The following is a 110,191-nucleotide window of genomic DNA, read 5'->3' as shown; positions in this document are numbered from 1 at the left end:
TCCTGCACCCCGATCGAGGCGCGGTTCATCCCGCTCGCCGCCAGCGCATCCATCCGGGCGGCGTCGATCTCGTTCGGGTCGATCTCGACCGAGAATTCAGCGCCTTCGCCCATCGGTACCGTCTCGAAAATCGCATCGGCCAGCCGCCGGATCATGTCGGCGGGCATCAGCGTCGGCGTGCCCCCGCCCCAGTGCAGCCGCGACAGCGTGATCCCCGGCGCGAGCCGCGCCTTCAGCAGCTTCAGCTCCCGAAGCAGCACTTCGGAATAGGCGCGCACCGGCTCTTCGCTTTGTGTTCCCTGCGTGCGGCAGGCGCAGAACCAGCACAGCCGACGGCAGAACGGCACATGCAGGTAGAGCGAAATCCTTGATCCCGAAGGGATTTCCTCGATCCACCGGGCAAAGTCTCCGGCCCCTAACTGGGTGTTGAAATGCGGTGCAGTCGGATAGCTGGTATAGCGCGGTACGCGCGCATCGAAGAGTCCGAGCCGGGCGAGTTGCGATTCCTGTTCCATGCGCTATCTTTATGTGCAAGACGCGCAACAGAAATTGACCCATATCAAGTGATACAGAGCCCGATGGCGCATGACGACGCTATAACGGTCTCGCTGCGATGCAGCGATTGCCCGATCCGCCATCGCGCCGTCTGTGCGCGGTGCGAAAGCGATGAAATCGTCGCGCTTGAGCAGATCAAATACTATCGCAGCTTCGAAGCCGGGCAGACCGTGATCTGGGCAGGCGACAAGATGGATTTCGTCGCTTCGGTCGTTTCCGGCATCGCGACGCTGACGCAGACGCTGGAGGATGGGCGGACGCAGATGGTGGGGCTGTTGCTGCCGTCGGATTTCGTCGGGCGTCCGGGGCGGTCGAATGCGGCCTATAACGTCACGGCCACGACCGACATCCTGATGTGCTGCTTCCGCCGCAAGCCGTTCGAGGACATGATGGAGCGCACGCCGCATATCGCGCAGCGGCTGTTGCAGATGACGCTGGACGAACTGGACGCGGCGCGGGAATGGATGCTGCTGCTCGGGCGCAAGACCGCGCGGGAGAAGATCGCCTCGCTGCTGTCGATCATCGCGCGGCGGGATGCGTCGGTGAAGATGATGCAGACGAAGGGACGGATGGCCTTTGACCTGCCGCTGACGCGGGAGGCGATGGCGGATTATCTGGGCCTGACGCTGGAAACGGTGTCGCGGCAGATTTCGGCCCTGAAGCGCGACGGGGTGATCGCGCTGGAGGGCAAGCGCCATGTCACCGTCCCCGACATGGACCGCCTGCTGATCGAGGCGGGCGACGATTCGGACGGCGGCCTGTTCTAGGCCCTCCCGCCCGGAGCCCGGGCGGGAGGTGTGTCTTCAATGCGCCATCACCACCGGCACATCGGCGATTTCCAGCATGTTGCGGGTCGCGCCGCCCAGAATCGCCTCGCGGAAGCGCGAATGGCCATAGGCGCCCATCACGATCAGATCGGCCTGGCTTTCGCGGACGTGGCGGCTCAGGACGTCCGAAATCTTCGGCATCGTCTTCGCCAGCACCGACACTTCGGCATGGACGCCGTGGCGCGAGAGGAACTGGCTCAACTGACCACCGGGGTCCGAGCGTTCCGGCCCATGGGCGGGCGGGTCGATGACGGTGATGTCCACCGTTTCGGCGGCCTTCAGGAAGGGCAGGGCCTTGCGCACGGCATCGAGCGCTTCGTTCGACTGGTTCCACGCGACGACGACCCGCCGCGCCGGAACCGCGCCGGTATAGCCGTCGGGCACGATCAGCACCGGTACCCCGCCCTCGAACATCGCCGATTCGAGCGCGGCTTCGATTTCAACGCCGCGGTTGTCGCCATAGGGACGGCCCGAGACGACCAGATCGGCGAAACGCGCGCGCATGCCGACCACGGTGCCGACGACACCGATCTGCACCACGACCGCCTCGCTCGACCAGCGGACATCTTCCAGCCCGAGGCGCTGCTTCACCGCGGTCTCGATCGCCTGCGCTTCCTGCTGCGCGCGGTCGATCGCTTCCTGCTGCACGAAAGCGGCCGCCCCGGCATAGTAATAGCCGGTCTGGGTGCGGTCGACGCCCATGCAGATCACTTCGAGATGCGCGTCCTGACGGCGCGCGATCGCTATGGCGGTATCAAGCTGGGCCTTCGCCGCAGCCAGATCAGTCACCACCGTTAGAATTGTCTTGTAGCCCATCGGCTCTTCCTCCGCATCCTGCTTTCCCGGCCAGCCTAACGGCTTGCAGGCGATGCGACTTTGACACGGATCAATCATTTCCGCATCGGGGCGGCCCCCTGCGACGAAAGCGCTCACCCCTTCGTGATAGGTTTGATACAGATCAAGGCGTGGGGCATATGCTCGAACCACAACGGCTCAGGTCTCGGATTCTGTCCGCGGGAAGCCCGATTCCGCGGTTCAGGAAGAGACAGGACGAAGGGACGCACAACATGTGGGATTACTTGAAGTTGCTCGCGCTTGGCCTGGTGGCGGTTCTGGCCGCCATTGCGGCCAATTACGCGCGCGATATTCCGTACATGGTGAACGCACTGGAGATCATGCTTGCAGCAGTGATCGCGTTCATCTGGGTATTGAGGGGGATCGACGGTCCGAAGCCCTCGCAAAGCGAATATGTCGATGGCGTGATCCGCGCCGGGGTGATAGCGACGGTGTTCTGGGGGATCGTCGGGTTCCTCGTGGCCGTCGTCATCGCCTTCCAGCTGGCCTTCCCTTCGCTGAATTTCGAATGGGCGCAGGGCTATCTGAACTTTGGCAAGCTGCGGCCGCTGCATACGTCGGCGGTGATCTTCGCCTTTGGCGGCAACGCGCTGATCTGCTCGTCGTTCTATGTGGTGCAGCGCACCTCGGCGGCGCGGCTGTTCGGGGGCGATGCGCTCGGCTGGTTCGTGTTCTGGGGCTACAACCTGTTCATCGTCCTGGCGGCCTCGGGCTATATCCTCGGCGCCACGCAGTCGAAGGAATATGCCGAACCCGAATGGTATGTGGACCTGTGGCTGACGATCGTCTGGGTGGGCTATCTGCTGGCCTTCCTCGGCACGATCTTCAAGCGCAAGGAACCCCATATCTACGTCGCGAACTGGTTCTACCTGTCCTTCATCGTCACCATCGCGATGCTGCATATCGTCAACAACCTGGCGGTGCCGGTGTCGATCTTTGGCTCGAAGTCGGTGATTCTCTTCTCCGGCGTGCAGGATGCGATGACGCAGTGGTGGTATGGCCACAACGCGGTGGGCTTCTTCCTGACGGCGGGCTTCCTGGGCATGATGTATTACTTCGTCCCGAAACAGGCGGAGCGTCCGGTCTACTCCTACAAGCTGTCGATCGTGCACTTCTGGGCGCTGATCTTCCTGTATATCTGGGCCGGTCCGCACCACCTGCATTATACCGCGCTGCCTGACTGGGCCTCGACGCTCGGCATGGTGTTCTCGGTGATGCTGTGGATGCCGTCCTGGGGTGGGATGATCAACGGCCTGATGACGCTCTCGGGCGCCTGGGACAAGCTGCGCACCGATCCGGTGATCCGGATGATGGTGGTGTCGATCGGCTTCTACGGCATGTCGACCTTCGAAGGTCCGATGATGTCGATCAAGGCGGTGAACTCGCTGAGCCACTACACCGACTGGACGATCGGCCATGTGCATTCCGGTGCGCTCGGCTGGAACGGCATGATCACCTTCGGCGCGCTCTACTTCCTCGTGCCGCGGCTGTGGAAGCGGGAGGGGCTCTATTCGATCCGTCTGGTAAGCTGGCACTTCTGGCTCGCGACCGTGGGGATCGTGCTCTATGCCGCCTCGATGTGGGTGTCGGGGATCATGGAGGGCCTGATGTGGCGCGAAGTGGACAGCCAGGGCTTCCTCGTGAACGCCTTCGCCGACACCGTGGCCGCGAAATTCCGGATGAACTTCGTGCGTGCCCTGGGTGGCGTGATGTATCTCACCGGGGCCTGCATCATGGCGTGGAACCTCTGGGCCACCGTCGCGAAGCAACCCCGCCAGGCGCCCGTGGGCGTCGCGGTTCCGGCGGAATAAGGAGGAGACCATGGGACTTCTTGACCGGCACGGCGTTATCGAAAAGAACGCCACGCTGCTGCTGATCTTCTCCTTCCTCGTCGTGACCATCGGCGGGATCGTGGAAATCGCGCCGCTGTTCTATCTGGAGAACACCATTGAAAAGGTGGAAGGGGTTCGCCCCTACACCCCCCTCGAACTCACCGGGCGGGACATCTACATCCGCGAGGGCTGCTATGTCTGCCACTCGCAGATGATCCGCCCGATGCGTGACGAGGTGGAACGCTATGGCCACTACAGCCTGGCGGCGGAGTCGATGTATGACCACCCGTTCCAGTGGGGCTCGAAGCGGACGGGGCCGGACCTTGCCCGCGTCGGCAACCGCTATTCGGATGCGTGGCACGTCGATCACCTGACCAACCCGCAATCGGTCGTGCCGGAATCGATCATGCCGAAATACGGCTTCCTGAAGCATCGGATGATTTCGCCCACCTATATCGTGGACCGTCTGGAAACCGACAAGCTGGTGGGCGTGCCCTATACCTCGGACATGATCAAGGCGGCCAAGGCCGATTTCGCCGCGCAGGTCGATCCGGACGGCGATACCGAGGGGTTGCAGGAGCGCTATGGCGAGAAGGTCAACATCCGCAACTTCGACGGCCAGCCCGCGCTGACCGAAATGGATGCGCTGGTCGCCTATCTCCAGGTGCTGGGCACGATGGTCGATTTCTCGACCTTCGAGCCGGTCCCGAGCCGCTGAGGAGGATGCGATGGACTATCACATCTTCCGCGAATTCGCAGACAGCTGGGCGGCACTCGCATTGCTGACCATCTTCGTTGGCGCGGTGATCTTCGCCTTTCGCCCGGGGGCGGGCCGCGTTCATCGCGACATCGCCAATATCCCGTTCCGCAATGAAGATCGCCCTGCACCGGCCGATCACGGCCACAGGTTGTAAGGAGGCGTGGCGATGACCAAGAAACCGACCACCCGGAAGGAAGTCCAGACCACGGGCCATTCCTGGGACGGCATCGAGGAATACAACAATCCGCTGCCGCGCTGGTGGCTGTGGAGCTTCTACGCCTGCATCGTCTTCGCGATCGGCTATTCGGTGGCCTATCCGGCTTGGCCGATCTTCGCGACGGAGGCGACTCCGGGCGTGCTGAAGGCCTCGACCCGTGCCGATGTGAAGGCCGAGATCGACCGCTATGCCGCGGCGAACAAGCCGATCGAGGACAAGCTGGTCGCGACCGAGCTGACCCAGATCGCGCATGATCCGGAACTGGCGGATTACACCCGCAACGCCGGGGCGGCGGTGTTCCGGACCTGGTGCGCGCAATGCCACGGGGCGGGGGGCGGCGGTAACGTCGGCTATCCGAACCTGCTGGACGGCGATTGGCTCTGGGGCGGCACGATCGAGGAGATCTACACCACGGTCGAGCATGGTATCCGCAACACCGAGGATCCGGATGCGCGCTTCGCGCAGATGCCGTCCTTCGGGCGCGACGAACTGCTGACCAAGGAAGAGATCGCCCAGGTCGTGGCCCATGTGCGCAAGATTTCGGGTCAGGACTATGACGCCGCGATCGAACCCGCCGGGGCGCAGGTCTTTGCCGACAACTGCGCGTCGTGCCATGGCGACGCGGGCACGGGGGATCAGTCGCAGGGCGCCCCGAACCTGACCGATGCGATCTGGCTCTATGGCGGCGACGTCAAATCCCTGACCGAGACGGTGGAGAATGCCCGCTTCGGCGTGATGCCGTCGTGGAGCCATGCGCCCGACGGCGTGACCCCGCGTCTGAGCGAGGCGCAGATCCGTTCGGTGGCGGCCTATGTCCATTCCCTCGGGGGGGGGGCAGTAATCCCGGGGGCTTCGGCCCTCCGGATGGCACCGGCGCCCTGTCCTGTTCGCGCGTTTCCGGGGCGCCGGTGTTCCCTTTCGCAATCCCAGGGGCGCTTCGGCGCCCTTTTTCCTTGCGAAGACTGTGGTGTAGCTAAATCTGCATTTTTGACGCATGTCAAAGCCCTTCGGAATGAGAGATAGCAGAAGCAGCACAGGAATTGCCAACGGAGACTCCCGTGAGCTCGACCGAACCCAGCGAACCCGCCCTCTATTCTGCTCGAGAGCCGATTTTCCCCCGCCGCGTCAAAGGCCATTTCCGCACGCTGAAATGGGTGCTGATGGCCGGCATGCTGGGGGTCTATTACCTCCTGCCGTGGATCCGCTGGGACCGGGGTTCAGCGCTGCCCGATCAGGCGGTGCTGATCGACCTGGCAAGCCGGCGGTTCTTCTTCTTCATGATCGAGATCTGGCCGCATGAGTTCTACTTCGTCGCGGGTCTGCTGATCATGGCGGGGCTGGGGCTGTTCCTGTTCACCTCGGCCGCCGGGCGGGTCTGGTGCGGCTATGCCTGTCCGCAGACGGTCTGGACCGACCTGTTCATTCTGGTCGAACGCTGGGTCGAGGGCGACCGCAACGCCCGGATCCGGCTGCTGCGGCAGAAGTGGGATTTCGAGAAGATCCGCAAGCGCGCGCTGAAATGGGTGCTGTGGTTCGTGATCGGGCTGGGCACCGGGGGCGCCTGGGTGTTCTATTTCGCCGATGCGCCGACGCTGCTCGGGAATCTGGTCACCGGCCATGCGCCCGCCGTGGCCTATATCACGATGGGGATCCTGACGGCGACGACCTTTGCCTTTGGCGGTTTCGCGCGGGAACAGATCTGCATCTACGCCTGCCCCTGGCCGCGGATTCAGGCGGCGATGATGGACGAGGACACGATCACCGTCGCCTATCGGGAATGGCGGGGGAGCCGCGCGGCAAGCTGCGCAAGGGCGCCGAGGGCACGCAGGGCGACTGCATCGACTGCATGGCCTGCGTCAACGTCTGCCCGATGGGGATCGACATCCGCAACGGGCAGCAGATGGAATGTATCACCTGCGCGCTCTGTATCGACGCGTGCAACGAGACGATGGACAAGATCGGCAAGCCGCGCGGGTTGATCGACTACATGGCGCTGAAGGATGAAACGAGCGAGCGCGCCGGGGCGGCGCCGATCCCGGTGTGGAAGCATATCCTGCGGCCGCGCACGCTGATCTATTTCACGCTCTGGGCCGGGATCGGGGTCGGGCTGATCGCGGCGCTGTTCCTGCGCTCGCCCATCGACTTCAACGTGACCCCGAACCGCGATCCGCTTTATGTGGTGCAGGGCGATGGCACGATCCGCAACATCTATACGCTGCGGCTGCGCAACAAGCATGGCGAGGATACCACCTATCGCATCGAGGCGGTGCCCGAAGGGGCGGCGGCGGGGGGGCCGATGACGCTGACGCTGGAGGGCGAGCCGGGCGATACCGTCACGGTGAAGGCCGATGAAACCGCGACGCAGCGGATGTATCTCGAAGCGCCGAAGGGGACGCCGCTGGCCGTCACCACCCGGTCGGAGGTGCGGATCCGCGTTCAGGACGTGAATGGCGGCGATCATGCGCAGGCGGAAGCCGTGTTCAACGGCCGCGCGCCGCAGTAGGATAGCGCAAGGAGGACCGAGATGGACAAGACCGAAAAGCCCTTCACCGGACGCAAGTTCCTGATGATCGTGCTCGCCTTCTTCGGCGTGATCATTGCGGTGAACGTGACGATGGCGGTGAAGGCGGTAAAGACCTTCCCGGGGCTGGAGGTCGCCAACTCCTATGTCGCCTCGCAGACCTTCGACAAGGACCGCGCGGCGCAGGAGGCGCTCGGCTGGGTGGTGGAGCCGAGCTATGATCGCGGCTATCTCTCGCTTGTCGTGCGCGACAAGGGGGGGCTGCCCGCACCGGTGGCGGAGCTTTCGGCGCTGGTCGGGCGCACCACGATGGCGAGCGACGACGTGACGCCGGAGTTCCGCTATTCCGGCGGCATCTTCTCGGCGCCGGTGACGTTGGCGCCCGGCGCCTGGCTGATCCATCTTCAGGCTCGGGCGAAGGATGGCACCCTGTTCCGGCAACGGCTGGATCTGTTCGTGGAGAATTGAATGACCGCATCGCCCGCCCTCCAGGAGCATGTCCCGGCTTCGGCCTGCCCGGCCTGCATCGCCGCGCCGGCGGCGGAGGATCTGGCCCGTGCGGCGGCGCCCGATGCGCGGATCATGCTGTCGCTGCCCACGGCGCATTGCGCGACCTGCATCACCGATGTGGAGCGGGAATTGTCGCGTCAGCCGGGGGTGCGTTCGGCGCGGGTGAACCTGACGCTGAAGCGGGTGTCGGTCGATGCCGAACCGGGGGTGACGCCCGGGCCGCTGGTCGATGCGCTGGCCGCGATCGGCTATGAGGCGCATGAGCTGGACCCGGATCTGCTCTCGGCGACCGAAACCGACAAGCGCGGCCGCGACCTGCTGATGCGGATCGGGGTCTCCGGTTTCGCGATGATGAACATCATGCTGCTGTCGGTGGCGGTCTGGTCGGGGGCGGAAAGCGCCACGCGGGATCTGTTCCACTGGGTTTCGGCGGCGATCGCCCTGCCGACGGTGGTGTTCGCGGGGCGGCCGTTCTTTGCCTCGGCGCTGAACGGGCTGCGGCACGGGCGGGTCAATATGGACTTCCCGATCTCGCTCGCGATGGTGCTGGCCTCGTCGATTTCGCTTTACGAGACCATCCACCACGGCAGCCACGCCTATTTCGACGCGGCGGTGATGCTGACCTTCTTCCTGCTGGTCGGGCGCTATCTGGATTACCGCACCCGGGCGATTGCGCGTTCGGCGGCGGAGGAACTGGCCGCGCTGGAGGTGCCGCGCGCGCATCTGCTGCGTGACGGCACGGAGGTCGAGGTGCCGGTGGGGCAGCTTTGTGTGGGCGACCTGATCCGCGTGCGTCCGGGCGGTCGGGTGCCTGCCGATGGCGTGGTGGTCGAGGGGATGTCGGAGACGGATCGTTCCGTTCTCACCGGCGAATCCCTGCCGGTGCAGGCCGCGCCGGGGGTGCAGTTGAGCGCGGGGGAGGTGAACCTGACCGGGCCGCTGACCCTGCGGGTGAGCGCGGCGGGCAAGGACAGTTCGCTGCACCGGATGGCCGATCTGGTCGCGGCGGCGGAATCGGCCCGGACGAAATACAACTCTCTGGCGGAGCGGGCCGCGCGGTTCTATTCGCCCTCGGTGCATACGCTGGCCTTCGGCTCGTTCGTCACCTGGCTGTGGATCACCGGCGGCGATGTGCGCCATGCGGTGAATATCGCGGCTTCGGTGCTGATCATCACCTGCCCCTGCGCGCTTGGGCTGGCGGTTCCGGCGGTGGTGACGGCGGCTTCGGGCAAGCTGTTCCGCAAGGGCCTGCTGATCAAGGACGGCACCGCGCTGGAGCGTCTGGCCGAGGCCGATACCGTGGTGTTCGACAAGACCGGCACGCTGACCCTTGGCGCGCCGGAGCCGCAGAATCTGGGCGATCTGACCCCGGCGCAGCGGGCGATTGCGGCGGCGCTGGCGGGGGGATCATCGCATCCCCTGGCGCGGGCGATCGGCGCGGCGCTGGACGTTGCGCCCGCGGCGGTGGCGGATCTGCGGGAAGTGCCCGGCCATGGGGTCGAGGCGCGCGGCCCGGCGGGCGAGATCCTGCGCCTTGGCCGGGCGGATTGGGTGGGGGCGGAGCCCGCCGATGTCACCGCCACCCATCTGCGGATCGGCGCTCAGCCGCCCGTCACCCTGACCTTTGCCGACCGGCTGCGCCCCGGGGCGGAGGACGCCGTGGCCGCGCTGCGCGGGCAGGGGATGCGGGTGATCCTGCTTTCGGGCGATACCGAAGCGCCGGTGGCGGGCCTTGCATCGCGGCTTGGCATCACCGAATGGCAGTCGGGCGCCCGACCCGAGGACAAGGCCGCCCGCATCGCCGCGATGTCGGCCGATGGTGCGAAGGTGCTGATGGTGGGCGACGGGCTCAACGATACCGCGGCGCTGGCTTCGGCCCATGTGTCGATCTCGCCGGCTTCGGCGCTCGATGCGGCGCGGGCGGCGTCGGATATCGTGCTGCTGGGTCAGAGCCTCGCGCCCGTCGCGGATGCCGCCCGGATCGCGGGTCAGGCACGGCGGCGGATCAAGGAGAATTTCGCGATTTCGCTTGCCTATAACGTGGTGGCGGTTCCGCTGGCGCTGGTGGGTCTGGCCACGCCGCTGGCGGCGGCCTTGGCGATGTCGCTGTCCTCCGTCACCGTTTCACTCAACGCCCTGCGGCTGAAATGAGGGCCGGATGTCGATCCTGACCTATCTGATTCCAATCTCGCTGTTCCTCGGGGGCTTCGGCCTGATCGCGTTCTTCTGGTCGCTGCGCACGCGACAGTTCGAGGATCCGAAGGGCGACGGCGAGCGTATCCTGTCCAAGGAATACGACGACCACCCGAAGGTGTGACCCTTACGCCCCGGAAAGGATCCGCTCGGCTTCGGTCAGGGCAGGGGTCAGCGCCTCCCGATCCTCGCCCGGGAAGAACCGGGCGCGCACGGCGGTCGGCATCGGGGCGGGGGTTTCGATCCGCACCTTCGGCCCGATCTGGGCGGCCTCGGCCTGCCAGCTACGGGCCAGCGCGATCTGTCCGGCCTTGGTCGCGCCATAGGCGCCAAAGAACTTCTGCCCGGCGCGGGGATCGTCGAAGAACAGCGCCGCGCCCGCCGGAGCGGCCCGCAGCAGCGGTTCCACCATGCCGATCAGCAACCCCGTCGCGCGCAGGTTCACCGCGATCGACCGGTCCAGATCCTTGGCATCCACATGCCCCGCCGGGCTCAGCGGCGCGGCATGGATCGCGGTATGGGCCCACAGATCGACCCGCCCCCAGCGTTGCTGGATCGACAGGCACATCTGCCGCATCGCGTTTTCGTCGGTGATGTCCATCGGCGCCAGCGTGGCGGAGCCACCGGCGGCCTGAATCGCATCGTCCAGCTCTTCGAGCCCGCCCACCGTGCGCGCCACGGCGACGACATGCCAGCCCCGCGCCGCCAGAACCCGGGCGCAGGCATGGCCCAGCCCGCGCGAGGCGCCGGTGACGAGAGCGATCTTCTTCTGTTCGGTTGTATCGGTCATGCCGGTTTCGTGGCAGATCGCCCGCCTGCGCGCAAGGCCCGGCCCGTGGGCAAGATGCCGCGGATGGCCGCGCCGCGCACGGCCATCCGGGAGGGGTTACTTCAGCGCATTGGCGAACATGGTGATGTTGTTGGTCATCATGTCGATATAGGTCGGCGCCGGGCCATCGGCGGGGAGAGCGCATCCGAATAGACCGTGCCGCCGATCTTCGTGCCGGTCTCGCGGGCGATCTGCTCGATCAGGCGCGGATCGGTGATGTTTTCCATGAAGATAGCGGGGATCTTCTCGGCCTTGATCTGGTCGATCAGCTTGGCGACATCCGCGGCCGATGCCTCGGATTCCGTCGACAGCCCTTCGGGCGCCTTGAACTCCAGCCCGTATTCATGGCCGAAATAGCCGAAGGCGTCGTGCGAGGTGACGATGGTGCGGTGTTCCTGCGGGATGGTGGCGACGACTTCGCGGATATGGGCGTCGAGGGCCTTGAGCTTCGCCTCATAGGCCGCGGCATTCGCCTTGTAGGCGGCGGCGTTGGCGGGGTCGGCCTTTTCCAGCGCGTCGGCGATGTTCTTCACATAGATTTCGGCGTTCTTCACGCTCTGCCAGGCGTGGGGATCCTCGATATGGTGATGATGCCCCGCGTGGTCGTGGTCTTCTTCTTCCTCCTCGCGGGTGAATTCGAGCGGCTCGATCCCCTTGGTCACGGTCACCACCTCGGCCTTGGTGCCTGAAGCGGAGATCAGCCGGTCGAGCCAGCCTTCCATCTCTAGCCCGTTGACGAAGACGGCCTGCGCCGCCGCCACGGCCTTCGCATCCGCGGGCGTCGGTTGGTAAACGTGCGCATCGCCATCGACCGGCACCAGTGTGGTGATGGCAACATGGTCGCCGCCGACCTGATGGACCAGATCGCCGATGATCGAGAAGGTCGCGACGACCTTCACCGGCTCGGCGGCCTGGGCACCGGTGGCCAGCGTCAGCGCCATCGCGGCGGAGGCGAGCAGAGTGCGACGTGTCAGCATGGGGTTTCCTTTCACTGATGGATATGTTTGCCGGGCAGGAAGCGCGGCACGATGCCGCCCGCCCGGCCCAGAAGAAGCGAGGCGAGGTAGATCCCCCCCGCCGAAAGCGTGATCGCGGGGCCGGAGGGCAGCGCCCAGACGAAGGACAGCACCAGCCCCCCCACCGAGGCCACCAGCCCGAACACCACCGACAGCGCCGCCATCGGCCCGAGCGTATGGCACCAGAACCGCGCCGCGAGGCCGGGCAGAATCATCATCCCCACCGACATCAGCGTGCCGAGCGCCTGAAACCCCGCGACGAGGTTCAGCACCACGAGGGCGAGGAAGATGAAATGCACCGGCCCGCTCCAGCGGCTGACCGAGCGCAGGAAGGTCGGATCGACGCATTCGAGCACCAGCGGCCGCCAGATCACCGCGAGCGTGGTCAGGCTGATCGTCGCTGTCAGGCACAGCAGTACCAGCGCCGCATCGTCGAGCGCCAGCACCGTGCCGAAGAGGATGTGCATCAGGTCGATGTTCGAGCCCTTGAGCGACACCAGCAGCACCCCGAGCGCCAGCGAGATGAGGTAGAAGGCGGCGAGCGAAGCATCCTCGCGCTGCGCCGTCAGCCGGGTGACCGCGCCGGTCAGCGCCGCGACCGCGAACCCGGCGACGATGCCGCCCAAAGTCATCGCACCCAGCGACAGGCCCGAGACCAGAAACCCCACCGCCACGCCGGGCAGGATCGCATGCGACATCGCATCGCCCATCAGGCTCATCCGGCGCAGGGTCAGGAAACAGCCCACCGGCGCAGCGCTGATCGAAATCGCGGCGCAGCCGAGCAGGGCGCGCTGCATGAAGATGTAATCGAAAAAGCTGGTCATGCCGCGCTCCGCATCGCTTCGTCATGCGCCAGAACCCGCCGGGCGCGGGCGAGGTTGTCTTCGCTCAGCACGTCGCGCGCGGGGCCCTGCGCGATCTTTTCGCGCGCGATCAAGAGCGCCTCGGGGAAGCCACGGCGCACGAGGTCGAGGTCGTGCATGACGGCGACGATGGTGCGGCCTTCGGCGTGCCAGTTCTGGATCAGCGCCATCAGGTCTTCGGTCGTGCGGCTGTCCACTGCGGCGAAGGGTTCGTCCAGCAGGCACAGGTCCGCGTCCTGCAACATCAGCCGGGCGAACAGCACCCGCTGCATCTGGCCGCCCGACAATGCGGTGAGCGGGCGGCGGCCGAAGCCGGGCAGGCCCACGGTTTCGAGCGCCTCCTCGATCCGCGCCGTGCCGCCGATGGCACCAAAGGCCCCGGCCTTTGCCCAGAGCCCCATCGCGACGAAGCCCCGGACGTCGATCGGGAAATTCCGGTCGATCTCGGCCCGCTGCGGCAGCCAGCCGATGCGTTTCGTCCCGACGCGCAGCGTGCCCTCGGCGGTGATTCCATCGCCCGCGATGGCGCGGATCAGCGTGGTCTTGCCCGCGCCGTTCGGCCCGACCAGCGCCATCAGCGCGCCGCGCCGGATCTTTCCGCTCAGGTGGTGGACGGCGGGCTGGCGGTCATAGGAGAGCGTCAGATCCGTGAAGGAAATCATCACGCGATCCACCACAGCCCGACCCAGAGCGCGGCGCTCAGCGCAAGGGCGATCACCAGCCGGAACGCGACCCCCGCCAGCAACGGATCCCCGATCGACATCAAACACCCCCTGCATCCTGCGACTCGCGAAGTGATTATGTCATAACATTACATTTTGCAAGACGACGAGACCGTCACCGGGTCACAAGGCCGGGATCCCCCCTTGTCCGAATCGTCGATTTTCCGGCCAGCATCAGCCGCCCCGATCCACCCGCGCGGCGCATGGCGGCCAACGCCGACTTCCCCTGCGCACAAGGCGCGCACAGGGGAGGCGGGCGGTCAGACGGCCCGGATCGGCGTGGCGGCTGGTTTCGGCGCGGCCTGTTCGTCGAAGAACTGCAACAGCTTGGGCCGGATATGGTTGCGCCAGCTCGACCCGGCAAAGATGCCGTAATGGCCCGCGCCGGGTTCCAGATGGCTGGCCTTCTTGCTCTCGGGTAGGCCGGTGCACAGACGCAGGGCGGCGATGCACTGGCCGGGGGCGGAGATGTCGTCGTTCTCACCCTCGACGGTATAGACGGCGGTCGTGGTGATTCGGCCGATGTCCACCGCGCGCCCGGCGACGGTAAAGCAGTTCCGCCCGATCTCGACCTTCTTGAAGATCCGCTCGACGGTCGAGAGGTAGAATTCCGCCGTCATGTCCATCACGGCAAGGTATTCGTCATAGAAGACGTTGTGCTTGTCGCGCTCGGACCCTTCGCCCTTGGCTTCGGCGATGATCTTCGACTGGAAGGCATCGGTATGCTTGTCGAGGTTCATCGAGATGAACGAGGCAAGCTGCATCAGCCCCGGATAGACCATCCGCCCGACGCCCGGGTATTTGAAGCCCACCCGCTGGATCACCAGTTGCTCAAGCTGCCCCATCGTGACGCGGCGACCGAAATCGGTGACCTCGGTCGCGGCGGCGTCCGGATCGACCGGCCCGCCGATCAGCACGAGCGCGCGCGGCTGCGCTTCGGGCTCGTCCTCGGCCAGAATCGCGGTCGCCGCCAGCGCGAGCGGCGCGGGCTGGCAGATCGCCACGACGTTGATGTCGGGCCCGAGTGCGCGCAGGAAATCAACGAGATAGAGGGTATAGTCCTCGATGTCGAACTTGCCCGCGGAGACCGGAATATCCCGGGCGTTCTTCCAGTCCGTCACATAGACTTCGCAATCCGGGATCAGACTGGCCACGGTCGAGCGCGTCAGCGTGGCATAGTGGCCCGACATCGGCGCCACGACCAGAACGCGGCGTTTCATCGCGGGGCGGCCCTGCGCCTTGAAATGGACGAGCGTACAGAACGGCCGGTCGAGAACGGTCTCCTCGGAGATCACATGGTCGCGGCCATCCTGCGCGGGCACCGAGCGGATGCCCCAGTCCGGCTTGATCACCATGCGGGCAAAGCTGCGCTCCGTCACGCGGCCCCAGGCGGAGAGCGCCTTGAACATCGGATGCGGCACCAGGCCCCAGACCGGATAGGAGGCCATCGCCCGGGCGGAAGCCCCCATCCATTCGTTGGTGTTCCTGATGGTCTCCATCAGGTCGTAGCTCATCATTTCCTTCATCGCGCCTCCCCTCCTCTGGGCGAGCAGGGGCGAAACGCCGCTTTGCTCTTGAAATCACCCGGAGCTGTGCTTTTGTGATGAAATAAGAGGGGGCGAGGAACATGACAACTAGCGATGATGCGCATTCCGTAGCGTCAAGCAGGATGAAAGAGAACCTTGAGAGGGTCGAGGCTCTGACAAAGCGGCTGTTCGAGGCCCTGTCGCACCGCCGGATGCCGAATCCCGCATTGCAGGGGCCGGGGGCGGATCTGTATCTGAATGCGGGCGCGGCGCTGCTGAAGGAGATGGCCGACAACCCGGCGCGGCTCCTTGAGGCCCAGGTGAATTTCTGGGGTCAGGCGATGAAGCATTACGTCGAGGCGGCCCATGCCTTCACCCAGGGCGCGCTGAAACCGCCCGCCGATCCGGGGCCGAAGGACAAGCGGTTTTCCAACCCGCTGTGGGACACCCATCCCTATTTCAACTTCATCAAGCAGCAATATCTGATCTCGGCCCGCGCGGTCGAGGATGCGGTGCGGCGAATCGAGGGGCTCGACGAGATCAACCGCAGGCGGCTGGAATATTTCTCGCGCCAGCTTGTCGACATGATGGCCCCCACCAATTTTCTGGCGACCAACCCGGACGCGCTGGAAAAGGCCGTGGAGACGGAGGGGGAAAGCCTCGTGCGCGGGCTGGAGAACCTCGTGCGCGATATCGAGGAGAACGGCGGCGACCTTCTGGTGACGCTGGCCGACCGCAACGCCTTCCGCGTCGGCGAAAACATCGGCACGGCGGAGGGCGCGGTGGTGTTCCGCAACCGCATGTTTGAACTGATCCAATACAAGCCCACCACCGATACCGTCCACAAGACGCCGCTGCTGATCTTTCCGCCCTGGATCAACAAGTTCTACATCCTGGACCTGAAGCCCGCGAACAGCCTGATCCGCTGGGCCGTCGATCAGGGTTTCACCGTCTTCGTCGTCAGCTGGAAGAACCCGGATCCGAGCTATGCCGATGTCGGTATCGACACCTATCTGACGGAGGGTTTCCTGACCGCGATCGCGCAGGTGAAGGAGATCACCGGCGAAAAGGCGATCAACGCGGTCGGCTACTGCATCGCGGGCACGACGCTCAGCCTCGCGCTTGCGCTGATGGAAAAGCGCAAGGACCGTTCGATCCGCTCGGCGACCTTCTTCACCACGCTGACGGATTTTTCGGATCAGGGCGAGTTCACCGCCTATTTGCAGGACGATTTCCTGGCGGGGATCGAGGCGCAGCTGAAGATGGACGGCGTGCTGTCGAGCTACTTCATGTCGCGCACCTTCAGCTTCCTGCGGGCCAACGACCTGATCTATCAGCCGGCGATCCGCACCTACATGATGGGGGAAACGCCGCCGGCCTTCGACCTGCTGTATTGGAACGGCGATTCTACCAACCTGCCGGGCCGGATGGCGCGGGAGTATCTGCGCGGCCTGTGTCAGGATGACCTGTTCACCACGAAGGGCCTGCCGGTTTTGGGCGAGGTGCTGAAGATTTCCGAGGTGAAGGTGCCGCTGATGGCGATCGCCTGCGAGACGGACCATATCGCGCCCTGGGTCGCCTCGTTCAACGGGATCGCCCAGATGGGTTCGGCGGACAAGACCTTCATCCTGTCCGAATCGGGCCATATCGCCGGGATCATCAACCCGCCGAGCAAGCGCAAATACGGCCATTACACCTCCGAGGCGCCGATCGAGGATCCGGAGGAATGGAAGGCCCGGGCGGTGCGGCATGACGGAAGCTGGTGGCCGCGTTGGGGGGAATGGCTGGCGGGCCACTCCGGCGCGCGCATTGCGGCGCGCGAACCCGGCGATGCGAAGCATCCGGTTCTGGTTCCGGCCCCCGGGGATTATGTGAAGGAAGTCGTCAAGGTGTGACGTTGACGTTCGCGTAATTTCGGCGGAAATCCGCCTATTAATATTCTGCGGCGCAGCATTCCCCGTTGAAATGCTGCGCCGCAGCATTTATTGTCTTCTCCAAGCGAACGGGTCCTCGCCGTTTCAATTCGGGCCCCCAGATGTCGGAGAATGACAAACATGGCCAAGACCCAAGACTTCACCAAGATCCTGCAAGACATGATGGCCTCCGCTCCGGTTGACGCCGCCAAGTTCCAGGATGCGTTCAAGGCGCAGGCCGCCCTCGGCGAGAAGATGGCCAAGGTCGCCCTCGACGCCGCAGAGAAGTCGACCGAGATCACCTCGAAATGGGCCAAGGACGCGATCGCGAAGATCGGCTCCCTGGCCGAGAAGAAGGAAGAGCCGGCGGAATACGCCAAGGCTCTGAGCGATTTCGCTTCGTCCTCGGCTGAAATCGCCGCGGAAAACCTGGCCGCTTTCGCCGAAGTGGCGAAGAAGGTGCAGATGGAAACCGTCGAACTGATGCTGGCCGCTGGCAAGGACATCTCGGAAGACGCGACCGCTGCGGTCAAGAAGGCGACCGAGGAAGTGACCGCCGTCGCGAAGAAGGCCACCTCCACCGTCGCGACGCCGAAGTAATCTGCCGCGAACCGGCCTCCTCCTCCCGGCCGGGACACGGACCTGAGGGGCAGGGAAACCTGCCCCTTTTTCTTTTGTTGCTTTTGCAGCGCCCACGGGCCTAATCTTTCTGCAATGCCGTAATGCGGTTGCGCAGATTGTCAGGGAGGGACAGGACATGGCCGAGGACGCGAAACCCCTTTTGATCAAACGCTACGCAAGCCGCAGGCTCTACAACACCGAGACCAGCGATTATGTGACGCTTGAGGATATCGCCGGGTTCATCCGCGCCGGGCGCGAGGTGCAGATCATTGATCTGAAGACCGGCGACGACCTGACCCGGCAATATCTGCTCCAGATCGTGGCCGAACACGAAAGCCGGGGGGAAAATGTCCTGCCGGTCGATGTGCTGACGGATCTGGTGCGCAGCTATACGACGCAGGCGCAATCGGTCGTGCCGCAGTTCCTGGCCGCGTCGTTCGAGATGCTGCGCGAGGGGCAGTCGAAGATGATGGAGAATTTTGGCAGCTTTCCGAACCCGATGGCCTCCATGCCGGGGTTCGAGGCGCTTCAGCGTCAGCAGCAGGCCTTTCTGAAATCCATGATGGCGGGGTGGGGCAAGCCGGCGTCGGAACCGGAGACACCGGCCGAACCCTCCGACCGCGAGGAACTGAACGCGATCAAGAAGCAGCTTGCCGATTTGCAGTCGAAGCTGTCGAAACTGTAGCGATCACTCCGCCGCCGTCCGCAATGTGCTGAGCGCGTCCGGCAGAATCAGGGTGGCCCGCATGCCCGCCGTGCCCGCCGCGATCGGGAAGAGCATCAGGGCGGTGCGGCTGCCCGGGAGAGACAGCTTCTCGGCGGCCTTCGCCGAGAAGCCGAACCGCGCAAGATGCCCGCCGCCCGCGACGACGATAGCCTGTGCCCTGGCCTGCCGCGCCCGGTCGAGGCCATAGCGCAGGATTTCGGTTTCGATCCCGCTCTGCTGCCGGTCGCGGACGACGGCGATGGGCAGCAGCGTCCACCAGCCTTCGGGCGCGATCAGGCTGGCGAAGGAGATATGCCCGACGATCCTGTCGGTGGCCGCGTCCAGCGCCACGAGTTCGAGCGGCAGATGGCCGTCGGCGCGCAGGGCTTCGAGCGTGCGGAACGGACCCGGTTCGCCGAACGCGGTCTGGAACAGGATCGAGATGAACAGGCGATCCCCTTCGGTCACCTCTCGCAGCTTCATCGGCGAATTCTCCGTGGTTTCAGCCCGTCATGCGATGGATGCGGGGCGATCGGGCCTGTGCCGAAAACTGTCTTCCGCTGCCGGGGGACGATCAATGTTTCCGCGCCGCCGGGGGAGGGGATTCGGGAACTGTTAACGAACCTGCACGTTTTCGGGCGATTGGAGGGACATGTGGGGCCGTGCGGAGCGGCTTTCGCTTCCGGCTTCGTTATCGTGGAAAGGCTTTCGTGCCGCCGCGGAAACCGCTATCCCGGAGAAAACAGGGGGTGGGATGATCGGTTTTGCGCGGCTGTTCGTGTTTGGTCTGGTGGCGTTGACGCTGCTGTATTGGCTGGTGCGGATCTATGGCCGGTCGTTGCGGCGCGAAGAGCTGGAAAAACGCTGGGATGCGGTGCGGGGGGCGGATCTCGGCCCGCGCGAGACCTATATCGAAACGGGTCTGGCGGCCTATGAGAAAAGCCTGCGGCGCAAGCTGATCTGGCTGGTCTATATCGTGCCGGTCACGGCGATGATCGGCGTGATCATATGGATAAACTATCACGGGTGAGGCGGCTATGCGCTATGTGAAATGGACGTTCTGGGCGCTGGTCGTCCTGCTGGTGGGGGGCTTTCTGCACTACACCTTGCCGCAGCATGACATCGTGCGGATCGTCGGCACCTATCAGGAACGGAAGGATCTGAACGACTGGACGCGGATCTTCTGGTCGCATCCGGACGATCAGGCGCGCGGACTGACGAACCGCGATGTGCAGTTCATTCAGGCAGTGCGGCCGAACGGGAAGGCGATCGTCTATCGCAACGAGGATACCGGCTGGTCCTGGCCACCCTATTTCAAGTTCGACACGGCCTCGTTGCAGACCCGGGCGGATGACATCAAATCGACCAGCGAAGCGCCGAAATGGGTGGTTGTCACGCATTATGGCTGGCGTAACCAGTTCCTGTCGATCTTCCCCAATGCGGTGTCGATCAAGCCGGTGGCGGGGCCGGATGTGCGGATCATCCCTTGGGCGACGATCGTCATTCTGGTCATGCTGCTGGTGCTGGTGCTGCTGCTGCGCGCGATGTGGCGGCAGTTCGTCGAACGCTCGATCGACCCGCTGATGCGCAACACGTCGGAGGCGATGGACGAGGTGGGCTATCGTGCCGAGGCGGCGGGAAAGCGGGCGAAGGGCGCCTGGTGGCGCTTCAAGCAGCGTCTGTTCGGGCGCCGCTAGGCGCCGCAGGGCAGGTCTGGTGCCGGACGCGCCGGGTTGCGGGCCGGGCGCATGGGCCGCTGCGGATATTGGCGGCGCCGGGTGGCGGGTTCGCATGGTTCATCAGGCGGCCGAGCCCGGGACCGGAGCGCGGCCGCCTGCGGCGAGGGCCGCGTCGGTTTCGCCGGAGGCGAGGGCTTCAAATCCCGCACGCGGGGCGGCGAGGGTTTCGGCGATGACGCACAGCACCTGGGCGCGGGCGTGGCCGCTGATGCGGTGCGGATGTCGTTGCGAGCGGGGCGAGGCCCTGCGGAGTGCGGGGGCTTTGTCCGCGCCGCCGATGCTCTGGTCGAGGGTGCCGCGGGGGGGGGGCGGATCCGGCGCGGCATCGAGCCGCCCCGTCTCCGGCTCGGGCAGAGCCCTCGGGGCCTCGGGGGGCAGGTGGTCTGAGAAAAGGTCGGGGAGCGGATCCGCGTGCAGATGCCGAAGGGGGCGTGCGGGCCGCGCGACAGTGATGGTGGAACAGCCGCGTGGCTAGGGCGACATCGGCGTGGGCCGCGCGGAGCGGGTGGCCGGGAATTGGGCGTGGTTTTGCAGGTTGCGCGCGATCGTATGGCGCCATTTCGCTTGCTCGAAGTCGGGCAGGGCGCTCCAGTCCGGTGGCGACATCACCGCCGCCACCGGTGGCGAGGGTCACGCCGAGCGGATGGGGTGTCTCGTCCGGGGCGGGGAAGCGCCCGCCGATGAAAGGGCCGAAGCCTTGCGCGTCTCCGGCCAGGCGCGGGCTGCCGTCCATATGTCGCTCACGGTCGGCATCTTCTTGTCGGTCTCGCTCCTGCCGTGGGGGGCACCGCAGTTGCGTGGGGAAGGGCCCGGATGACGGCAGGCGCGGGAAAATCGTGCGCCGGGCCTTTGCCCCGCCTGCGGCGGCATGTAAGGTCGCGCCATGACATCCCCCGCGATCAGTTTTTCCGAAGATCAGGCCGAAGCCTGGGACGCCGTGGCTTCCGCGCTGGAGGCGGCGGGCGTCGATATTGTCGAGGGCCATCTGGTGCCGGATACGGGCGGCAACCGGGTGCTGTCGGTGATCGGCAAGGCGGGTTCGGGCAAGACCATGCTTCTGGCCAGCCTTTACAAGGCGCTGGAAGAGGCCGGGGTCGATATCGTTTCGGGCGATTTCGAGAGCCGGCGCAAGCGCGAGCGCCGCACGCTGGCGATCCTCGCGCCGACCAACAAGGCGGCTTCGGTGCTGCGCTCGCGCGGGGTGCCGGCGACGACGATCCACCGCATCCTGTATACCCCGGTCTACGATCCGGAATATGAGCGGATCGCGGAATGGCTGGCGGGGCAGGGCGAGCGGCCGAAGCCCGATCTTCTGGGCGAGATGGGCCTGACGGATGAGGTGCTGGACCGCGCCAAGGCGTTCTATGACCTGCACAAGTCGATCCCCGGGGCGCTGGCTTCGGCGGGGCTGCGCGGGTCGGATTTCATTCAGGGCTGGAAGCGGCGGGAAGATCCGCTGGATATCGGTTTCGTCGATGAGGCGTCGATGCTCGACACCCGGCAGTTCGACGACCTGCGGGAGATCTTCCCGACGCTGGTGCTGTTCGGCGATCCGGCGCAGCTCGCGCCCGTCAACCAGTCGGGCGAGATGTGTTTCGAGCGGCTGCCCGAAGCGGCGAAACATGTCCTGCACCGGATCCACCGGCAGACGCAGGACAATCCGATTCTCGACCTGGCCCATGCGCTGGCCGATGACAGCCTGACCTTCGAGGCGTTCGAAGGCATGATCCGCGACCGTGCCCGCAGTGACCCGCGCGTCGTCTGGGCCGAGCGGGTGGAGAGCGACCTGATGGCGCGCTCGCCGGTGCTGGTGTGGCGCAACGTCACCCGGATCCGGCTGATCCAGGCGTTCCGTGCGGCGCATGGCGCGCCCGCCGATGCGCTCCTGCCCGGCGAGCCGCTGATCTGCGACGGGATCGAACTGCCGCTGAAGCACCGCAAGAAACGCATCGACCTTGAGGCGCGGGGCCTGATCAAGGGCGCGCAGGTGATTTACCTCGGGCCGGGGCGCAAGCCCGGGTTTTCGCGGCTGCATGTGATGGGGGCGGAGGATCCGCGGCTCTCCGCCGCTTCGATCATCAAGATCGAGCGCCCGGACGAAGAGGAGCCCTTCATCCCCTATGCCGCGAAGATGGGGGCGGCCTTCCTGCATGGCGCGGCGGTGACGATCCACAAGGCGCAGGGCAGCCAGTGGCGCGACGTGCAGGTCTTTGCTCCCGATCTTTATGCGGCCAGCCGCGCGGGGCGGACCGAGGCGGGGATTCCGCTGTGGAAACGTCTGGCCTATGTCGCCATCACCCGGGCCGAGCAGCGCCTGTTGTGGGTGACACGCGCGATGCTGGCGCGTCCGGCGGCGGCCCTGTCGATCGAGGATCTGCCCGCCGGGCCTGCCGCGCTGCGGCTTGAGGCGGAGGAGTGAGGGCTTTCCCTCGGCGTCCTGCGGGCCTAGTCTGGCGCGAAACAGGAGGCCCCGATGCGTTGCGTATTCGTTCAGTTCCGCTGCACCCCCGGCAAGATCTATGAGGTCGCCGATGCGATCTATGAGCGCGAGGTGGTGAGCGAGCTTTATTCCACTTCGGGCGATTTCGACCTGATCGCAAAGATCTATGTGCCCGATGAGGCGGACGTCGGCCATTACCTGAGCGAGTCGCTGTTCGACATTCCGGGCATCAGCCGCACGCTGACGACGATGACCTTCAAGGCATTCTGAAGGCCTTTCGCTCCGGCATTAGCAAATGATTAACCCTGATTGGCCCATGGTGCGGGAACGGCTGGAATACCTTGGGTTGGGCAGATGCAGGACAGACGACCGTATGGCTTTTCGGAAGCGGCAATGCGCGGGCTTGAGGATCTGGATGCCCGACTGCCCCCGCCGGATGCCGTGACGGAGCCGGTGCGCGACTTCCGCATGACGGCACGCCTGAGGCCGGAGGTCGCGGCGGGCGGCGGGCTGCTGCATGATGAGACGGGGGCGGCGCGGCCGCATTATTGGGGGCATCGCGAACGGCTGCGCACGCGCTTTCTGGAGGGCGGGCACCTGCCGATGCCGGAATACGAGCTGCTGGAGCTGCTGCTGTTCAATGCCATCGCGCGGATCGACGTGAAGCCGCTGGCAAAGCGGTTGCTGGCGACCTTCGGCGATCTGAATGGGGTTATCGCGGCTTCCGAGCACCGGATCCTGCAAGTGGAGGGGGCGGATCGCTGGGTCTATCTGCAACTGCGGATCGTGGATGCCTTCGCGCAGCGGATGGCGCAGGCCAGGGTGTTGCAGCGCGAGGTGGTGTCCTCATGGGCCGCGCTGATCAGCTATTGCCGGACCTGCATGGCGCATCGCGAGACCGAGCAGTTCCGCGTGCTGTTCCTTGACCGGAAGAATACCGTGATCGCGGACGAGGCGCTTGGCACCGGGACGGTCGGGCATGTTCCGGTCTACCCGCGCGAGGTCGCGAAGCGGGCGCTGGAACTGAACGCAAGCGCGGTGATTCTGGTCCACAACCACCCCTCGGGCGATCCGACGCCGAGCCGCGAGGACATCGACATGACCCTGCGCGTCATCGCGTCGTGCGAGGCGATCGACGTTTCGGTGCATGACCACATCATCATCGGCAAGGACTCCGAGGTCTCGTTCCGGGGCGCGCGGCTGATCTGAGCGTCAGCGGTCGGCGATGCGGCCCCAGAGGTCGTATTCCGAGGCTTCCTCGACCTCGACCGTCACCATGTCGCCCGGGCGCAGGTCTTCGAACCCTTCGTCGATGAACAGGTTGCCGTCGATTTCGGGCGCATCGGCGCGGGTGCGGCAGGTGGCGCCTTCGTCATCCACGCTGTCCACGATGACCTGCTCCATCTGACCGACGCGGGCTTCGAGCTTTGCGGCCGAAATCTCCTGCGCCTTCTCCATGAAACGGTCCCAACGGTCCTGTTTCACGTCGTCCGGCACATGATCGGGCAGGGCGTTCGACCGCGCCCCGGCGACGTTTTCATATTGGAAACACCCGACACGATCCAGTTGCGCCGCGTCCATCCAGTCCAGCAGATACTGGAATTCCTCTTCCGTTTCGCCGGGATAGCCGACGATGAAGGTCGAGCGCAGCACGATGTCCGGGCAGGCCGCGCGCCAGGCGGCGATTTCGTCCAGCGTTTTCGCCGAGGCCGCGGGCCGTGCCATCCGCTTCAGCACATCGGGGTGGGCGTGCTGGAACGGGATGTCCAGATAGGGCAGCACCAGCCCCTCCGCCATCAGCGGGATCAGGTCGCGCACATGCGGATAGGGGTAGACGTAATGCAGCCGGACCCAGGCGCCGGTGCCCTGCGCCAGCTTGCCCATTTCGCGGGTCAGGTCGGTGATATGGCTGCGCACCGCGCCGCCCTTCCAGGGGTTCTGGTCGTATTTCCGGTCCAGCCCATAGGCCGAGGTGTCTTGCGAAATCACCAGCAGTTCGCGCACCCCGGCATCGAGCAGCTTCTCTGCCTCGCGCAGAACGGCATGGGCGGGGCGGGAAACCAGCTTGCCGCGCATGTCCGGGATGATGCAGAATTTGCAGGCGTGGTTGCAGCCCTCGGAGATCTTCAGATAGCTGAAATGCCGCGGCGTCAGCTTCACCCCCGTCGCGGGCAGCAGGTCCACGAACGGGTCGGGCGCGGGCGGCACCGCGCCATGCACCGCGTCCAGCACCTGTTCATATTGCTGCGGCCCGGTCACCGCCATCACCTTCGGATGCACGCCGGTGATGAATTCGGGCTCCGCGCCCAGACAGCCGGTGACGATCACCTTGCCGTTTTCCTTCAGCGCCTCGCCGATCGCCTCAAGGCTCTCGGCCTTGGCGCTGTCGAGGAAGCCGCAGGTGTTGACGATCACCGCCTCGGCGCCCTTGTAATCCGGGCTGATCGCATACCCCTCGGCGCGCAGCCGGGTCAGGATCCGTTCGCTGTCCACCAGCGCCTTCGGGCAGCCCAGGCTGACCATGCCGATCGTCGGCTGACCGGGGCGGGGCGCGGCATCGAACCGCGGCAGCGGCGCAAGGTCGGGGCGGAGGTTCGGCGGATTGCTGGACATGTCTGGCTTTCAAGGCAAAAGGCGAGCCCTCGGACCCGCCTTTGGTGTTTCACGACATCGGCACCCTCAGCGGCGGCGGTCGCGGCGCGCGCTCATCGGCTGGAACGCGACCGAGACATGCGCCTCGCAATAGGGTTTGCCGGGTTGGCTCGGCAGGCCGCAGAAATAGAAATTGTCGGTCGCCGGGTCGCCGATCGGCCATTTGCAGGTGCGTTCGGTGAGTTCCATCAGGCTGATCTTGCGGGCGCGCTTCTCGACCTCGCGCACCGAGGCGAGCGTCTCCGGGCTGATCTCGTTCAGCGAGGGTTGCGGCGGCAGCGGCTGACCCGCAGGCACGATCGGGCGGCGCATCGGCTGCACGACGGCGGGCGGTTCGGGGCGCGGCTGCGGCGCGGGCTGCGGCACCGGGCGCACGGGCGCGGCGGCCACGGGCTCGGGGCGCGCGGCGGCGGCGGCCGGGGCGGGCTGCGGCGCCGGTTCGGGGCGCGGCGGCGCGACGGGTTCGGGCGCGACCTCCTCGACCACCGGCTTCGCGGCCACGGGTTGCGGCGCGGGGGTGGACGCAGCGGCCCCTTCGACACGGTTCGACAGGCCCAGCCGGTGGACCTTGCCGATCACGGCATTGCGCGTCACGCCGCCCAGTTCCTTTGCGATCTGGCTGGCGGACTGACCTTCGGTCCACATCTTCTTCAGAAGCTCGACGCGTTCATCGGTCCAGGACATCGGCAGCCTTTCGTCATCATGCACGGGGCGCGGGCGCGGGCGGCCCCGGCGGGTTCTTCCCATTCTAGCGGGGACGGTCCGAGATACAAGCGCCGCCCCCGGATTTCAAGGGGCGAGGGGTCACAGGAAACTTTGTGGGTCGATGTCCACCGCGAGCCGCACGCCATGGGGCAGCTTGACCTGCCCGAGCCAGGCCCGGATCGCCGGTTGCAGCGGTGCCGCCTTGTCGGCGCGGATCAGCATCCGCACCCGGAACCGCGCGCGCACCCGGGCGATGGGCGCGGGGGCGGGGCCGAACAGCTGCGCGCCGATCCGGGTCAGCGGCTGCTGTCGGCGGGCGAGGTCGTTGCCGATCTCGAACAGCGGTGCGATCTCGGGTCCGGAGAGGATGATCCCGGCCATCCGGCCAAAGGGCGGCACGCCCTGCGCGCGCCGGGCTTCGGCCTCGGCCCGCCAGAAGGTCTCTTCGTCGCCGCCCAGAATGGCGCGGATCACCGGATGTTCGGGCTGATAGGTCTGGAGCAGCGCGAGCCCCGGCCGTTCGGCCCGCCCCGCGCGCCCCGCCACCTGCCGCATCAGCTGAAACGTCTTCTCCGCCGCGCGCAGGTCCGAGCCCTGCAACCCCAGATCCGCATCCACCACGCCGACCAGCGTCAGGCGCGGGAAGTTGTGCCCCTTCGCCACGATCTGCGTGCCGATGATGATATCCGCGCCGCCCCCGGCAATATCGCCGATCGCCGCCTTCAGCGCGCGGGCAGAGCCGAACAGATCGGACGACAGCACCGCCACCCGGGCCGTGGGGAAACGTTCCTTCACCTCTTCTGCCAGCCGCTCGACGCCGGGGCCGACCGGGGCGAGTTTCCCCTCCACCCCGCAGGCCGGGCAGACGGTGGGAATCGGCTTCGTTTCGCCGCATTGGTGGCAAACGAGGCGGTTCTGGAAGCGGTGCTCGACCATCCGTGCGTCGCAATGGTCACAGCCGATCTGATGGCCGCAGGCACGGCAGATGGTGACGGGCGCATAGCCGCGCCGGTTGAGGAACAGCATCGCCTGCTCCCCCTCTGCCAGCCGGGCCTGCATCGCGCCGACCAGCGTGGGCGAGATCCAGTGCACCGGCTCGATCCGTTCCTCGCGCATGTCGATGGCGCGCATCTCGGGCAGTTCCGAGGCCCCGAACCGCGCATGCAGATCGACCCGCGCATATTTGCCGCTGTCGGCGTTCACCCAGGTTTCGAGCGAGGGCGTCGCCGAGGCCAGCACCACCCGCGCCCCGGCGAAGGAGGCCCGCAGCACCGCCATGTCGCGGGCGTTGTAGATCACGCCCTCTTCCTGCTTGTAGGAACCGTCGTGTTCTTCATCGACGACGATCAGGCCAAGGTCGCGAAACGGCAGGAACAGCGCCGAGCGCGCCCCCACCACCATCTGCACGCCGCCCTCCGCGCACATCCGCCACAGCCTGCGCCGTTCGGATTGCGTGGCGCCCGAATGCCATTCGCCGGGCCGCGCGCCAAAGCGCGCCTCGACCCGCGCGAGGAATTCGGTGGTCAGCGCGATTTCCGGCAGCAACACCAGCGCTTGCCGCCCGCGCCGCAGGCAATCGGCCACCGCCTCAAGGTAGACCTCGGTCTTGCCCGAACCGGTGACGCCCTTCAGCAGCGTCACCCCGAAACCGTCACCCCTCAGCGCCTGCGCCGCCGTGCGTTGTTCGTCCGAGAGCGCCTTGCCGGGGCGTTCCGGGTCCAGTCGCGGATAGGGCAGGTCGCGCGGCTCCTCGGTTTCCTCGACCGCACCGGCCTTGACCAGCCCCTTGACGACCTGCGCCGTCACCCCCGCCATTTCGGCGAGCTCCCCCAGATACAGCCCGTCCTGCCCGCGCAGCACCTCAAGCACCTTCTCGCGTGCCTCGGTCATCCGCCCCGGATCGCGCCCGGAGAGGCGATAGACCTTGCGCGCGCCCGGCGCGTCGAATAGGCCCGGCGTCCGCGTTGCCAGGCGCAGCATCGCGGGCAGGGGCGTCATCGTATAGTCGCCCATCCGGATCAGGAATTTCTGCAACTCCGCCCGCATCGGCGGCACGTCCAGAACCCGCGACGCCGCCCGGATCCGCGCGGCGTCGAATGTGCCGCCCGGCCCCCAGACGACGCCCATCACCCGGCGCGGACCCAGCGGCACCTCGACAAAGGCGCCGGGCGCGCAGCCGCCTTCGGGCGCGAGATAGTCGAGCGGGCGGCCGATCGGCTCCGCCGTCAGGACGGCGATCCGCGCGCCCTCCTCATACCAGCCGGGCTCAGGCATGGAACCACCCTAGAACCGCGCCCGGGTTTGCGCTATCACAGCGGCAAGAGCAGAGGAGAACCCCCATGAAATTCTTCGTCGATACCGCCGACGTCGCCGCGATCAAGGAACTCAACGACCTTGGCATGGTGGATGGCGTCACCACCAACCCGTCGCTGATCCTGAAATCCGGGCGCGACATTCTCGAAGTCACCAGGGAGATCTGCGATATGGTCTCCGGTCCGGTCTCGGCCGAGGTCGTCGCGACCGAAGCGAAGGACATGATCGCCGAAGGTCTGAAACTCGCCAAGATCGCCCCCAATATCGCGATCAAGGTGCCGCTGACCTGGGCCGGGCTGACCGCCTGCAAGGCTTTCGCATCCGAAGGCCATATGGTCAATGTCACGCTGTGCTTCTCCGCCGCGCAGGCGATCCTTGCCGCGAAGGCGGGCGCGACCTTCATCAGCCCCTTCATCGGGCGGCTCGATGACATCAACCTCGACGGGATCCAGCTGATCGAAGATATCCGCACGATCTACGACAATTACGATTTCGGGACCGAGATTCTGGCCGCCTCGATCCGCTCGGTCAACCATATCACCGATGTGGCGCGGATCGGCGCCGATGTCATCACCGCGCCGCCGAACGTGATCAAGGCGATGGCGAACCATGTGCTGACGGACAAAGGGCTCGATCAGTTCCTGAAGGACTGGGCGAAGACCGGGCAGAAGATCGTCTGATCGACCTGTGGCCCGTGGGCGACCCTGCGGGCCATAAATCCGCGCGATCAGAATTATCCACGCAAAATTTACCAGATCTGTGGCAGCGTCGGAAAAAATCCGGAGAGGCAGGCAGAGCAGATGAATGACATGGGACTGGCGGCACAGCTTCGCGAAAAGATCATCGCGGATCCGGAGGTGATCCTGGGTGATCAGGATCTGATGCGCGCGCTGATCACCGCGACGCAAAGCGCGATGGGCGAAAACGTCATCGACCTGCGCGGCGTGGCGATGGAGCGGCTGGAGCGGCGGCTTGACCGGCTGGAGGATACCCACCGCACGGTGATCGCCGCCGCCTATGAAAATCTGGCGGGCACGAATCAGATCCACCGCGCCATCCTGCGGCTGCTGGAGGCGAAGGATTTCGCCGATTTCATGCAGCTTCTGGCGGGTGACGTGACCGATATCCTGCGGGTCGATTCGCTGCGGCTGGTGCTGGAGACGACGCAGGAGGCAAAGGACGCCGCGCTGACCCGGCTGGGCGAGTCGCTGGTGGTCGCCGCGCCCGGATTCGTGCAGGACTACATGCGCGGAACGCGTGGGCGCCCGGCGCGCGGGGTGGTGCTGCGGCGCACCCATCCGGACGGGGTGGCGGTCTTCGGCCCGGCGGTGGAATGGATCCGGTCCGAGGCGCTGATGCGGCTTGACCTCGGCGAGGGGCGGCTGCCCGGGATGCTGGTTCTGGGGGCCGAGGATCCGGCGCAGTTCAAGCCGTCGCAGGGGACGGATCTGCTGGCCTTCTTCGCGGCCACGTTCGAGCGGGTGATGCGGCGGTGGCTGGCGTTGGCGTGACGGGATTTTCGCCCGCTCTGGGCGCGCTGCTGGCGCAGTGGATCGACCATCTGCGGGCGCTGGATGGCGCGTCCGATCATACGGTGACGGCCTATCGCGCCGATGTGGCGGGGTTCTTCGGCTTTCTGCATCAGCATGAGGGCGAGAGTCTGGGCGTGGCGCGTCTGGCGCAGGTGTCGCAAACCGACATGCGGGCCTGGATGGCGCATGAGCGGGGCAGGGGGCTGTCCTCGCGATCGCTCGCCCGGGCGCTGTCCTCGGTCAAGAGCTTTTACCGCTGGCTGTCCGACCGCGAGGGGTTCGACGCGACCCATGTCCTTTCGGCGCGGGCGCCGAAATTCCCCGCCCGGCTGCCGCGTCCGCTGAGCGTGGATGGCGCGAAGGCGATGATTTCACAGGTCGAGGTGCAGTCGATGGAGCCATGGGTTGCCGCCCGCGATGCCGCGGTGGTGACGCTGCTTTACGGCTGCGGGCTGCGGATCTCCGAGGCGCTTGGCCTGACCGGCACGGATGTCCCGCTGCCCGAGGTGCTGCGCATCCGTGGCAAGGGCGACAAGGAGCGGCTGGTCCCGGTCCTGCCCGCCGCGCGGCAGGCGGTGGCGGATTACCTGCGGCTCTGCCCCTGGCCGGTCGAGCCGGGTGTGGCGCTGTTTCGCGGTGTGCGGGGCGGGCCGCTGAATCAGCGGCTGGTGGCGCTGGCGATGGAGCGGGCGCGCAGCGCGCTCGGCCTGCCGGCGACGGCGACACCCCATGCCATGCGGCACAGTTTCGCGACGCATCTTCTGGCCGCCGGCGGTGACCTGCGCGCGATTCAGGAGCTTCTGGGCCATGCCAGCCTCTCCTCGACGCAGATCTATACGGCGGTCGATACGGCGCGGCTGATGGAGGTCTATCGCGCTGCCCATCCACGCGCCTGATGCGCGGGTTTTGATCACCGGGCGGCGCCCGTCGGCCAGGAAACGTTGCCGCGCCTTGCACGCGTGGGCGCTTTGGGGCAGAGAGAGGCCATGGATATTCGCCTCAAAGCCCTTTCCGTTCACCTGCTGACCGCTACCGGCGCGGTGCTTTCGATGCTCGCCATGCTTGCCGCGGTCGAGGAGAAATGGGCGCTGATGTTCCTGTGGCTGGTGGTCGCGCTCATCGTCGATGGGGTCGACGGGCCGCTGGCGCGCAAGTTCGACACGAAGCACAACTGGCCGACCTATGACGGCGTGCTGATGGACCTGATCGTCGATTACCTGACCTATGTGTTCATCCCGGCCTATGCGCTGTTCAAGTCGGGCCTTCTGCCGGGCTGGACCGGGTGGCTGGCGATCATCGCCATCACCTATGCGAGTGTCATCTACTTCGCCGATACCCGCATGAAAACGAAGGATAATTCCTTCTCCGGATTCCCCGCCTGCTGGAATATGGTGGCGCTGGTGATGTTCGCATTGCAGCCGGGATACTGGACCATCCTCGGGGTCGTGCTGGCGCTGGCGGTGGCGATGTTCTTCCCGCTGAAGTTCATCCACCCGACCCGGACGGAACGCTGGCGCTGGCTTTCGCTACCGATCGCCTTCGCCTGGACGCTGTTCGCCGCCTGGGCGGCCTGGCTCGATTTCGCGGAGGGGCATATCGCCCATTGGGGTCTGGTCGTGACCTCGGTCTATCTGATGCTGGTGGGCATCGTGCAGCAGATCGTGCCCGAACGCCGCGCACATTAGACGCTACAACCCGCCGAACAGCTCCGCCAGACGCCGCGCCTCGCCCTCAAGCCCCCAGGGCGGGTTCAGGATGAACATGCCGGAGCCGGTCATGCCATGCCCTTCGCGGGCGGGCGGGAAATGCACCTCGGACATCAGCGCCTCGGGATGCGCCGCGCGCAGCGCCCGCGCCATTGCCTTTTGTGCCGGGGCAACCGCAACGCTGGGCGCGAACAGCGGATACCACAGCGCGATCACCCCCACGTTCCACTTCCGCGCCACCTGACCGATCAGCTTCGGGATCGTCTCGTAATCGGTCTTCACCTCCCACGACGGGTCGATCAGCAGCAGCCCCCGGCGCGGCACCGGCGGGGTCATGGCCAGCGCCATCGCCAGCCCGTCCTTGTGATGCAGGATCCCGCCGAAGGGCGCCATCGCCTCGCGCAGCGCCGCGAATTCGCGCGGATGCAACTCGCAAAGCTGGATCGAATCAATCGGTCGCAGCAGCGATGCCGCGATCAGCGGCGATCCGGGATAGGCCGCCGCCCCATGCGCCGCCCGCACCGTGGCCAGCGCCCGCGCATAGGGGTGATCGGGCGCGAACCAGCCCGCCCGGTCCACCCGCCGGATCCCCGCCGCCGCCTCGCCGGTCTTCACCGCCTCCGCCGCGTCCAGCGCATAGAGCCCCCGCCCGGAATGGGTTTCCAGATAGCTCAGCGGCTTGTCCTTGCGGGTCATGTAGTCGATCATCGCGGCCAGCAGCGCGTGCTTGTGCACATCCGCCAGGTTCCCCGCATGATAGATATGTTGATAGGACAGCATGGTTCCTCGGATCAGTTGCAGATGTCCTGAAGCGAAATCCACTGCGCCTCGTCCAGGACCGGTTTGGGCGCGGGCTTGCCACGGAACGGATCGCCCTCGATCAGCGGCAGCACGCTCTCGCCCGACGCATCGAGCGCATAGGCATAGGGCGCGGTTGGCACCCCCGCCGCGGTAAAGGCGTCGATCAGGGCGGTGGTATCGGGCGGGGCGGGCGGATTGTCCAGCAGCACCTTGCCATAACCGCGCTCGGTGCCCTCGGGCAGGCTGCCGGTGACCAGAAGTTGCGCCGCCGCCCGGACGCCCGCCCATTTCAGGAACCGCAGCAGCGGCTCCTCCGCCGCATGCGCGCGTTCCGTGGCGATCACCGCCCCGGCGATGACGGCAGGCGAGTCCGGCCCGGTGATCGTGCGCCGATCGACCGCGACCACACCGCCCGGCAGGACCATTCCGCCCGAGACCGGACGTGGCAGGATGACGATCTGGCGCTGACCGGGAAGCCGCTCGGACAACAGTGTCAGCGCGGCATCGCCCGCAGTGGAATGGCAGGGGCTACCGGTCGTCTTGGCAATATCGGCAAGGATCGCGGCCCCGATCTCGCTGCGCTTCGCGGCAGGCGTCACCCGGGCGGTCTGCCCGATCAGCGCCGTGGGCAGTTGCCAGATCAGCCCCGCCAGAACCAGCTCCGCGACGGCCCAGATCAGCAGCCCGCGCAGCCGCCCGGGATGCGGCCTGCGGGCCTCCAGCGCGGATTGCAGCTTGTCGATCGCCGCCACCATGTCGCGGTCCTCGATCTCCAGATCCTCCCCCTCTTCCGCCGAAGGGGCATAGAGCGCGGGGATCTTGCCGGGATTGCGCCGCACCAGCGCCGCCAGCGACCAATGCGCCAGAGGCCGGTTCGAGCGGCCGTCGAAAATCACCAGCGTGGCATCGCCGAAGGAGCAAATGACCTCGCGACGCTGGACATCCGCGCCTTCCCGCCAGATGCCGAGCGCCTCTAGCCTCTCGTATTGCTTGAGAGCGGTCATCCGGATCCTGTCGCACCTCGCCTGCTGCGCAGGATAACCGAACCGGGTGCAGGGTCAATCGTGCAACGTCGGGGGGATGCGGGGGGCGGCAGCCCCTCGCGCGCGGGGTGCGGGGGCGCGTGCCCCCGCGGCGCGGGGCCGGGCTCGATGCCCGGCTCCGCGCCCGTTTCTCACAACAGCCGGGCCACCGCGCGCAACTCGAACTTCTGGATCTTCCCGGTCGAGGTCTTCGGCAGATCCGCGAACACCACCCGCTTCGGCGTCTTGAACCCGGCGAGCCTTTCGCGGCAGAACCGGATGATCTCCTCCTCGGATACCTCGGCCCCCTCCTTCACCTCGACAAAGGCACAGGGCACCTCGCCCCATTTCTCATCGGGCTTCGCCACCACGGAACAGAGCGACACCGCCGGATGTGCCGCGATCACCCCCTCGACCTCGACCGAAGACACGTTCTCCCCGCCCGAAATGATGATGTCCTTCGCCCGGTCGGTGATCTTGATATACCCGTCGGGATGAATGAAGGCGATGTCGCCGGAGCGGAAATGCCCACCCTCGAAGGCCTCCCGCGTCGCCTCCGGATTGCGGAAATAGCCCTTCATCACCGAATTGCCCCGGATCGCGATCTCGCCCAGATGCTCGGCATCACGCGCGACCTCATGGCCGTGGTCATGCACCGAAACGGTTTCCAGCATCGGCATCAGGATCCCGGTCCGCGCCTTGATCGCGGCGCGCGCGTCGCCCGTGATGCCCTCCCATTCCGGCTTCCAGGTGCAGACGGTCGCGGGGCCGTAAACCTCGGTCAGGCCATAGACCTGCGTCACGTTGAAGCCAAGCGGCTCGATCGCGGCCAGCGTCGCGGCGGGCGGTGGCGCCCCGGCGGTAAAGACCTCGACCACATGGCCGAACGGCCGCCGGTCCGTCTCCTTCGCATTGATGATGGTGTTCAGAACGATCGGCGCGCCGGCGAAATGGGTCACCCCCTCGTCGGCAATGGCATCATAAATCGCTTTCGCCGTCACATCGCGGCAGCACACGGTCGTGCCGCCCAGCATCGGGATCATCCAGGGATGCGTCCAGCTGTTGCAGTGGAACAGCGGCACGATGGTCAGCAGCACGGGATATTGCTGCATCTGCCACGAAATCGCATTCCCCATCGTTGCCAGATAGGCGCCGCGGTGATGATAGACCACGCCCTTCGGCTTGCCCGTGGTGCCGGAGGTATAGTTGAGCGCGATGCTCTCCCATTCGTCCTCGGGCATGATCCAGTCGAACATCGGATCGCCCTCGGCCAGCAGTTCCTCGTATTCCAGATAATGCCCGCCCGAGGGCCAACCGCGATCCGGATCGGCGACCTCGATGATCTGCGGCGCGGGGCCGTGCATCTTCTTGATCGCATCTTCGGCGAGCTTCAGGAACTGCGTATCGGCCAGCACCATCTTCGCGCCGGAATGTTCAAAGATATAGGCGACGGTATCGACATCCAGCCGGGTGTTGATCGCGTTCAGGATCGCCGCTGCGGCGGGCACACCGAAATGCGCCTCGACCTGCGGCGCGGTGTTGGGCAGGATCGCCGCCACCACATCGCCGGGCGCAATCCCGCGCGCCCTCAGCGCCGAGGCAAGCTGGCTCACCCGCGCGTGGAATTCGACATAATTGCGCCGGATCTTGCCATCCACCAGCGCCACCCGCTCCGGAAACACCTCCAGCGCGCGGTTGAGATGCGACAGCGGCGTCAGTGGCACGAAATTCGCCGCGCATTTCTCCAGCCCCGTTTCATCCGCCAACCAACCCATGTCGCGCCCCCCTCTGGCTCCCTGCTCCGGCGGGATAATCGGCAGCCGGACCCTGAAAGGGAAGGGGCGCAGGGGAGTGTTACGTTACGTCACGACCTGCGGATTTCGCGTTGATCGGGGCGCGCTGCGCAGGCGCGCCCCGGCAGGTCAGGCGGCGGCCTGTCCCGCGCCGAACCGGGCATAGAACCCGTCGCCCTTCGCCGCGATGTCGCACAGCAGCGTGGGCGGCGCGAACCGCGCGCCGTGACGGGCGGTCAGCCCCTCGCAGATCTCCACCGCCCGCGCCGCACCGAGGATGTCGAGCCAGCCGAACGGCCCGCCCGACCACGGTGCAAAGCCCCAGCCGAGGATCGCCCCCACGTCGCCTTCGCGAATATCGGTCAGCACGCCCTGTTCAAAGGCCCGCACCGCCTCCAGCACCTGCGCCATCAGCAGCCGATGCTGGATTTCGTGCAGTTCGGGCTGTTGTCCGCGCGGATAGCGCGCCGCCAGCCCCGGCCAGATCTCGCCGCGCTTGCCTTCGGCGTAGTCATAGAACCCCGCCCCGGCCTTGCGCCCCAGCCGCCCCTGATCCGCCAGCCAGAACAGCACCGCATCCACCGCATCGTCCGGATAGGCGTCGCCCATCGCGGCCTTCGTCGCCTTCGCGATCTTCACCCCGAGGTCGATCGACGTCTCATCGACCAGTTGCAGCGGCCCGAGCGGCATCCCCACCAGCTTCGCGGCATTCTCGATCAGCACCGGGTTGACGCCTTCGGCCACCATCCGGATGCCTTCGTTGATGTAGGGGATGATGCAGCGGTTGGCGTAGAAGAACCGCGCGTCGTTGACCACGATCGGCGTCTTGCGGATCTGCCGCACGAAGTCGAGCGCCTTGGCCACGGCGACGGGTCCGGTCTCCTTGCCCTTGATGATCTCGACCAGGGCCATCTTGTCCACGGGGGAGAAGAAATGGATGCCGATGAACTGCGCGGGCCGGGCGGAGGCGCGGGCCAGCATCGTGATCGGCAGGGTCGAGGTGTTGGTGGCAAAGACCGCATCCACCGGCATCACCGCTTCGGCGCGCTGCGTGACCTCGGCCTTGACCTTCGGATCCTCGAATACCGCCTCCACGATCAGGTCGCAGTCCTTCAGCGCGTCATACTCCGTGGTGGCGGTGATCCGGGCCAGCACCTCGGCCTTCTTCGCCTCGGTCACCTTGCGGCGCTGGATGCCCTTGTCGAGCAGGCCCTCGGAATACGCGCGGCCGCGGTCGGCGGAAGCCTGCGTCGCGTCGATCAGCACGACCTCGATCCCCGCATTCGCCGCGACATAGGCGATCCCCGCGCCCATCATCCCGGCGCCAAGGATGCCGACCTTCTTCACGCTCTGGTCGGGCACCTTCGGCCGGTTCGCGCCTTTCTCCAACGCCTCCTTGTTGATGAACAGCGACCGGATCATCGCGGTCGAGGACGGGTTCATCAGCAGATGGGTGAACCACCGTGCCTCGATCTGCAACGCCCGGTCGAAGGGCACCAGCGCGCCTTCGTAAACCGCCGAGAGCAGCGCCTTCGCCGCCGGATAGACCCCCATCGTCTTGCCCGACACCATCGCCGAGGCGCCGACATAGGTCATGAACCCCTGTGGGCTGTAGGGCGCGCCGCCGGGCATTTTATAGCCCTTCGCGTCCCAGGGCTTGACCAGATCGGCATCGCTCGCCGCCAGAACCCAGGCCCGCGCCGCCGCGAGCGGGTCTTCGGCCACCTCGTCGATCAGCCCCGCCGCCTTCGCGGCCTTCGGGTTGCTCAGCTTGCCTTCGAGCAGGAACGGCGCCGCCATCATCGCGCCCAGCTTGCGCACCAGCCGTGTGGTGCCGCCGCCGCCCGGGAAGATGCCGACCATGATTTCCGGCAGGCCGATCTTCGCCCTGTCATTCGCCGCGGCAAAAATCCGGTGCGTGGCCAGCGGCAGTTCCAGCCCGATGCCAAGCGCGGTGCCCGGCAGGACGGAGGCGATCGGCTTGGCCCCCTTGAGCGTTTTCGGGTCCATCCCGGCGCGCTCGATCTTGCGCAGGACGCGGTGCATGTTCATCACGCCCTCGTAGACCGCCTGCGCGCCGCCCTCGCGCATCTTCGCGATGACGTTGAGGTCCATCCCCCCCGCGAAATCCTTCTTGCCGGAGGTAATCACCACCCCCTTCACCGCCGGATCCGCCAGCGCCTTGTCGATGAAGCCGTCGAGCGTGGCAAAGCCCTCCAGGCTCATCACGTTCATGGATTTCCCGGGCACGTCCCAGGTGATCAGCGCAACGCCATCGGCGCCGAGTTCATAGGTGAAATCAGCCATTGTCCCCTCCCTCACACGCGCTCGATGATCGTCGCCGCGCCCATGCCGGACGCGATGCACAGCGTGGCAAGGCCGGTCGTCAGATCGCGCCGTTCCATCTCGTCCAGCAGCGTGCCGATGATGATCGCCCCGGAGGCGCCGAGCGGATGCCCCATCGCGATCGCGCCGCCGTTGACATTGACCACATCGGGCGACACCCCGAAGGCCTGCATGAAGCGCAGCACCACGGCGGCGAAGGCTTCGTTCACCTCGAACAGGTCGATGTCGCCGATGGTCATGCCGCTGTCGCGCAGGATCTTTTCCGTCACCGGCACCGGGCCGGTGAGCATGATCGTCGGATCGGTGCCGATCTTCGCCGTGGCGCGGATCCGCGCGCGCGGGCGCAGCCCATGCGCGCGGCCGAATTCCGCGTCCCCGATCAGCACCGCCGCGGCGCCATCGACGATGCCCGAGGAATTCCCCGCGTGGTGGATATGGTTGACATGCGCCAGATGCGGATATTTCAGCATGGCCACCTTGTCGAAGCCCGGCATCACCTCGCCCATGTCCTTGAACGCGGGTTTCAGCGCGGCGAGCGTTTCCAGCGTGGTTTCGGGCCGCATGTATTCGTCGTGCTCAAGGATCGTCAGCCCGTTCTGATCGCGCACCGGCACGATGGATTTGGCGAACCGCCCCTCGGCCCAGGCCAGTGCCGCGCGGCGCTGGCTTTCGGCGGCGAGCGCATCGGCCTCGCTGCGGGTAAAGCCGTATTCGGTGGCGATGATGTCGGCCGAAATCCCTTGCGGCACGAAGCCGGTCTTCATGGTGAGCGACGGATCCACCGCGATCGCCGCCCCGTCCGAGCCCATGGCGACGCGGCTCATCATCTCCACCCCGCCGGCGATATAGCCATGCCCGGCGCCCGCCTTCACCTGATTGGCGGCGAGGTTCACCGCCTCCATCCCGCTCGCGCAGAAGCGGTTGATCGACAGGCCGGGGATGGATTCGTCCAGATCGGACAGCAGCACGGCAGAGCGCGCAAGGCAGCCGCCCTGTTCGCCGACCTGCGTGACATTGCCCCAGATCACATCCTCGACCGCGTGCCCCTCAAGGCCGTTGCGTTCCCGCACCGCGTTCAGCAGCCGCGCCGACAGCGCGACCGATGTGACCTCGTGCAGCGCGCCATCCGCCCGGCCCTTGCCCCGGGGCGTACGGCAGGCGTCGTAGATAAAGGCTTCTGACATGTCTCCTCCCAAATTCCTGTCAGGCCCGGTCCGAAGGGTTGCCGGGCATCATGTCGTAGGGGTGCTTCCAGCCGGGAAGCGCCGCGATCCGGTCGAGCCAGCGGCCGATCGCGGGGAAATCCGCGCGCGCGAAACCGAAGGGCTCGGGGTAATAAAGGTAACCGCAGCAGGCGGTATCGGCGAGGGTCGGGCCATCGCCCACCATCCAGTCGCGCGTGGCGAGATGCCCCTCCAGCGTGGCAAGCGCCGTCCGCACCCGGCCCGAAAGCCAGCGGATGGCGTCCTGCGGGCGCTTCTCCTCCGGCACGAAGTTCATCAGAAACCGCAGCGTGCCGAACTGCGACGAGCCCTTGTGGTTGTCCCAGAACAGCCAGCGCAGGACTTCATTCCGGTCGGATATCAGCCGCCCGGTGCGGTCGGCCACATGCAGCTGAATCACCCCGGATTGCGTCAGCGTCAGCCCGTCCTCGACGAACACCGGCGCCTCGCCCATCTCGTTGATCGCGCGGAAGGCCGGGGTGCGGGTCTCGCCGTTGAAGTAATCGACGAAGACCGGCGCCCAGTCATAGCCCGTCAGCGCCATGGTCAGCGCCGCCTTGTAGGCATTGCCGGATTCGCCGAAGCAGTAGAGTTGTGCCGTCATGATCTTCTCCCTGCATCCAGACTAGCGCAGATTGACGTGCGCGTAAGGTGTCTCAGTGCCATGTGGCGCAACGTCATTCCGGTGCCTGATGGCTGATGACATCGCATTCCGTGGTTTCCACCCCCGGCAGGGCCAGGGTGTCGAGCCAGTGCATCCGGCTTTCGATACCGAATTGCACCACCGGCTCGAACGGGATCGCGGGCGGCAGCGATCCCGCCGTGACCTCGATCAAGCCCGACGCCCGGTAGAACAGCGGCGTGCCGCAGGCCGGGCAGAAGCCGCGTTCGGCGATATTCGATGAGGCGAACACGCCCGGCGTGCCCTCCCACGTCACCCGCGCTTCGTCCAGCACCAGCAGCGCGGCGAAGGCGCCGCCCGTCGCGCGCTGACACATCCGGCAATGGCAGATCGAGGCGTAGGCCCGCCCAGCCGCGACGTGATAGCGCGTCGCGCCGCATTGGCATCCGCCGGTGAAGGCGGGCAGGTCGCGCCAGGCTTCTTTCATAGGGTCGGTCATGGCATCCTCCGTTCCGGGACCAGCCTAGGGCCAGTCCCGGGATATTGCCATGTCAGAACCGCTCCGCCGCCAGCGCCATCACCGGATCGGCGCCGCTTTCGATCCGCGCCAGATGCGCCGCGCAGGCGGGCAGTTGCCGCGCCATGTAATAGCGCCCGGTGGCGATCTTGGTCTCGTAGAAGTCACGGTCCCCCGCGCCCGCATCCAGCGCCGCATGGGCCGCCGCCGCCATCCGCACCCACATCAGGCCAAGGCAGACATGCCCCATCATATGCAGGAAGTCATGCGACCCGGCCAGCGCGGCATTGGGGGTCTTCATCCCGTTCTGCATGAAGAACATTCCCGCCGCCTGAAGCTGCTTCGACGCGGCCTTCAGCGCCTCGGTGAAGGGCGCCATGCGTGGGTCGTCATGCGCCTTGCATTCGGCCTTGACCATCTCGAAGAAGGCCATGACATGTTTGCCGCCGTCCTGCGCGAGCTTGCGGCCCACCAGGTCCAGCGCCTGCACCCCGTTCGCGCCTTCGTAGATCATCGCGATCCGGGCATCGCGGGCGAATTGCGACATGCCCTGTTCCTCGATGTAGCCATGTCCGCCGAAGACCTGCTGCGCCAGAACGGTGCCCTCGAACCCCTTGTCGGTCAGGAAGCCCTTGATGACCGGGGTGAGCAGCGAGATCAGCCCCTCCGCCGCCGCATCGCCCGCATGCGCCCGGTCGATCAGTTGCGCGCCCCAGAAGGTGAAGGCCCGCGCGCCTTCCAGGAACGATTTCTGGTCCATCAGCATGCGGCGGATGTCCGGGTGCACGATCAGCGGATCGGCCGGGCCCTGCGGGTTTTCCGCCCCCGTCACCGCGCGGCCCTGTAGCCGGTCGCGGGCATAGGCCACGGCGGCCTGATAGGCGGCCTCGGCCACGGCATAGCCTTGCAGGCCGACGCCCAGGCGGGCCTCGTTCATCATCGTGAACATCGCCCGCATGCCCTTGTGCAGATCGCCCAGCAGGTAGCCGGTCGCACCGTCGTAATTCATCACGCAGGTGGCATTGCCGTGGATGCCCATCTTCTCCTCGATCTTGCCGACCGAGACCGCGTTGCGCGCGCCCAATGTGCCGTCTTCGTTCACCAGCACCTTCGGCACGATGAAGAGCGAAATCCCCTTCGTCCCTTCGCCGCCGCCCGGCGCCTTGGCCAGCACCAGATGGATGATGTTTTCGGCCAGATCGTGATCGCCCGCCGAAATGAAGATCTTCTGCCCGGTGATGCGGAAGCTGCCATCCGCCTGCGGCTCGGCCTTCGTGCGCAGAAGGCCGAGGTCCGTGCCGCAATGCGGTTCGGTCAGGTTCATCGTCCCGGTCCAGTCGCAGGCGATCATCTTCGGCAGATACAGCGCCTTTTGCGCGTCGCTGCCATGGGTATGGATCGCCGAGACCGCGCCATGCGTCAGCCCCTGATACATGTTGAACGCCATGTTCGCCGAAACGAACATCTCGCCCACCGCGCAGTTCAGCAGATAGGGCATGCCCTGTCCGCCATAGGCCGGATCACAGTCGAGCGCGGTCCAGCCGCCCTCCTTCATCGCGGCGAAGGCGGGTTTGAAACCGTCCGGGGTGCGGACGATGCCGTTTTCGAGCACGCAACCCTCGGTATCCCCGACCGCGTTGAGCGGTGCGAGAACCTCGGACGCCACCTTGGTCGCCGCCTCCAGAACGGCCCCGGTGAACTCACGGTCCATCTCTTCGTTCGCCTCCGAGGCCCGCAGAACCTCGTGCAGCACGAATTGCATGTCACGCGTATTGGCGGTGTAGTTCGGCATCGTCTCCTCCCGATATGCCTATATCGCGGCGGCGCGGCCCTCCGGTTTTTCGCCGGTAAGCTGTCGCTCGCCCCAGTCTATCTGTTCGCTCAGCTCGGTGATCGCCTGAGACAGTTCGTCACGTTGCTGGGTCATCTCCTTCAGCCGATGCTTGGCCACCCTGAGCGTTTCGGCCAGTTGCGTGCGCTGCTGGTCCCCCATGTCATAGAGGCCCAGCAACTGCCGGATATCCTCCAGGCTGAAGCCGAAGCGCTTGCCGCGCAGGATCAGCTTCAACCGCGCCCGGTCGCGCCGGGTGAACAGGCGTTTCTGCCCCTCGCGGATCGGGAACAGCAACTCCTTCGCTTCGTAGAAGCGCAGGGTGCGCGGCGTCACGCCGAAGGCGTCACACATCTCCCGGATCGTCATCACCTCTTCGCTCATGGACATCCTCCCTTGTCCTCCCTCGTCCGTGCCGAGCGGGTGGATCGCCTCCTCCCGGACAGCATAGCAGCATAGTTGACGCGCACGTCATCATGACGTCGCGTCATCTCTCCCCGTGACGTAGTGTCAGAAAAACGGGCGCTTGCGTAAAGCGAAATCCGTGGGGGCGGAGGGGTCAGTCCTGGCCGATCAGCCCGGCAACCTCGTCGCGCAGCTGCTTCAGGTCGGCGATCGTCGTGGCCAGATCCTCCTGCTGCCTGCGCAGCGTGACCAGTTGCCGGTCGGCCAGATCCACCCAGACGCGATACTGCTCGCGCGTGCCCTTCTGATCATAGATTTCGAGCCACTGGCGCAGTTCTTCGAGCGAAAAGCCGAACCGCCGCCCGCGCAGGATCAGCGTCATCCGCGCCACCTCGCGCGGGCCATAAAGACGGGAACGCCCCTGTTTCTGCGGCGAGAGCAGTTCGATATATTCGTAGTAGCGCAGGGTGCGCGGGGTCACGTCGAAACGCGCGCACATTTCCTTGAAGCTCAGCAAATCGGTCATTCCGGTCTCCCTCGGGGGCAGGCTAGCGTGCGATCCCGGCGGCTTCAACCGCTTGCATGGCGCCCGGCGCGGGGGGATAGTGGCGCGTCGGACAAAGGAAGGCGCATGACCCAACCCGAGGACAAGGACGGGCTGCTTGCACAGGCGCGGCAGTTCATCGAACGGATCCCGCACAGCCGGGCGCTGAACATGCAGCTTGAGGAGATCGGCGCGGGGAGGGCGGTGATTTCGATGCCCTGGGACGAGAAGCTGGTGGGTGATCCGCGCACCGGGGTGATCCATGGCGGGGCGGTCTCGGCGCTGATGGATACCTGCTGCGGGGCGGCGGTGATGAGCCATCCGGAGGCGGGGCCGGTGACGGCGACGATCGACCTGCGGATCGACTACATGCGCGCGGCGACGCCACGGCAGCGGATCACCGCGCGGGCCATGGTCTATCACGTCACGCGGACGGTGGCCTTTCTGCGTGCCAGCGCCCATGACGAGGAAGACGGCCTGCCGGTGGCGACCGCCACGGGGGCCTTTACCGTCGAACGCAGGGAGCCCGCGCCATGACCCGCCCGAAGCCCGAACCCGTCCAGGTGGTGAAGCAGCGCCGTGATGCCGCGCTGAATGCGCTGGTGGCGGGGGTGCCCTATATCGGGTTTCTGGGGATCCGGTTCGACCGGCGCGGCGACGAGCTGACCGCGATCCTGCCCTATGACGAAAAGCTGATCGGCAACCCGTTCCTGCCGGCGCTGCATGGCGGCGCGACGGCGGCCTTTCTGGAGGTGGCGGCGATCGTCGAGTTGTCGTGGTCGATGCTGTGGGAGGGGGTCGAATCCGGTGCGGTGGATCCTTCGGGGCCGCTGCGCCTGCCGAAGACGATTGATTTCACCGTGGACTACCTGCGCTCGGGCCTGCCGCGCGACGCCTATGCGCGGGCGCGGGTGAACCGGTCCGGGCGGCGCTATGCTTCGGTGCATGTCGAGGGCTGGCAGGACAACCGCAGCCGGTTGTTCGTGCAGGCGACCGGGCATTTCCTGATGCCGGAGCGCTAGGCCGGGGGGCGCCGGGGCGGGGGCATCGAGCCCCCGCCCCGGCGTCGGCAGGCGGAGCCTGCCTCAGCGCACCATCCCCATGATGTCGAGAGCCCGTTCGAGGATCGGCTGGGCGATGCCTCGCGCGCGGGCCGAGCCTTCGCGCAGGATGCGGTCGATTTCCGCCGGATCGTTGCCGAGGCGTGCCATTTCGGCTGAGATCGGGGCGAGCTTCGCCACAGCCAGATCGGCCAGCGCGGGTTTGAACACGCCCCAGCCCTTGCCGCCGAATTCCGCGATCACCGCTTCGGGCGTGCTGTCGGCGAGCGCCGCGTAGATGTTGACGAGGTTGCGCGCCTCGGCCCGGGGGGCGAGCCCTTCGATCGTTTCGGGCAGCGGTTCGGGATCGGTCACGGCCTTGCGGAATTTCTTCGCGATCGTATCGGCGTCGTCGGTCAGGTTGATCCGGCTGGCCTCGGCGGGATCCGATTTCGACATCTTCTTCGTGCCGTCCTTCAGGCTCATCACCCGGGTCGCGGCGCCTTCGATCAGGGGTTCCGGCATCGGGAAGAAATCGGTGCCGTAATCGTGGTTGAACTTTGCCGCGATGTCGCGGGTGAGTTCGAGGTGCTGCTTCTGATCCTCGCCCACCGGCACCATCGTCGCGTGATAGGTCAGGATGTCGGCGGCCATCAGCGAGGGATAGGCGAGCAGCCCGAGCGAGGAATTCTCGGCATTCTTGCCCTGCGTCTTGTCCTTGAACTGCGTCATCCGATACATCCAGCCGATCCGGGCGACGCAGTTGAGCAGCCAGGCCATTTCCGCATGGGCGGAGACCTGGCTCTGGTTGAACAGGATCGACTTCGCCGGATCCACGCCCGAGGCGATGAAGGCCGCCGCCGCCTCCCGCGTCTGGCGTTTCAGTGCGGCGGGATCCTGCCAGACCGTGATCGCATGCAGATCGACGAGGCAATAGATCGTCTCGACGCCTTCGTCCTGCTTCTGCGCGAAACGCTTCAACGCGCCCAGATAGTTCCCGAGCGTCAGGTTCCCCGAGGGCTGGATCCCCGAGAATACGCGCGGCGTGAACTTGGCGTTGGCTTGATCGGTCATGACATGCTCCTCAGCCGGGCTGGAAATCGGCTGTGGGAGGGCTTATCGCTAAAGCGCGCGGGGCGTCAACCGGACCCCGCCCGTAAGGGAGGCCGCATGCAGCCGGGGCAACACCATCAAGTCATCAACCCCTTGCCGCCGGTGGTCTGGCTGCTGGCGGGCCCGATCATCGCGGGGGAGATCCTGTTTGGCCTCGGGCAGACGGGGCTGGTCGGGGATCTGGCGCTCGGCTGGCGGCTGGATGCGTTGCAGCGCTTCGCCTTCGATCCGGAGATCCTGCGCCAGATGGTGATCCAGAACACCTGGCCGTGGAAGCAGGTGGCGCGGATCGTCACCTATCCCTTCGTGCATGGCTCGATGATGCACGCGGTGATGGTGCTGGTCTTCCTGCTCGCGCTCGGCAAGATGGTGGGCGAGGTGTTCCGCGGCTGGGCGGTGGCGGCGGTGTTCTTCGGCGCCACGATCGCGGGGGCGCTGGTCTATGCCGCACTGCCCTTCACGCGCGGCGCGCTCTATGGCGGCTATCCGGCGGCCTATGGGCTGATCGGGGCCTTCACCTGGCTGTTGTGGATGAAGCTCGGCATGGCCAATGCCAACCGGGGGCGGGCCTTCATGTTCATCGGCCTGCTGATGGCGGTGCGGCTGGTCTTCGGCCTGCTGTTCGGCGTCACGCCCGACTGGATCGCCGATTTCACCGGCTTCGGCGCGGGCTTTCTGCTGAGCTTCTTCGTCGCGCCGGGCGGCTGGCGGAATGTGCTGGCGATGCTGCGGCGCCGCTGACGTCCGGCGCCGAAAAAACGGGCGGATGGCCCGGGGCATGGTCCCGGGCGCGCCCCGGACGGGGAATGCGCTGGACATGCGGGCGCATGACGGACCCAATGGCCCCCTGATGCGTTACGACCGGGCAAGGAGTTCCGGGGGAGGGTTGGCGGCATGTTCATTCGGCTGGGATATGATGTCGCCCTGTCCTGTGCGCAGCCCACCGAATTCGTCTCGTTGCTCGACGTGCACCCGGACTGCGCCGAGCAGGTCCGGGCGCAGAGCGATCTGCACACCGCGCCGGCCGTCGAAACCACGGTCTATCTCGACAGTTATGGCAATGCCTGCCGCCGCCTGAGCGTGCCCGCCGGGGAATTGCGCCTGTCGCGTGACGTGGTGGTCGAGCATAGCGGCGCCCCGGATCCCGTCGATCCCGGGGCGCGGGAGGTTCCTGTCCACGATCTGCCGGGCGAGATCCTCGAATTCCTGCTGCCCAGCCGCTATTGCGAGACCGACCTGATGATGGATCTCGCCTGGCGGGAGTTCGGCGCGCTGGCGCCCGGCTGGGACAGGGTGCAGGCGATCTTCGGCTATGCGCACCGGCGGCTGACCTTCGGCTATGCCTTTGCCCGCGCGACCCGCACCGCCGCGCAGGCGCATGAGGAGCGCGTGGGCGTATGCCGCGATTTCGCCCATCTGGCTGTGACCCTGTGCCGCTGCATGAACATTCCGGCGCGTTATGCGAATGGCTATATGGGCGATATCGGCGTGCCCGCCGATCCGGCGCCGATGGATTTCAATGCCTGGTGCGAGGTCTATCTGGAGGACCGCTGGTTCACGCTGGACGCGCGGCACAACCATCCGCGTATCGGCCGGGTGGTCGTGGCGCGGGGGCGGGATGCGGCGGATGTCCCCTTGCTGCACAGCTTTGGCCCACATCGGCTGAAATCCTTCAAGGTCTGGACCTTCGAGCAGGACATGCCGCATCTGACGGCCCTGCCGTAGGGTGCTTCGCGGCGGCGCTGATGTGGTGTCGCGCGAGGCAGGGCATGGGCTGCGGCAGGGTGCCGACACCCTGCGGGAGTTCCCTTCGGTTCAGAAGGATTTCCCTGCCGCAAGACGGGCCTGCACCAGCCCGGCCGCGCGGGAAATGGCTGCCGCGCCAGGCAGGGCGTTGCGCAATTCGCTGGCCACATCTTCCAGCGCGGCATCACGGGTCGACCGCGCCAGCCCGGACAGGAACTGTCCGACATAGCCCACCGCCTCTGGGTCCGGTCGCTCGGCCAGCATGCGCACGACCTCGCTCAGATCGTCGCGCAGCGCGAGCGGATCGGGCGAGATCACCTCATCCGGGAGGGTGCGCGGCACCTTTGGCCGGGCCTCGGAAGGCAGGGCCATCAGGATCGCCTGCTGGAACAGCACAAGGCTTTCCAGCGGCTTCGCCAGAAACCCGTCGGCCCCGGCCTCCAGTGCGGTTTCGCGCAGCGCGGGATCGCCCGACAGGCCGATGATCGCCGGCGCGCTGCGCAAGGTATTCCGGATGTGACGGATCAGATCCGCGCCCGACCCGTCCGGCAGCCCCATGTCCACCACCACCACGCCGGGGCAGTAGGTTTGCAGGTGCCGGTAGGCGGCGCGCAGGCAATCGGCCCGGCGCAACCGCGCGCCCGAGCGCAGCGCCATCAGGCGCAGCGCCTCGGAGGCGAAGCGGCTGTCCTCGACCACGAGAACGGTCAGGCCGAGCAGCGGACGATCGGACGGTACGGGGCGGGAAATGAGATAGCGGGTGAGATCTTCGGTCATTGGAATAATCCTTGGCAGAGGAATCGCATTTGAGTCGATTAGGCGCGAATTTGGATAACGGTGGGTTAAGCCGCCCCGCCGCGCTTGCATCATTGTGCCGCGGCGCCTATTCCGTAAGCTGAATGATTGGGAGAGCTGCCATGATCGGACGTCTGAACCATGTCGCCATCGCCGTGCCCGACCTTGAGGCGGCATCGGCGAAATACCGCGATACGCTGGGCGCGAAGGTGAACCCGCCGCAGGACGAGCCGGATCATGGCGTCACGGTGGTGTTCATCGAACTGCCGAACACCAAGATCGAACTGCTGTATCCGCTGGGCGCGGACAGCCCGATCAACGGGTTTCTGGAAAAGAACCCCTCGGGCGGCATCCATCACATGTGCTTCGAGGTGGAGGACATCCTCGCCGCGCGCGACAAGCTGAAGGCCGAGGGGGCGCGGGTGCTGGGCAGCGGCGAGCCGAAGATCGGCGCGCATGGCAAGCCGGTGCTGTTCCTGCATCCGAAGGACTTCAACGGCTGCCTGATCGAGTTGGAACAGATCTGATGAACCTGACGGGCGGCATCGTGCTGTTCGCCGTGATCTGGTTCATGGTGTTCTTCGTCGTGCTGCCCATCCGGTTCCAAAGCCAGGAAGAGGCCGGGGAGGTGGTTCCCGGCACGCCGCCCTCGGCCCCGGCCGATGCGCGGATCGGGCGCAAGGCGTGGATCACCACGCTGATCGCGGTGCCGCTTTGGGCGGTGATCGCGGCGGTGATCCTGTCGGGGGTGATCACCATCCGCGATCTGGACTGGTTCGGGCGGATCCGCGACTAACGCGCGAGGCGGTGGAACAGGTGGGTGAAGGCCGCGGCCCCCACCACCGGCACGACGAGGTTCAGCACCGGCACCGCGAGCGGCAGCGCCATGAGCACGCCCGTCATCCAGACCGTCGGGGCGTTGCGCTGATACAGCGCGCGGGCGGCTTCGCGGCCCATGCGGCGCTGTGCCGCCATCTGGAAATATTCCCGCCCCAGAAGGTAGCCGTTCAGGGCCAGGAACAGCATCGGCGCGAAGGGAATGACGAAGGGATAGATCATCAGCGCGACGATATTCGCCGCCACGACCACCCCGAAGAAGCGCAGCGTTTCGCCCAGGCTTTCGAGGAAGCCGAGCGGGCGGACTTCGGGCAGGGTGGGGTAGTGGGTCTTCTCGACGAATTCGGCGACGTCTTCGAGGAAGAAGCCGGTGAAGATCGAGGCCACCGGCACCATCAGGAAGATCGAGGCGAAAAGAAAGAGGCCGATCGCCGTCCAGCCCGCCGCGGTGTGGATCCACGAAACCGGGCCGATCCAGGGCAGGCTGATCGAGTCGGGCGTGACGAGGCCGACGAGCCAGCCGAGGCCGACGGCGGCGGCGATGAGCAGGCCGAGGGCGAGGGCAATTCCCTTGAGCAGGATCTTCAGCGCGGCGGGGCGCATCAGATCCTGCCAGCCACGGGCAAGGGCGGTGAAGATCATCGGTCGAGCCAAGTGGTGATGGTGTCGATGTCCGGGCGGGGGCGATCCGGCGGGGTGAGGGTCTTCGTGCCGATATGGACGAGGCCCGCGACCCATTCACCGGGGGCCAGGCCGAAGGCCGGGGCGGCGAAGGCGCGGTCATGCGCGACCCAGCCGCTGAGCCAGCCCGTGCCCCATCCGGCCGCCAGCGCGGCATTGACGAGGCTGAGGCAGACGGCGCCGGCGGAGAGTTCCTGTTCGACGAGGGGCACCTTTTCCGTGGAGCGGGGAACGGCGATCACGGCGACGCAGAGCGGGCTTTGCGCGAACTGACCGATGCCCTTGCGCGCGACGTCCTCGGGCAGGGCCTGCGCCCGGGCATAGGCCTGCGCTTCGCCCGCCAACCGGTCGAGCGCACCGCGTTCGAGCACCACCAGCCGCCAGGGTTCGAGCTTGCCATGATCCGGCACACGGGTGGCGGCGGTGAGCAGTTCGCGCAGTTCGTCGCGCCCCGGGGCGGGGGTGGTGAGGGTTTTCGGTGGATGGGAGCGGCGGGTCAGCAGGAAGGTCAGGGCGCTGTCATTGCGGATATGGTCCACGGATGTCTCCGTCGTGTCGATGGGTGGCCTTCATATCGGCGCGGGGCGGGGCGATTGCAACGGTCTGCGGCGATGGATTAGATGGGCGGATGACCGATCTGACACATCTGGCCGTCCCGGGGGCGGAAATCGCGGTGCGGGTGACGCCGAAGGCCTCGCGCAATGCGCTGGTTCTGGCCGAGGAGGGGGTGCGGGCCTATGTCACCGTCGTGCCCGAGGATGGCAAGGCCAATGCGGCGGTGGTGAAGCTGCTGGCGAAGGCGCTCGGGGTGGCGAAATCGCGGCTGGTGCTGGTGCGGGGGCAGACCTCGCGCGACAAGGTGTTCCGGCTGGAGTGAGGGGCCAACGCGCGGCGAGCGGGTGCCCCGGTCCACGGTTGGCCCCGCGTGGCGGGGGCCGGGCCGGAGCCGTGGGGGCAGGGGTTACTTTGCGGCCGGGGTGGTTGGGTGCAGGCGGTAGACCCCTTCGGGCAGGTTCAGCGCGGCGGCGAGTTCGCGCAGCTGGGCATGCGAGAACACCACGCGGTTGACGGCATCGGTCTGATCATCGACCTGCTCGACCACGACGCAATCGTCGAAGGACTGGATCGTGATGTCTTCCTGAAGATAGTCGCGCGGATCGTCCCCTTCGTCGACGAGGGTGATCACGGTGGCGTCGAATTCGTGCTCGATGGTGAACATGTCCGGATGCTAGCCCGGGATGGCGGAATGGGGAAGCGGAAACTGTGATTGCGTTGCGCGGGGCGCGTTGTAGATTTGGCGCGTGTCGTGGTGAGAGGGTGTGTTCCGATGATCCGTTTCTGCCTGGGGGTGTTGGTCGCCGTGGCGCTGGCGGGCTGTGAGGCGCCGCGCATGCAGCGCGCGCCCGTGTCGGCGCCGGTTTCGGTGCAGCCCGACACCGGGCGGCTGCCGCCGCGTCAGGCGGCGGCGAATTTCGTGGCCGTCGCCGGTGCGATGGAGCCGAAGATCGAGCAGGAATGCAGGGCGCGCACCCGTGGGCAGCGAAGCTGCGATTACCGGATCATGATCGACGATCGGCCAACCCGGTCGCCCAATGCGTTCCAGACGGTGGACAAGGCGGGCAATCCGGTGATTGCCTTCAACCTCGCGCTGATCGCGGAGGCGCGCAATCCCGATGAGCTGGCATTCGTCATGGGGCATGAGGCGGCGCACCATATCCTTGGGCACCTGTCGTCGAAATCGCGCGATGCGTCGGCGGGGGCGCTGATCATGGGGGTTCTGGCCGCGGCCTCGGGCGCCGATCCGGACATGATCAGCCAGGCGCAGAACATGGGCGCCAATGTCGGCAGCCGGGCCTATTCCAAGAACTACGAACTGGCGGCGGATCGGCTGGGCGCGGTGATTACCTGGAACGCGGGCTATGATCCGATGAGGGGGGCGCAGTTCTTCACCCGGCTGGCGGATCCGGGGGATACGTTCCTCGGCTCGCATCCGGCGAATGGCGAGCGGCTGGAGGTCGTGCGCCGCACCGTCGAACAGCTGCGATCCGGCGCGATCTGAGCCGGAAAACCCAATGCGGGTTGATTTGAATCATGGTGTCGCGGCCTGTCGCGGCGCAGCATTCCCACATTCGCAGAGAGGGAATGCCGATGCTCGGACACAGGACGCTCCACCGCCACGCCGCGATGATGAACCGAATGGCCGAGGTTCAGGGTCTCGACCTGATGGCCGAGATGGCGGCCGGAGCCCTTTCGGGCGAGGATTGGCGCGCGGCGGTGGTGCGCTGCACCGGCTGCGGCGATGCGGAGGAATGCCTGGCGTGGCTGGGCGTGCACCAGCCGCCCGAAAATGGTGCGGCGGCGCAGGTGCCTCCGGCCTTCTGCGTGAACCGGGAGTTGCTTGTGCATCTTCAGGCCAGTGGCGAGGAGGGCGCGTGATGGGAATGGCGGGGGATTCCGACCTGAACTTCTGGATCGTGCGGGGCCTCGCGCGGCGCATGGGCATCAGTGTCAGCGATGCGATGTTCGACGGGCGGCTCAGCCGGGCGGCGTTTTTCCAGATGGTGGAGCGCTGCCGGTCCTGCCAGCGGGGGGAAGCCTGCCTTGCGGCCATGGCGCAGCCGGTGGGGACGGTGCCGGATTGCGCGAATGCGCGGGAACTGGCGCGGCTGCACTGCTGAGCCTTGTCCGGCACGGGGCGGGCGGCTAAGGCGGGAGGATGGAACATCTGAGCTATACCCCCCGTGGCACGCTGGTGCCGAACCGGATTCTGGCGGATCTGACCTGGCTGCGGGTCGGCGGCCCGGCGGATTGGTTTTTCCAACCTGCGGATGAGGCGGATCTGCGCGATTTCCTGCGCGCGCTGCCCCCGGAGGTGGCGGTTTTCCCGATGGGTGTGGGCTCAAACCTGATCGTGCGCGATGGCGGGATCCGGGCGGTGGTGATCCGGCTCGGGCGCGGGTTCAACGGTGTCGAGATCGGCGAGACGGTCACCGCCGGGGCGGCGGTTCTGGATTCGATCGTTGCGCGCAAGGCGGCGGAGGCGGGGCGCGACCTGACCTTCCTGCGCACCATTCCGGGTTCCGTCGGCGGTGCGGTGCGGATGAACGCGGGCTGCTACGGCAGCTATGTCGCGGATCACCTGATCGCCGCGCGGGTGGTGCTGCGCTCGGGCGAGGTGGCGGAGATGACGCCCGAGGATCTGCATCTGGCCTATCGGTCGAGCGTGCTGCCCGAAGGCGCGGTGATCGTCTCGGCGCGGTTCCGGGCGGAGCCGGGCGATCCGGCGGCGCTGGCCGCGCGGATGGCGGAACAGATCGCGAAACGCGATGCCTCGCAGCCGACGAAGGACCGCTCCGCCGGGTCCACCTTCCGTAATCCGGCGGGGTTTTCCTCGACCGGGCGGGCGGATGACGTGCATGACCTGAAGGCGTGGAAGGTGATCGACGTTGCGGGCATGCGCGGCGCCCGCCGTGGCGGCGCCCAGATGAGCGAAATGCATTCCAATTTCATGATCAACGCCGGGGGCGCGACGGCGCGCGATCTGGAGGATCTGGGTGAAGAAGTCCGTAAAAAGGTTTTGCAGACGCAAGGAATTTCGTTACAATGGGAGATAATGCGCGTGGGTGAATACTGATCCCCGCGACGCGGCAAGAATGAACAATTTCCACGGGGAAAACCCCGGGTAGAGGCGGACGTGGCGGGAATGTCGAGCAGGGCATCCCACCTTGTAGCGGTATTGATGGGCGGCGCTTCCTCGGAACGGGAAGTGTCGTTGTCTTCGGGGCATGAATGTGCCCAGGCGCTGCGGGTGGCGGGATTTGAGGTTGTCGAGGTCGATGCCGGCCCCGACCTGGCGGAGCGGCTTGCCGAAATCCGGCCTGCGCGGGTGTTCAACGCGCTTCATGGCCGTTGGGGCGAGGACGGCTGCGTGCAAGGTATGCTGGAGTGGTTAAGGATTCCCTACACCCATTCCGGAATTTTGGCCTCGGCGCTGGCGATGGACAAGACCCGGGCCAAGGAGGCGTTCCGCGCTGCGGGCCTGCCGGTGGTCGAAAGCCTGCTGGCCGACAAGGCCGAGGTCATGGCGCGCCATGTCCTGCCCGTGCCCTATGTGGTGAAATCGAACAACGAAGGCTCCTCGGTCAACGTTTTCATCGTGACAGAGGGGGCCAACGGCCCGCCCGCGCTGCCCGAGAAGATGCCGCAGGTGGTGATGGTCGAAACCTATGTCCCGGGCCGCGAACTGACCTGCGCGGTGCTCGATGACCATGCCTTTTGCGTGACCGAACTGCTCACCGATGGCTGGTATGACTATGCCGCGAAATATTCGGCCACCGGCGGGGCGCGGCACGAGTGCCCGGCGCGGATCCCGGCGGAGATTGCGGAGGCGATGCGGGATTATGCCCTGCGCGCACACCGGGCGCTTGGCTGCCGCGGGCTGAGCCGGGCCGATTTCCGTTGGGACGATACCCGCGGGCTGGATGGGATCGTGCTGCTGGAGGTGAACACCCAGCCGGGCATGACGCCGACCTCGCTTGCCCCGGAGCAGGCGGCGGCGGAGGGGATCGCCTTCCCCGAGCTTTGCCGCCGGATCCTGGAGGATGCCTCATGCGACCGCTGAGCGCGCAACCCCGGTATCTGAAGCCGCGCGGGCCGAAGCGGGATCCGGCGCCGTCGCGGCTGGCGTTCCGGCTGCAACGGCTGTGGCTGACGCCGACGGTGCGGGCGCTGACCCGGATCGGCGCGCCGATCTTCGTCGTCGTGCTGGGGCTTGGGCTGTGGCTGGGCGATGCCGGGCGGCGGGCCGATCTGGTGCAATGGTATGACGATCTGAAGTTGCAGATCCAGAACCGCCCCGAATTCCGCGTTGCCGACCTGAAGATCGAAGGCGCGAGCCCCGAGGTCGAGGATGCCGTCCGCGCGATGCTGCCGGTCGAGCTTCCGGCGTCGCGCTTCGCGATCGACCTGACCGCCTATCACGACGCGATCAAGCGGCTGGACGCGGTGAAGGATGTCGCGCTGATCGTGCGCAACGATGCGCTGGACATCAAGGTGACCGAGCGCGAGCCGGTGATCCTGTGGCGCACGCAGAGCACCGTCGAGATGCTGGACGAAACCGGGCATCGTACCGCCTCGCTGGTGCGCCGCGATGCGCGCCCGGACCTGCCGCTGATCGCGGGGGAGGGCGCGGACAAGGCCGTTCCCGAGGCGCTGGAAGTGCTGGCCGCCGCCCGCCCGCTGCTGCCGAAGATGCGCGGCCTGATCCGGGTGGGGGAACGCCGCTGGGACATCGCGCTGGACGGCGAACGGGCGATCATGCTGCCCGAAAAGAACCCGGCCCGCGCGGTCGAGAAGGTGCTGGCGCTGGATGGGTCGGACGATCTGCTCAGCCGCGATTTCAGCCGCGTCGACCTGCGCAATCCGGACCGCCCGACGGTGCGGCTCAGCAGCTATGCGCTTGAACAGTTTCAGGTGATTACGGGCCAGATCCCGGCGCCCCGGAAGACCAACGCGAAGGCCTCCCCATGACCGATCTTTACCAGACCCAGCGGGCGATGCGCGCGATGCGCAAGGCCGCGATGCAGCGCGGCGTCGTCGCCCTTCTCGACATCGGCACCTCGAAGATCGCCTGCCTGGTGCTGCGCTTCGACGGGGTGGACCCGTCGCGCGAACACGAAGGCGTCGGCCCGCTGGCCGGGCAATCGACCTTCCGCGTGATCGGCGCGGCCACCACGCAATCGCGCGGGGTGCGCTTCGGGGAAATCGACTCGATGCCGCAGACCGAACGCGCGATCCGCACCGTGGTGCAGGCGGCGCAGAAGATGGCGAACACCCGGGTTGACCATATCATCGCCTGTATCGCCGGGGCGGGGCCGCGCAGCTATGGGCTGGCGGGGCAGGTCGATGTGATGGATGCGCAGGTCGGCGAACAGGATGTGGCGCGGGTGCTGGCGTCCTGCGACATGCCCGACATCGGGCAGGGGCGCGAGGTGCTGCATGCCCATCCGGTCAACTTCGCGCTGGACAACCGCTCGGGTCTGTCGGATCCGCGCGGCCATGTCGGCAACCAGCTGGCGGTGGACATGCACCTGCTGACGGTGGATGCGGCGGCGATCCAGAACCTGATCTATTGCATCAAGCGGTGTGATCTGGATCTCGCGGGGATCGCGTCCTCGGCCTATGTGTCGGGGCTGTCGTCGCTGGTCGAGGATGAGCAGGAACTCGGCTCCGCCTGCATCGACATGGGCGGCGGCGCGACCGGCGTTTCGATTTTCATGAAAAAGCACATGATCTTCGCCGATGCGGTGCGGATGGGGGGCGAGAACGTCACCCATGACATCGCCGTCGGGTTGCAGATCCCGGTGACCATGGCCGAGCGGATCAAGACCTTCCACGGCGGCGTGGTCGCGACGGGGATGGACGACCGCGAGATGATCGAACTCAGCGGCAATTCCGGCGACTGGGAAAAGGACCGCCGCCGGGTCAGCCGGGCCGAACTGATCGGCATCATGCGGCCCCGGGTGGAGGAAATCCTCGAAGAGGTCCGTGCCATTCTGGATGCCGCCGGGTTCGACCACCTGCCGAGCCAGCAGATCGTGCTGACCGGGGGCGCGAGCCAGATCCCGGGGCTCGATGGCCTCGCGGCGCGGATCCTGGGGCAGAACGTGCGGCTTGGGCGGCCCCTGCGGGTGCAGGGCCTGCCGCAGGCGGCGACGGGTTCGGGGTTCTCCTCGGTCGTCGGGCTCGCGCTGTTCGCGGCCAGTCCGCAAGATGAAATGTGGGATTTCGAGATCCCCGCCGAGCGGCTGAACGGCCGCCCCTTCCGCCGCGCGCTGCGCTGGTTCCGCGAGAACTGGTAGCCGGCGCGCAGACCTGCCTTGCTTCCCCGCCCGCTAGGGTCGGGGGTGCCTTGGCGGGTGGATACCAGATTGTGGATAATGCGCGAAATACCGCTGAAACCATTCCGTGGGCTTCCAGATTTTGTGTTTTAACTGTGTTTTTTGGGTGACGTTTTGCGGATTCGCCGTTAAAGTCCCCTTAAACTTCGGGGACATTCGGCCGAACCGGGCCGTGCAGAACAAGACAGGCGGAAACCTATGACCTTGACCTTCTCGGCGACGGAACACGAAGAGCTCAAGCCGCGGATCACCGTTTTCGGTGTGGGTGGCGCGGGTGGCAACGCGGTCAACAACATGATCGAGCAGCAGCTCGAAGGTGTCGAATTCGTCGTCGCGAACACAGATGCGCAGGCGCTGCAACAATCGCGCGCCGCCGCCCGGATCCAGATGGGCCTGAAGGTGACCGAAGGTCTTGGCGCCGGGGCTCGTCCCTCCGTTGGCGCCGCCGCGGCCGAGGAAACGATCGAGGAGATCGTCGATCATCTGGCTGGCGCGCATATGTGTTTCATCACCGCCGGCATGGGCGGTGGCACCGGCACCGGCGCCGCGCCGATCATCGCGCAGGCGGCGCGGGAACTGGGCGTGCTGACGGTGGGCGTGGTCACCAAGCCGTTCCAGTTCGAGGGCACGAAGCGGATGCGTCAGGCCGAGCAGGGCATCGAGTCGCTGCAAAAGGTCGTCGACACGCTGATCATCATCCCGAACCAGAACCTGTTCCGGCTGGCGAACGAACGCACCACCTTCACCGAAGCCTTCGCAATGGCCGACAACGTGCTGTATCAGGGCGTGAAGGGCATTTCCGACCTGATGGTGCGCCCGGGCCTGATCAACCTCGACTTCGCCGACGTCCGGTCGGTGATGGACGAGATGGGCAAGGCGATGATGGGCACCGGCGAGGCCGATGGCGACGACCGCGCCGTTCAAGCCGCGGAGAAGGCGATCGCCAACCCGCTCCTGGACGAAATCAGCCTGCGCGGCGCGAAGGGCGTCCTGATCAACATCACCGGCGGCTACGACCTGACCCTGTTCGAGCTGGACGAAGCCGCGAACCGGATCCGCGAGGAAGTGGACCCGGAGGCGAATATCATCGTCGGCTCGACCCTCGACCCCGAAATGGAAGGCCGGATGCGTGTTTCGGTCGTGGCGACCGGCATCGACGCCGTGGTTTCGACGGCGGACGTTCCGGCGCCGCGCCGCTCGATGGCGGAACCGCTGAAGGCCGAGGCGCCGAAGGCAGCCGCTCCGGCGGAACCCGCGCCTGCGCCGCAACCGGCCGTCGCGCAGCATGACCGGACCCTGTTCGACACGCCCGCCCCGGCCCCCCAACGTCCGGCGGCCCCGGAGGTCAGCGACGAACTGCCGCCCCCGGCCTATCAGCCGCGCCCGGCCGTTGCCCGCGAGCTTCATGTCGAGGAAGACGTTTCGGAATTCGTGGCGCCGCGCCCGCGTCAGCCCGGCACGCCCTCGCCCGAGGCGATGGCGCGTCTGCAAGCGGCGGTGAACAAGCCCGCCGCCGGGTATCACCGCCCCGCTGCGACGCAGATGCCGCAGCGCCCGGCGCCGCAGTCCGCCGCCGAAAAGCCGCGCTTCGGAATCAATTCCCTGATCAACCGGATGACCGGCCACGGCCCGGAACAGGCCGCGCCGGCGGCGGCTCCCGCCCGTCATGCGCCGAATCCGGTGCAGCAGGCCTATGACGACGAACCGGAACAGGATCAGGATCGCATCGAAATCCCGGCCTTCCTGCGCCGTCAGGCGAACTGAGCAGTTCACATCTGAAATTTCAAAGGCCGCGGGTTTCGCGGCCTTTTTCTATTGTATTTCATGTGGTTATTCGGTGGATGGCGCGGTTTCGCCGCGCGGCGGCGCGATTGTTTCAGGCTGTTGCAAAGAGTGAATTGTTAACTGTGACGGGTCTGCCTAACTGATCTTGCGAGCCCCGGAGTTCTTGGGGCGGGCAGTCAACAGGAGCGTACCGTGCAGACGACACTCGGATCCAAGGTCACCTTCGACGGCGTGGGCCTCCACTCGGGCGCCCCGGTGCGGATGGTTGTCCACCCGGCGCCGGCGGACCATGGCGTCGTGTTCTGCCGCACCGATATTTCCGACCGCGACCCGCTGGTGATCGCGCGGTGGGACAAGGTAACTCCCTCGAAGCTCTGCACCCTGATCGAAAACGAGGCGGGTGTCTCGGTCTCGACGATCGAACATATCATGGCCGCGCTGGCGGGTCTGGGCATCAACAACGCGCTGATCGAAATCAGCGGGCCGGAAGTGCCGATTCTCGACGGTTCCTCGGCGCTGTTCGTGCGGGCGATGCGCCGTGTGGGCACCCGGACGCAACAGGCGCCGCTGCGTGCCGTGCGGATCCTGAAACCGGTCGAAGTGCGTGATGGCGAGGCGACGGCCCGGCTCGAACCGGCGCAGGCGCTGGAGATCGACTTCGCGATCGACTTCACCGATGCGGCGATCGGCAAGCAGGAAAAGCACCTGAAGATGTCGAACGGCGCTTTCGTGCGCGAGTTGATGGACAGCCGTACCTTCTGCCGCCGCGCCGATGTGGATTATATGCAGTCGCATGGGCTGGCCCTTGGCGGCACCTATGAAAACGCGGTCGTGATCGACGGCGACAAGGTGCTGAGCCCCGGTGGCCTGCGTCATCCGGACGAAGCCGTGCGGCACAAGATGCTCGACGCGATGGGCGATCTGGCGCTGGCGGGGGGGCCGATTCTCGGCCGCTATGTCGGCAACCGTTCGGGCCATGCGATGACCAACCGCCTGCTGCGCGCCCTGTTCGCGGACCCCACCGCCTGGGCCTGGGAAACCTGTAGTCCGCAACAGGCGCACAGCCTGCCGGGTGCGGGCGTGGCGCGCCGCGTCCCCGTCGCGGCACGGTGAGCGAAAGGCCCCTCCGGATGCGCGAAAGCTGTTTTGCGCACCGGATTTTTCTGTGCTAGAGGTGCGAAGCAGCCGCCGGGACAGGTGGCCTTGGCAGCGTGTTGCGGCTCCGCCCTTCGCGCGCGGAATTCGGGAAGAGGCGACGGGCATGACACTGGGCAAAGCGGCGACATTCCGGGTCGGCAGTCTTGTGTTTGCAATCCTTCTGGCGGCCTGTAGTGGCAAGCCGAAGGAACCGCCGATGGAGAATTTCACCGCGGAGGAAATCTACAAGCGCGGCGAATATGAGCTTGAGGTCGGCAATCCCCGCCGCCCGGTCGAGGCGCTGCGCTATTTCAGTGAGGTTGAGCGGCTTTATCCCTATTCGGAATGGGCCAAGCGCGCGCTGATCATGGAAGCCTATGCGCAGCACAAGGCCAAGAAATACGAGGATGCGCGCGGTTCCGCCCAGCGATTCCTGGATACCTATCCGGGGGACGAGGATGCGGCCTATGCGAAATACCTGCTCGCGCTGTCCTATTACGACCAGATCGACGAGGTGGGCCGTGATCAGGGCCTGACCTATCAGGCGCTTCAGGCGCTGCGCGATGTGATCGAGGAATATCCTGACAGCGATTATGCGCGCTCGTCGATGCTGAAATTCGATCTCGCCTTCGACCATCTGGCGGCGAAGGAGATGGAGATCGGGCGTTACTACCTCAAGCAGGGGCATTACACCGCCGCGATCAACCGCTTCCGCGTCGTGGTGGAGCAGTTCCAGACCACGACCCAGACGCCGGAGGCGCTGGAGCGGCTGGTGGAGGCCTATCTCGCGCTCGGCCTGACGAATGAGGCGCAGACCGCGGGGGCCATTCTCGGTCACAACTTCCAGTCCTCGCCCTTCTACCAGGACGCCTATGCGCAGCTGAAGAAGCAGGGCCTGAGCCCCGAGGCGAAGCCCGGCAGCTGGCTGAGCGAGGTCTATGGTCAGGTGATCAAGGGCAATTGGCTCTGAGGCGCCATGCTGCGCTCGCTCGACATCCGCGACATGCTGCTGATCGACCGGCTGGACCTGACGTTCCGGCCGGGCCTGAACGTGCTGACCGGCGAGACCGGGGCGGGCAAGTCGATCCTGCTCGACTGTCTGGGCTTCGTGCTGGGCTGGCGCGGCCGGGCGGAACTGGTGCGCAAGGGCGCGGAGCAGGGCGAGGTCACCGCTGTCTTTGATCTGCCCGCGGGGCATCCGGCCCGCGCGGTTCTGGCCGAGGCCGGGATCCCGGTGGAAGATGAACTGATTCTGCGCCGGGTAAACGCGCTCGATGGCCGCAAGACGGCATGGATCAACGACCGGCGTGCCTCGGGCGAGGTGCTGCGCGCGGTGTCGGCGGTTCTGGTCGAACTGCATGGCCAGCATGACGATGGCGGGCTGTTGAACCCACGCGGGCACCGGGCGCTGCTGGATGCCTTCGGGGGCTATGACCTGGCGCCGGTGCGCGCGGCCTGGGCACAGCGGCTGAAGATCGCGCGGGCGCTGGACGTTGCGCGGGCGCGGCTGGCCGCCGTGAAGGGCGAGGAGGATTTCCTGCGCCATGCGGTGGCGGAGTTGGACGCCTTGGCGGTGCAGCCGGGCGAGGAGGCGGAACTCGACGCGCGCCGCCGGGCGATGCAGGCCGCCGAGCGGATCCGCGCCGATGTGACCCGCGCCTTGCAGGCGCTTGGCCCGGAGGGCGCCGAGGGGGCGATGCGCGATGCCGACCGCTGGCTTCAGGGCGCCGCCGACCGCGCCGAGGGCCGGCTGGAGGCGCCGCTTGCCGCGCTGGACCGGGCGCTGATCGAATTGGGGGAAGCGGCGTCGGGGGTCGAACAGGCGCTCGATGCGCTGTCCCACGATCCGCGCGAATTGGAGGCCGCCGAGGAGCGGCTGTTCGCGGTCCGGGCGCTGGCGCGCAAGCACGGTGTCGTGGGCGATGACCTGCCCGGGTTGGCCGAGATGCTGCGCGATCGGCTGGCGGCGCTGGACGCGGGGGAAGAGACGATCGTGACGCTGGAGGCGGAACTGGCGCGCGCCGAAGCCGCCTATCGGGCCGAGGCCGACCGGTTGTCCGATTCGCGCCGGGCGGCGGCGGTGCGGCTGGATGCGGCGATGGCGGCGGAGCTTGCGCCGCTGAAGCTCGAACGCGCGGTTTTCGCGACTCAGGTCGCGCCGGGCGAGGCGGGGGCCGAGGGCGTGGACGCCGTGGCCTTTACTGTGGCGACGAATCCGGGCGCGCCCGCCGGGCCACTCGACAAGATCGCCTCGGGCGGGGAACTGTCGCGCTTCCTGCTGGCGCTGAAGGTGGTTCTGGCGCGCGGGGCGGATGCGCTGACGCTGATTTTCGACGAAATCGACCGCGGCGTGGGTGGTGCCACCGCCGATGCCGTCGGGCGCAGGCTGGCGCAACTGGCCGAGGTGGCGCAGGTTCTGGTCGTCACCCATTCGCCGCAGGTCGCGGCGCGGGGCGGGCATCACTTCCGGGTGCAGAAATCGGTCTCGGGCGGCATGACGACCTCCCGCGTGGTGGCGCTGGCCCCGGCGGAACGGGTGGATGAAATCGCCCGCATGATTTCGGGCGCCGAGGTGACCGAGGCCGCGCGGGCGGCGGCGCAGGATCTTCTGGCGGGCTAAAGCGGCAGGTAGTCCACCGTCTCCCCTGCCTTGCGCGGGCCATCGCCCAGCGGACGGATCAGCAGCGCATCGGCCTCCGCCAGAACGCCGAGCCGGGCGGAATCCTGGCTGGTGCAGGGGGTGATGCCGGGCGGCGTCCCCGCGCCCAGCACCGCGCGCATGTAATGCGTGCGCGGGCCGGTGGGGCCGACATCCACCGCCAGAACGGCCTGACGCGGCGTTGGGTGCGCCGCCCGCCCCTGCATCCGCGCCAGCATCGGCAGCAGGAACAGTTGCGCGCAGACCGCCGCCGAGACCGGATTCCCCGGCAGGCCGAGCAGAACGCTTTCCCCCATCCGCCCCGCCATCAGCGGCTTGCCCGGCCGCATCGCGATCTTCCAGAAGCTGCGCTCCAGCCCCAGTTCCACCGTGACCTGCCCGACCAGATCATGCTCCCCCACCGACGCACCGCCCGAGGTGACGATCAGATCCGCCCCCGCAGCCAGCCCGAAGGTGAAGCGCAGGCTGTCCTCGGCATCGCGCGCGATCGGCAGCAGGCGCACCTCCGCCCCCGCCGTTTCGGCCATCGCGGCCAGCATCAGGTTGTTGGAACAGATGATCTGGTCCGGGCCGGGCGTTTCCCCGGGCTGCACCAGTTCGTCCCCCGTCGCCATGATCGCAACGATGGGGCGGCGGTGGACGGAAACCTCGGCCACGTTCATCGCGGCGATCAGGCCGATGTCGCGCGCGTTGAGCGCCCGGGCCGGGTGGAAGCCCTCGCCCTCGGCAAAGTCCTGCCCGCGCGGGCGGATGTTGTCATTGCGCGAAAGCGTCGCGGGCAGGGTGATCGTCTCGCCCTCGCGCAGCACGTCTTCCTGAAGCACCACGACCCCGCCCGGCGCGGGGCAGGGGGCGCCGGTGAAGATCCGCACCGCCTGACCGGGGGCCAGCGGCCCGGTGTAACCGCGCCCCGCCGCGGCCTCACCCTCGATCCGCAGCACCGCGCCCGGGTGGTGATCTGCCGCCGCGAGCCAATAGCCATCCATCGAGGAGGCATCGAACGGCGGTTGCGTCAGCCGCGCCACCACCGGCGCCGCCAGAACCCGCCCCGCCGCATGGCGCAGCGCAACCGTTTCGGAGGGCAGCGGCGCGACCAGCGCCAGAACCCGGGCCAGAGCCTCTTCGACCGGAATCATGCCTCGTATCGCCCCGACTTGCCGCCATCCTTCAACAGCACGCGGATCCCCTCGATCCGCATGGATTTCTCCACCGCCTTCAGCATATCATAAACGGTGAGGGCGGCGACGCTGACGGCGGTCAGCGCCTCCATCTCCACCCCGGTCTGCCCCGTCGTCTTCACCGTCGCGGTGATCCGGACGCCGGGCAGGTCCGCATCCGGCACCAGATCGAGCGAGACCTTGGTGATCGGCAGCGGATGGCACAGCGGCACCAGTTCCGCCGTCTTCTTCGCCGCCATGATCCCGGCCACCCGCGCCACGCCCAGCACATCGCCCTTGGGCGCGTCCTGCACATGGGCCAGCGTTTCGGGCGCCATCACCACCGCGCCCACGGCCACGGCCACCCGCGCGGTGACCTCCTTGCCGGAGACATCGACCATATGCGCCTGTCCGGCGGCATCGAAATGCGTCAGGCTCATGCCAGCAACGCCCGGGTCGCGGCGGCGACATCGGCCTGCCGCATCAGGCTTTCGCCGATCAGGAAGCGGCGCGCGCCGACCTCGGCCATGGCCGCAAGGTCGGCGGGCGTGAAGATCCCGCTTTCGCAGACCAGATCGCGCCCCTCCGTCAGAACCGTCGGCGCCAGCCGCCGGGTGGTGTCGAGCGTGACCTCGAAGGTCTTCAGGTTGCGGTTGTTCACGCCCAGAAGCGGCGAGCGCAGCCTTAGCGCGCGGTCGAGTTCCTCGGCATCATGCACTTCGATCAGCACATCCATGCCCCAGCCGAAGGCCGCATCCTCCAGTTCCGCCGCCAACGCATCCTCGACCGAAGCCATGATGATCAGGATGCAATCAGCGCCCCAGGCCCGCGCCTCCGCGACCTGATAGGTGTCGTAAAGGAAATCCTTGCGCAGGGCGGGCAGGGCGCAGGCCCCCCGTGCCGCCGTCAGGAACTCCGGCGCGCCCTGAAACGAGGGCGTATCGGTCAGCACCGACAGGCAGGCCGCTCCGCCCTGTTCATAGGCGCGCGCCAGCGCGGGCGGGTCGAAATCCGGGCGGATCAGCCCCTTCGACGGCGAGGCCTTCTTGATCTCGGCGATCAGGCCATAACCCCCGGTGGCCTTGGCCGTCAGCGCCTTCGCAAAGCCACGGGTGGGGGATTGCGCGCGCGCCTCGGCCTCGACCCCGGAGAGGGGCCGCGCCGCCTTCGCCGCCGCGATTTCGTCAAGCTTGTAGGCCTTGATCTTGTCGAGAATATTCATGCCGCCAACCGTTTCAGCGCATCCAGTTTCGCCTTGGCCGCACCGGAATCAATGCTCTCTGCCGCCATCCGCGCCCCGTCCCTGAGCGTGGAAACCTTGCCCGCCACCACCAGCGCCGCCGCCGAATTCAGCAGCACCGCATCGCGGTAGCCGCCCGTAGCCCCATCGAGCAGCGCGGCAAAGGCGCGGGCGTTCTCGACCGGCTCGCCGCCGATGATTTCCTCGAACGCGTGGACCGGCAGGCCCGCATCCTCGGGATGGACCTCGAATTCGCGGATCTGTCCGCCTTCGAGCGCGGCGGCCCAACTGACCCCGGCAATCGACAACTCATCCGTGCCGTCGCCGCCATGCACCAGCCATGCGGCCTCGGAACCAAGCTGGTTCAGCACCTCGGCCATCGGCCGGATCCATTGCCGCGAATAGGTGCCCGTTAGCTGCCGTTTCGCCCCGGCGGGATTGGTCAGCGGCCCGAGCAGGTTGAAGATCGTCCGCGTGCCCAGTTCGACCCGCGTCGGCCCGATATGGCGCATCGCGGGGTGGTGAACCGGCGCCATCAGAAAGCCGATCCCGGCCTCGGCCAGGCAGCGCTCCGCGACCTCCACCCCTTTCATCACGTCGATGCCCAAGGCGGTGAGCGCATCCGCCGCGCCGGATTTCGACGACAGGTTGCGGTTGCCGTGCTTGGCCACCGGCACACCCGCGCCCGCCACCACAAAGGCCGTGGCGGTCGAGATGTTCAGCGTGCCCTTGCCGTCGCCGCCGGTGCCCACGATGTCCATGGCGCCCTCGGGCGCGCGGGCGCGGTTCATTTTCGCGCGCATCACGCTGGCGGCGGCGGTGATTTCGTCCACCGTCTCGCCACGCGTGCGCAGCGCCATCAGGAACCCGCCCATCTGCGCGGGCGTAGCGGTGCCCTCGAAAAAGGTCTCAAACGCCGCCTCGGCCTCCGCGCGCGTCAGCGGGCGTTCGGCGGCGATCCCGATCAGGGGCTTCAACGCACTCATGCCGTCACCTTCACTTTCGCTTCCTCCAGGAAATTCCGCAGCATCTGGTGGCCGTGCTCAGAGGCGATCGACTCGGGGTGGAACTGCACCCCCTCGATCAGGCGCTCCTTGTGGCGCAGCCCCATGATCATCCCGTCGTCGAGCCATGCCGTGACCTCAAGACAGTCGGGCAGGCTGTCGCGGTCCACGATCAGCGAATGGTAGCGCGTGGCGAGGAAGGGCGAAGGCAGGCCCCGGAACAGGCCCTTGCCGCCGTGGTGGATGGTGCCCATCTTGCCATGCACGGTTTCGCCCGCCCGCACGACCTGCCCGCCGAAGGCCGCGCCGATCGTCTGATGGCCGAGGCACACGCCCAGAAGCGGCAGCCCCGCCTCGGCGGCGGCGAGCGTCAGCGGCAGGCAGATCCCCGCCTGTGCCGGGTCGCAGGGGCCGGGGGAGAGCACGATCGCCTCCGCCCCCATCCCCATCGCCTGCTGCACGTCGAGCGCGTCATTACGCACCACCTTCACATCCGCGCCCAGCTCGCCGAAATAATGGACGAGGTTGTAGGTGAAGCTGTCGTAGTTGTCGATGAGCAGCAGCATGGCATTCCTTTCGTAGCGCCGGATTTGGGGGATGAACCGCGCCGGGCGCCGGGCTATAGATGGTCAGAGCGGCGGGCCGGGGTCAAGGCCCGGACGGACGATAAACCCGGGCAGAACGGGTGTCGCATGGAATTGAGGGGGCGGAACGTATGGTTCGAGGTTTGATCGCCGGACTTGGCACGGGCGCGGTGGTCGCGGTGCTGGGGCTGGGGGCGCTTTCGGTGCTGGCGCCGCTGCCGCCCGCGAACCTGCCTGCCGCGCCGGATCCTGCCACCGTGCCGCTTGCCGTGCCGCAGGAGGCCCCGCCCGCCACCAAGGCCGATAGCGTTCCGGCGGCGCCTGTGGCGGAAGACCGCCCGGCCCCCGGCAATGCGCCGGATGCGGTTTCGGTCCCGGCGGCCTCGCAATTCGCGCGCGGAGCGGGGGACCGGGTGCCCGCCGCGCCTGCCGGAGAGGAAGCCCCGCTGGTCGCGGCCACGCCCGCCGCGCCCGCGCAACCCGTCCGGACGATGCCCCTTGTCACTGCCGCGCCGATGCCCGCGTCCCGGCCCGAGGTTCCCGAAACTCCCATCGCCCCGGTTGCCCCCGCCGCGCCGGGGGACGATCCCGTCCTGCGTCCCGCCGCCGAAGCCCCGGTTCCGGTGCCGCCGCCCGGCGAGGCCCGCGCCCCCGCGCTCGGCTCCGGCGGGGGGAGATCATCCTGCTGCCGAACGGTCGCCCCGCGCCCGCCAATCCGCCAAGCGTTTTCACCTCCGGTCCCGCGCATCGGCTGCCGGTGATCGGCTCCGAGCCGCCGCCGCTGATCGAACCCGCGCCGGGGGCGCTGCCGGTGATGGCGGTGGTGCTGGTCGATGTCGGCGTCGCGGCGGGGGGGCTCGACCGGGCGGCGATCAAGGCGCTGGACGTGCCCGTGACCATCGCCCTCGACCCGACCCGCCCCGATGCCGCCGAAGCCGCCGCCGATTACCGCACCGCCGGGATCGAAGTCGCGATTCTGGCGCCCGACCTGCCGGAAGGTGCCGATGCCGATGCGGCGCTGGATGCCTGGCGCAAGGCCGTGCCGGGTGCGGTGGCCGTGGTCGCGGGCCCGCCGCTTGCGCAGGCGCTGGCCCGCGCCGGGATCGCGCGGGTCGGCGCGGAAGAGACGCAGGTGCTGGATGCCGGTCGCGATTCGGAAGCCGGCGTGGGCCGTGCGTTGGAGCGGGTCGGCGCGGGTGGGGCAACGGTGCTGCTGCACAGCTGGCCCGCCTCGGTGATGGGGCTGCGCGCCTGGGCCGAAACGGAGCGCGGCGTCACGCCCGCCCCGGTGTCCGGACTGCCGCGCTGAGTCAGTTGCCGCGGCTGACGAACAGGCCCGCATCCTCGGCCGCCTTGCGCAGAGCCTTGGATTTGTTCACGGTTTCCTGATATTCCGCCTCCGGGTCGCTGTCATAGACCACGCCGCCACCGGCCTGGATATACAGCACCCGATCCTTCACCACCGCCGTGCGCAGCGCGATGCACATGTCCATTTCGCCATTCGCCGCGAAATAGCCGACGCCGCCGCCATAGATCCCGCGCTTCTCGGGTTCCAGCTCGTCGATGATCTCCATCGCGCGGACCTTGGGCGCGCCCGATACCGTGCCCGCGGGCAGACCGGCGAGCAGGGCAGAGAGCGCATCCTGCCCCTCGGCCAGTTCGCCCACCACGTTCGACACGATATGCATGACGTGGGAATAGCGCTCGATGGTGAATTTCTCGGTCGGATGCACCGTGCCGATCCGCGCCACCCGGCCCACATCGTTGCGGCCAAGGTCCAGGAGCATCAGATGTTCCGCCAGTTCCTTCTTGTCGGCCAGAAGGTCTTCCTCCAGCGCCTTGTCCTCGGCGGGGGTCGCGCCGCGCGGGCGGGTGCCCGCGATCGGGCGGATCGTCACCTCGCCCTCGCGCAGCCGGACCAGAATCTCCGGCGAGGCGCCGACGATCTGGAACCCGCCGAAGTTCAGGAAGAACATGAAGGGCGAGGGGTTCGTCCGCCGCAGCGAGCGATAGAGCGCGAAGGGCGGCAGCGGGAAATCCGCCGCCCAGCGTTGCGCGGGCACGACCTGAAAGATGTCGCCCGCGCGGATATAGTCCCGCGCCTTCTCGACGGCGGCCTTGTAACCCTCGGCGGTGAAGTTCGAGCGCAGCGGGCCGACCTGCGTGGTTTCGCCCATCTCGCGGCTTTGCGAGGGCGTCCGGTCGAGGTCGCGCAGCGCGTCCATCACCCGCTCCGCCGCCTGCGCATAGGCCGCCCGCACCGACAGGCCCGAGGACTGGAACGCCGGGGCGCAGAGGATCACATCGCCCTTCACCCCGTCCAGCACCGCCACCAGCGAAGGCCGCATCAGCACCGCATCCGGCACACCGAGCGGGTCCGGATTGACGTTCGGAAGATGCTCCACCAGCCGGATCATGTCGTAGCCGATATAGCCGAACAGCCCCGCGGCGGCGGCGGGCAGATCCTCGGGCATCTCCATCCGGCTTTCGGCGATCAGCGCGCGCAGGCTTTCGAACGGATGGCCGGGCAGGGCGTCGTAGCGGTCCTCGAACCGGGCGTTGCGGTTGATCCGCGCGGTTTCGCCCCGGCACTCCCAGATCACATCGGGTTTCATACCGACGATGGAATAGCGCCCCCGAACCTCGCCGCCGGTGACGGATTCCAGCATGAAGCTGTTCGGCTGCGCATCCGCCAGCTTGAGCATCAGCGACACCGGGGTATCCAGATCGGCGGCCAGCCGGGCATAGACAAGCTGGTTCTCGCCGCGGGTCCAGGCTCGCTCGAAAGCGTCGAAGGCGGGGGAAAGGGCGACCATCTGCGCCTCCTTACTGCATCTGCGCCTGAACGGCGTTGATCGCGGCGGTGTTCACCGTCAGGCCAAGCTCGCTCTGCGCCGAGGTGGCATAGAGCATCAGCAGGTCGTTGGCGATGGACTGCGCCAGCCGCTGGCTGAGCGTGTTGTGAAGCTGCGCGACCTCCGGATCCTGCGGATCGGCGGCGATCGGCTGGCCGGGGACCACGACGAAGACGCGGCCGCCTTCGTTGATCACCGAGGGCTTGCCCGGCGCGGTTTCAAAGGCGGTGCGGATCAGGCTGGGCGGCACGCCCTCGATGAAGCCGGTGCGCTCGACCGCCGCCGCATTGCTGACCACAAGCCCCTGATCGGCGAGTGCGGCCCCGGCGGAAACCGCCGCCGCGATCTCCTCGGCCCGGGCGACCTTCAGCCGGCCAAGCTCCGCCGCGCTCCAATCCGCCGCCACCCGGTCGCGGACCTGATCGAAGGGGATCGGCGCCGCCGGGGTGGTGCCATCGAGCCGCAGGGCGAAGACGCTGCCGTCGTCCAGATTGGCGAGGGTGGGGAAATCCTCCTGCGTCGCGGCATTGGCGGCATCGCGGAAGCCCTGATAGGCGGCGATTCCCTCCGTCGTCTGCGCCGTCATCGCGATATGGCCAAGCTGCATCCTGGTTTCCTTCGCCATCTCCTCCAGCGTCGCGCCGGAGGCCAGGCGGTCCTCAAGATCCGCCGACATGTCGGCGATCATCCGCCGCGCGCGGTCGATCGTCGCCTCGGCGGCCAGATCGGTCTTCGCCTCGTCGAAGCCGGTCGCTTCGGCATTCAGGATGCCATTCATCTTGAACAGCGCGGGGCCGAGGTCCGTCTGCACCGGACCGGCAACGCCCGGCTCCTTCAGCGCGAAGACCGCATCGCCCGCCGCGCCCAGATCCGCCTTCGACACTTCGCCCAGGTCGATGTCGGCGATGTCCAGCCCGCGTTCGCGCGCCAGATCCTCGAAGCCGATCTGCCCGGCATCGAGCCGCGCCTTCGCGGCCAGCGCTTCTTCCTCGGTCGGGAAGACCAGCTTGTCGACCATGCGCCGTTCGGGCTGGTTGAACTCGTCGTGGCGTTGCTCATACATCGCGCGCAGCGTGGCCTCGTCCGGCGCGGCCTCGTCCTTCAGCATGTCGGGCGTCAGCCAGACATAGCTGATTTCGCGCGATTCCGGGCTGGTGTAATTCTGGGTATGCGCGTCATACCAGGCCTTGAGCTGCTCTTCGGTCGGTGCGGCGGGCTGCGCGGGCAGGTCCGCGGGCGCGATCTCCGCCCAGGCCAGCGAGCGGCTTTCGGTGACAAAGGCGGTGAAGGCCGCGGTCAGCGGGGCGGGGGATTGCACGCCGCTGGTGATCACGCCCTGCACGACCGAGCGGGTGAGGTCGCTGCGGACGCGCTCCTCGAAATCGGCCTCGGTAAAGCCCTCCTGGCGCAGCGCCATGCGGTAGGTCTCGCGGTCGAACTTGCCGCCCGCGCTCTGAAAGGCGGGGATGCGGGTGATCTGCCGCGCCACTTCCGCATCGCCCACAGACAGGCCGAGCCGGTTCGAACTCCTCGGTCAGCGTGGCCTCGGTGAAGAGCCGGGCCTGCACCTGCCGGTCGATCCCGTAGGTCGTGGCGTCGGCCATGCTGAGCGGACGGCCCAGTTCCTGCTGCGCGGCGTTCATGTCCTGCCGCAGCGCGCGGGCGTAATCGTTCAGCGTGATGTCGGTATCGCCCACCGATCCGACGACCTGCTTGCCGCCGCCGAAATTGCTGACGCCAAAGCCGCCGAGGCCCAGCACCATGACCCCGAGCAGGATCCAGACGACCACGCCTTTGCCGTGGGTGCGCAGTTTGGTCGACATGCAGGAACCTCCCGTGTTCAGGCCGCTGCCGGTTGTTTATGGCTTTGCCCCCGCAGCCGCAAGGCTAGATGGCCAGCGCCGCCAGCCGCCCCATCAGCGCGCCGATGCCCGGAACGTCGATATTGGCGAAAGCGATGCGGCATTGCCGCCGCCCGCTCGGGTCGTCCGCCGGGGTGAACATCGTGCCGGGCAAGAGCAACACCCCCGCTTCGCGCACCAGTCGGCGGGCGAAATCGGGCGAATCCTGTGCCGCGGGATGTTCGACATAGGCGAAATAGGCACCGCAGCCGAGCGTCTTCCAACCGTCGAGCCCGGCCAGCCCCTGCACCATCGCGGCGCGGCGCGCGAGGATTTCGGCCCGCTCGCCCGCCACCCACTGGCCAAGGTTGCGCATCCCCCAGAGTGCGCCGATCTGGCCCAGCTGGTTCGGGCAGATCGCGACGGTATCGAGGAACTTCTCCACCTCGGCGATCCGCCCGACCGAGGTGACCAGCGCGCCGACCCGGTGTCCGGTCAGCCGGTAAGCCTTTGAAAAGCTGTAGAGATGGATGAAAGTGCGGTCCCAGTCCGGGTCATGGAACAGGTCATGGGCGGGGCCGGTGCGGCTGTCGAAATCGCGATAGGTCTCATCCACGATCAGCGCGATGCCCCGGTCGCGGCACAGGTCATAGAACGCCCGCACGACCTCGGCCGGATACTCCGCCCCGCCCGGATTGTTGGGGGACACCAGAATGATCGCCCGGGTCCGGTCGGTGATCAGCCCGGCCGCGCGTTCCGGTTCCGGGATCAGACCCGGCCCGGCGGGCAGCGGCACGGTTTTCACCGAGGCCATGTCGAGCCACATCTTATGATTGAAATACCACGGCGTCGGCAGGATCACCTCATCCCCCGGCCCGGCCAGCGTGGCGAGCGTGGCGCAGAACGCCTGATTGCAACCCTGCGTGATCGCCACCTGCGCGCCGCTCAGCGTGGCTCCGTAATGCGCGCCAAGCTGCGTGGCCAGTTCGTCGCGCAGTTCGGTCATGCCCAGCACGGGGCCGTAAAGATGCGCCGCCGGATCGTTCAGCGCGGCCTCCGCCACCGCCCGGCGCAGCCCTTCGGGCGGCGGGTCGATCGGCGCGGCCTGACTGACGTTGATCAGCGGGCGTTCGGGCGGAAAGGTCACGCCGTCAAGCCAGCCGCGCGCCTCCATCACCGGCGGAGCGAAGGTGCGGGCAAGCGCGGGATTGAGCGGGGCGACGGTCATGGAAACCTCTGGCATTTGGGGGGATCAGTCGGTGCCGCGGAACGGCTGGACATATTGCAGCGCCATGTCCCAGGGGAAGAAGATCCAGGTGTCCTGGCTGACCTCGGTGATATAGGTGTCCACCTGTAGCTTGCCCTTCGGCTTGGCATAGACGGTGGCGAAATGCGCCTTCGGGTAAAGCGTGCGCACCAGTTCCAGCGTGCGACCGGAATCGACCAGATCGTCGACGACCAAAATCCCCTCGCCATCGCCCATCAGGTCGGCCTGTGGCGCCTTGATTACCTGCGGCGGGTGCTGCGTCTGGTGGTTGTAGCCCTTGACCGAAATCGTGTCGATCACCCGGATGTTCAACTCGCGCGCGACGATCGCCGCAGGTACCAGCCCGCCCCGGGTGATGCCGACGATCGCTTTCCACGCGCCATTGTCCGGCCCCTTGCCATCCAGCCGCCACGACAGCGCGCGGGCGTCGCGGTGGAGTTGGTCCCAACTGACGTGGAAGCCTTTTTCATGCGGGAGCTTGTCGACCATGGGGTGCCTCAGGTGAGTGCCAGTTTCAGACCGAGAAGGGCGAGCAGCCCTCCGAACACGCGCTCGAACACCGTCTTCAGGCCCAGATAGGCGCGCCGGGTGCGGTCGAGCGAAAAGATCCGCGACACCAGCATCGCGCAGCCGGTATCGTTGACGAAGACCATCAGCAGGATCGCCGGATAGGCCCAGCCGGGCGCATCGGGCGGCAGGAAGGTCAGGAACACGGTGCCGAAGAAAACGGCGGGCTTCGGATTGGCCAGCTGCGTCGCGAGACCGAGCCGGAGCAGGCCAAGGTTCGTGCGTGCCGAAGCCTCGGCGCCGTCACCGATCGGGTCGGGGGCATGGCGCCACATCTGCACCGCCATCCACAGCAGATAGGCCGCGCCCGCGAATTTCAGCGCGGTGAGCAGGGCAGGGGCCAGTTTGAACAGCACCGACAGCCCGAACAGCGCCGCCGCCGCCCAGCAGCAGGCGCCCAGCCCGATCCCCACCGAAAGCCAGGCGCCGCGCGCAAATCCTTCGCGCAGGCCGGTGCGCGCCGCCATCAGGATCGCCGGGCCGGGCGAGATCGCCGCGGCGAGCTGAGTGAAATAGATGGCGAGCAGCGCGCCGAGGGTCATCTCAGTCCTTGCGCCCCGTCACCACGTCGATGTCGGGCGCATCCACCGCCTTCATGCCGACGACATGATAACCCGCATCGACATGCAGCGTTTCGCCCGTGGTGCCCGAACCGAGATCCGAGAAGCAGATAGAGCGCGGCCTTGCCGACCTCTTCCTGCGTCACGTTGCGGCGCAGGGGCGAGTTCAACTCGTTCCACTTCATGATATAGCGGAAATCGCCGATGCCCGAAGCCGCCAGCGTCTTGATCGGCCCGGCGGAGATCGCGTTCACGCGGATGCCGTCCTTGCCCAGATCCTCGGCGATATATTTCACCGAAGCCTCCAGCGCCGCCTTGGCCACGCCCATCACGTTGTAATGCGGCATCACCTGTTCCGCGCCGTAATAGGTCAGCGTCAAGAGCGACCCGCCATCCGGCATCATCGCGGCGGCGCGGCGCGCCACGGCGGTGAAGGAATAGACGGAGATGTCCATCGTCATCGCGAAATTCGCGGCCGACGTGTCGACGTAACGTCCGCGCAATTCGTTCTTGTCGGAGAAGCCGATGGCATGGACCACGAAGTCGATCTTGCCCCATTTCTCCGCCAGCGTGGCGAACAGCGCATCGAGCGATGCCTGATCGGCCACGTCGCATTCCACCAGCAGATCCGCGCCGATCTGCGCGGCCAGCGGTTCCACGCGCTTTTTCAGCGCCTCGCCCTGATAGGAGAATGCCATCTCGGCCCCCGCGTCGGCGCAGGCTTTGGCGATGCCCCAGGCGATCGACTTGTCATTGGCAAGGCCCATGATCAGCCCGCGTTTGCCCGCCATCAGCGTGTTCGACATGTCAGGTTACCCCCGCTTCCCTCTGGTAAGTGCGCCAGCATTAGGCGAAACGTTAAGGGGCATCAAGGCTGTGTAACAAGGCGGAGAACGGGAATGGGCGACCGGAGCGGCATCTTTGCGGGCGAGGACCCCTTTGTCATCGCGCAGTCCTGGCTGAGCGAGGCGGAGCGCACGGAGCCGAACGACCCGAATGCGATCGCGCTTGCCACGGTGGATGCGGACGGCCTGCCGGACGTGCGGATGGTGCTGCTCAAGGAGATCGAGGGGCGGGATGCGCCCTCGGGCGGGGCCTTCGTGTTCTACACCAATTACAACTCGCGCAAGGGGCAGGAGATCGCCGCCACCGGCAAGGCGGCCTTTGTGCTGCACTGGAAAAGCCTGCGCCGGCAGGTCCGGGTGCGCGGGCTGGTCACCCGCGAGGAGGGGCCGCAGGCGGATGCCTATTATGCCTCGCGCTCGTTGCAATCGCGGCTTGGCGCCTGGGCCTCGCGGCAGAGCCAGCCGCTCGAATCGCGCGGCGCCCTGATGGCGGAGGTCGCGCGGGTCACGGCGCGTCAGGGCGTGAACCCCGCCCGCCCGCCGTTCTGGGGCGGGTTCCGGATCACCCCTCTCGAAATCGAATTCTGGGCGGATGGCGCGTTCCGCCTGCATGACCGGTTCCGGTGGGTCAGGTCCGATTTTGCGGCGGATTGGCGCATTTTGCGGCTCAATCCCTGATTGTAGGGGAACAAGTCCGCGCGATTTTTCCACTTCGTGGACTATCCGGGTCCGGATTTCCATAGTTTTTTCTTGAAACCTGCTCCAATCATGTGACACTGCAACGCAGGGTGGATTGTGATGCACGGGGAAGATTTGGACGGAATGCAATGAACGAGACAAAGGTCGGCATGCGCTCTGTGGTGGGACGGGTCAAATGGTTCGATCCTGCGCGGGGGTTTGGCTTCATCCTGGATGAGGCCGGTGGGGCGGATATTCTCCTCCACGCCAACGTGCTGCGCAACTTCGGGCAGGGCTCCGTTGCCGATAATGCGGGAATCACCGTGCTCGTTCAGTCGACCCCGCGCGGCGCGCAGGCGGTCGAGGTGCTGTCGATCGCTCCCCCTCCCGAAAGCGATTGCGCCGATCTTGAGGATCTGGGCAATGCCACCCCCGAGATGGTCGAAAGCCTGCCGATCGAACCCGCCCGCGTGAAGTGGTTCGACAAGGCCAAGGGCTTCGGTTTCGCCAATGTCTTCGGCAGGGTCGAGGATGTCTTCATCCATATCGAGGTGTTGCGCCGTTCCGGATTGGCGGATCTTGCGGCGGGCGAGGCGGTTTCGCTGCGCGTGATCGACGGCAAGCGCGGCCGCATGGCGGTCACCGTCATGGCCTGGGATGCCGGTCTTCCGCGCGAAGAACCGCGCGTGGTGTCGCCTGTGCGCGAGGTCGGCCGGGGGCCGGTCATGTCCGTGCAGAAGGTGGCGCTGCATCGCTGATCATGCGGTCGTTGCTTCTTGCGGTCGTATTTGCCGCGCTTTCCTCTGCCGCATGGTCCGGGCCGGTGCAATGCCGCCCCAACACGGCGGTTCTGAGCCGGTCCGACGGGGCGGTGGCGGCGACGTTCCGGGTCGAACTGGCGGATGACGAGGGTGAGCGTTCTCAGGGCCTGATGCGGCGCGAGTCGATGCCGCGCTCCGCCGGGATGTTGTTCATCTATCCGTCGGAGCGTCCGGTGGCGTTCTGGATGCGGGACACGCTGATTCCCCTCGACATGCTGTTCATCGACGGAACCGGGCGGGTGGTGGCCGTGCATCCCCGGGCCCGGCCGTTGGACGAGACCCCAATTCCCTCGGGCGTTCCGGTGCAGTTCGTGCTGGAAATCAACGGCGGGCTGGCGGAGCGGCTCGGCCTGACGCCGGGGGTGGTGCTGTCCCATCCCGCCATTGCGGCGGATCGGGCGGCGCGGCCCTGTCGATGACCCCTTTCCTTGCTCGGCCATGGCCTGTAGGAAGACACCTGTCGGGGCGTAGCGCAGCCTGGTAGCGCGACTGTTTTGGGTACAGTAGGTCGTGAGTTCGAATCTCGCCGCCCCGACCATTCCGCATCATGCCCCCCGGTTCAGCAGATCGGCCCGCCCCGCCTTCAGCCGCGCGAGATTTTCGCACAGGATGCCGATCACGTTCTGTTCGTAGAACCGCGTTTCCCCAGCGACATGCGGGCTGATGACGACATTGGGCATGTCCCACAGCGGGGAGTCCGGGGGCAGCGGCTCCGGATCGGTGACGTCGAGCGCCGCCCCGGCGATCCGGCCCGCCGCGAGGGCTTCGGTCAGCGCGCCCTGATCCACGCAGGCGCCGCGCGCGACATTGACCACATAGGCCCCGGGGTTCAGCGCGGCGATCAGCGGGCGGCTCAGCAGGCCGCGCGTCTCTTCGGTCAGCGGGCAGCACAGCACGACGACATCGGCCCGGGGGATCGCCGCCGCCAGATCGGTGAAGCCGAAGACCTCATCCGCCTGGCCCCGGCCCTGTGCGGGGTCGCGGCGCACGCCGATCACGGTCATGTCGAAGGCCTTTGCCAGCCGCGCCACCCTGTCCCCGATCGCGCCAAGGCCGATGACGAGCATCGTCTTGCCCGCGATTTCCTCTTCGCGGCTCTGCCGCTGCGGCTGCCACAGGTGCCGGCGCTGATTGTCATGGGCGGCGCCAAGCTGCCGGGTCAGGGACAGCAGCAGCGCGAACACATGTTCCGACACCGCGTTGCGGTTCACCCCGCTCGCCCCGGCCAGCAAGACGCCCCTTGCGCGGAAGGCGTCCAGGTCGAACTGGTTCAGTCCCGCGCTGAAGGATTGCAGGTAGCGCAGCCGCCCCGCCACCGGCAGCATGTCGTTCGACCAGAGCATCGAGGCCACCAGCACATCGACGGTGGGCAGAGAGGCGCGTAGCGCGTCGCTGGTCCTGACCTGAATGGTTTCGATCCCGGTGCCGAGGGCGTCGAACATCGGTTTCATGTCGAAGGTCGGATGGGCGAAGCAAAGCCGCAGCGTGCTGTCCGGGGGGAGCAGGGATGTCATCGGGGGCCTCCTGTCTGTGCCCGCAGGTTTGCCCGCGCCGGTGCCGATGTCGAGTCACAGGGCGCGGATCACGCTCCGGTCGATGTCGGAAAGCGTCCGCCGCCCGGTCAGCGCCATCGCCACCTCCAGTTCCGCGCGCAGAATGCTCAGCATATGGGCGACCCCCGCCGCGCCGCCGACCGCGAGCGCATGGATCTGCGGTCGTCCGATCAGCACCGCCGCCGCGCCGAGCGCCAGCGCCTTGAGCGCATCGGTGCCGCGCCGGATCCCGCCGTCGCTCAGGACGGGCACCCGCCCGGCGATCCGGTCCACGATCTCGGGCAGGACGTCGGCGGTGGCGGGCAGGGTGTCGAGGGTGCGCCCGCCGTGGTTCGACACGATCACCCCATCGGCCCCGGCCTCTACCGCGTGGGCGGCATCGGGGGCCGACATGATGCCCTTGAGCAGGATCGGCAGCCGCGTTTGCCCGCGCAGCCAGTCGATATCCTCCCACCGGGGGGCCGCATCCATCAGGCCGAGGAACACCCCGCTGCGGCCGGGCTCCGTGCGCACCTGCGCCGGGCGCAGGCCGTCGAGGTTCACCGCGCGCAGCCCCTCGGGCAGGTGGAACCCGGCGCGGGCCTCCATGTTGCGGATACCGTTGACCGGGGCATCGACCGTCACCACCAGCGCGCGGAACCCGGCGGCTTCGGCCCGGCGGATGAGGTGCAGCGTATCTTCGCGATGGGGTTGCGGGTAAAGCTGGAACCACAGCGGCCCCTGCGCCCGCGCCGCGATCTCCTCCAGCCGCAGGCCCGATTGGGTGGACACCACCATCAGCCCGCCGGTCGCCGCCGCGCCGAGCGCGCTGGCATGTTCGCCCTCGGGATGCGCGAGGCCATGGAACGCCACAGGCGCCAGCAGGAACGGATGGGCCAGCCGCAGGCCGAGCAGGTCAAGCCCGGTCCCCCCGCCGCGCAGATCCGCCAGCACCCGGCTTTCCAGCCGCATCGCCCGCCAGGCGGCAAGGTTCGCCTCCGCCGTGAGGCCATCCGCCCCCGCGCCGTCGATATAGGCCCGCGTCGCGGCGGGCAGGAGCGCGGCGGCATGGCGTTCGTAGTCGCACAGCGCCACGATGTCGGGCGGGATCGCGGTGGCCTGTCGGACGGGGTGCATGTTGGGCCCTTCGTGGTGGTTGCGCGCAGCATATTCAGAGGGGTCATCGGATGAAAGGCCGCATCCGGGGATCACGGCGCTGCGCCCAATATGGTTGACTGAATTTCTATGGATTGGTAGGCGCAGGGGGAACAATCCGGAGAGCCCGATGACAGACCCGACCCAGATCTGGCCCGAAGATTTCGCCGCACGGTATCGCGCCAAGGGCTACTGGCGGGGCGAGACCTTCGCCCAGATGCTCGACCGTCTGGCGCGCGAACATGGCCCCCGGCTGGCGGTGGCGGATGCCGTTCACCGCTGGACTTATGCGGAACTGGCCGAGCGCGCGCGCATTGCGGCGGCGGGGTTCGCGGGGCTGGGGCTGAAGCCGGGCGAGCGGGTTCTGGTGCAGCTTCCGAACCGGGCCGAGTTCCTTTCGGTCGTGTTCGGGCTGTTCTATGCCGGGCTGCTGCCGGTCTATGCGCTGCCCGCGCATCGGGAAACCGAAGTGCTGCATCTGGCGGCCAAATCCGGTGCGAAAGCCTATATCTGCGCCGACCGGCATGAGGGGTTCGACTATCTGCCGCTGGCGCGTGCCGTGCGGGCGCAGGGGGTCGAACGGATCATCGTTCTGGGCGATGCGGCGGAATTCACCCCCTTCGCCTTTGACGGCCCCGGGCTCGCGGCGCCGGTGCCGCGCGATCCGGGCGGGGTGGCCTTCCTGCAAATCTCCGGCGGCTCGACCGGCCTGCCGAAGCTGATCCCCCGCACGCATGACGATTACATCTACAGCTTCCGCGCCTCGGCCGAGATCTGCGGCCTGACGCCCGAGAGCGTCTATCTGGTCGCGCTGCCCGCCGCGCATAACTTCCCGATGTCCTCGCCCGGGTTCATGGGGGCGCTGCATGCCGGGGCGCGGGTGGTGATGGCGCCGAACCCCGCGCCCGAAACCGGCTTTGCCCTGATCGCGGCGGAGGGGGTGACGCATGTCGGCCTCGTGCCGCCGCTCGCGCTGATGTGGATGCAGGCGGCGCCGCGCACGAAGCATGATATTTCCAGCCTTCAGGTGCTGAATGTCGGCGGCGCGAAGTTCATGGCTGAATCGGCGGCGAAGGTCCGCGCGACGCTGGGCTGCACGCTGCAACAGGTGTTCGGCATGGCCGAGGGGCTGGTGAACTACACCCGGCTGGACGATCCCGAGGACATCATCGAGCACACGCAGGGCCGCCCGATCAGCGAGGATGACGAGATCCTGATCCTCGACGATGACGGCCATCCGGTGCCAGAGGGCGAACCCGGCAACATCTACACCCGCGGCCCCTATACGATCCGCGCCTATTACGACGAACCGGCGGCGAATGCGCGCAGCTTCACCCCGGATGGCTTCTACCGCACCGGTGACGTGGTGCGGCGGCTGCCGGGCGGCTATCTGGAGGTGCGGGGCCGGGCGACCGATCACATCAACCGCGCGGGGGAAAAGATTTCCGCTGAGGAGATCGAGGATCACCTGCTCGCCCATCCCGGCGTCTTCGATGCGGCGGTGGTGGCGCTGCCTGATCGTTTCCTGGGCGAGAAAAGCTGTGCCTTCGTGGTGCGCACCGATGACACGCTGGATGCCCGCACGCTCAAGGGGTTCGTGCGCGGGCGCGGCATCGCGGAGTTCAAGGTGCCCGACCAGATCGTGTTCGTGCCGGAATTCGCCACCACCGCCGTTGGAAAGATCAGCCGCAAGGCGCTGCGCGCCGCGCTGAAGGAAAAATACCTCGAAGAAGGAGGCCCCGCATGATCACCTTTGAACAGATGCGCGCCGATGTGGCCGCCGCCCTCGACATCGCGCCCGAGGCGCTCGGGCCGGAGGACAATCTTTATGACCTCGGGCTGGATTCGATGCGGCTGATGGGGTTGGTGATGGAGTGGCAGGAGAAGGGGGCGGAACTGGACTTCGGCCTGCTGATGGAAAGCCAGACCATCGGCGCCTGGTGGGATGCGGTCGAGGCGGGCCGTGCCGGTGCGTGACACCGCCGCCCGCGCCCGCCCGCTGACCGAGGCGCAGGAGGGCCTGTGGTATGCGCAGGCGCTGGACCGTGCGAATCCGATCTTCAACGCCGGGCAATATATCGACCTGACCGGGCCGCTCGACCGCGCGGCCTTTGCCGAGGCTTTCGCGCAGGCGGTGGCGCAGACGCCCGCGCTGTCGCTGCGCTTCGGCGCGCAGGACGGCCGGCCGGTGCAATGGCTGGCCGAGGCGCCCGAACTGCGCATGGTGGCCGCGACCGAGGACGAGGCGCGGGCCGAAATGGCGGCGGACAGCAACCGGGCGCTGGACCTCGCCGCCGATCCGGTGGCGGCGTTCACGCTGTTCCAGATCGGGCCGGAGCGGCATTTCTGGTATGAGCGGATCCACCATCTGGCGGCGGATGGCTATGCTTTCGTGCTGTTCACCAACCGGGTGGGCGAGATCTATTCCGCGCTGGTCGGAGGCCGCCCCGCGCCCGCGCCTTTCCCGCCGCTGGATCAGGCATTTGACGAGGATGCCGCCTGGCGGCTCTCCGACCGCCGCGCCGGGGATCAAGGGTTCTGGCGCGCGGAACTGCGCGGGCTGGAAACCGTCGCCGGTCCTGCCGAGGGCCGCGCCGTCACCGCGCGCAGCTTCGACCGGGCGCGGATGGAGCTTGACCCGGCGTTCTGCGCGGCGCTGCGGGCGCGGGCGGGCTCGGGCTGGCCCGATGCGCTGACCCTGCTCAGCGCGGCCTATTTTTCGCGCGTGTCGGGCGAGGGGGAACGCGTCTTCGGCCTGCCCTTCATGGCGCGGATGGGCACCCGGGTCGCCCGCGTGCCCTGCATGTGGATGAATGTGCTGCCGTTCCGGTATGATCCGGACGAGGACGCGCCGCTTGACGAAGTGCTGAAGGCCGGGGCCGCGCGGTTGGCCGAACTGCGCCGCCATGGCCGCTATCGCTCGGAACAGTTGCGCCGGGATCTGCGGCGGACGGCGATCGACGCGCGGCTTTACGGCCCGCTGATCAACGTGCAGCCCTTCGACATGCCGCCGCGCTTTGCGGGACTCCGGGCCGATCTGCATATCCTGAGCGCCGGTGCGGTGGACGACCTGACCGCGACCTTCCGGGGCGATGCGGTGAACGGCCTGTCGCTGGAGATCGACAGCAACCCGACCCTTTACACCCGCGCGGCGGGGGCGGCGCATCTGCACCGGCTGGCGGAGTTCCTGCGCCGGGCGGTGGGGGCCGCGCGGCTGGCCGATGTGCCGACGGTGACGGATGAGGAAACCGCCTGGCTCGTGCAGGTCAATGCCACGGCGCAGCCGCTGCCCGATACCACGCTGACCGATCTGATCGTGGCGCAGATGGCGCGCACGCCCGATGCCCCGGCGGTGCAGTTCGGCGATACCGTGCTGAGCTATCGCGAGCTCGACCGCCGTTCCGCCGCGCTGGCCGGGGCGCTGCGGGCGCGCGGGGCTGGGCCGGGCAGGGTGGTGGCGGTGGCGCTGCCGCGGTCCGAACATCTGGCGGTGGCGCTGGTCGCGGTGCTGCGGGCGGGGGCGGCCTATGTGCCGCTCGACCCGGACAATCCGCCCGCGCGTCTCGCCGCGCTGATCGAGCGCACCGGGGCGGTGGCGGTGTTGTCGGAGACCGATTTCGCGCCCGCCGACTGGCCGCGCGACGGCGCCGCGCCCGAGGCCGGGGCGGGGCCGGATGACCTCGCCTATATCCTGTTCACCTCGGGTTCCACCGGCGAGCCGAAGGGCGTGATGATCGAACACCGCGCCATCGTGAACCGGCTGCTGTGGATGCGCGACCATTACGGCTTCGGCCCGCAGGATCGCATTTTGCAAAAGACGCCGACGACGTTCGACGTCTCGGTGTGGGAACTGTTCCTGCCCTATCTGTGCGGCGCGACGCTGGTTTTCGCGCCGCCCGGTGCGCATCGGGACCCGAAGGCCATCGCGGCGCTGGTGCGCGGGCAGGGGATCACCACGATGCACTTCGTGCCCTCGATGCTCTCGGCCTTCCTCGACGCGCCCGCGTCGGAGGGGCTGCGGCTCGCGCGTGTGTTCTGCTCGGGCGAGGCGCTGACGGCGGCGCATCGCGCGCGGTTCCATGCCCGGATCACGGCCGATCTGCACAACCTTTACGGCCCGACCGAGGCCGCCGTGGATGTGACCTATTGGGAGGCGTCGCCGCGCGATACCTCCGACCCGGTGCCGATCGGCTTCCCGGTCTGGAACACGCAGGTGCATGTGCTGGACAAGCGCGGGCGGCCGGTTCCGGCGGGGGTGCGCGGGGGGCTCTGGCTCGGGGGCGTGCAACTGGCGCGCGGCTATCTGGGGCGGCCGGACCTGGCGGCGCAGCGGTTCGTGCAAACGCCGTTCGGGCGGCTGTATGATACCGGCGATGTGGCGATGCTGCGCCCCGATGGCGCGGTGGTCTATCTGGGCCGGGCCGATCATCAGGTGAAGATCCGTGGCATGCGGATCGAACCCGGCGAGATCGAGGCCGCGATCCGCGACACCGGCCTTGTGCGCGACACGGTGGTGATCGTGCGCGACGAGCGGCTGGTGGCCTATGTGCTGGCCGATGCGGGGTTCGACCCGGCGCGGCTGGCGGCGGATCTGGCCGGGCGGCTGCCCGCGCATATGGTGCCCGCGGCGGTGGTGGCGCTGACGGACTGGCCGATGACAGTTTCGGGCAAGCTCGATCGCAAGGCCCTGCCCGCGCCGGTGTTCGCGGTGGCGGCGGGCACCCCACCCGAAGGCCCGGTCGAAACCCGGATCGCGGGTCTTTATCGCGCGGTGCTGCATCTGCCTGATACACCGGGGCGGGAGGCGGATTTCTTTGCGCTCGGCGGCGATTCCCTCACGGCGGTGACGTTGAGCCTGCGGATGGAGGAGGCCTTCGGCCACGATCCCGGCCTGGGCCAGATCTTCGAGACCCCGACCATTGCCGGGCTGGCGCGCGCGATGACCCTGCGCGGAGAGGCGCAGGCGGGCCTTGCGCCGATGCTGGCGCTTGGCCGGGGGGAGGGCGCGCCGCTCTTCGTGCTGCATCCGGCGGGGGGGCTGGGGTGGTGCTACCGCAGGCTGGCGCGCGCGATGCCGGGCCATCCGGTCTGGGCGGTGCAATCGCCGCTGCTGGCGGGCGGGGCGTTTCCCGATAGCCTGACCGCGCTGGCCGCCGATTACGTTGCGCGGATCGCGGCGGAGTGGCCCGAGGGGCCGGTGCATCTGGCAGGCTGGTCGGTGGGCGGCATCCTCGCGCAGGAGATCGCGGTGCAGTTCCGCGAGCGGGGGCGGCAGCTCGGCCTTGTCGCGCTGCTCGATGCCTATCCGGCGGAGTGCTGGCGCGCGGAGCCGGAGCCCGATCCCGTCGCCGCGCTGCGCGCCCTGCTGGCGATCGCCGGGCAGGATCCGGAGGCGCATCCCGAACTCGATACCCGCGCGGCGGTGGTGGGGTTCCTGCGGCAGGGGGGGACGGCGCTCGGCGCGTTGCCGGAGCCGGTTCTGGATGCGGTGGTGCGGCTGGTGACGGGGACGAACCGGCTGATCCGGGCGCATCATCATCGGCGGTATGACGGCGAATTGCTGCATGTCCGGGCGGCGCGGGACCATGCCGGACGGGACTTCACCGCCGGCCTCTGGGCGCCGCATGCGGCCTCGGTCGAGGCGATCGACCTGCCGATGCTGCATCCGGAGATGGTCTCGCAACCCGCCGCCGACCGCCTTGGCCCGCTGTTCAGCGCGCGGCTGCAAGGCTGAGCGCATCGGGGAGCGAGGCGGGCAGCGTTGCGATATGCCCCGCGCCCGGATGCACGCTCAGCCGCAGATCCACCCCCGGCTGGGCGCGCAACACTTCGGCCAGCCGAAGGGCGGCGGGGGGCGGGCCCTGCGGCGCGGGGCCGGTCGATCCGGTGCGCTGCTCCCGGTCGCCCAGCGACAGGAGTACCGTCCCCCGCGCGCACCGTGCCAGCGCCAGCGCGGCCGGTTCGTCCCACCACACCGAGGGGCTGGCCAGCGCATGGCGCGCGAACCCCCCCGGCATCGCCGCCAGCGCACAAAGCCCGCCGAAGGAATGCCCCCACAGCGTCCGCCGCGCCGGATCCACCGACAGCCCGGCCTCGCCCGCCGCCCGCAGCGGCCCGGTGAGCAGCGGCAGGAACCCCGCCACGCCGCCCGCCCGCCGCCCGGGGTGATGCGGATCGGGGCGGTCGCCGCCCGGCGTATAGTCATAGACCCGTTCGGATCGGGCGAATTGCTCGTCGGTCTGATAGCCGACGCCGATCACCGCCACCCCCGGCACCCGTTCGAGCATCCCGGGCGTCAGGAAATCGAACGCGCCGTTGCCGTCGAGCAGCCACAGCACCCCCCCATCCCCCGCCCGCGGCACCGCGCGGAACAGCCGATAACCCAGCCCGCCCGGAAGGTTCGGCGCCACCGCCGGGTCGAACACCTCGATCCGATGCGTGGCGCAGGGGGCGCACAGGATCTCCAGCGCCGCCTTGCGGCCGTGATGCGGGGGGAGGCTGGGGGTCATCGGTTGCGCTTCGTTGTTGAGAATAGTAGTCAACTAAAAGCCCCGGCATCCGGTTTCAATGCCCCGCCAGACCGCAAATTCCCAAAGGAGCCCGCGATGATCCGATTGCTTTTGGCGCTGCTGCTGGTGCCGCTTTGTGCGCATGCCGAAATCCGGGCGACGGATGTCACCGGGCGGGAGGTGGTGCTCTCCGCCCCGGCGCAGCGGATCGTTCTGGGCGAGGCGCGGCATCTGGCGGTGCTGGGCATGCTGCATGACGATCCGGCCGCGCTGGTCGTGGGCTGGCGCGAGGACAAGGGGCTCGATCCCGCGACGCTCGCGGCCTATCGGGCGAAATTCCCGGAAGTGGCGCAGATCACCTCGGTCGGCGCGGGGAACCGGCTGATTTCGGTCGAGCAGGTGATTTCGCTGGCGCCCGATCTGGTGATCCTGAGCACGATGGACGCCGATGCGCCGCAGATGGCGGTGCCGTTGCAGACGCTCGCGGCGGCGGGGATTCCGGTGGCCTTCGTCGATTTCTTCTCGCAGCCGCTGGAAAATACCGTGCCCAGCCTGCGGCTGATGGGCAGGCTGACCGGGGCCGAAGCGCGGGCCGAGGACTTCGTGACCTTCTACGAAAGCCATATGAACGCGGTGCGGGAGCGGGTCGCGGGCGCCACGACGCCGCGCGTCTTCATCCATGTCCATGCTGCGCCGCAGGGCTGCTGCGCCACCGTTGGGCCGGGCGTGTTCGATGATTTCGTCCGCATCGCCGGGGGCCGTAACATCGGGCGCGACACGGTGCCGGGGGTGATGGGCAATATCGGGCTTGAAAACCTGATCGCTGCCGATCCGGATGTTTATATCGCCACCGGCGGCGCGCATATGGCGGCGCGGGGCGGGCTGGTTCTGGGCGTCGGGGCCAGCGGCGAAACGGCGCGCGAGACCTTTGCCGCGCTGACCTCGGCCCCCGGTTTTGCCGATCTGCGCGCGGTGCGCGAGGGCCATGCCTATGGGATCTGGCATCTGTTCAACGATTTTCCGGCGCATGTCGCGCTGGTCGAATATCTGGCGCGGGCGTTCCATCCGGATCTGTTCCCGGACCTCGACCCCGATGCGACCATGGCGGAATTCGAGCGCCGCTTCTCGCCGGTGCCCCTGACCGGAACGTGGTGGGTGAAATGAGCGATATTGTTGCGGTTCACCACGCGCGGCTGCGGCGGCGGGCGGTTCTGGTCGGGCTGCTGGGGCTGGGCGCGCTGTGTTCGGTGCTGCTCGATCTGGTCTCCGGGCCGTCGGGCCTGCCGCTGGATCAGGTGATCGGCGCGCTGACCGGGGCCGAGGATGTGCCCCGCGCGGCGCAGGTGATCGTCTGGCAGGTGCGGCTGCCGGTGGCGCTGATGGCGCTTCTGGTCGGTGCGGCGCTGTCGCTGTCGGGGGCGGAGATGCAGACCGTGCTGGACAATCCGCTGGCCGAACCCTTCACGCTGGGCGTGTCCGCTTCGGCGGCGCTTGGCGCGGGGGTGGCGATCGTGCTCGGGTTCGCGGTGCCGGGGGTGCCGGCGATCTGGGGGGTCTCGGCCAATGCCTTCCTGTTCGCGCTCGGGGCGCTCGGGTTGCTGCAACTGGCCTCCGCCGCGCGCGGTGGCGGGACCGAGGTGGTGATCTTGCTGGGCATCGCGGTCAACTTCACCGCTGCGGCGCTTCTGGCGCTGGTGCAGTTCGTGGCCTCGCCCGATGCGCTGCAACAGCTGGTGTTCTGGACGATGGGGAGCCTTGCGAATGCCCGGTGGGAGGGGATCTGGCTGATCGGGGCCGTGCTGGCGCTGTGCCTGCCGTTTTCGCTGATGGCGTCGTGGCGGCTCACCGCGCTGCGGCTGGGGGCGGAACAGGCGCGCGGCTTCGGCGTGGATGTCGAGCGGTTGCGGCGCTGGACGCTGATCCGGGTCAGCCTGCTCGCCGCGGCGGCGGTGTCGATGGTGGGGGTCATCGGCTTCGTCGGGCTGGCGGGGCCGCATATCGCGCGGCTGGCGGTGGGTGAGGATCAGCGCTTCATGCTGCCCGCGAGCCTGTTCACCGGGGCGCTCTTGATGTCGCTGGCCTCGGTGCTGTCGAAAATGCTGATCCCCGGGGTGCTGCTGCCGGTGGGGATCGTGACATCGCTCGTCGGCCTGCCGGTATTCTTCTTGCTGGTGCTGCGGCGTGGGGGGCGGGAATGACGCTGGAAATCCGCAACCTGACGGTGGCGCGCGGCCCGCGCAGGGTGATTGACGATCTGACCCTGCCGCCTTTCGCCCAGGGCGAATTCGCCGTGATCGCGGGGCCGAATGCGGCGGGGAAATCCACCCTTCTGCGGGCGATCGCGCGGCTGCTGCCCGCCGAGGGGCGGGTCACGCTGGATGGCGACGACGTGGCGCAGCTCCCGCGCGCGGAACTCGCGCGCCGGGTCGGGTTCATGCCGCAGTCGCTCGATGCGCGGTCGGGGCTGAGCGTGCTGGACAGCCTCCTTGTCGCGATGAACGCGGGCGGCGGCATGACCCGCGCGGCGGTCGGTGGCAGTGCCCATGCGGTGGCGGTTCTGGACCGTTTCGGGCTGGGCGATCTTGCGCTCCGGCCGCTCAATGCGCTGTCGGGCGGGCAGCGGCAGGCGGTGGCGCTGGCGCAGGCGATGATCCGCGATCCGCGTCTGCTGCTTTTGGACGAACCGACCTCGGCGCTGGACCTTGCGCGGCAGTTCGCCCTGCTGCGCGAGGCGCGGGCGCTGGCGCGCGAGGGCCGGATCGTGATCGCGGTCTTGCATGATCTGGCGCAGGCGGCACAATGGGCGGACCGGATCGTGATGCTTTCGGGCGGCGGGCTGGCGGCGGCGGGTGCGCCGCAGGAGGTTCTGACCCCCGATCTGCTGCGGCAGGTCTACGGCATTTCGGCACGGGTCGAACGCTGCTCACTCGGGCGGCTGATGATCATGGTGGACGGACCAGCGGAGGGCTAGATGCAGATCGCCGACACGGAAACGAAATATGGCCTGATCACCCGGCTGCTGCACTGGTCGGTTGCGGGGTTGATCCTGTGGCAGTTCCTGGGAATGGGGCTGCGGCTGATGCTGGGGCGCCATCCGGTTGCCGGTTTCTTCGTCGGCACGCATCAATGGATCGGCGCGCTTCTGTTCGTGCTGATCGTGGCGCGGGTGTTGTGGGCGTTGATCAACATGGGCAACCGCCCGCCGCATGAGGGGCTGCTGGGGCTGGCGGCGAAGGCGGGGCATGCCTTGCTTTATGTGCTGATGGTGGCGGTTCCGGCGCTGGGGCTGCTGCGGGCCTGGGGCGGCACGCGCGGTTTCGCACCGCTGGGGATTCCGATCTTCGCGCCGCGTGCCGAGGGGGAGGAGATCGGCTGGGCGGTGAATGCCGCGAACCTGCTGCATGGCGAACTGGCCTGGCTGCTGGGGGCCGTGGTGCTGGGGCATGTCGCCATGGTCGGCGTCCACGAGGGCCTGTGGCGCGACGGCACGCTGCGCCGGATGCTGGGGCGCCCGCGCCGATAGACGCGGGCTTGCGGGGGCTCAGGCCCGGCCCGCATCGGCCTCCAGCTTCGTCAGGATCGGGGTCTTGACCCGCCAGGTTTCATACCAGCCCTCGATCGCCGGGCCGAAGAAATCGGCGCCCACGGTATGGACCGGGAAGCCCGTTGCCTCGATCTGCCCGCGATAGGCGGCATCGAGCCCGTCATAGGCGTTCAGGATCTCGGACAGCGCGGACTGCACCTCTGCGGTGAGAAGGGTGCGGGTATCGTCGGGCAGCACCTTCCAGCGCCGCGCCGAGGCGACGGCGACCATCGGGAAGATCATGTGGTTCGAGGCCAGCATCTCCTGCGCCAGCTCGAAATAGCGGCTATTCCAGGTGCCCTCGAAGTCAATCTGCATGCCGTCGATCTGGCCGTTCGACAGCGCGTCATAAAGCGCGGGCAGGGGCAGCGGCGTCGGCGTCGCGCCGATGCGGGTCCAGAAGTCCATCTCCTGCGGCAGGGGCAGGGCGCGGATCTTGCGGCCCGCCAGATCGGCGACGGTGGCGGCGGGTTTGCGCAGCAGCGTCTGCCGCATCCCCGCCAGGCCGAAGCCCAGCCCGACCAGCCCGAGCGCCCGGGTCTTGTCCAGCAACTCCCCCGCCGTGGGCTTCGCCAGCAGCGCCCGCGCCCCGGGGATGTCCTTCACCAGACAGGGCGCCAGCAGCGCGCCGAAATCGGCGTCCCGGTTCGCGAATTCGCCGATGGTCAGGAACGCCATGTCCAGCGCGCCGGTCTGCAACTGTTGCAGCATCTGCGTTTCGGACCCAAGCTGCCCGGCGGGCAGGACGGTCAGCGTCACCGCGCCGCCCGACTTCGCCGCCAGACGGTCGGCCAGGCCCTGGGCGGATTTGCTCCACTGATGGGCGGGGGGCGTGATCAGGCCGATGCGCAGGGCCGTGCCCGCGGCAAGGGCCGGGCGGCTCAGGGCCAGCGCGGCGCCGGTTGCCAGAAATGTGCGGCGATACATGGGAGTCCTCCTCAAAGAACGGGCCAGAGCGAGATCGTCAGAAGCGTGGCGAAGGCCGCGGCCAGATAGGGCGTCAGCCCGGCAGCGATTTTTCCGGCCGACAGGTTCGACAGGCTGGCGGCGGCAAACAGCGCCGCGCCGACCGGCGGCGTCAGCAGGCCAAGCGACAGGTTGATGCTGATCACGAGGCCAAGGTGGATCGGGTCGATGCCGAACTGCGCCGCGATCGGCGTGACCACCGGCACCACCAGCAGCAGGGCCGGGATCGGCTCCAGCACCGTGCCGATGGCGATCAGCAGGACGTTGAGCAGGATCATGAAGGCGGCGGGCGAACCCGAAGCGGCCGACAGCGCCGCCGCCACCTGTGCGGGCAGGTCGGCATAGGCCAGCACCCAGCCCAGCAATTGCGCCGCCGCAACGAGGAACAGCACTGCCGCCGAGCCGAGCGCCGCGCGGCAGAACATGGCAGGCAGGTCCGACAGCCGCATTTCGCGATGCACCAGCAGCCCGACCGCCAGCGCGATCAGCGTGCCGATGCCGCCCGCCTCGGTCGGCGTTGCGAAGCCGGTGAGGATCGAGGCCACGATGAACAGCGGGATCACCGCGGAGGGCAGCGCCTCGATCAGCGCGCGGCGGCGCCGGGCGCCATCGGCGGGGGCGGCGACGGGATAGGGCACGCGCCGCGCCTTGACCGAGATCACGGCGAAGAAGGCCAGCGTCATCAGCAGGCCGGGAATCAGCCCCGCCTTGAACAATTCGCCGACCGGCACCTGCGCGATCACGCCGTATAGGATGAACATCATCGAGGGCGGCAGGACCGGCGCCAGCAGCGAGCCCGCCGCGACGATCGACACCGCGTCCTGGCGCGGATAGCCCGCCTTTTCCATCTCGGGCACGATCATCCGGGTCATCACCGTCAGCTGCGCGACGGTGGAGCCGAGGATCGCCGCCAGCATCACATTGGCGATCAGGCTGACATGGGCCAGCCCGCCGCGCACCGGGCCGACCATCGCCGCGGCAAGGTTCACCAGCCGCCGCCCGGCGCCCGAAAGGCTCATCGCTTCGCCCAGCAGGATGAACAGCGGCAGCGCCAGCAGGCCGTAGCTGTCCACCCCGGCCAGCAGTTGCTGCGGCAGGCTGTCGAGCAGCACGGCATCGCCCGTGGACAGGATCAGCACGACGGAGGTCAACGCCAGCACGACCGAAATCGGCACCGCGAGCAGGAACAGCCCGCTCAGAGAGGCCACGCCGATCATGACCGCGCCGCCAGATGGGCCAGCGTATGCACCGTGCCGCCCAGGGTGAACAGCGGCAGCACCAGCCAGATCCAGATCTTGCGGATGCCGAGCGTCTGCGTCGGCTCCAGCCAGATGAAATTGAACGTCTCTTGCGCCATCGCCTCCGCCGAGCCGGCGCGGATCAGCCCGGGCAGGTCGAACCAGCGCCACAGCAGCCAGCCAAGCCCGGCGAAAGCCGCCAGCACGATCAGGTCCGACAGCCGCGCCAGCCGCCGCCGTCCGGTGGGGCCGAGCAGGTCGGGCAGCAGTTCCATCGCCATATGTCCCCGCGTGGCGAACAGGGCCGAGGCGCCCAGAAAGGCGCCCCAGGTCATCGTTGCGATCGCTGCCTCATCCGCCCAAACCAGCGGCGCGCCGAAATAGCGCGCCAGCGCCGCCGCCGCGGTGATGGCCAGCGTTGCCGCCGCCATCAGCCCCGCAGCGCCGGTTTCCAGCCGCGCCAGCCCGGCACTGAGCCGTTGCAGCGGAAAGACGCCGCCCGTGGGGGCGGCATCCAGAGGACGCGCTGCGCTCATTTCTTCGGAACGATGCGCCAGATCTGATCGCCCTCGGCATCGTCCTGGCCACGGGACTTGTTCACCGCATAGATGGTGCCGTCCTGCGTCACGGTGGCGTGGTTCGGGAAGGAACCGACCGCGAGGTTGGCGACGATCTTGCCGGTCGCGGCATCGACGCTGGCGATCGTGTCCGAGCCGCGGTTCATCACCAGAACCGTGCCGGTCGCCGCATCGTAAAGTGCGTTCAGCGGGCCCGCGCCCACGGGGGTGTCGAACACGACGTCGCCGGTCTTGCCGTCGATCGCGATCAGGTTGTCGGAGCCTTGCGAGGCCACGAAGATCCGGTCGGCCTTCGGATCATAGGCGATGCCCGAGCCGCGCACCGATCCCGGCACCGGCAGGACGTCCACCGACTTGTCCTTCAGATTGATTCGCGCCAGTTCGGCCGAGGTCATCGACACGGTGTAGAGCGTATGCGCCGCCGGGTCGAAGGTCAGGCTCATGATGCCGAACTTGCCGCCGCGTTCCTTCGAGTCGATGGTGATCGTATCGACCTGCTCCAGCGTCTTGGCGTCGAAGATCATGATCTGGTTGTTCACCGAGGTTCCGGCATAGACCAGACCATTCGCCGCATCGACGATGATGTCGCGCGAATGCGGCACGGTGCCCGCCGGGAACTGCTTCACCAGCGACAGGTCGGATTGGTTATAGACCGCGATGGTGTTCTGACGGCTGTTGCCGACCCAGACGGTGCCGTTCGCATCATCCACCGCGACGCCATAAACCGCGAAGAGGCCGCCGGGACGGTCGCCCTGCGCGGGGGCTTCGGTGGGGCTGACTTCGGCCAGGACCTTCAGCGTCTTCGGGTCAAGCTTCAGCAGCTTCGAGTCCTTTACCGGCGGGCGGCCCACGGCAGAGGTGACGAACAGGACGCCGTTCTTCTCGCTATAGACGACCTGATAGAGGCCACGGGTGACCTTCTCGGCCACGATGTCGAACTTCTCGGCGCCCGAAACCGGGATCTTCGGCGAGACCTGCATGTCGACGACATCGGCGCTGTCGGGTCCGGCGGTCTGGACGACGATCGGCTGGAGGCCGGTCACCGCATCGGCGGGCAGCGGGAAGGTGAAGGAGAAGCCGCCCTTGTCATCGGCCTTGAGGTCTTCGGGCGAGAGCCGGGTCGCGCCGCGCAGCACGGTGATCGGCTGGCCGGGGGCGAAGCCGCGGCCGTCGGCCGAAATCTCTTCGCCGCTGTAGACCGGGGCGCCCTGCGGCCCGGCAAAGCGGACCATGCCGGAAAACGGCGCGGGGGTACCGAACACGGGTTCGGCGAGCGTGGTGACGGTCGAGCCAAGCAGGGCGACGAGCGAGAGCGCCAGCGGAAGACGGAGGCGGAGAACGGAGGACTGGGCCATGATGTTCCTTCGGGTTTGGACTGGATTGGCTGGCGATGCTTGCGAAGGATCGCGGGCTCGGCTTGGGATGGCTTTTATATGGGTGAGCTTTATTGTCAACAAACGCTGGACACCCGCCCTTCCGTCGCACCTTTCCGGAAACGGCCCTATGGCATGAAAAAACCCGGAGCAACGGGAAACCGCTGCTCCGGGCCGGGACGAGGAGATGGGTGAGCCGTCACATCTTCGATTGCGCCCTGCTTGCTTCGGTGCTGACGGCGTGGCCGGCGGACTGGATGTCTTGGCCCGCGCCCTTGACGGTTTCGCAGGCGCTCAGCGCAGCCAGAGCCAACAGGGGAAACAGAAACTTGCGCATGGGTATCTCCTCTCAGGACGCATACAGGGTCGAACGCATCTGGGCGGGGAAGGTTCCCATACCCGGAATGTTTTTTGCCCGGAGTGTATTGTGGGCGGCTTGGGGGAAGGTTTCAACCCTGCCGGGCCGCCGCGCTCCGGGCGAGTTGCGCGGCGCCGAAGGCCGATCCGGCGGACAGCGCGGCGAGCGATCCGAGCGTCAGCCAGACCCCGAGGAACAGGCAGGCTGTCACGATGAGCCCCCCGCCCGCGAGTGTCATCGGCAGGATCCACCAGCCGGAGGGGAGGGGGGCGCCCCCCTCGGCCCGACGCGAAGCGGGGCGGGTGGCGGTGTTTGGCGCAGGTGCGGGGATATCGGAGGAACTGATCATCTGGGAACCGGATACGCATGTGTCTCGGCGCCATTCTGCGCCCCTGATCCATGCCATCTCGTTAACATCCGTTGAGGAATTGCCCCGATCAAAGGCCAGTTTCTTAAAATCCCCGGCATTCCCTGCCGTGAGGACGGCATCGGGCGACAGCGCGGCCCTTCGGTTACTTCCCGGCAATGCGCTGGATCGGTCGGCTGCAATCCCTGACAACGCTTCTGAACCAATGATGTGCGGAATCGGCCTCCCGGCGTATATGCCAGGCTTGCTGGAATGCGAAACTGGCCAATTCGAATGGCGGCGTGAAGCGCGTCAAGCCCTGATCATCGGCCAGATGATCCAGTGCGCGGCTGGCAACGGTCAGGATCAAATCCGTGCCCGTCAACACTTCGGTCGAAGCGCGCCAGTGCGGCAAGACGAGCGCAATGCGCCTGTGCCGCCCTTGAGCGGTCAGGGCCGCGTCGATTTCGTTTTCCGTATCCGGCCTCGTGGCGACCAGCACATGCGGACGCGCCAGCCAATCGTCCAGCGGCAGCACGCCGCACAGGGGCAGCGAGCGTTTATCGGCAACGCTGACGAAAGTTTCCTCGAACAGGGTTTCGATGACGATGTTGCTTGCGGTCTCCGGAAATACGCCAAGGCCCAGGTCGATCTCGCCGTCCGCGAGCTGGGCCAGCATGGCTTCGCGACTGGCCTGGCACACAACCATGTCAACGCCGGGTGCCTGATCGCGCAACCGTTTCACCAGCGTCGGCAGAACGAGATGCGCCGCATAGTCGGACATGGCAACGCGAAAGCGGCGCACCTCCTGACGGGGGTCGAAAGCACCCTGATGCAGCAGCGCGTTGAGCTGATCTAGAGCCGCTTCGAGGGGGAGCCGCAGATCCTGGGCGCGTGGTGTCAAGGCCATGCCCGCGCCGCGCCGGGTCAGCAACGGGTCTTTGAATATCTCCCGCAATTGCGCCAGTGCATGGCTGACCGCCGGTTGGCTTTTGTGCAGCCGCAACGCCGCCCGCGTGACGTGTTTTTCCGCCAGCAAGGCATGAAGCGTCAGCAGCAGGTTGAGGTCAATGCGCCGAAGGTCATCCATGAAACGAATAATATATGTATGAATTGAGAATTTCCATTCTTGATAAAAATATATCAGCATACGCATGCTTTCATCCGTGGTGAGGTGTTTTCGTATGCAGTGGCCATCTTCATTTTTCGGCGTGCTTCCGATGGCGATCGCCGTGGCGGCGGGTGCCGCCGTGCCTTTTCAGGCTGCGAGCAACGCCGCTTTGGGGCGTGCGCTGGGGCATCCGTTGTGGGCCACGCTGGCTTCATTGTCTGTCAGCGCGCTTGTCGTCGTGCCTTTGATGATGCTGATGCGCGTCCCGGCTCCGGCTTTCGGGGCTGCGGTGCAGGGGGCGGCATGGTGGTGGCTGGGCGGTGTGGCCGGGGTGGCGTATATCACCGCCGCCCTCATGTTGACGCCCAAGCTGGGCGCGGCCAGCTTCATCGTCAGCGTAATCGCGGGCCAAATGCTGGCATCGCTGCTGATCGACCATTATGGCTTGATGGGGCTGGCCCCCAAGCCTGCCGGCGCATGGCGGGTGGCGGGTATTGCGCTGATCTTGCTGGGCATGGTCGCCGTGCAGATGAGCGGTTCGCCAGCGGTCTCCGCGTCTTCTGCCGGGCGATAGGGGGCTGTCATGTCCAAACATCCACCAACGTCTCCCTGCCCGAATGGGCGCCGGAGGATGGCACCATCGACTCCCTCATCAGGGCAATCCGGTCTTGCCGCGCGACGAGGCTCTTCTGGCCGGGATGATCGTGACCATGGGCCACGTTGCCGCTTCCCGCAGTGCAGTGGGTGATCACCTGCTGGCTGATGGGGGCGGTCAGGCATCCCTGCTGACCCACAGGCGCATTCCGCTGGAAGAAGTCCTGCGCTATCCGCTGGCGATGGGCGACCCGCGTGTGTGTTGCCGATTGCACGGGTGCTGCGCGCCGTCGATACGGGTCCGCTGGTGGCGGAAGACTGCCCCTGATTTCACCCGGCCATGCTCCCGGCGTCGATCGCCGCCTGCCGTTCGCTGGGTGCGGCCAGCCGCCCGTGGCCCGACGATATGGCGGTTTTCCCGATCGACCCGCTGCCATCGGAGCGCTTCACGTCCTGCGCCTTGATCTGGCCCGGGTATGGGGATGATGTTGCGCTGCCTGAAGTGGCCCGCCATGCCTCTGGCGTACAGGTTCTGGCCTCGTCCTCCGCCAGAGCGTGGGCCTGCGCGACGATGGCGCCCCGTTTGCGGGTTGGGGCGATATTGGAGCATGAATGTCCGTGTCCTTGCACATGAAGTCAGGCAGGACGGTATCGCGCAGCTCGACGGCCTGCGACCGGGGGTGTGCCGCATCGACGGCGGCTTGATGAGCCAGCGTTTTCGAGAGGACTCACAGGGGTCGGCAAGAGAAGGGTGGGTCAGGTCTCGGAATGCGCCGGCATAGGCATATTAAATGATTGATAAGATGATGGTGTTCTGGTCCGGTGCAGGGCCGGGCTGGAGCCATCGCGACATGAAAAAGCCCCGGGCGGAATGCCCGGGGCCGGAATGTCGCATGCGTCGGGCAGGGGTCAGCCGATGCGGTAGTTCGGGCTTTCGCGGGTGATCTGCACGTCATGGACGTGGCTTTCCTTCAGCCCCGCGCCGGTGATGCGCACCATCTCGCAGCCGCCGCGCATCTGCGCCACGGTGGCGTTGCCGGTGTAGCCCATCGCCGCGCGCAGCCCGCCGACCATCTGGTGCAGCACGGTGCCGACGGCGCCCTTGTAGGGCACCTGACCTTCGATCCCCTCGGGGACCAGCTTCTCGGCGGCGGCGTCCTTCTGGAAGTAGCGGTCGGCGGAGCCGCGCGCCATCGCGCCGAGCGAGCCCATCCCCCGGTAGGATTTGTAGCTGCGGCCCTGATACAGGATCACCTCGCCCGGCGCCTCGTCGGTGCCCGCGATGGCCGAACCGACCATGCAGCAGCTTGCGCCCGCCGCGATCGCCTTGGCGAAATCGCCCGAGAACTTGATCCCGCCATCGGCGATGACCGGCACGTCGCCCGCGCCCGCCACCGCATCCATGATCGCCGTCAGTTGCGGCACGCCCACACCTGCGACGATCCGCGTGGTGCAGATCGAGCCCGGGCCGATGCCGACCTTGACCGCATCCGCCCCCGCCTCGATCAGCGCCTTGGTCGCCGCGCCGGTCGCCACGTTGCCCGCGACGACCTGCACATCCGCGCGGTATTTCTTGATCCGCTCGACCGCCAGCGCCACCCCGGCGGAATGGCCATGCGCGGTGTCGATCACGATCAGGTCGCAGCCCGCATCGACCAGCGCGCAGCTGCGTTCATAGCCCGCATCGCCCACGGTCGAGGCAGCGGCGGCGCGCAGGCGGCTTTTCTCGTCCTTCGTCGCCAGCGGGTGCAGCACGGCCTTTTCGCTGTCCTTCAGGGTCAGCAGGCCGGTCAGCTTGCCGTCGCCATCCACCACCAGCAGCTTTTCGATCCGGCGCGCCTTCATCAGCTGCATCGCCTCGTCGCGGTCGGCGGGTTCGTGCAGGATGGCCAGGTTGTCGGAGGTCATCATCGTGCGCACCGGGGTGCGGTCGTCCGAGGCGAAGCGCATGTCGCGGTTCGTCACGATGCCGACGACGCGGCCCCGTTCATCCACCACCGGAAAACCCGAGACGTTGTAGCGCGCGACCAGCGCCTTGGCATCGGCCAGCGTCTGGTCCGGGGTCAGGGTGATCGGGTTGTAGACGATGCCGCTTTCAAACCGCTTCACGCGGCTGACCTCATCGGCCTGTTGCTCGATGGTGAGGTTGCGGTGGATCACCCCCATGCCGCCCGCCTGTGCCATGGCGATCGCCATCGCGCTTTCGGTCACCGTGTCCATCGCCGAGGACAGCAGCGGAATGTTCAGCCGGATCGAACGGGTCACCCAGGTGGAGACATCGGCCTCCGCCGGCAGAACCGAGGAAGCCGCGGGAACGAGAAGAACATCGTCGAAGGTGAGCGCCTCGCGAATCTGCATCGGAATCTCCTGACCTGATACGTTTGGCACGTCCCAGTTTCACCCTTCCTTGCAAATTGCAAGGGGTCAGGCGATGGCAGCGTTCGTCTTCACGGCAAGTTGCCCGTCCGCCCACATCCGGTAGATCCGCAGCGCGAGCGGAAGAATCGCCCCCGTGGCCGCGACCAGCAGGAGCCCGCCCGCGATCGTCCAGCCATGGGCGATCCAGAACCCGGCGGTAGCGGCCAGCGGAAAGCTGAAGGCGCCCCAGAGCGGCGTGAACCGCGCCGCCAGCAGCCAGCGCGCGCCGAGCAGCAGCACCGCCAGCCCGAAGGCCGAAAGGAGGGCGAAGGTCTGTACCGCCCCCGCCGCGCCGAGGCCCTGCGCCACCGTGCCCAGAACCGCCGCCGGGGCGAGGTGGATCGCCAGCAGCGGGCGCAGCGGCGCGGGAACGCTTTCGCGCAGGAACTGTGCGAGGGAGAGGGCCCAGACCATCCCCGCCGCGACCAGCCCGACCCAGAACAGCGGCAGCGCCCAAAGCCCCAGCCCCTGCGCCGCCAGCGCGGCGACGATCCAGCCGGTGAAGGTCAGGTGCCAGACCGGGGTGACGCGGCGCTGCTCCGCCGGGCCGGTGGCGAGGAGGAAAGCCATCGCCGCTGTCAGCGCGAGATGCGCGCAGACCCCCGCCCAGAACACAGCCCGCCCCGCGCCATAGGGCGCCAGCGCCAGCGCGATCAGATAAAGGCACAGCACCGCCGCCGAAAGCCCCGCGCGGCCGGGCAGGATGCGCAGATCCTCCAGCGCGGCGGCCGGCCGGCGCAGGATCTTCGCCGCATAGGCCAGCAGGGCAAAGAGCGCCAGGAGCGTCACCGCGCCAAGGACAGCCTCGGCCAGCCCCTGCGGCAGGCCGAAGACCGGCATCGCCCGCCGCCACCCGAGGCCGAGCGCCAGAAGCCCGAGCGTCGGCGGAAAGATCGCCGGTGGCGTGCGACGCCACAACCCGCGCGGTGTCGGCTTCATCGGGGCAAGTCTCATTGGTGGTCTCCCGGACAGATGCCGCCAAACTGCCCAAAACCCGCGCCGGGCGAAAGCGGGCAAATCCGCGCGGGGATAGCACGCCCCGGCTACGGTTGATCGGCGCCGCGCCGGGGACAGATACGCGGCCCCGTGCCGCTGTCCGATATGGTTCACGCCCGACAGATCCGCGCGCGGGACGGATACGCGCCCTGGCAGGACGGCAAGGGAAACCGGCGCGTGCGGGGTGGATGTGGTGAAACCGCTGCCGCGTCGAATCAACCCAGGGCAAATCCGCGCGGGCGGATGCCGCCGATGTCCGGAGCGGGCCAGTGTCATCCCTCGGGGAGGCCGCGCGGGAATCACGCCACGTCACGCGGCCCCGCGATTGATTTACGCACGCGTCATGCTACGCTGAGCCATGGAGGAGTTGCAAAACTCGGGGAGGAAAAATGAGACACATCTTGAAGGGGGCGAGCCTGCTTGCCCTCGCTGCGAGTGCGTCCCACGCGGGCGGGATCGAGCGGTCGACCCAATCCGTGGGGATCCTGTTCGAGGAGGGGAAGAACTACCTCGAACTGTCCTATGGGCGGGTGCGCCCCTCGGTGCATGGCACCGACGTTCTGGGCGGCGCGACCGGCGGCATTGCGGCCAACCATTACCTGCCGGGGGTTTCGTTCAAGCACGAATTCAACGACCAGTGGTCGATGGCGCTGGTCTACGACCATTTCTATGGCGCGGATATCGGCTATGACGCGACATCGGCCCTGCTGGGGGGCACGTCGGCGGTGGTGCAGTCCGAAGGCTATACGGCGCTCCTGCGCTACAAGTTCACGCCGAACTGGTCGGTGCATGGTGGCTTCCGGCTCAGCGATGCCTCGGCGGTGGTGAACCTCGGCGGCCTCGCCTATGGCGCTCTGAACGGGTACAACGTCACCTTCAAGAACGACTGGTCGGTGGGCTATGTCGGCGGTGTCGCCTATGAGCGGCCCGACATCGCGCTGCGCGTGGCGCTGACCTATCAGTCCAAGGTGACCCATGAATTCGGCACCAACGAGCGGATGGGGCCGATGACCGTCGCCACCGGCGGCACGACCGAGGTGCATACGCCCGAAGCCTGGACGCTCGACTTCCAGACCGGCGTTGCGCCCGACTGGCTGGTGTTCGGCTCGGTCCGCTGGGTGCATTGGAGCCAGTTCCAGATCAAGCCGGAGTGGTTCTACGACAAGGCGGGGCGCAGCCTCGTCGATCTCGACAACAGCACGACCTATACGCTGGGCGTCGGCCACAGGTTCAACGAAAACTGGTCGGGATCGGTCTTCGCCACATGGGAAACCCTGACCGGCGACGATCTGGTCAGCCCGTTCAGCCCGGTGCGCGGTTACAAGGGGATCGGCGTCGCCGCCGTCTATACCCGCGACAACATGAAGGTTACCGCCGGGCTGCGCTATCTGTGGATGGGCGATGCCTCGGCGCAGACGGCGGGCACCGCGCGGGCCGATTTCAACGACAACTATGCCGTCGCGGCGGGGGTGCGCGTGGGCTTCACCTTCTGAGCGCCGATTGTATCCGTTACAGGATGCGGCTGGCTCCGGCGGCGCGCTGCGGATAGCGTGCCGCCGTTTCCTTGCGTGAGTCGCCATGCCCAGCCAATCCCCGTCCCCGTCGATGAGCCCTTTGGCCTGGGCGCTCCTCGGGGCGCTGGCGCTGCTGTGGGGGACGTCGTTCCTGGGCAACCGGCTGGCGTTGCAGGGCGTCGGGCCGTTCACCATCGTGGCGTTCCGGACCTGCGGCGCGGGGCTGCTGCTGTGGGCGATCGTGCTGCTGCGCAGGCTGCCGGTGCCATGGGACTGGGCCTTGCTGCCGCGGTTCGTGATGATCGGCGTGCTGAACTGTGCGTTGCCGTTTTCGCTCATCGCCTGGGGGCAGCAATATATCGCGTCGAGCCTCGCGGGGATCCTGAACGCGGCCTCGGCGATCTTTGGCGTGGCGGTGGCGGCGTTGATCCTTCGCGACGAGCAGCTGACCCCGCGCAAGGCGCTTGGCGTGCTGGTGGGGTTCTGCGGCGTCATCCTCGCCATCGGGCCGGAGGCGCTGCATGGCCTGAGCCTGACCTCGGTCGGGCAGTTCGCGATCATTGGCGCGGCGCTGTGCTATTCCTTCGGCGCGGCGCATACCCGGATGCTGACGCGGGGCCTTGCGCCCGAGGTCGGCGCGGCGGGGATGATGACCGGCGCGACGCTGTGGCAGGTGCCCGTCGCGCTGATCTTCGAGGGCGTGCCGGGGTTCGATTGGCCCGCGCCGGTGGATTTCGCGCTTTTGTGGCTGATCGTGGGCTGCACGACGATGGCCTATCTGGTCTATTTCCGGGTGCTGGCGCTGGCGGGGGCGGGGAATGCCTCGCTCGTCACGCTGCTGATCCCGCCGGTGGCGATCATCGCCGGGGTGGTGGCCTTTGGCGAGCGGCTGACGCTGAGCGAGGTCTTCGGCTTTGCGGTGATCGCGGCGGGGCTCCTGATCCTCAACAGTCGGCCGAAACCCCGTGACGCGGCGCGGCCGGCGCGCTAAAGGGGGCAAAACGCCCCGGGGGTCCAGATGATCTACAATCGCGCACAATGGCTGGCGTCCAACCGCCGCAGGGTGCTGCTGTTCGGCATGTCCGGTCTGGGCAAGACCTATCTTGCCTCGATGCTGCGCGGGGCGGGGACGGGCTGGTTCCACTATTCGGTCGATTACCGGATCGGCACCCGCTACATGGGCGAATACATCGCCGACAACTTCAAGCGCGAGGCGATGAAGAACCCGTTCCTGCGCGAACTGCTGATGCAGGATGCGGTCTATATCGCGTCGAACATCACCTTCGACAACCTTGCGCCGCTGTCCACCTATCTGGGCAAGCCGGGGTCGGAGGCGAAGGGCGGCCTGCGGTTCGAGGAATACGAGCATCGGCAGGACCAGCACCGCGCCGCCGAGAAATCCGCGCTGCTCGACACCACGCATTTCATCACCCGCGCCGCCGAGATCTATGGCCTGCCGCATTTCGTCTGCGATTCCGGCGGCTCGATCTGCGAAGTGGTGGACCCGGAGGATCCGCGCGATCCGATCCTGCGCGAACTCTCGTCGCATCTGCTCATGGTCTGGATCGAGGGCAGCGCGGCCCATACCGACGAGCTGGTCCGCCGTTTCGACCGCGCGCCGAAGCCGATGTATTACCAGCCCGAATTCCTCGACCGCAAATGGCGGCAGTATCGCGTCGAACGCGGCCTGCGGGAGGAAGAGGTGGACCCCGACGATTTCGTGCGCTGGACCTATGCCCAGGCGCTCGACCACCGCCAGCCGCGCTATGCGGCGATGGCGCGCAACTGGGGCGTGAAACTGCGCGCCGAAGACGTTGCCCTTGTCCGCGACGAACAGGATTTTACATCGCTGATTGCCGCCGCCCTGCCTGCCTAAGGAGAAGAAGATGCCGATCACCCTGCCTCAGACCCTGCCTGCCTTCGACATTCTCACGAATGAAGGCGTCATGGTCATGTCGCCGGGGCGTGCGGCGACGCAGGACATCCGGCCGCTGCGGATCGGGCTGCTGAACCTGATGCCGAAGAAGATCCAGACGGAGAACCAGTTCGCCCGGCTGATCGGCGCGACGCCGTTGCAGATCGACTTTCACCTGATCCGGATGACGGAGCACCAGACGAAGAACACCGCCGCCGAGCATATGGAGGAGTTCTACCGCCCCTTCGCCGAGGTCGCCGATGCGGGCGAGAAATTCGACGGGCTGATCATCACCGGCGCCCCGATCGAGAAGATCCCCTTCGAGGAGGTCACCTACTGGGACGAGATCACCCGTGTCTTCGACTGGACCCAGAGCCATGTGTTTTCCACCTTCGGCGTCTGCTGGGGGGGGATGGCGATGGCCTATCATTTCCACGGCATCCGCAAACACATGCTGCCGCGCAAGGCGTTCGGCTGCTTCCGGCATCAGAACCTGCAACCGGCCTCGCCCTATCTGCGCGGGTTCTCGGATGACGTGCTGGTCCCGGTCAGCCGCTGGACCGAGATTCATCAGGCCGAGATCGACGCCGCCGGGCTGGTGACGCTGATCGCTTCGGAGGAAACCGGCCCCTGTCTGGTCGAGGATGACGCGCATCGCGCGCTCTATGTCTTCAACCACTTTGAATATGACTCGGTCACGCTGAAGGAAGAATACGACCGCGACGTGGCGGCGGGAAAGCCGATCAACGTGCCGCTGAACTACTATCCGGACGATGACCCGGCGCGGGTGCCCACGAACCGCTGGCGCAGCCATGCGCATCTGCTTTACGGCAACTGGATCAACGAGATCTATCAGGGCACGCCCTACGATCTGGAGCAGATCGGGCGGTAGGGCCGGGTTGCAGTGCCTCCGGGGCGCGGGCTATGGTACCCGGAACCCCGGAGGATCGCATGGGCCAGAGCACAGAAACCGAGGGCATCCCCTTCGTCGGCGACATCACGCATTACCTGCATGCCGAGGCGCCCGAAGCCGTGCGCAAGGCGATCCTTGAGGCCGACAAGGACGCGATCCTGTCGCCGGGCTATCCCTACCGGCAGGAGATGAAGAAAAAGGATTACGAGGCGCATATGGAGCGCCTTCAGGTCGAACTGGTGAAGATGCTGTGGGATCTGCGCGCCACCGGCAAGCGGCTTGCCGTGATCTTCGAGGGGCGCGATGCGGCGGGGAAGGGCGGCTGCATCGACCGGCTGCGGCAGAACCTGAACCCGCGCGCGGCCTATGTCGTCGCCCTGCCGAAGCCCGACGAGCGCGAGGCGACGCAATGGTATTTTCAGCGCTATGTCGACTGGCTGCCCGCGGCGGGGGAAATGGCGATGTTCGACCGGTCGTGGTATAACCGCGGCGTGGTCGAGAAGGTCTTCGGCTTCTGCACCGACGATCAGCGCGAGACTTTCTTCCGTCAGGTGCCGGAATTCGAGCGGCTTTTGGTGGACGAGGGGCTGATCCTGGTAAAAATCTGGCTTTCGGTCGACCGGGCGGAGCAGCTCAAGCGGTTCCTGGACCGCGAGAAGGATCCGCTGAAGCAGTGGAAGCTGAGCAAGGTCGATGTCGATGGCTTGCACAGATGGGACGATTACACCGTCGCCATCAGCGAAACGTTGAAGCGGTCCCATACCAGGGATGCGCCCTGGACGGTGATCCGCTCGGATGACAAGAACCGCGCCCGGATCGCGGTGATCCAGACCGTGCTGAAGGCGGTGCACTACGCCCGCAAGGACAAGGCCGCGATCGGCAGCATCGACGAGAGCATCTGCGGCGGGCTCGGCCTGCTGAATGGCTAAGGCAGGCTATCACCACGGCAACCTGCGGCAGGCGCTGGTCGATGCCGCGCTGCGCCTGATCGAGGCGCAGGGCCCCGGCGGGTTCAGCCTGAGCGAGGCGGCGAAGGATGCGGGCGTCACCCCCGCCGCCGTCTACCGCCATTTCGCCGGGCGCGAGGATCTGATCGCGGAATGCGCGCGGCAGGGCTATCTGATCTTCGGCGATGTGATGGAACACGCCTGGAACGGCGGGCAACCCTCGGCGCTGGCGGGGTTCGGGGCGACGGGGCGGGCCTATCTGGCCTTCGCGCGCCGGTTCCCGGGCCATTACGTCGCGATGTTCGAAAGCGGGATTGCGGTGAACCGGACGCCCGACCTCGCCGCCGCAGCCGAACGCGCCGAACGGGTGATGCTGCGCGCGACCGAGGCGCTCTCGCGCCACATACCCGAAGACCGCCGCCCCCCCGCCCGCATGGTCGCCGCCCATGTCCGCGCGATGAGTCACGGCGTGGTGGAACTCTTTGCCCGCGCGCCGGGCAGCCAATCGCCCTATGCGCCCGAAGACCTGCTGGAATCGGGGATCGGCATCTATCTGCGCGGGTTGGGCCTGCTGCCGCCGGATCGCTGAGGCCCTGCGCGGAGCCAAAACCCCAGGCGGCCGACCCGCGCAGGCAGTTATCCCGAAACCCCGGGCGCTCAGGTCCACCGGATCGGAAGCACCGGATGGAGGGTGATCCAAAGCCCAAGGCACCGCGACCCGGAAATGTGAACCGGGCGCGGATTAGCCCGGTTAGTCAGGAAGGTCGGAACGATGCCACGCGGGGCCGACACGGTGACCGGGTGCGGCCTCTCCACGCGGGGGCCCATCCGCGCCGCCCCCCCACACAAACGAAACGGCCGGGCGCATAACGCCCGGCCATATGAACCGCAGGGGAAAACGGCTCAGAACTGATAGGTCACATTCGCCCCGACCGTGGTCAGGTTCAGCGAATCGTTGCGGTCGTCGAAGTTGTGCCCCTTGCGGTAAGCCGCTTCGGCACCGACCGCCCAATTGTCGGTGACCTTGTATTTCACGCCGACAGCCGCCACCGGAACGGTGTCCGAAATGCTGTCGCCGTTGAAGTCGGCCTTCACATAGGACACGCCGAGCGCGCCATAGGTCAGCCATTGGCCCGACGGAATACCGGCCAGCAGCTTCACGTCGGTGAAGTTCTTCACCTTGCTGTTGTGGTCCGTTTCCATGTTCGCAGCCGAGCTGGCGACTTCACCGCCAAGCACCCAGCTTCCGTAATCCTTCATATAGCCGATGTTCAGGCCGCCGAAGGCGCCATCGGTTTCCAGCAGCCCGTTCGGATTGCCGTAACCCACTTGCGCACCGACATAGGCGCCATCCCAATTCGCGTTCACCACCGGCGCCGGCAGAACCGGGGCGGGAACCGGAGCTTCGGTCACTGGAGCCGTATAGCCACCCGCGAAGGCGGTGCCGCCAACCAGAGCCAGGGCGCTCGCTGCCATCAAAATCCGTTTCATCTTCTTTCTCCTTCTTTCGATGCCGGTCGGGGCTTTGTCCGCGCCGGATCGACCTTTGGATCAGCCTGTTAAGACCGCAGGCCGTTGCCTGTGCGCTGAGATCTATGCCTTCCCGCCCCGGGTTCAATGCCCGGAATCCGGCGCTCCGCCGCGCGGCACTGGAGGCGTGATCGCGGGCACCGCCCCTCCGGAGGCGAAACCTCAATGCAGGTTGAGCCGGTTGCGTCGGGGTTCCCGGTCGGGTTCAAATATCTGTCACGCCGAGTTGTAGATCCGCGATCCGGCGCGATCGGAAAACCTGTCCCGGGATTCGGGGGCAAACGAAAAACGGCGCCCTGGAAGGGGCGCCGTCGATCATTTCTTGTCCTGTCCGACCGCAGATCAGCCGCGGCGGTCGCCCATGAATTGCAGCAGGAACATGAACAGGTTCAGGAAGTCCAGGTAGAGCTGCAACGCGCCCATGATCGCGGCCTTGCCGATGAAGTCACGCTCGGTCGCGGCCAGTTGCAGATAGGTGTTCTTGATGTTCTGCGTGTCATAGGCGGTCAGCCCCGCGAACAGCAGCACGCCAATTACCGAGATCGCGAACTGCATCGCCGAAGAGGCGATGAAGATGTTCAGGATCGAGGCGACGATCAGCCCGATCAGCCCCATCATCAGGAACGACCCCACCGGGCCAAGATCCCGCTTCGTCGTGTAGCCGTAAAGCGACAGGCCCGCGAAGGCGATCGCGGTGACGAGGAAGGTCTGGGCGATCGAAATCCCGGTATAGGCGGCGAAGATGAAGCTGATCGACAGGCCCATCAGCGCCGAATAGCCCAGGAACACCATTTGCGCGGTCGCCACCGACATCCGGTTGATCATCGCGCCGAAGGCGAAGACCACGGCGAGCGGCGCCAGCATCACCACCCATTTCAGGCCAGATCCGAAGATTGCGGCGATCAGCTGCGGGTTCGAGCCGACACCAAAGGCGACAGCGCCGGTGATCAGCATGGCCACGGACATCAGCCCGTAGACCTTGTTCATATGTGCCCGCAAACCCTCGTCGATCTGCGTCGCGCGCGAAGTCGCGGAGCCGGCGCGCATCGTGTTGAAATCAGGCATCAGTCAGCTTTCTCCCTAGGGTCTCTGGCGGCCGAAGCGCCGCGTTTTCTGTCACCATATTGGGCGCGGGGGCGGTGAATTCAAGCGTGGCCCGGCGGAAAATCCCGTGTTTCGTGCGATCCGCCCATCGTGACCACGATCTTGCCCGTGGAGCGGCGCGCGCGCAGCTGTTCCAGCGCGTCGAGCGCGCGCTCCAGCGGATAGCTCCCCGAGATATGCGGCCTCAGCCCGCCCGCGGCGAACCAGCCGAACAGTTCCGCCATCGAATCGCGCAGCATGGCCGGGTCGAGCGCCAGATACCCGCCCCAGTAAAGGCCGTGGATCTCCAGGTTCTTCACCAGCGCGATGTTCACCGGCAGCACTGGCGGCGCCCCGGAGGCAAAGCCGATCACCAGATACCGCCCGCCCGGTTTCAGCGCCCTGAAGGCGGCTTCGCCCGCCGCGCCGCCGATCGCATCATAGACCACATCCGCCCCGCCCGCGGCCTTCAGCGCGGCGCGCAGATCCGGGGTGTCGCTGTCGATCAGCACCTCCGCCCCGGCGTCCTGAGCGACCTTCAGCTTCGTGCCGCGCGCGACGGCGATCACCCGCGCGCCCAGACGCCTGCCGATCTCGACCGCCGTCAGCCCGACGCCCCCCGCCGCGCCCAGCACGACGAGCGTCTCGCCCGGGGCAAGCCGCCCGCGCCGCGTCAGTGCCAGATGCGAGGTGCCATAGGCGATCTGGAAGGCCGCCGCCTGCTCCGCGCTCATCGCATCGGGCAGGGCGGTACAGCGGGTTTCGGGGAAAACGCCCGCCTCGGCCAGCCCGCCCCGCCCGGCAAAGACCGCCACCCGCGCGCCCGGTTGCAGCCGGGTGCCGGGGCCGCAGGCGGTGACCACGCCCGCCGCCTCCATCCCCATCACGAAGGGCAGGGGCGGGGTGTCCTGATATTTGCCCTCGATCATCAGCAGGTCGGCGAAATTCAGCCCGCAGGCTTCGATCCGCACCGCGACCTCGCCCGGGCCGGGCTCCGGGCAGGGCAGATCGGCGAGGACGGGCGGCTCTCCGCTCCGGATAAGTTGCAAAGCGCGCATGAGGTCTCCGCTGGCTGCTGTCCGCGCCATCCTAGCGCCCGGGGACAGAGCCCGCCAGCGCCGACCCCGGGCGCGAATCACCGGCCCGGTTTCCCGCATGACCGGCTGGCTGCCGTTTGCGAAAGGCGTCACAGTATCCGGAGCGATCGGGCGGGGCGCAAGCCGGGATCCTCGCATCCGTGCCGCGATCGGTGGAAAATTGCCAAAGTTCTGCTCAGAAGGATTAATTTCGCCGATCAGAGGGTATTCTTGTTTGCCGAATGTTTCAAAATCCATTCTTCATACGGGCAACAGGCGCGTACTGTGATAGTCATTAAGCATGTTGAGCTTGCGAGTATTGGATTGATTCTATGGCACATCCTGTCGACATCCATGTTGGCAAACGCATACGTCACCGCCGCTGGATGATTGGGGTGACGCAGCAACAACTCGCGGACCGGGTCGGGATAAAGTTCCAGCAGATCCAGAAATACGAAACCGGGACGAACCGGGTCTCCGCCTCGCGGTTGTGGGACATCGCCGATGCGCTTGGGGTTGCGGTGTCGTTCTTCTTCGAAGGGTTCGACGATTCGGCGGCGGAACTCTCGGATCAGGATTCGGACCTGATGAGCGACAAGGAAGCGCTGGCGCTGGTGCGGACCTATTACGCGATTCCAGAGGCGCAGCGCCGCCGGTTGTTCGATCTGGCGAAGGTGCTGTCGGACGCCGCTTGACCGGGGCGCGGAGGGCCGTTACCGAATCCGCATGAACCGGAGGTGGGCATGACGGTTTCCCTGAACCCTGACGAGAGCGCGGAACTGATTTCCGTTGCCGAGGAACTGGCGGCGGTCGCGCGGGTGGAAACCCTGCGCCATTTTCGCGCGGCGGGTGGCCTTGCGGCGGAAAACAAGCTGGATGGCGGCTTCGATCCGGTCACGGTGGCCGATCGCGGCGCGGAACGTGCGATGCGCGCGGTTCTGGCGCGGCGGCGGCCGCAGGATGGGATCTGGGGCGAGGAATATGGCGTTCTGCGCGGCCAAAGCGGCCTGACCTGGGTTCTGGATCCGGTGGACGGCACGCGCAGCTATATGTCCGGCACGCCGACCTGGGGGGTGCTGATCGCGCTGTCCGAGGAAACCGCCGAGGGGCCGGGACAGCCGCTGATCGGCGTGATCGACCAGCCCTATATCGGCGAACGGTTTCTGGGTGCGCCCGGGCTGGCCTGTGTGACCGGGCCGCAGGGCCGCGCCGATCTGCGCGCCCGTGGTCCGCGCCCGCTTGCCGAGGCGACGATTTTCACCACCTATCCCGAAGTCGGCACGCCCGAGGAAGGCGCGGCCTTCGCGCGGCTGGCGCGGCAATGCCGCCTGACGCGCTACGGGATCGACTGCTATGCCTATGCGCTGGTCGCGGCGGGGCAGATCGACCTGGTGGTCGAAGCCGGGCTGCATCCCTATGACGTCGGCGCGCCGATCGCGGTGATCGAGGCGGCGGGCGGCATCGTCACCGACTGGACCGGCGGGCCTGCGTGGGCGGGGGGGCGCGTCCTTGCCGCCGCGAATGCGGAGATCCACGCCGCTGCGCTGGCGGTCTTGCAGGGCTGAGCGGAGCTTTGTAGGGTTCCGGCGCGGTGCCCGAGTCCTTCCCCCTTCTGTCGGCCCGCCGGTCCGGTCCACCGAAGGGGAGGGGGCAGTCATGACCGAAATCCTGATCCGCAATGCTGATGTGGTCGTCACCATGGACGGTGCGCGCAGCGAACCGCAGGGCGCCGATGTCCTGATCCGCGATGGCGTGATCGCCGCCGTCGGGCAGGGGCTGCGCACCACGGGCGAGGTCGTCACCGCAACCGGCTGCGTCGTGACGCCGGGCTTCGTGAACACCCATCATCACCTGTATCAGACGCTGACCCGTGCGGTGCCGGGCGGGCAGGATGCGCTGCTGTTCGGCTGGCTGAAGACGCTTTATCCGATCTGGGCGCGGATGGGGCCGGAGGAGATCCGGGTCTCGGCGCTCACGGGGCTGGCGGAGCTGGCGCTGTCGGGCTGCACGCTGAGTTCGGATCACCTCTATATGTATCCGAACGGCGCGCGGCTGGAGGATACGATCCATGCCGCGCAGGAAATCGGCCTGCGCTTTCACCCGACGCGGGGGGCGATGTCGATCGGCCAGTCGCAGGGTGGCCTGCCGCCCGATGCGCTGGTCGAGCGCGAGGGGGCGATCCTGAACGACTGCATCCGGGTGATCGACGCCTTTCACGACCCTCGTCCCGGCGCGATGGTACGGGTCGGCGTGGCGCCCTGTTCGCCGTTCTCGGTCAGCCGGGAACTGATGCGGGACGCCGCGCTTCTGGCGCGCGACAAGGGCGTGATGCTGCACACCCATCTGGCCGAGAATGACGAGGACATCGCCTATTCGCAGGCGCAGTTCGGCTGCCGCCCCGGGGAATATGCGCAGGATCTGGGTTGGACCGGCGCCGACGTCTGGCATGCGCATTGCGTCAAGCTGGACGGGGCGGAAATCGACCTCTTTGCCCGGTCGCGGACGGGGGTGGCGCATTGTCCCTGCTCGAATTGCCGTCTGGGCTCCGGGATCGCGCCGGTGCGGCAGATGCGCGATGCGGGGGTGAAGGTGGCGCTTGGGGTGGATGGTTCGGCCTCGAACGATGCGGGCAACCTGATCGCCGAGGCGCGGATGGGCATGCTGTTGCAGCGCGTGCGCAACGGCGCCGATGCCATGTCCGCGCGCGAGATGCTGGAGATCGCCACCCTTGGCGGGGCGCAGGTTCTGGGGCGTGACGATCTGGGCCGACTGGTGCCGGGGATGCGGGCGGATATCGCGGTCTGGGATGTATCGGGGCTGGAGGCGGCGGGAGCCTGGGATCCGGTCGCGGCGCTGATGCTGTGCGGTCCGACCCGGGTGCGCGATCTGTTCGTCGAGGGGCGGCAGGTGGTGCGGGGTGGCCATCTGACCACCCTCGACCTGCCGCGGGTGATCGAGACGCAGAACCGTCTCGCGCGCGCCCTAGCGCGCTAACCGCCCCGACAGCGCCCGGGCCACGGCGACGGCGAGGATGATCCGCAGCGCGTGATGCGCGGTGACGTAGACGATGCTCATCTGCAACGACAGCGCGATCAGCGACATCTCCGTCAGCCCGCCGGGCGCGAAGGCCAGGAACACCGCCGCCGCCGGTTCCGCGACGAAACCATGCAGCGCAAAGGCCATCACCACCGCCAGCGTCATCGACACCCCGGTCGAAAGCGCCGCCAGCCGGATCGCCAGCCAGAACCGGCGCAGTTCCATCCCGGCGAAGCGCACGCCCAGCCCGGTGCCGATCACCACCTGCGTGACGTTCACCATCCATTGCGGCGGGCTGCCCTGCACGAAACCCGCCAGATGCACCGCCGCCGAAATCGCCAGCGGCCCGGTGACCATCGCGCCCGGCATCTTCAGCCGCGCCCCGATCAGCGCCCCCGCGAGACCCGCGCCAATCAGCCAGGGCAGTTCGGCCAGCGTCAGCGGCCCCCGCGACAAGCTGGCGCCCCCCGCCGAGCCCACGGCATGGCCGGTCATCACCGAAAAGAACACCGGCACGGTGACGATGGTCACGATCAGCCGCAGGAATTGCAGCATGGTCAGCATCGGCACATCGGCGCCCTTTTCCTCGCCCATCTGCACGGTGTCGATCAGGCCGCCGGGCGCGGTGCCGAAGAACGCGGTCACCGGGTCG

At 67.3% G+C, this 110,191-nt stretch carries 112 protein-coding genes, 1 tRNA gene and 4 pseudogenes (2 of these 117 running past the window's edge); 63 read left to right on the top strand and 54 right to left on the bottom strand.

From position 1 onward, the window contains the following. Positions 1-515 carry the start of an oxygen-independent coproporphyrinogen III oxidase gene (gene hemN, locus QM789_RS14825; protein ID WP_420352634.1) on the bottom strand. It extends 841 nt beyond the left edge of the window, so the window shows 515 of its 1,356 coding nt (coding positions 1-515); it begins with the start codon at positions 513-515; its stop codon lies off the left edge, out of view. A gap of 63 nt (positions 516-578) precedes the next feature. Between hemN and fnrL the strand changes: the two genes are divergently transcribed. Continuing rightward, a complete protein-coding gene (fnrL, locus tag QM789_RS14820; protein WP_420352633.1) occupies positions 579-1,322 on the top strand; it encodes a transcriptional regulator FnrL in 744 nt (247 codons plus the stop codon). Positions 1,323-1,358: 36 nt separating this feature from the next. Here the strand turns inward: fnrL and QM789_RS14815 are convergent, their stop codons facing one another. Then, positions 1,359-2,198, bottom strand: a complete 840-nt coding sequence (locus QM789_RS14815) for a universal stress protein (protein WP_420352632.1) — start codon at positions 2,196-2,198, stop codon at positions 1,359-1,361. 251 nt (positions 2,199-2,449) lie between these two features. On the opposite strand from QM789_RS14815, the gene ccoN reads away from it, so the two are divergent. From ccoN to ccoS, 9 genes and pseudogenes are all read left to right on the top strand, one after another. Continuing rightward, positions 2,450-4,048: a cytochrome-c oxidase, cbb3-type subunit I gene (gene ccoN / locus QM789_RS14810; protein WP_420352631.1), complete on the top strand. Its 1,599-nt coding sequence runs from the start codon at positions 2,450-2,452 to the stop codon at positions 4,046-4,048. 10 nt (positions 4,049-4,058) lie between these two features. Continuing rightward, the gene (ccoO, locus tag QM789_RS14805; protein WP_420352630.1) at positions 4,059-4,787 is read left to right on the top strand and encodes a cytochrome-c oxidase, cbb3-type subunit II; all 729 of its coding nucleotides are present in this window, start codon (positions 4,059-4,061) and stop codon (positions 4,785-4,787) included. Positions 4,788-4,797: 10 nt separating this feature from the next. Further along, positions 4,798-4,983 carry a cbb3-type cytochrome c oxidase subunit 3 gene (locus tag QM789_RS14800; protein ID WP_420352629.1) on the top strand — a complete coding sequence of 62 codons (186 nt, stop codon included), beginning with the start codon at positions 4,798-4,800 and terminating at the stop codon, positions 4,981-4,983. 12 nt (positions 4,984-4,995) lie between these two features. After that, positions 4,996-5,880: pseudogene (gene ccoP / locus QM789_RS14795) on the top strand (cytochrome-c oxidase, cbb3-type subunit III); the annotation flags it as partial. A 326-nt stretch (positions 5,881-6,206) separates the two neighbouring features. After that, positions 6,207-6,976, top strand: a pseudogene (gene ccoG / locus QM789_RS14790) (cytochrome c oxidase accessory protein CcoG); the annotation flags it as partial. 18 nt (positions 6,977-6,994) lie between these two features. Continuing rightward, complete coding sequence (locus QM789_RS14785) at positions 6,995-7,549, top strand: FixG Ig-like domain-containing protein (RefSeq protein WP_420353322.1); 555 nt, start codon at positions 6,995-6,997, stop codon at positions 7,547-7,549. Positions 7,550-7,570: 21 nt separating this feature from the next. Then, a complete protein-coding gene (locus QM789_RS14780) occupies positions 7,571-8,035 on the top strand; it encodes a FixH family protein (protein ID WP_420352628.1) in 465 nt (154 codons plus the stop codon). Continuing rightward, a complete protein-coding gene (locus QM789_RS14775) occupies positions 8,036-10,228 on the top strand; it encodes a heavy metal translocating P-type ATPase (protein ID WP_420352627.1) in 2,193 nt (730 codons plus the stop codon). Between the two features lie 7 nt (positions 10,229-10,235). Further along, the gene (gene ccoS / locus QM789_RS14770) at positions 10,236-10,394 is read left to right on the top strand and encodes a cbb3-type cytochrome oxidase assembly protein CcoS (protein ID WP_420352626.1); all 159 of its coding nucleotides are present in this window, start codon (positions 10,236-10,238) and stop codon (positions 10,392-10,394) included. Between the two features lie 3 nt (positions 10,395-10,397). Here ccoS and QM789_RS14765 read toward each other — a convergent pair whose 3' ends face one another. The 5 genes from QM789_RS14765 to phaZ all read right to left on the bottom strand — a co-directional run bounded on the left by QM789_RS14765 (position 10,398) and on the right by phaZ (position 15,226). Beyond that, positions 10,398-11,060, bottom strand: coding sequence for an SDR family NAD(P)-dependent oxidoreductase (locus QM789_RS14765; protein ID WP_420352625.1), 663 nt, complete (start codon positions 11,058-11,060; stop codon positions 10,398-10,400). 137 nt (positions 11,061-11,197) lie between these two features. Then, positions 11,198-12,076: a metal ABC transporter solute-binding protein, Zn/Mn family gene (locus QM789_RS14760; protein WP_420352624.1), complete on the bottom strand. Its 879-nt coding sequence runs from the start codon at positions 12,074-12,076 to the stop codon at positions 11,198-11,200. 11 nt (positions 12,077-12,087) lie between these two features. Next, entirely contained in the window at positions 12,088-12,939 is an 852-nt protein-coding gene (locus QM789_RS14755; RefSeq protein ID WP_420352623.1) for a metal ABC transporter permease, read from the bottom strand. Next, positions 12,936-13,640, bottom strand: coding sequence for a metal ABC transporter ATP-binding protein (locus tag QM789_RS14750; RefSeq protein ID WP_420352622.1), 705 nt, complete (start codon positions 13,638-13,640; stop codon positions 12,936-12,938). The genes QM789_RS14755 and QM789_RS14750 overlap by 4 nt, the downstream gene beginning before the upstream one ends. A gap of 320 nt (positions 13,641-13,960) precedes the next feature. Then, on the bottom strand, positions 13,961-15,226 hold the full coding sequence (gene phaZ / locus QM789_RS14745) for a polyhydroxyalkanoate depolymerase (RefSeq protein WP_420352621.1): 1,266 nt from the start codon (positions 15,224-15,226) through the stop codon (positions 13,961-13,963). Positions 15,227-15,369: 143 nt separating this feature from the next. Here phaZ and phaC point away from each other — a divergent pair, with 143 nt between their 5' ends. The 3 genes from phaC (at position 15,370) to phaR (ending at position 18,445) form a co-directional block, all read left to right on the top strand. Continuing rightward, entirely contained in the window at positions 15,370-17,121 is a 1,752-nt protein-coding gene (gene phaC / locus QM789_RS14740; RefSeq protein ID WP_420352620.1) for a class I poly(R)-hydroxyalkanoic acid synthase, read from the top strand. 159 nt (positions 17,122-17,280) lie between these two features. Then, positions 17,281-17,739 carry a phasin family protein gene (locus QM789_RS14735; protein ID WP_420352619.1) on the top strand — a complete coding sequence of 153 codons (459 nt, stop codon included), beginning with the start codon at positions 17,281-17,283 and terminating at the stop codon, positions 17,737-17,739. A gap of 157 nt (positions 17,740-17,896) precedes the next feature. After that, positions 17,897-18,445 (top strand): polyhydroxyalkanoate synthesis repressor PhaR, encoded by a 549-nt coding sequence (phaR, locus tag QM789_RS14730; protein WP_420352618.1) that lies wholly within the window; start codon positions 17,897-17,899, stop codon positions 18,443-18,445. 3 nt (positions 18,446-18,448) lie between these two features. Here phaR and QM789_RS14725 read toward each other — a convergent pair whose 3' ends face one another. Then, complete coding sequence (locus tag QM789_RS14725; RefSeq protein WP_420352617.1) at positions 18,449-18,949, bottom strand: GNAT family N-acetyltransferase; 501 nt, start codon at positions 18,947-18,949, stop codon at positions 18,449-18,451. A gap of 271 nt (positions 18,950-19,220) precedes the next feature. Here QM789_RS14725 and QM789_RS14720 point away from each other — a divergent pair, with 271 nt between their 5' ends. The 5 genes from QM789_RS14720 (at position 19,221) to radC (ending at position 23,854) form a co-directional block, all read left to right on the top strand. Further along, positions 19,221-19,496, top strand: a complete 276-nt coding sequence (locus tag QM789_RS14720) for a hypothetical protein (RefSeq protein ID WP_420352616.1) — start codon at positions 19,221-19,223, stop codon at positions 19,494-19,496. 7 nt (positions 19,497-19,503) lie between these two features. After that, a complete protein-coding gene (locus tag QM789_RS14715; protein ID WP_420352615.1) occupies positions 19,504-20,163 on the top strand; it encodes a DUF1523 family protein in 660 nt (219 codons plus the stop codon). Positions 20,164-21,088: 925 nt separating this feature from the next. After that, positions 21,089-22,624 carry an ATP-dependent DNA helicase gene (locus QM789_RS14710; protein ID WP_420352614.1) on the top strand — a complete coding sequence of 512 codons (1,536 nt, stop codon included), beginning with the start codon at positions 21,089-21,091 and terminating at the stop codon, positions 22,622-22,624. Positions 22,625-22,678: 54 nt separating this feature from the next. Continuing rightward, positions 22,679-22,915 carry an Lrp/AsnC family transcriptional regulator gene (locus tag QM789_RS14705; protein WP_420352613.1) on the top strand — a complete coding sequence of 79 codons (237 nt, stop codon included), beginning with the start codon at positions 22,679-22,681 and terminating at the stop codon, positions 22,913-22,915. A 123-nt stretch (positions 22,916-23,038) separates the two neighbouring features. Beyond that, positions 23,039-23,854 carry a RadC family protein gene (gene radC / locus QM789_RS14700; RefSeq protein WP_420352612.1) on the top strand — a complete coding sequence of 272 codons (816 nt, stop codon included), beginning with the start codon at positions 23,039-23,041 and terminating at the stop codon, positions 23,852-23,854. 3 nt (positions 23,855-23,857) lie between these two features. On the opposite strand, the gene rimO is transcribed toward radC, so the two are convergent. The 3 genes from rimO to QM789_RS14685 form a co-directional block, all read right to left on the bottom strand. Next, on the bottom strand, positions 23,858-25,258 hold the full coding sequence (gene rimO / locus QM789_RS14695) for a 30S ribosomal protein S12 methylthiotransferase RimO (RefSeq protein WP_420352611.1): 1,401 nt from the start codon (positions 25,256-25,258) through the stop codon (positions 23,858-23,860). 66 nt (positions 25,259-25,324) lie between these two features. Further along, positions 25,325-25,981, bottom strand: coding sequence for a GcrA family cell cycle regulator (locus QM789_RS14690; protein ID WP_420352610.1), 657 nt, complete (start codon positions 25,979-25,981; stop codon positions 25,325-25,327). Positions 25,982-26,101: 120 nt separating this feature from the next. Continuing rightward, positions 26,102-28,276: a primosomal protein N' gene (locus tag QM789_RS14685; RefSeq protein ID WP_420352609.1), complete on the bottom strand. Its 2,175-nt coding sequence runs from the start codon at positions 28,274-28,276 to the stop codon at positions 26,102-26,104. Between the two features lie 65 nt (positions 28,277-28,341). On the opposite strand from QM789_RS14685, the gene fsa reads away from it, so the two are divergent. From fsa to QM789_RS14665, 4 genes are all read left to right on the top strand, one after another. Continuing rightward, complete coding sequence (gene fsa / locus QM789_RS14680) at positions 28,342-28,995, top strand: fructose-6-phosphate aldolase (protein WP_420352608.1); 654 nt, start codon at positions 28,342-28,344, stop codon at positions 28,993-28,995. A gap of 120 nt (positions 28,996-29,115) precedes the next feature. Beyond that, positions 29,116-29,826, top strand: coding sequence for a DUF484 family protein (locus QM789_RS14675; protein ID WP_420352607.1), 711 nt, complete (start codon positions 29,116-29,118; stop codon positions 29,824-29,826). Beyond that, positions 29,808-30,743 (top strand): tyrosine recombinase XerC, encoded by a 936-nt coding sequence (locus QM789_RS14670; RefSeq protein WP_420352606.1) that lies wholly within the window; start codon positions 29,808-29,810, stop codon positions 30,741-30,743. The genes QM789_RS14675 and QM789_RS14670 overlap by 19 nt, the downstream gene beginning before the upstream one ends. 90 nt (positions 30,744-30,833) lie before the next feature. Further along, the gene (locus tag QM789_RS14665; RefSeq protein ID WP_420352605.1) at positions 30,834-31,532 is read left to right on the top strand and encodes a CDP-alcohol phosphatidyltransferase family protein; all 699 of its coding nucleotides are present in this window, start codon (positions 30,834-30,836) and stop codon (positions 31,530-31,532) included. A gap of 3 nt (positions 31,533-31,535) precedes the next feature. Here the strand turns inward: QM789_RS14665 and QM789_RS14660 are convergent, their stop codons facing one another. The 10 genes from QM789_RS14660 to QM789_RS14615 all read right to left on the bottom strand — a co-directional run bounded on the left by QM789_RS14660 (position 31,536) and on the right by QM789_RS14615 (position 42,639). Beyond that, positions 31,536-32,333: a 23S rRNA (adenine(2030)-N(6))-methyltransferase RlmJ gene (locus tag QM789_RS14660; RefSeq protein ID WP_420352604.1), complete on the bottom strand. Its 798-nt coding sequence runs from the start codon at positions 32,331-32,333 to the stop codon at positions 31,536-31,538. A gap of 11 nt (positions 32,334-32,344) precedes the next feature. After that, positions 32,345-33,358: a hypothetical protein gene (locus tag QM789_RS14655; RefSeq protein ID WP_420352603.1), complete on the bottom strand. Its 1,014-nt coding sequence runs from the start codon at positions 33,356-33,358 to the stop codon at positions 32,345-32,347. Positions 33,359-33,528: 170 nt separating this feature from the next. Beyond that, positions 33,529-35,151, bottom strand: coding sequence for an AMP-binding protein (locus QM789_RS14650; protein ID WP_420352602.1), 1,623 nt, complete (start codon positions 35,149-35,151; stop codon positions 33,529-33,531). Between the two features lie 147 nt (positions 35,152-35,298). Beyond that, the gene (locus QM789_RS14645) at positions 35,299-37,476 is read right to left on the bottom strand and encodes a 3-hydroxyacyl-CoA dehydrogenase NAD-binding domain-containing protein (protein ID WP_420352601.1); all 2,178 of its coding nucleotides are present in this window, start codon (positions 37,474-37,476) and stop codon (positions 35,299-35,301) included. 11 nt (positions 37,477-37,487) lie between these two features. Then, on the bottom strand, positions 37,488-38,699 hold the full coding sequence (locus QM789_RS14640) for an acetyl-CoA C-acetyltransferase (protein ID WP_420352600.1): 1,212 nt from the start codon (positions 38,697-38,699) through the stop codon (positions 37,488-37,490). 19 nt (positions 38,700-38,718) lie between these two features. Further along, the gene (locus tag QM789_RS14635) at positions 38,719-39,342 is read right to left on the bottom strand and encodes a glutathione S-transferase family protein (RefSeq protein WP_420352599.1); all 624 of its coding nucleotides are present in this window, start codon (positions 39,340-39,342) and stop codon (positions 38,719-38,721) included. Between the two features lie 73 nt (positions 39,343-39,415). Next, on the bottom strand, positions 39,416-39,859 hold the full coding sequence (locus QM789_RS14630; protein WP_420352598.1) for a GFA family protein: 444 nt from the start codon (positions 39,857-39,859) through the stop codon (positions 39,416-39,418). Between the two features lie 52 nt (positions 39,860-39,911). Continuing rightward, positions 39,912-41,669, bottom strand: coding sequence for an acyl-CoA dehydrogenase C-terminal domain-containing protein (locus QM789_RS14625; RefSeq protein WP_420352597.1), 1,758 nt, complete (start codon positions 41,667-41,669; stop codon positions 39,912-39,914). Between the two features lie 18 nt (positions 41,670-41,687). Further along, the gene (locus QM789_RS14620; protein WP_420352596.1) at positions 41,688-42,092 is read right to left on the bottom strand and encodes a MerR family transcriptional regulator; all 405 of its coding nucleotides are present in this window, start codon (positions 42,090-42,092) and stop codon (positions 41,688-41,690) included. Between the two features lie 175 nt (positions 42,093-42,267). Beyond that, positions 42,268-42,639, bottom strand: a complete 372-nt coding sequence (locus QM789_RS14615) for a MerR family transcriptional regulator (RefSeq protein WP_420352595.1) — start codon at positions 42,637-42,639, stop codon at positions 42,268-42,270. Between the two features lie 105 nt (positions 42,640-42,744). Between QM789_RS14615 and QM789_RS14610 the strand changes: the two genes are divergently transcribed. Together QM789_RS14610 and QM789_RS14605 are read left to right on the top strand one after the other, a co-directional pair. Beyond that, positions 42,745-43,194 carry a PaaI family thioesterase gene (locus tag QM789_RS14610; RefSeq protein ID WP_420352594.1) on the top strand — a complete coding sequence of 150 codons (450 nt, stop codon included), beginning with the start codon at positions 42,745-42,747 and terminating at the stop codon, positions 43,192-43,194. Further along, the gene (locus QM789_RS14605) at positions 43,191-43,679 is read left to right on the top strand and encodes a PaaI family thioesterase (RefSeq protein ID WP_420352593.1); all 489 of its coding nucleotides are present in this window, start codon (positions 43,191-43,193) and stop codon (positions 43,677-43,679) included. The genes QM789_RS14610 and QM789_RS14605 overlap by 4 nt, the downstream gene beginning before the upstream one ends. Positions 43,680-43,742: 63 nt before the next feature. Here the strand turns inward: QM789_RS14605 and trpS are convergent, their stop codons facing one another. Further along, a complete protein-coding gene (gene trpS / locus QM789_RS14600) occupies positions 43,743-44,771 on the bottom strand; it encodes a tryptophan--tRNA ligase (RefSeq protein WP_420352592.1) in 1,029 nt (342 codons plus the stop codon). 96 nt (positions 44,772-44,867) lie between these two features. Between trpS and QM789_RS14595 the strand changes: the two genes are divergently transcribed. Next, complete coding sequence (locus QM789_RS14595; RefSeq protein WP_420352591.1) at positions 44,868-45,551, top strand: rhomboid family intramembrane serine protease; 684 nt, start codon at positions 44,868-44,870, stop codon at positions 45,549-45,551. 153 nt (positions 45,552-45,704) lie between these two features. Beyond that, positions 45,705-46,535: a transglutaminase-like domain-containing protein gene (locus QM789_RS14590; protein WP_420352590.1), complete on the top strand. Its 831-nt coding sequence runs from the start codon at positions 45,705-45,707 to the stop codon at positions 46,533-46,535. Between the two features lie 90 nt (positions 46,536-46,625). Here QM789_RS14590 and QM789_RS14585 read toward each other — a convergent pair whose 3' ends face one another. Beyond that, complete coding sequence (locus QM789_RS14585) at positions 46,626-47,333, bottom strand: response regulator (RefSeq protein WP_420352589.1); 708 nt, start codon at positions 47,331-47,333, stop codon at positions 46,626-46,628. Between the two features lie 140 nt (positions 47,334-47,473). Between QM789_RS14585 and mce the strand changes: the two genes are divergently transcribed. Both mce and QM789_RS14575 read left to right on the top strand, forming a co-directional pair. After that, positions 47,474-47,878 carry a methylmalonyl-CoA epimerase gene (mce, locus tag QM789_RS14580; RefSeq protein ID WP_420352588.1) on the top strand — a complete coding sequence of 135 codons (405 nt, stop codon included), beginning with the start codon at positions 47,474-47,476 and terminating at the stop codon, positions 47,876-47,878. Next, positions 47,878-48,147: a DUF1467 family protein gene (locus QM789_RS14575; RefSeq protein ID WP_420352587.1), complete on the top strand. Its 270-nt coding sequence runs from the start codon at positions 47,878-47,880 to the stop codon at positions 48,145-48,147. Before mce ends, QM789_RS14575 begins: the two co-directional genes overlap by 1 nt. Here the strand turns inward: QM789_RS14575 and QM789_RS14570 are convergent. Next, the gene (locus tag QM789_RS14570) at positions 48,144-48,830 is read right to left on the bottom strand and encodes an EI24 domain-containing protein (RefSeq protein WP_420352586.1); all 687 of its coding nucleotides are present in this window, start codon (positions 48,828-48,830) and stop codon (positions 48,144-48,146) included. The two genes, QM789_RS14575 and QM789_RS14570, sit on opposite strands and share 4 nt — an antisense overlap. After that, positions 48,827-49,408, bottom strand: coding sequence for a nitroreductase family protein (locus QM789_RS14565; RefSeq protein WP_420352585.1), 582 nt, complete (start codon positions 49,406-49,408; stop codon positions 48,827-48,829). The genes QM789_RS14570 and QM789_RS14565 overlap by 4 nt, the downstream gene beginning before the upstream one ends. Before the next feature lie 89 nt (positions 49,409-49,497). On the opposite strand from QM789_RS14565, the gene QM789_RS14560 reads away from it, so the two are divergent. After that, positions 49,498-49,746: a DUF167 domain-containing protein gene (locus QM789_RS14560; protein ID WP_420352584.1), complete on the top strand. Its 249-nt coding sequence runs from the start codon at positions 49,498-49,500 to the stop codon at positions 49,744-49,746. Positions 49,747-49,830: 84 nt separating this feature from the next. On the opposite strand, the gene QM789_RS14555 is transcribed toward QM789_RS14560, so the two are convergent. Further along, positions 49,831-50,088, bottom strand: a complete 258-nt coding sequence (locus QM789_RS14555; protein ID WP_420352583.1) for a hypothetical protein — start codon at positions 50,086-50,088, stop codon at positions 49,831-49,833. 108 nt (positions 50,089-50,196) lie between these two features. Between QM789_RS14555 and QM789_RS14550 the strand changes: the two genes are divergently transcribed. The 11 genes from QM789_RS14550 (at position 50,197) to recN (ending at position 61,310) form a co-directional block, all read left to right on the top strand. Beyond that, on the top strand, positions 50,197-50,928 hold the full coding sequence (locus QM789_RS14550) for a M48 family metallopeptidase (protein ID WP_420352582.1): 732 nt from the start codon (positions 50,197-50,199) through the stop codon (positions 50,926-50,928). Between the two features lie 89 nt (positions 50,929-51,017). Then, complete coding sequence (locus QM789_RS14545) at positions 51,018-51,305, top strand: DUF6455 family protein (protein WP_420352581.1); 288 nt, start codon at positions 51,018-51,020, stop codon at positions 51,303-51,305. Then, positions 51,305-51,547 carry a DUF6455 family protein gene (locus QM789_RS14540; RefSeq protein ID WP_420353321.1) on the top strand — a complete coding sequence of 81 codons (243 nt, stop codon included), beginning with the start codon at positions 51,305-51,307 and terminating at the stop codon, positions 51,545-51,547. Before QM789_RS14545 ends, QM789_RS14540 begins: the two co-directional genes overlap by 1 nt. Before the next feature lie 38 nt (positions 51,548-51,585). Then, on the top strand, positions 51,586-52,503 hold the full coding sequence (murB, locus tag QM789_RS14535; RefSeq protein WP_420352580.1) for a UDP-N-acetylmuramate dehydrogenase: 918 nt from the start codon (positions 51,586-51,588) through the stop codon (positions 52,501-52,503). 60 nt (positions 52,504-52,563) lie between these two features. Further along, a complete protein-coding gene (locus QM789_RS14530; RefSeq protein WP_420352579.1) occupies positions 52,564-53,490 on the top strand; it encodes a D-alanine--D-alanine ligase in 927 nt (308 codons plus the stop codon). Then, a complete protein-coding gene (locus QM789_RS14525; protein WP_420352578.1) occupies positions 53,478-54,398 on the top strand; it encodes a cell division protein FtsQ/DivIB in 921 nt (306 codons plus the stop codon). Before QM789_RS14530 ends, QM789_RS14525 begins: the two co-directional genes overlap by 13 nt. Further along, entirely contained in the window at positions 54,395-55,729 is a 1,335-nt protein-coding gene (gene ftsA, locus QM789_RS14520; protein ID WP_420352577.1) for a cell division protein FtsA, read from the top strand. The genes QM789_RS14525 and ftsA overlap by 4 nt, the downstream gene beginning before the upstream one ends. A gap of 237 nt (positions 55,730-55,966) precedes the next feature. After that, positions 55,967-57,532, top strand: coding sequence for a cell division protein FtsZ (gene ftsZ, locus QM789_RS14515; protein ID WP_420352576.1), 1,566 nt, complete (start codon positions 55,967-55,969; stop codon positions 57,530-57,532). A gap of 213 nt (positions 57,533-57,745) precedes the next feature. Then, on the top strand, positions 57,746-58,666 hold the full coding sequence (lpxC, locus tag QM789_RS14510) for a UDP-3-O-acyl-N-acetylglucosamine deacetylase (protein WP_420352575.1): 921 nt from the start codon (positions 57,746-57,748) through the stop codon (positions 58,664-58,666). 148 nt (positions 58,667-58,814) lie between these two features. Then, the gene (locus QM789_RS14505) at positions 58,815-59,660 is read left to right on the top strand and encodes an outer membrane protein assembly factor BamD (protein ID WP_420352574.1); all 846 of its coding nucleotides are present in this window, start codon (positions 58,815-58,817) and stop codon (positions 59,658-59,660) included. A 6-nt stretch (positions 59,661-59,666) separates the two neighbouring features. After that, on the top strand, positions 59,667-61,310 hold the full coding sequence (gene recN / locus QM789_RS14500; protein ID WP_420352573.1) for a DNA repair protein RecN: 1,644 nt from the start codon (positions 59,667-59,669) through the stop codon (positions 61,308-61,310). Here recN and QM789_RS14495 read toward each other — a convergent pair. From QM789_RS14495 to QM789_RS14475, 5 genes are read right to left on the bottom strand one after another with little or no spacing between them, the layout of a single operon-like run. Next, positions 61,307-62,485, bottom strand: coding sequence for a molybdopterin molybdotransferase MoeA (locus QM789_RS14495; protein ID WP_420352572.1), 1,179 nt, complete (start codon positions 62,483-62,485; stop codon positions 61,307-61,309). The two genes, recN and QM789_RS14495, sit on opposite strands and share 4 nt — an antisense overlap. Beyond that, positions 62,482-62,946 (bottom strand): cyclic pyranopterin monophosphate synthase MoaC, encoded by a 465-nt coding sequence (gene moaC, locus QM789_RS14490; RefSeq protein ID WP_420352571.1) that lies wholly within the window; start codon positions 62,944-62,946, stop codon positions 62,482-62,484. The genes QM789_RS14495 and moaC overlap by 4 nt, the downstream gene beginning before the upstream one ends. Further along, the gene (trpC, locus tag QM789_RS14485; RefSeq protein WP_420352570.1) at positions 62,943-63,728 is read right to left on the bottom strand and encodes an indole-3-glycerol phosphate synthase TrpC; all 786 of its coding nucleotides are present in this window, start codon (positions 63,726-63,728) and stop codon (positions 62,943-62,945) included. The genes moaC and trpC overlap by 4 nt, the downstream gene beginning before the upstream one ends. Beyond that, positions 63,725-64,732, bottom strand: coding sequence for an anthranilate phosphoribosyltransferase (gene trpD / locus QM789_RS14480; protein ID WP_420352569.1), 1,008 nt, complete (start codon positions 64,730-64,732; stop codon positions 63,725-63,727). Before trpD ends, trpC begins: the two co-directional genes overlap by 4 nt. After that, positions 64,729-65,316, bottom strand: a complete 588-nt coding sequence (locus tag QM789_RS14475) for an anthranilate synthase component II (RefSeq protein ID WP_420352568.1) — start codon at positions 65,314-65,316, stop codon at positions 64,729-64,731. Before QM789_RS14475 ends, trpD begins: the two co-directional genes overlap by 4 nt. A 149-nt stretch (positions 65,317-65,465) precedes the next feature. Here QM789_RS14475 and QM789_RS14470 point away from each other — a divergent pair, with 149 nt between their 5' ends. Then, a complete protein-coding gene (locus QM789_RS14470; protein WP_420352567.1) occupies positions 65,466-66,095 on the top strand; it encodes a hypothetical protein in 630 nt (209 codons plus the stop codon). Continuing rightward, entirely contained in the window at positions 66,092-66,643 is a 552-nt protein-coding gene (locus tag QM789_RS14465) for a divergent polysaccharide deacetylase family protein (protein WP_420352566.1), read from the top strand. The genes QM789_RS14470 and QM789_RS14465 overlap by 4 nt, the downstream gene beginning before the upstream one ends. A 1-nt stretch (position 66,644) precedes the next feature. Here the strand turns inward: QM789_RS14465 and trpE are convergent, their stop codons facing one another. The 7 genes and pseudogenes from trpE to fabI all read right to left on the bottom strand — a co-directional run bounded on the left by trpE (position 66,645) and on the right by fabI (position 73,230). Continuing rightward, the gene (gene trpE / locus QM789_RS14460; protein ID WP_420352565.1) at positions 66,645-68,150 is read right to left on the bottom strand and encodes an anthranilate synthase component I; all 1,506 of its coding nucleotides are present in this window, start codon (positions 68,148-68,150) and stop codon (positions 66,645-66,647) included. A 10-nt stretch (positions 68,151-68,160) separates the two neighbouring features. Continuing rightward, positions 68,161-69,699, bottom strand: coding sequence for a peptidyl-prolyl cis-trans isomerase (locus QM789_RS14455; RefSeq protein WP_420353320.1), 1,539 nt, complete (start codon positions 69,697-69,699; stop codon positions 68,161-68,163). Positions 69,700-69,721: 22 nt separating this feature from the next. Continuing rightward, positions 69,722-70,012 (bottom strand): annotated as a pseudogene (locus tag QM789_RS14450) (SurA N-terminal domain-containing protein); the annotation flags it as partial. A 64-nt stretch (positions 70,013-70,076) separates the two neighbouring features. Next, positions 70,077-71,258 carry an aminotransferase gene (locus QM789_RS14445; RefSeq protein ID WP_420352564.1) on the bottom strand — a complete coding sequence of 394 codons (1,182 nt, stop codon included), beginning with the start codon at positions 71,256-71,258 and terminating at the stop codon, positions 70,077-70,079. Positions 71,259-71,282: 24 nt separating this feature from the next. After that, a complete protein-coding gene (gene gpt / locus QM789_RS14440; RefSeq protein WP_420352563.1) occupies positions 71,283-71,786 on the bottom strand; it encodes a xanthine phosphoribosyltransferase in 504 nt (167 codons plus the stop codon). 8 nt (positions 71,787-71,794) lie between these two features. Further along, entirely contained in the window at positions 71,795-72,406 is a 612-nt protein-coding gene (locus QM789_RS14435) for a LysE family translocator (RefSeq protein ID WP_420352562.1), read from the bottom strand. A 1-nt stretch (position 72,407) separates the two neighbouring features. Then, positions 72,408-73,230 (bottom strand): annotated as a pseudogene (gene fabI / locus QM789_RS14430) (enoyl-ACP reductase FabI). Positions 73,231-73,323: 93 nt separating this feature from the next. Here fabI and pdxH point away from each other — a divergent pair. From pdxH to QM789_RS14410, 4 genes are all read left to right on the top strand, one after another. Next, on the top strand, positions 73,324-73,947 hold the full coding sequence (gene pdxH, locus QM789_RS14425; RefSeq protein WP_420352561.1) for a pyridoxamine 5'-phosphate oxidase: 624 nt from the start codon (positions 73,324-73,326) through the stop codon (positions 73,945-73,947). Between the two features lie 149 nt (positions 73,948-74,096). Beyond that, positions 74,097-74,705 carry a cold-shock protein gene (locus tag QM789_RS14420; RefSeq protein WP_420352560.1) on the top strand — a complete coding sequence of 203 codons (609 nt, stop codon included), beginning with the start codon at positions 74,097-74,099 and terminating at the stop codon, positions 74,703-74,705. Positions 74,706-74,707: 2 nt separating this feature from the next. Continuing rightward, the gene (locus tag QM789_RS14415) at positions 74,708-75,187 is read left to right on the top strand and encodes a DUF192 domain-containing protein (RefSeq protein ID WP_420352559.1); all 480 of its coding nucleotides are present in this window, start codon (positions 74,708-74,710) and stop codon (positions 75,185-75,187) included. Positions 75,188-75,229: 42 nt separating this feature from the next. Then, positions 75,230-75,306, top strand: a tRNA-Pro gene (locus QM789_RS14410). Between the two features lie 7 nt (positions 75,307-75,313). Here the strand turns inward: QM789_RS14410 and QM789_RS14405 are convergent. Both QM789_RS14405 and QM789_RS14400 read right to left on the bottom strand, forming a co-directional pair. Continuing rightward, positions 75,314-76,282: a D-2-hydroxyacid dehydrogenase gene (locus QM789_RS14405; protein WP_420352558.1), complete on the bottom strand. Its 969-nt coding sequence runs from the start codon at positions 76,280-76,282 to the stop codon at positions 75,314-75,316. A gap of 54 nt (positions 76,283-76,336) precedes the next feature. Further along, positions 76,337-77,437 (bottom strand): alpha-hydroxy acid oxidase, encoded by a 1,101-nt coding sequence (locus QM789_RS14400; protein WP_420352557.1) that lies wholly within the window; start codon positions 77,435-77,437, stop codon positions 76,337-76,339. A gap of 148 nt (positions 77,438-77,585) precedes the next feature. Between QM789_RS14400 and QM789_RS14395 the strand changes: the two genes are divergently transcribed. The 3 genes from QM789_RS14395 to QM789_RS14385 are packed head-to-tail and all read left to right on the top strand — an operon-like array spanning position 77,586 to position 83,189. Beyond that, positions 77,586-79,202: a (2,3-dihydroxybenzoyl)adenylate synthase gene (locus QM789_RS14395; RefSeq protein WP_420352556.1), complete on the top strand. Its 1,617-nt coding sequence runs from the start codon at positions 77,586-77,588 to the stop codon at positions 79,200-79,202. Continuing rightward, on the top strand, positions 79,199-79,432 hold the full coding sequence (locus QM789_RS14390) for a phosphopantetheine-binding protein (protein WP_420352555.1): 234 nt from the start codon (positions 79,199-79,201) through the stop codon (positions 79,430-79,432). The genes QM789_RS14395 and QM789_RS14390 overlap by 4 nt, the downstream gene beginning before the upstream one ends. Beyond that, a complete protein-coding gene (locus tag QM789_RS14385; protein ID WP_420352554.1) occupies positions 79,419-83,189 on the top strand; it encodes an amino acid adenylation domain-containing protein in 3,771 nt (1,256 codons plus the stop codon). The genes QM789_RS14390 and QM789_RS14385 overlap by 14 nt, the downstream gene beginning before the upstream one ends. Here QM789_RS14385 and QM789_RS14380 read toward each other — a convergent pair. Then, a complete protein-coding gene (locus tag QM789_RS14380; protein ID WP_420352553.1) occupies positions 83,167-83,964 on the bottom strand; it encodes an alpha/beta hydrolase in 798 nt (265 codons plus the stop codon). The genes QM789_RS14385 and QM789_RS14380 overlap by 23 nt on opposite strands. A 96-nt stretch (positions 83,965-84,060) precedes the next feature. Here QM789_RS14380 and QM789_RS14375 point away from each other — a divergent pair, with 96 nt between their 5' ends. From QM789_RS14375 to QM789_RS14360, 4 genes are read left to right on the top strand one after another with little or no spacing between them, the layout of a single operon-like run. Next, on the top strand, positions 84,061-85,128 hold the full coding sequence (locus QM789_RS14375) for an ABC transporter substrate-binding protein (protein ID WP_420352552.1): 1,068 nt from the start codon (positions 84,061-84,063) through the stop codon (positions 85,126-85,128). Beyond that, entirely contained in the window at positions 85,125-86,162 is a 1,038-nt protein-coding gene (locus tag QM789_RS14370) for a FecCD family ABC transporter permease (protein ID WP_420352551.1), read from the top strand. The genes QM789_RS14375 and QM789_RS14370 overlap by 4 nt, the downstream gene beginning before the upstream one ends. Then, positions 86,159-86,935, top strand: a complete 777-nt coding sequence (locus QM789_RS14365; protein ID WP_420352550.1) for an ABC transporter ATP-binding protein — start codon at positions 86,159-86,161, stop codon at positions 86,933-86,935. The genes QM789_RS14370 and QM789_RS14365 overlap by 4 nt, the downstream gene beginning before the upstream one ends. Beyond that, positions 86,936-87,487, top strand: a complete 552-nt coding sequence (locus QM789_RS14360; RefSeq protein ID WP_420352549.1) for a cytochrome b — start codon at positions 86,936-86,938, stop codon at positions 87,485-87,487. 18 nt (positions 87,488-87,505) lie between these two features. Here QM789_RS14360 and QM789_RS14355 read toward each other — a convergent pair whose 3' ends face one another. The 7 genes from QM789_RS14355 to QM789_RS14325 all read right to left on the bottom strand — a co-directional run bounded on the left by QM789_RS14355 (position 87,506) and on the right by QM789_RS14325 (position 93,562). Continuing rightward, positions 87,506-88,474 (bottom strand): TRAP transporter substrate-binding protein, encoded by a 969-nt coding sequence (locus tag QM789_RS14355; protein WP_420352548.1) that lies wholly within the window; start codon positions 88,472-88,474, stop codon positions 87,506-87,508. 11 nt (positions 88,475-88,485) lie between these two features. Next, complete coding sequence (locus QM789_RS14350; RefSeq protein ID WP_420352547.1) at positions 88,486-89,730, bottom strand: TRAP transporter large permease; 1,245 nt, start codon at positions 89,728-89,730, stop codon at positions 88,486-88,488. Beyond that, on the bottom strand, positions 89,727-90,287 hold the full coding sequence (locus QM789_RS14345) for a TRAP transporter small permease (protein ID WP_420352546.1): 561 nt from the start codon (positions 90,285-90,287) through the stop codon (positions 89,727-89,729). The genes QM789_RS14350 and QM789_RS14345 overlap by 4 nt, the downstream gene beginning before the upstream one ends. After that, entirely contained in the window at positions 90,284-91,684 is a 1,401-nt protein-coding gene (locus QM789_RS14340) for a PQQ-binding-like beta-propeller repeat protein (protein WP_420352545.1), read from the bottom strand. Before QM789_RS14340 ends, QM789_RS14345 begins: the two co-directional genes overlap by 4 nt. A 217-nt stretch (positions 91,685-91,901) precedes the next feature. Beyond that, entirely contained in the window at positions 91,902-92,039 is a 138-nt protein-coding gene (locus tag QM789_RS14335; RefSeq protein ID WP_420352544.1) for an entericidin A/B family lipoprotein, read from the bottom strand. 112 nt (positions 92,040-92,151) lie between these two features. Further along, positions 92,152-92,298 carry a hypothetical protein gene (locus tag QM789_RS14330; RefSeq protein ID WP_420352543.1) on the bottom strand — a complete coding sequence of 49 codons (147 nt, stop codon included), beginning with the start codon at positions 92,296-92,298 and terminating at the stop codon, positions 92,152-92,154. 274 nt (positions 92,299-92,572) lie between these two features. After that, positions 92,573-93,562 carry a LysR family transcriptional regulator gene (locus QM789_RS14325; RefSeq protein ID WP_420352542.1) on the bottom strand — a complete coding sequence of 330 codons (990 nt, stop codon included), beginning with the start codon at positions 93,560-93,562 and terminating at the stop codon, positions 92,573-92,575. Positions 93,563-93,626: 64 nt separating this feature from the next. Between QM789_RS14325 and QM789_RS14320 the strand changes: the two genes are divergently transcribed. After that, positions 93,627-94,091, top strand: coding sequence for a DMT family transporter (locus QM789_RS14320; protein ID WP_420352541.1), 465 nt, complete (start codon positions 93,627-93,629; stop codon positions 94,089-94,091). 929 nt (positions 94,092-95,020) lie between these two features. Here the strand turns inward: QM789_RS14320 and guaB are convergent. After that, on the bottom strand, positions 95,021-96,469 hold the full coding sequence (guaB, locus tag QM789_RS14315) for an IMP dehydrogenase (protein WP_420352540.1): 1,449 nt from the start codon (positions 96,467-96,469) through the stop codon (positions 95,021-95,023). A 66-nt stretch (positions 96,470-96,535) separates the two neighbouring features. Continuing rightward, the gene (locus QM789_RS14310; protein ID WP_420352539.1) at positions 96,536-97,483 is read right to left on the bottom strand and encodes a tellurium resistance protein; all 948 of its coding nucleotides are present in this window, start codon (positions 97,481-97,483) and stop codon (positions 96,536-96,538) included. Positions 97,484-97,914: 431 nt separating this feature from the next. On the opposite strand from QM789_RS14310, the gene QM789_RS14305 reads away from it, so the two are divergent. From QM789_RS14305 to QM789_RS14280, 6 genes are all read left to right on the top strand, one after another. After that, entirely contained in the window at positions 97,915-99,018 is a 1,104-nt protein-coding gene (locus QM789_RS14305; protein ID WP_420352538.1) for an OmpP1/FadL family transporter, read from the top strand. An 85-nt stretch (positions 99,019-99,103) separates the two neighbouring features. Continuing rightward, positions 99,104-100,030, top strand: coding sequence for a DMT family transporter (locus QM789_RS14300; RefSeq protein WP_420352537.1), 927 nt, complete (start codon positions 99,104-99,106; stop codon positions 100,028-100,030). 27 nt (positions 100,031-100,057) lie between these two features. Beyond that, positions 100,058-100,915: an ATPase gene (locus tag QM789_RS14295; protein WP_420352536.1), complete on the top strand. Its 858-nt coding sequence runs from the start codon at positions 100,058-100,060 to the stop codon at positions 100,913-100,915. 10 nt (positions 100,916-100,925) lie between these two features. Further along, complete coding sequence (locus QM789_RS14290) at positions 100,926-101,846, top strand: homoserine O-succinyltransferase (protein ID WP_420352535.1); 921 nt, start codon at positions 100,926-100,928, stop codon at positions 101,844-101,846. 59 nt (positions 101,847-101,905) lie between these two features. Then, on the top strand, positions 101,906-102,796 hold the full coding sequence (gene ppk2 / locus QM789_RS14285) for a polyphosphate kinase 2 (protein WP_420352534.1): 891 nt from the start codon (positions 101,906-101,908) through the stop codon (positions 102,794-102,796). Further along, positions 102,789-103,403 (top strand): TetR/AcrR family transcriptional regulator, encoded by a 615-nt coding sequence (locus tag QM789_RS14280; protein ID WP_420352533.1) that lies wholly within the window; start codon positions 102,789-102,791, stop codon positions 103,401-103,403. Before ppk2 ends, QM789_RS14280 begins: the two co-directional genes overlap by 8 nt. A 314-nt stretch (positions 103,404-103,717) precedes the next feature. On the opposite strand, the gene QM789_RS14275 is transcribed toward QM789_RS14280, so the two are convergent. The 3 genes from QM789_RS14275 to QM789_RS14265 all read right to left on the bottom strand — a co-directional run bounded on the left by QM789_RS14275 (position 103,718) and on the right by QM789_RS14265 (position 106,485). Next, complete coding sequence (locus QM789_RS14275) at positions 103,718-104,305, bottom strand: outer membrane protein (protein ID WP_420352532.1); 588 nt, start codon at positions 104,303-104,305, stop codon at positions 103,718-103,720. Positions 104,306-104,686: 381 nt separating this feature from the next. Continuing rightward, positions 104,687-105,409 carry a Bax inhibitor-1 family protein gene (locus QM789_RS14270; RefSeq protein WP_420352531.1) on the bottom strand — a complete coding sequence of 241 codons (723 nt, stop codon included), beginning with the start codon at positions 105,407-105,409 and terminating at the stop codon, positions 104,687-104,689. An 80-nt stretch (positions 105,410-105,489) separates the two neighbouring features. Further along, positions 105,490-106,485 carry an NADPH:quinone oxidoreductase family protein gene (locus QM789_RS14265; protein WP_420352530.1) on the bottom strand — a complete coding sequence of 332 codons (996 nt, stop codon included), beginning with the start codon at positions 106,483-106,485 and terminating at the stop codon, positions 105,490-105,492. 350 nt (positions 106,486-106,835) lie between these two features. On the opposite strand from QM789_RS14265, the gene QM789_RS14260 reads away from it, so the two are divergent. From QM789_RS14260 to QM789_RS14250, 3 genes are all read left to right on the top strand, one after another. After that, positions 106,836-107,198 carry a helix-turn-helix domain-containing protein gene (locus tag QM789_RS14260; protein WP_420352529.1) on the top strand — a complete coding sequence of 121 codons (363 nt, stop codon included), beginning with the start codon at positions 106,836-106,838 and terminating at the stop codon, positions 107,196-107,198. Positions 107,199-107,246: 48 nt separating this feature from the next. After that, positions 107,247-108,068, top strand: a complete 822-nt coding sequence (locus QM789_RS14255; protein WP_420352528.1) for an inositol monophosphatase family protein — start codon at positions 107,247-107,249, stop codon at positions 108,066-108,068. Positions 108,069-108,159: 91 nt separating this feature from the next. Beyond that, the gene (locus QM789_RS14250) at positions 108,160-109,497 is read left to right on the top strand and encodes an 8-oxoguanine deaminase (protein WP_420352527.1); all 1,338 of its coding nucleotides are present in this window, start codon (positions 108,160-108,162) and stop codon (positions 109,495-109,497) included. On the opposite strand, the gene QM789_RS14245 is transcribed toward QM789_RS14250, so the two are convergent. Continuing rightward, positions 109,486-110,191 carry the 3' portion of an AbrB family transcriptional regulator gene (locus tag QM789_RS14245; protein WP_420352526.1) on the bottom strand. 365 nt of this gene lie beyond the right edge of the window, so only the last 706 of its 1,071 coding nucleotides appear in the window; the start codon falls outside the window, past its right edge — the gene reads right to left on this strand; its stop codon occupies positions 109,486-109,488. The two genes, QM789_RS14250 and QM789_RS14245, sit on opposite strands and share 12 nt — an antisense overlap.

It is taken from the genome of Paenirhodobacter sp. (genome assembly GCF_047600745.1).
Classification (GTDB): domain Bacteria; phylum Pseudomonadota; class Alphaproteobacteria; order Rhodobacterales; family Rhodobacteraceae; genus Rhodobacter.
Note: the sequence above shows the minus strand (reverse complement) of the source record. Positions and strands in the feature narration are given on the sequence as shown.

Excerpts from the sequence above, each read along its gene's own strand:
- QM789_RS14645 (WP_420352601.1), bottom strand. The coding sequence starts at position 37,476 with ATGGCTGATTTCACCTATGAACTCGGCGCCGATGGCGTTGCGCTGATC.
- QM789_RS14375 (WP_420352552.1), top strand. The coding sequence starts at position 84,061 with ATGATCCGATTGCTTTTGGCGCTGCTGCTGGTGCCGCTTTGTGCGCAT.
- QM789_RS14435 (WP_420352562.1), bottom strand. The coding sequence starts at position 72,406 with ATGACCCTCGGCGCGCTGCTCGCCATCTATTTCACTCAGCTCGCCGCG.
- guaB (WP_420352540.1), bottom strand. The coding sequence starts at position 96,469 with ATGCAGATTCGCGAGGCGCTCACCTTCGACGATGTTCTTCTCGTTCCC.
- QM789_RS14330 (WP_420352543.1), bottom strand. The coding sequence starts at position 92,298 with ATGACACTCGCGGGCGGGGGGCTCATCGTGACAGCCTGCCTGTTCCTC.
- QM789_RS14815 (WP_420352632.1), bottom strand. The coding sequence starts at position 2,198 with ATGGGCTACAAGACAATTCTAACGGTGGTGACTGATCTGGCTGCGGCG.
- QM789_RS14260 (WP_420352529.1), top strand. The coding sequence starts at position 106,836 with ATGGCACATCCTGTCGACATCCATGTTGGCAAACGCATACGTCACCGC.
- QM789_RS14405 (WP_420352558.1), bottom strand. The coding sequence starts at position 76,282 with ATGACATCCCTGCTCCCCCCGGACAGCACGCTGCGGCTTTGCTTCGCC.
- QM789_RS14760 (WP_420352624.1), bottom strand. The coding sequence starts at position 12,076 with ATGCTGACACGTCGCACTCTGCTCGCCTCCGCCGCGATGGCGCTGACG.
- QM789_RS14325 (WP_420352542.1), bottom strand. The coding sequence starts at position 93,562 with ATGCGTATGCTGATATATTTTTATCAAGAATGGAAATTCTCAATTCAT.
- QM789_RS14625 (WP_420352597.1), bottom strand. The coding sequence starts at position 41,669 with ATGCCGAACTACACCGCCAATACGCGTGACATGCAATTCGTGCTGCAC.
- QM789_RS14345 (WP_420352546.1), bottom strand. The coding sequence starts at position 90,287 with ATGAGCGCAGCGCGTCCTCTGGATGCCGCCCCCACGGGCGGCGTCTTT.
- ftsA (WP_420352577.1), top strand. The coding sequence starts at position 54,395 with ATGACCGATCTTTACCAGACCCAGCGGGCGATGCGCGCGATGCGCAAG.
- rimO (WP_420352611.1), bottom strand. The coding sequence starts at position 25,258 with ATGTCCAGCAATCCGCCGAACCTCCGCCCCGACCTTGCGCCGCTGCCG.
- QM789_RS14470 (WP_420352567.1), top strand. The coding sequence starts at position 65,466 with ATGGTTCGAGGTTTGATCGCCGGACTTGGCACGGGCGCGGTGGTCGCG.
- QM789_RS14305 (WP_420352538.1), top strand. The coding sequence starts at position 97,915 with ATGAGACACATCTTGAAGGGGGCGAGCCTGCTTGCCCTCGCTGCGAGT.
- QM789_RS14255 (WP_420352528.1), top strand. The coding sequence starts at position 107,247 with ATGACGGTTTCCCTGAACCCTGACGAGAGCGCGGAACTGATTTCCGTT.
- QM789_RS14650 (WP_420352602.1), bottom strand. The coding sequence starts at position 35,151 with ATGGGTTGGTTGGCGGATGAAACGGGGCTGGAGAAATGCGCGGCGAAT.
- pdxH (WP_420352561.1), top strand. The coding sequence starts at position 73,324 with ATGGGCGACCGGAGCGGCATCTTTGCGGGCGAGGACCCCTTTGTCATC.
- QM789_RS14570 (WP_420352586.1), bottom strand. The coding sequence starts at position 48,830 with ATGATCTTCACCGCCCTTGCCCGTGGCTGGCAGGATCTGATGCGCCCC.
- QM789_RS14540 (WP_420353321.1), top strand. The coding sequence starts at position 51,305 with ATGGGAATGGCGGGGGATTCCGACCTGAACTTCTGGATCGTGCGGGGC.
- QM789_RS14665 (WP_420352605.1), top strand. The coding sequence starts at position 30,834 with ATGGATATTCGCCTCAAAGCCCTTTCCGTTCACCTGCTGACCGCTACC.
- QM789_RS14270 (WP_420352531.1), bottom strand. The coding sequence starts at position 105,409 with ATGCCTGATTTCAACACGATGCGCGCCGGCTCCGCGACTTCGCGCGCG.
- QM789_RS14640 (WP_420352600.1), bottom strand. The coding sequence starts at position 38,699 with ATGTCAGAAGCCTTTATCTACGACGCCTGCCGTACGCCCCGGGGCAAG.
- QM789_RS14335 (WP_420352544.1), bottom strand. The coding sequence starts at position 92,039 with ATGCGCAAGTTTCTGTTTCCCCTGTTGGCTCTGGCTGCGCTGAGCGCC.
- QM789_RS14705 (WP_420352613.1), top strand. The coding sequence starts at position 22,679 with ATGCGTTGCGTATTCGTTCAGTTCCGCTGCACCCCCGGCAAGATCTAT.
- ftsZ (WP_420352576.1), top strand. The coding sequence starts at position 55,967 with ATGACCTTGACCTTCTCGGCGACGGAACACGAAGAGCTCAAGCCGCGG.
- QM789_RS14370 (WP_420352551.1), top strand. The coding sequence starts at position 85,125 with ATGAGCGATATTGTTGCGGTTCACCACGCGCGGCTGCGGCGGCGGGCG.
- gpt (WP_420352563.1), bottom strand. The coding sequence starts at position 71,786 with ATGGTCGACAAGCTCCCGCATGAAAAAGGCTTCCACGTCAGTTGGGAC.
- QM789_RS14560 (WP_420352584.1), top strand. The coding sequence starts at position 49,498 with ATGACCGATCTGACACATCTGGCCGTCCCGGGGGCGGAAATCGCGGTG.
- QM789_RS14615 (WP_420352595.1), bottom strand. The coding sequence starts at position 42,639 with ATGACCGATTTGCTGAGCTTCAAGGAAATGTGCGCGCGTTTCGACGTG.
- recN (WP_420352573.1), top strand. The coding sequence starts at position 59,667 with ATGCTGCGCTCGCTCGACATCCGCGACATGCTGCTGATCGACCGGCTG.
- QM789_RS14755 (WP_420352623.1), bottom strand. The coding sequence starts at position 12,939 with ATGACCAGCTTTTTCGATTACATCTTCATGCAGCGCGCCCTGCTCGGC.
- QM789_RS14550 (WP_420352582.1), top strand. The coding sequence starts at position 50,197 with ATGATCCGTTTCTGCCTGGGGGTGTTGGTCGCCGTGGCGCTGGCGGGC.
- QM789_RS14585 (WP_420352589.1), bottom strand. The coding sequence starts at position 47,333 with ATGACCGAAGATCTCACCCGCTATCTCATTTCCCGCCCCGTACCGTCC.
- QM789_RS14575 (WP_420352587.1), top strand. The coding sequence starts at position 47,878 with ATGAACCTGACGGGCGGCATCGTGCTGTTCGCCGTGATCTGGTTCATG.
- QM789_RS14280 (WP_420352533.1), top strand. The coding sequence starts at position 102,789 with ATGGCTAAGGCAGGCTATCACCACGGCAACCTGCGGCAGGCGCTGGTC.
- QM789_RS14360 (WP_420352549.1), top strand. The coding sequence starts at position 86,936 with ATGCAGATCGCCGACACGGAAACGAAATATGGCCTGATCACCCGGCTG.
- QM789_RS14750 (WP_420352622.1), bottom strand. The coding sequence starts at position 13,640 with ATGATTTCCTTCACGGATCTGACGCTCTCCTATGACCGCCAGCCCGCC.
- QM789_RS14295 (WP_420352536.1), top strand. The coding sequence starts at position 100,058 with ATGATCTACAATCGCGCACAATGGCTGGCGTCCAACCGCCGCAGGGTG.
- QM789_RS14620 (WP_420352596.1), bottom strand. The coding sequence starts at position 42,092 with ATGAGCGAAGAGGTGATGACGATCCGGGAGATGTGTGACGCCTTCGGC.
- trpE (WP_420352565.1), bottom strand. The coding sequence starts at position 68,150 with ATGGTCGCCCTTTCCCCCGCCTTCGACGCTTTCGAGCGAGCCTGGACC.
- QM789_RS14660 (WP_420352604.1), bottom strand. The coding sequence starts at position 32,333 with ATGCTGTCCTATCAACATATCTATCATGCGGGGAACCTGGCGGATGTG.
- QM789_RS14605 (WP_420352593.1), top strand. The coding sequence starts at position 43,191 with ATGACCCGCCCGAAGCCCGAACCCGTCCAGGTGGTGAAGCAGCGCCGT.
- mce (WP_420352588.1), top strand. The coding sequence starts at position 47,474 with ATGATCGGACGTCTGAACCATGTCGCCATCGCCGTGCCCGACCTTGAG.
- QM789_RS14290 (WP_420352535.1), top strand. The coding sequence starts at position 100,926 with ATGCCGATCACCCTGCCTCAGACCCTGCCTGCCTTCGACATTCTCACG.
- QM789_RS14800 (WP_420352629.1), top strand. The coding sequence starts at position 4,798 with ATGGACTATCACATCTTCCGCGAATTCGCAGACAGCTGGGCGGCACTC.
- QM789_RS14635 (WP_420352599.1), bottom strand. The coding sequence starts at position 39,342 with ATGACGGCACAACTCTACTGCTTCGGCGAATCCGGCAATGCCTACAAG.
- QM789_RS14400 (WP_420352557.1), bottom strand. The coding sequence starts at position 77,437 with ATGCACCCCGTCCGACAGGCCACCGCGATCCCGCCCGACATCGTGGCG.
- QM789_RS14310 (WP_420352539.1), bottom strand. The coding sequence starts at position 97,483 with ATGAGACTTGCCCCGATGAAGCCGACACCGCGCGGGTTGTGGCGTCGC.
- QM789_RS14355 (WP_420352548.1), bottom strand. The coding sequence starts at position 88,474 with ATGTATCGCCGCACATTTCTGGCAACCGGCGCCGCGCTGGCCCTGAGC.
- QM789_RS14675 (WP_420352607.1), top strand. The coding sequence starts at position 29,116 with ATGAATGACATGGGACTGGCGGCACAGCTTCGCGAAAAGATCATCGCG.
- QM789_RS14250 (WP_420352527.1), top strand. The coding sequence starts at position 108,160 with ATGACCGAAATCCTGATCCGCAATGCTGATGTGGTCGTCACCATGGAC.
- phaR (WP_420352618.1), top strand. The coding sequence starts at position 17,897 with ATGGCCGAGGACGCGAAACCCCTTTTGATCAAACGCTACGCAAGCCGC.
- QM789_RS14525 (WP_420352578.1), top strand. The coding sequence starts at position 53,478 with ATGCGACCGCTGAGCGCGCAACCCCGGTATCTGAAGCCGCGCGGGCCG.
- QM789_RS14710 (WP_420352614.1), top strand. The coding sequence starts at position 21,089 with ATGACATCCCCCGCGATCAGTTTTTCCGAAGATCAGGCCGAAGCCTGG.
- QM789_RS14420 (WP_420352560.1), top strand. The coding sequence starts at position 74,097 with ATGAACGAGACAAAGGTCGGCATGCGCTCTGTGGTGGGACGGGTCAAA.
- QM789_RS14350 (WP_420352547.1), bottom strand. The coding sequence starts at position 89,730 with ATGATCGGCGTGGCCTCTCTGAGCGGGCTGTTCCTGCTCGCGGTGCCG.
- QM789_RS14630 (WP_420352598.1), bottom strand. The coding sequence starts at position 39,859 with ATGACCGACCCTATGAAAGAAGCCTGGCGCGACCTGCCCGCCTTCACC.
- radC (WP_420352612.1), top strand. The coding sequence starts at position 23,039 with ATGCGCGGGCTTGAGGATCTGGATGCCCGACTGCCCCCGCCGGATGCC.
- ccoN (WP_420352631.1), top strand. The coding sequence starts at position 2,450 with ATGTGGGATTACTTGAAGTTGCTCGCGCTTGGCCTGGTGGCGGTTCTG.
- fsa (WP_420352608.1), top strand. The coding sequence starts at position 28,342 with ATGAAATTCTTCGTCGATACCGCCGACGTCGCCGCGATCAAGGAACTC.
- QM789_RS14415 (WP_420352559.1), top strand. The coding sequence starts at position 74,708 with ATGCGGTCGTTGCTTCTTGCGGTCGTATTTGCCGCGCTTTCCTCTGCC.
- QM789_RS14595 (WP_420352591.1), top strand. The coding sequence starts at position 44,868 with ATGCAGCCGGGGCAACACCATCAAGTCATCAACCCCTTGCCGCCGGTG.
- murB (WP_420352580.1), top strand. The coding sequence starts at position 51,586 with ATGGAACATCTGAGCTATACCCCCCGTGGCACGCTGGTGCCGAACCGG.
- QM789_RS14380 (WP_420352553.1), bottom strand. The coding sequence starts at position 83,964 with ATGACCCCCAGCCTCCCCCCGCATCACGGCCGCAAGGCGGCGCTGGAG.
- QM789_RS14775 (WP_420352627.1), top strand. The coding sequence starts at position 8,036 with ATGACCGCATCGCCCGCCCTCCAGGAGCATGTCCCGGCTTCGGCCTGC.
- QM789_RS14390 (WP_420352555.1), top strand. The coding sequence starts at position 79,199 with ATGATCACCTTTGAACAGATGCGCGCCGATGTGGCCGCCGCCCTCGAC.
- QM789_RS14445 (WP_420352564.1), bottom strand. The coding sequence starts at position 71,258 with ATGACCGTCGCCCCGCTCAATCCCGCGCTTGCCCGCACCTTCGCTCCG.
- trpC (WP_420352570.1), bottom strand. The coding sequence starts at position 63,728 with ATGAATATTCTCGACAAGATCAAGGCCTACAAGCTTGACGAAATCGCG.
- QM789_RS14365 (WP_420352550.1), top strand. The coding sequence starts at position 86,159 with ATGACGCTGGAAATCCGCAACCTGACGGTGGCGCGCGGCCCGCGCAGG.
- QM789_RS14735 (WP_420352619.1), top strand. The coding sequence starts at position 17,281 with ATGGCCAAGACCCAAGACTTCACCAAGATCCTGCAAGACATGATGGCC.
- QM789_RS14685 (WP_420352609.1), bottom strand. The coding sequence starts at position 28,276 with ATGCCTGAGCCCGGCTGGTATGAGGAGGGCGCGCGGATCGCCGTCCTG.
- trpD (WP_420352569.1), bottom strand. The coding sequence starts at position 64,732 with ATGAGTGCGTTGAAGCCCCTGATCGGGATCGCCGCCGAACGCCCGCTG.
- QM789_RS14590 (WP_420352590.1), top strand. The coding sequence starts at position 45,705 with ATGTTCATTCGGCTGGGATATGATGTCGCCCTGTCCTGTGCGCAGCCC.
- QM789_RS14505 (WP_420352574.1), top strand. The coding sequence starts at position 58,815 with ATGACACTGGGCAAAGCGGCGACATTCCGGGTCGGCAGTCTTGTGTTT.
- QM789_RS14765 (WP_420352625.1), bottom strand. The coding sequence starts at position 11,060 with ATGACCGATACAACCGAACAGAAGAAGATCGCTCTCGTCACCGGCGCC.
- QM789_RS14320 (WP_420352541.1), top strand. The coding sequence starts at position 93,627 with ATGGCGATCGCCGTGGCGGCGGGTGCCGCCGTGCCTTTTCAGGCTGCG.
- fnrL (WP_420352633.1), top strand. The coding sequence starts at position 579 with ATGGCGCATGACGACGCTATAACGGTCTCGCTGCGATGCAGCGATTGC.
- QM789_RS14395 (WP_420352556.1), top strand. The coding sequence starts at position 77,586 with ATGACAGACCCGACCCAGATCTGGCCCGAAGATTTCGCCGCACGGTAT.
- ppk2 (WP_420352534.1), top strand. The coding sequence starts at position 101,906 with ATGGGCCAGAGCACAGAAACCGAGGGCATCCCCTTCGTCGGCGACATC.
- ccoO (WP_420352630.1), top strand. The coding sequence starts at position 4,059 with ATGGGACTTCTTGACCGGCACGGCGTTATCGAAAAGAACGCCACGCTG.
- QM789_RS14785 (WP_420353322.1), top strand. The coding sequence starts at position 6,995 with ATGGACAAGATCGGCAAGCCGCGCGGGTTGATCGACTACATGGCGCTG.
- phaC (WP_420352620.1), top strand. The coding sequence starts at position 15,370 with ATGAAAGAGAACCTTGAGAGGGTCGAGGCTCTGACAAAGCGGCTGTTC.
- ccoS (WP_420352626.1), top strand. The coding sequence starts at position 10,236 with ATGTCGATCCTGACCTATCTGATTCCAATCTCGCTGTTCCTCGGGGGC.
- QM789_RS14720 (WP_420352616.1), top strand. The coding sequence starts at position 19,221 with ATGATCGGTTTTGCGCGGCTGTTCGTGTTTGGTCTGGTGGCGTTGACG.
- QM789_RS14545 (WP_420352581.1), top strand. The coding sequence starts at position 51,018 with ATGCTCGGACACAGGACGCTCCACCGCCACGCCGCGATGATGAACCGA.
- QM789_RS14300 (WP_420352537.1), top strand. The coding sequence starts at position 99,104 with ATGCCCAGCCAATCCCCGTCCCCGTCGATGAGCCCTTTGGCCTGGGCG.
- QM789_RS14275 (WP_420352532.1), bottom strand. The coding sequence starts at position 104,305 with ATGAAACGGATTTTGATGGCAGCGAGCGCCCTGGCTCTGGTTGGCGGC.
- QM789_RS14340 (WP_420352545.1), bottom strand. The coding sequence starts at position 91,684 with ATGGCCCAGTCCTCCGTTCTCCGCCTCCGTCTTCCGCTGGCGCTCTCG.
- QM789_RS14265 (WP_420352530.1), bottom strand. The coding sequence starts at position 106,485 with ATGCGCGCTTTGCAACTTATCCGGAGCGGAGAGCCGCCCGTCCTCGCC.
- QM789_RS14715 (WP_420352615.1), top strand. The coding sequence starts at position 19,504 with ATGCGCTATGTGAAATGGACGTTCTGGGCGCTGGTCGTCCTGCTGGTG.
- QM789_RS14495 (WP_420352572.1), bottom strand. The coding sequence starts at position 62,485 with ATGATTCCGGTCGAAGAGGCTCTGGCCCGGGTTCTGGCGCTGGTCGCG.
- moaC (WP_420352571.1), bottom strand. The coding sequence starts at position 62,946 with ATGAGCCTGACGCATTTCGATGCCGCCGGACAGGCGCATATGGTCGAT.
- QM789_RS14475 (WP_420352568.1), bottom strand. The coding sequence starts at position 65,316 with ATGCTGCTGCTCATCGACAACTACGACAGCTTCACCTACAACCTCGTC.
- QM789_RS14725 (WP_420352617.1), bottom strand. The coding sequence starts at position 18,949 with ATGAAGCTGCGAGAGGTGACCGAAGGGGATCGCCTGTTCATCTCGATC.
- QM789_RS14610 (WP_420352594.1), top strand. The coding sequence starts at position 42,745 with ATGACCCAACCCGAGGACAAGGACGGGCTGCTTGCACAGGCGCGGCAG.
- phaZ (WP_420352621.1), bottom strand. The coding sequence starts at position 15,226 with ATGAAGGAAATGATGAGCTACGACCTGATGGAGACCATCAGGAACACC.
- QM789_RS14555 (WP_420352583.1), bottom strand. The coding sequence starts at position 50,088 with ATGTTCACCATCGAGCACGAATTCGACGCCACCGTGATCACCCTCGTC.
- trpS (WP_420352592.1), bottom strand. The coding sequence starts at position 44,771 with ATGACCGATCAAGCCAACGCCAAGTTCACGCCGCGCGTATTCTCGGGG.
- QM789_RS14655 (WP_420352603.1), bottom strand. The coding sequence starts at position 33,358 with ATGACCGCTCTCAAGCAATACGAGAGGCTAGAGGCGCTCGGCATCTGG.
- QM789_RS14690 (WP_420352610.1), bottom strand. The coding sequence starts at position 25,981 with ATGTCCTGGACCGATGAACGCGTCGAGCTTCTGAAGAAGATGTGGACC.
- QM789_RS14780 (WP_420352628.1), top strand. The coding sequence starts at position 7,571 with ATGGACAAGACCGAAAAGCCCTTCACCGGACGCAAGTTCCTGATGATC.